This is a genomic window from Terrabacter sp. AAH1 (assembly GCF_054456855.1).
Genome location: NZ_JBTJJV010000004.1, coordinates 1 through 115343, shown reverse-complemented (window position 1 = coordinate 115343; position 115343 = coordinate 1). Strand labels below are relative to the sequence as shown.

The following is a 115343-nucleotide window of genomic DNA, read 5'->3' as shown; positions in this document are numbered from 1 at the left end:
GTCGAGCACCGCGCCGACGAGCGTGCCGTCGCTGAAGCAGACGTTCGCCGGGCCGTCCCACGGCTCCATGAACGTCGAGTGGAACTCGTAGAACGCCTTGCGGGCCGGGTCCATCGTCGCGTGGTTCTCCCACGCCTCGGGGATCATCATCAGCACGGCGTGCGGCAGCGAGCGACCACCGAGGTGGAGCAGCTCGAGCGCCTCGTCGAAGCTCGCGGAGTCGGACGCGTCGGGCGTGCAGATCGGGAAGAGGCGCTCGAGGTCGCCGGGGATGATGTCGGAGGTCAGCAGGCTCTCGCGCGCGTGCATCCAGTTGCGGTTGCCCTTGACGGTGTTGATCTCGCCGTTGTGGGCGATGAGGCGGTAGGGGTGCGCGAGCGGCCACGACGGGAAGGTGTTGGTCGAGAACCGCGAGTGCACGAGGGCCAGCTCGGTGGCGAAGGCCGGGTCGGACAGGTCGGGGAAGAACGGCTCGAGCTGGCCGGTGGTGAGCATGCCCTTGTAGACGATGGTGCGCGAGCTCAGCGACGCGAAGTAGACGTCGACCTCGTGCTCGGCCCGCTTGCGCAGGCAGAACGCGAGGCGGTCGAGCCCGAGCGCGACCTGACGGCCGATGGCGCTGCTGACGAAGAGCTGCTCGAAGGCGGGCATGCACTCACGGGCGACCGCGCCGACGAGGTCGGCCTCGACCGGCACCTCCCGCCAGCCGAGCACCTTGAGGTTCTCGGCGACGGCGAGCTCCTCGATGCGGGCCTTGGCGGCCGCGCGCTCGGCGGCGTCGCGGGGCAGGAAGGCGAGCCCGGCGGCATACGCCCCGTTGTTCGGCAGCGTGAACGGCACGTTGGCCCGGAAGAAGGCGTCGGGGATCTGCGTCAGGATGCCCGCGCCGTCACCGACGGACGGGTCGGCGCCGGTGGCGCCGCGGTGGTCGAGGTTGCGCAGCGCCGTCAGCGCGTGGTCGACGATGTCGTGACCCGCCGTCCCCCGCATCGTCGCGATCATGGCGACGCCGCAGGCGTCGTGCTCGAACTCGCGTCGGTAGAGGCCGGAGCTCTCCGGGTGCGCGCTGAAGAGGGCGCGGGTGCGGGTGTGCGGCGACATTTCACCGTCCTTCTGCTGGGACCTGGCCGCGACCGCGACCGGCCACACGACATGACTCAGGGCATGTGGACGGCGCTGGCCACAGGCTTGCTGGACGACGATATCGGAGAGGCCGCTCGTCCTACCTGTTGATACGGCGGATTCCGAATCGTGAGACGCCGTGCTCACGTCCGAGCGCTGGGGCGGTGTGCCGGTCGGGTCAGGACTGGGCCGGACGGTCCACCTCGGGCGCCGTGGGAGCGGTGCCGTTTGACGCGTCAAGGCGCTCGCCGACCGAAGGATCTTCGGCGGTTTCGGCGATGGATCTCCGCTGCTGGCCGTCGGCCTCCGCGGCACCTGCCGGCGCAGGGTGGTCCTCGTCACTCTCGGGTGCGGGCGTCGGCGGTTGCTCCATGCGGCCGAACCGGCGCCACAGGTAGGCACCGAGCAGGAAGACGAGGATCGAGACCCAGGTGTTGACGCGCTGGCCGAGGATGAGGTTGGCGGAGTCGGTGCGCATGTTCTCGATGACGATGCGGCCCACCGGGTAGCCCATGACGTAGGCCGCGAAGACCTGGCCCGACCGGGGTGAGTGCCGGCGGCCGAGCCAGACGAGGAAGGCCGCGAGCAGCAGGCACCAGAGGGCCTCGTAGAGGAACGTCGGGTGGAAGTAGCCCTTGACGACGGGGTTGCCCTGCGCGTCGACGACCGCCCGTCCGGCAGCGGTGTCCCAGTCGTAGATGCGCAGCTTCCACGGCAGGTCGGTGGGCGCTCCGTAGATCTCGTTGTTGAACCAGTTGCCGAATCGGCCCATGGCCTGCGCGATCGCGAGCCCCGGGGCGGCGGCGTCGACGAAGTCGCGGAACGCGACACCGTGCTTGCGGCAGCCGATCGCCGCGCCGACGGCGCCGAGGGCCACGGCACCCCAGATGCCGAGGCCACCCTCGTAGATGGCGAACGCCTTCCACGGGTCGCCGCCCTCGCCGAAGTACGGCTGCGGCGTGGTGATGAGGTGGTAGAGCCTGCCGCCGAGGATGCCGAACGGCACCGCCCAGGCGGAGATGTCGATCGCGATGCCCTGACGGTGGCCGCGCGCCTCGAGGCGACGCTGGGTCAGCCAGACGGCGACGACGATCCCCGCGAGGATGCACAGGGCGTAGCCGCGGATCGGCAGCGGGCCGAGGTGCCAGACCCCGACGCCGGGCGACGGGATCTCGACGGGCATGACCGTCGGAAGGCCGGCGAGCAGACTCATGTGCGAGCCCGCCGCACGCCGTCGGCGAGCTCGCGGGCCAGGGCGCCGAGGGCTTCGAGCCCCTGCTCGTCGGAGTCGGCCTCCGTGAGGCAGCGCACGAGCGCCGAGCCGACGATGACGCCGTCGGCGAAGCGCCCGACCTCGGCCGCCTGGTCGCCGGTCGAGACACCGAGCCCGACGCAGACGGGCAGGTCGGTGTGCTCGCGGGTGCGCGACACGAGCGCGTCGGCGGCCTCTCCCACGCTGGCCCGCGCTCCGGTGACCCCCATGACGGCCGTCGCGTAGACGAACCCACGGCACTGGGCGGTCACCGCGGCGAGCCGCTCGGGCGTCGAGCTGGGTGCCACGAGGAAGACCTTGTCGAGGTCGTGGGCGTCCGCAGCGGCGATCCACGCGCCGGCCTCGTCGGGGATGAGGTCGGGCGTGATGAGCCCGGCTCCCCCGGCGGCGGCGAGGTCGGCAGCGAAGCGCTCGACCCCGTAGCGCAGGACCGGGTTCCAGTACGTCATGACGAGCGCACCGGCGCCGGCGGCCGAGACCTCGCGGGCCGCGGTGAAGATGTCGGTGAGGTGCACGCCGGCGGCCAGGGCCCGCACGGCGGCGTCCTGGATGACGGGACCGTCCATGACCGGGTCGCTGTAGGGCACGCCGATCTCGACGATGTCGACGCCGGACTCGACGAGGACCCGCATGGCGGCGATGGACCCCTCGACCGAGGGAAAGCCGACCGGGAGGTAGCCGACCAGGGCCGGGCGGTCGTCGGCGCGGCACTTCTCGATGATGGTGGCGACGCTCACTGCTGCTCCCCCATGCCCTTGGCGCCGGCGTCGTCGGGCAGGCGCGGTGTGCCGTCGTCGGCGATGAGGCCGAACCACTCGGCGGCCGTGTGGACGTCCTTGTCGCCACGCCCCGAGAGGTTGACGAGGAGCACGGCGTCGGGACCGAGCTCGCGCCCGACCTTCATGGCGCCCGCGAGGGCGTGCGCGCTCTCGATCGCGGGGAGGATGCCCTCGGTGCGCGACAACAGCGAGAAGGCCTCCATCGCCTCGTCGTCGGACACGGGCCGGTACTCGGCCCGGCCCGAGTCGAGCAGGTGGGCATGCTCGGGACCGACGCTCGGGTAGTCGAGACCCGCCGACACGCTGTGCGACTCGACCGTCTGGCCGTCCTCGTCCTGCATGACGTAGGTGAAGGCGCCGTGGAGCACGCCGGGGATGCCGGCGGAGAAGCGCGCGGCGTGCTTGCCGGTGGCGACGCCCTCGCCGCCGGCCTCGAAGCCGATGAGCCGCACCGAGGGGTCGTCGATGAAGCGGTGGAAGATGCCGATGGCGTTGGAGCCGCCGCCGACGCAGGCCAGCACGGCATCGGGCAGCCGGCCGACGAGGTCGAGCACCTGCTGACGCGCCTCGACCCCGATGACGCGGTGGAAGTCGCGGACCATCTCGGGGAACGGGTGCGGCCCGGTCACGGTCCCGAGGACGTAGTGGGTGGTCGCGACGTTGGCCACCCAGTCGCGGAAGGCCTCGTTGACGGCGTCCTTGAGCGTCTTGCTGCCGTTGTCGACGGGCACGACGGTGGCTCCGAGCAGGCGCATCCGGGCGACGTTGAGCGCCTGGCGCTCGGTGTCCTTGCGGCCCATGTAGACGACGCACTCGAGACCGAGCAGCGCCGCCGCGGTGGCGGTGGCCACGCCGTGCTGGCCCGCGCCGGTCTCGGCGATGACGCGCCGCTTGCCCATGCGCTTGGTGAGCAGGGCCTGCCCCAGCACGTTGTTGATCTTGTGCGAGCCGGTGTGGTTGAGGTCCTCGCGCTTGAGGATGACGCGCGCCCCGCCGCAGTGCTCGGCGAACCGCGGCACCTCGGTGATGATGCTGGGCCGACCCGTGTAGGTGCGCTGCAGGCGCTCGAGCTCACCGACGAACTCGGGGTCGACGACCGCCTTGCGCCACACCTCCTCGAGCTGCTCGAGGGCGGGGATGAGGGCCTCGGGGACGTAGCGCCCGCCGAAGTCGCCGAACCGGCCGTGTGCCGGAGCCTGGGACGTGGTCATGCTCACTCCTGGTCGGCAGCGGCGCGCGCGGCGGCCGCTGCCTCGATGAACGCACGCACGGCGTGCTCGGGTGCGCCGTCGCGCACGAGGGCCTCGCCCACGAGCACGGCGCCGGCGCCGGCGCGCACGTAGGTCACGACGTCGTCGGGACCGGTGACACCGCTCTCGGCGACGCCGACGACACCGTCGGGAACGCGCGGCAGCAGGTCGGTGACGGTGCGGGGGTCGACCTCGAGGGTCTTGAGGTTGCGGGCGTTGACGCCGACGAGCACGGGGTCCAGCTCGAGCGCGCGGTCCAGCTCTGCGGCGTCGTGCACCTCGACGAGCGCGGTCATGCCCAGCTCGCCCGCCTGCTGGTGCAGGTCGCGCATCAGCACGTCGTCGAGACCGGCGACGATCAGCAGCACCAGGTCTGCGCCGTGCACGCGGGCCTCGGTGACCTGGTAGGGGTCGACCATGAAGTCCTTGCGCAGCAGGGGCGTTCGCACTGCCGCCCGCACCTCGTCGAGGTCGGCGAGGCTGCCCGAGAACCGGCGCTCCTCGGTGAGCACGCTGATGGCACTCGCTCCGCCGGCGGCATACGCCGCGGCGAGGCGGCCCGGCTCGGGGATGTCGGCCAGGGCCCCCTTGCTGGGGCTCGACCGCTTGACCTCGGCGATGACCGCGACCCCCTCGGCCGACCGGATGCCCGGCATCGGGTCGACGGCAGGGCCCACCGAGGCGAGGCGAGCCTCGAGCTCGCCGAGCGGCAGGGCGGCGCGGCGTCGCCCGAGATCCTCGCGGACGCCGCTGATGATCTCGTCGAGAACGGTCGGCACTGCGCTCAGCTCTTGCCGAGGGTCCCGGCGCCGGCCTCGTCAGGGGCGTCGACGATCGACCCGGCCTGCGCGTGGTGCTTGCCCGCGCCGTAGCCGGCCATCGACAGGACCTTTCCGGCGATGATGCCGGCCACGATGACGACCGCACCGATGATGCCGAGGACGAGGCTGGGGATGACGACCGCGACCGACGCGATCGCCGTGCCGAGCAGGATGACCCCGACCCCCGTCCAGGCGGCGGTGCTGTGACCGTGGTCCTCGTGCTGCTCTTCCATGGCGTCCTCTCTCGTCCGGTCGGCTCCACGCCCGTGCGGGCCGACGGTGCTCATTCTGTCAGGTCTCGTCAGGGGCGTCGCGCAGGGTCGGGTCGTGACCCTCGCTCAGCTCGTCCCAGGTCGTGCGCACCTCGCCGCGAGGGCCGCTCGCCGGCTTGGCACCGCGCTCGTAGCGGCCGGACAGACCGGCCCAGCTGCGGCTCGAGGTGGTCGCGAGCGCGGCGCCCACCGCCAGGAGGGCGGCGACGACGACCGCGAGCCAGGCCCACACGGTGCTCGTGCCCGTTGCCGCGGGGGCCGTCGTGCGGGCCAGCTCGCGCGCGACGGCGTCGGCCACCGTCGTGACGGGCCGCAGCGCGACGAACAGCGTCATCAGGGCTGCGCCCACGGCCGAGAGCACCAGCACGCCTGCGGAGACCGCCCGGATCACGCGTCCGCCCGTCATGAGACCGAGCAGCGCGACGACGCAGACGGCGCACAGGCCGACGATGCCCGGGGCGGCTGCCCCTCCGGTCACCTCGGTGACCGCGCGGCTGAGCACGTCGCGGGACTCGCCGGTTGCCCACGTGCGCGTCGTGAGGCCGAGCAGGAGTGCCGCGGGGAGGAGCACGACGAGCGCGGCTCGCTTCTTGTCCAGGGTGAGGAAGGTCATGCGCGGTGGTTCCCCAGCGGTCGCAGCCCCCCGGCCGCGGCAACGGCCCGCAGCGCGGCGGCCGCCTTGTTGACGGTCTCCTCGTACTCGAGGTGCGGCACGGAGTCGGCGACGATCCCCGCCCCCGCCTGGACGTGCGCCCGGCCGTCCTTGATGAGGGCGGTGCGGATGGCGATGGCCATGTCGAGGTCACCGGAGAAGTCGAGGTAGCCGACGACGCCGCCGTAGAGCCCGCGACGCAGTCCCTCGTACGCGTCGATGAGCGCCATCGCCCGCGGCTTCGGCGCGCCGCTCAGCGTGCCCGCCGGGAAGGTGGCGACGAGCGCGTCGTAGGCGCTCTGGTCGTCGCGCAGGTCGCCGACCACCGTCGACTCGATGTGCATGATGTGGCTGTAGCGGCGGATCGACATGAAGTCGACCGTGTCGACCGTGCCGGCCCGGCAGATGCGCTGCAGGTCGTTGCGGGCCAGGTCGACGAGCATCAGGTGCTCGGCGCGCTCCTTGGCGTCGCCCAGCAGCTCCTCGGCGAGGTGCGCGTCGTGGTCGGGGCTCTTGCCACGGGGCCGCGAGCCGGCGATGGGGTGGGTGATCGCCTGCCTGCCGGTGACCTTGATGAGGGCCTCGGGGCTCGAGCCCACGATGTCGTAGGACGAGCCGTCCGGGTGGGGCAGACGCAGGAGGTACATGTAGGGGCTCGGGTTGCTGACGCGCAGGGCCCGGTAGACGTCGAGCGAGTCGGCCCGGCACGGCACGCTGAAGCGTTGCGAGACGACGATCTGGAAGGCCTCGCCCGCACGGATCGCCTCCTTCGCCTCCTCGACCATCTCCTCGAACTCGGTCTGGGTGTGACTGCTCGTGGGCTCGCTGCTCAGCGGCTCGATGGTCGCGACCGTGCTGGCGGCCGGTGCCGCGAGCTCGTCCGTCATGCGGTCGAGCCGGGCCACGGCGTCGGCCCACGCCTCCTCGATGCGTTCGTCGGTCGCGTCGTGGTTGACGGCGTTCGCGACGAGCAGCAACGACCCGTCGCTGTGGTCGAAGACGGCGAGGTCGGTGGCGAGCATCATGGCGACCTCGGGCAGCCCGAGGTCGTCGCGGCCGTCGTCGGGCACCTTCTCCCAGTGGCGCACGGCGTCGTAGGTGATGGCGCCGACGAGCCCGCCCGTCAGCGGAGGCAGCCCTGGCGTACGCGGCGTGGCAAGGGCCGCGACCGTGTCGCGGACCGCGGCGGTCGGGTCACCGTCGACGGGCAGGCCGACCGGCGGTTCGCCGATCCAGTGCGCCCGGCCGTCGAGCTCGGTGAGGGTGGCGGCGCTGCGCGCGCCCACGATGGAGTAGCGCGACCAGACGCCGCCGTGCTCGGCGGACTCGAGCAGGAAGGTGCCCGGCGCGTCCTTCGCGAGCTTGCGGTAGACGCCCACGGGCGTCTCGGCGTCGGCGAGCACTCGGCGTACGACCGGGATGACGCGACGGTGCTCGAGGGCGAGCTCGGTGAAGACCTCGAGGCTCGGCCACGTGCGACCCCAGGCGAGGTCGGCGTGCGGCGTCGGAGCGGGCGGGGTCGTCGTGTCGGGCACGCAGCCATTCTGGCCCACCGGGCAGACCGGGCCGCGCGGGCTCCGCCAGGCGAGAGGGGTGGCGACCCGGGCGCGCGTCTTCGAATCCGTCGCGATAGCCTCACGCCGACATCTGCGCAGGGAGAGTCGGCACCGGCAAGTCGTTGCGGCACAGGCGATTCCACGGTTGCGCCCAGGGTTCGAGCCGCAACGGCACCCACCGGACACGAAGGAGACAGCAGTGTCCCCGCTGAGCCGGCGCCTCACGCGCCCATCGCTCCCCCGGTGCGCCCGGTGATCGGCCGCACGCACGCGACCTCGGGGGCCGTGGCGGTGCTCGCCGTCGTGCCGCTGCTGCGACAGCACGGGGTGGCCGTGGACGGCTGGGCGGTTCCCGTTGCCGCCGTCGTGGGGGCCGGCTCGGCCATGCTTCCCGACCTCGACCACCCGTCCGGCACCATCGCCCGCTCGCTGGGGCCGGTGACGACGGTGCTCGCGACAGTCGTCGGGTTCTGCCTGGGCGGGCACCGCAACGGGACCCACTCGCTGCTCGGGCTCGCGATGTTCACCGGGCTCGGCGTCCTCGCCACGAACGCGGGCGGTCTCGCCCTCGGCCTCTACCTCGCGTTCCTCTTCGCGATCGCCTCGGCCGCTGTGCACGTGTCGCTCGTCAAGGTGCCCGTGCTCCACACCGCGGCCTGCCTGCTCGTCGGCGCTGCGCTGACGCGCGGCGCCCTCTTCGACTCGTTCTCGCCGGACGTCATCCCGTGGGCGGTCGGCATCGGCACCGCGGTGCACCTGCTCGGCGACATGGCCACCGTGCAGGGCTGCCCGCTGTTCTGGCCGTTCTGGAGGCACCGGTTCAACTACGCGGCCCTGAGCACGAACCACTTCACCGAGCGGTTCGTCGTCGGGCCGGCGCTGACCTTCATCGCCATCTACCTCGCCGTCGCGGAGGTGGGCGGGGTCGAGATGCTCGGCCCGGCCTGGAAGGCGGTCGTCGAGGTGGTGCGATCGGTGGTGCCGGCCTGAGGCTGCCGAAGGCGCTTGCGCTCAGGCCTCGCCGACGACGGCGGGCAGCACGCGCGCGTCGAAGCAGGTGCGGTCGCCCGTGTGGCAGGCTGCCCCGACCTGGTCGACGCTGACGAGCAGGGCGTCGCCGTCGCAGTCGAGGCGCACCCCCTTGACCCACTGGACGTGACCACTCGTGTCGCCCTTGCGCCAGTACTCCCCGCGGCTGCGTGACCAGAAGGTCACCCTGCCCTCGGTGAGGGTGCGACGCAGGGCCTCGTCGTCCATCCAGCCGACCATGAGCACCTCGCCGCTGTCGTGCTGCTGCACCACGGCCGCCACCAACCCGTGCTGGTCGCGCTTCAGCAGCGCGGCGACGTTCGGGTCGAGGGACGTGGGGTCGAGTGCCGGGTCGAGCGCCGGGCCGGTCGGGTTGCGGGAGTCGGTCACGCCGCCATTGTGCCGTCGCGCGCACCGAACGCCGCGTTCGGTCTCGAAAGCGGTGTTGGAACACGGTTTCCGACATCGAACGCTGCGTTCGGTGCCCAGGGCGCGGGTCGGTGGGGTCAGACGGCCTGCTGCTGGGCGACCCACGAGGCGTGGAGGCGGGAGTAGACGCCGCCGAGGCGGACGAGCTCGGTGTGGTGGCCGCGTTCGACGATGCGCCCCGCGTCGACGACGATGACCTCGTCGGCGGCCTGGGCCGTCGACAGGCGGTGCGCGATCGCGATCGAGGTGCGCCCACGCGTCAGCGAGTCGAGGGCGCGCTGGAGCCGCACCTCGGTGCTCGGGTCGACGGCCGACGTCGCCTCGTCGAGGACGAGAAGGTCGGGGTCGGCGAGGTAGGCCCTGGCGAGCGCGACGAGCTGCCGCTCCCCTGCCGACAGCGACTCGCCGCGCTGGCCGACGTCGGTGGCGAGGCCCAGCGGCAAGGTCGCGGCCCAGGCGTCGAGCCCCAGCTCGGTGAGGGTGAGCCGCACGTCGTCCTCGCTCGCCTCAGGCCGGCCGAACCGGATGTTGTCGAGGAGGGTGCCGTCGAAGAGGAAGCCCTCCTGCGGCACGAGGACGACGCGCGAGCGCAGCGACGAGAAGCGCACGGTGCGCAGGTCGACGCCGTCGAGGAGCACCCGCCCGCTCGTGGGGTCCATGAGGCGCGTCAGGAGCTTCGCGAGGGTCGACTTGCCCGAGCCGGTCTCGCCGACGATGGCCACGCGGCTGCGGGGGGCGATGGTGAGGTCGACGTCGTGGAGCACCTGCTCGCCGCCCGGGTACGCGAAGCCGACTCCGTCGAACCGCACGGTGATCGGCCCTCGCGGCAGCTCGACGCCGGACTCGCCGGGGTCGGAGACGTCGGCCGGGGTGTCGATGATGCCGATGACCCGGCGCCAGCCGGCGACGGCGTTCTGCATCTCGTTGAGGATCTCGGTCGCCTGCTGCACCGGCATCGTGAAGAGGTTGACGAGGAAGAGGAAGGCGAGCAGCTCACCGAGGGTCAGGCTGCCACGCACGGCGAGCACGGTGCCGACGACGAGGACGACTGCCGTGGTGAGCCCCGAGACGAGCTGCCCGGAGGTGAAGGCGACGACCGACCGGGCCTGGGCGCCGATGGCGGCCTTGCGGTGCTCCTCGACCGCGGCGTCGATGCGCTCGGCCGTGCGGTCCTCGACGCCGTAGGCGCGGATCGCCTGCGCTCCGACCACGGCCTCGGAGATGGCGCCGAGCATGTCGCCGACGCGCTCGCGCACCCGCGTGTAGGCGCGACCGACGATGCCCTGGAACTTGCGGATGATGAGGAACAGCGGCACGAAGCACAGCCACACGACGAGGCCGAGCAGCGGGCTGTAGACGAGCATGAGCACCGTCGCGAGGGTGATCTGCGCGAGGTTGATCATGAGCATGAGCCCGCCGAACTGCACGAACATCGAGATCGTGTCGACGTCGGAGGTGACGCGCGAGACGAGCGAGCCGCGGCGCTCGGTGTTCTGGGTGAGCATCGCGAGGTCGTGGATGTGCCGGAACGCCTTGAGCCGCAGCGTCGCCAGCCCGCTCTCGGACGAGCGGAAGAGGCGCACGTTGACGAAGTACGCCGACAGCGCGGTCACGGCGACGCCGACCATCGCGATGCCGACGTAGAGCGCGACGACACCCGTGTCGGGACCACCCGCGGCGAGCAGCCCCTCGTCGGTGATGCGCTGCACGACGAACGGGACGAGCACGCGTCCGAGCGTGGAGAGGACGGCGAGGGCGACGGTGACCCAGATGCCCTTGCGCAGCTCGGGCGAGAGCTCGACGCCGCGCTTGAGGGTCTGCCACGTCGACATGTCCTTGCCGGTGGCGACACCGTGGTGCTCGACGAGGACCTGGGAACGCATGCTCATCGGGAGACCTCCTCGGCCGGGCCGCGCCCGGCCTCGTCGTCGACGGGCAGGGCGTCGCCGAACTCCTCGTCGGCGGCGATGGCCTCGCGTTCGGCGGCTTCGCGGGCGTATGCCGTCACGAGCCGTTCGTAGCCCGCGCACCGGCCGAGCAGCTCGGCGTGCGAGCCGTGGTCGAGGACGCGGCCCTGCTCGACGTAGACGACCTCGTCGGCGAGCAGGATCGTCGCCATGCGGTAGGCGACGACGAGCACCGTGGTGCCCGAGCTGGCCTCGCGCAGGCCACCGAGGATCGCCTGCTCGACACTGGGGTCGACGGCGGACGTGGCGTCGTCGAGGATGAGCAGCTGCGGACGGCGGATCACCGCGCGGGCCAGGGCGATTCGCTGGCGCTGGCCGCCGGAGAGGCTGGCGCCCCGCTCGCCGACGTGGGTGTCGAGGCCGTCGGGCAGCCGCTCGACGAACGTCGCTCCCTGCGCGACGTGGAGCGCCCGCCAGACGCTGTCGTCGTCGTGTGCGGTGCCGAGCGTGATGTTGCCGCGCACGCTGTCGTCGAACATGAACGTCTGCTGCGCGACGAGCGCGGCGACGTCGCTGACGCCCGCGCGTCTGACCTCACGGAGGTCGACGCCGTCGAGCAGCACGGCCCCGCTGTCGGGGTCGACGAGGCGCATCACGAGGTTGGTGAGGGTGGACTTGCCGCTGCCCGTGGGGCCGACGACCGCCACCGTCGAGCCGGGCGCGACGTCGAGCGTGACGTCGACGATGGCGGGGTTCAGGTCGGCGGAACCGTCCTCGGCCACGATCTCGTAGGCGTACGCGAGGCCCTCGGCCTGCAGGTGGCTGGCGGCGCCGACCGGCAGCGCCCGCTCGCCGTAGGTCATGCTGCCCGTCGCGTCGAGCACGGCGGAGACGCGGTTCCAGCCGACGACCGCTCGGGGCAGCTCGGCCAGCACCCAGCCGAGCGCCCGCACCGGGAAGGCGAGGATCGAGAAGAGGTAGGCGATCTGCACGACCTCGGCCGCGGACAGCAGGCCGCTGCGCACGCGCAGGGTGCCGACGAAGAGGACGGCGAGGGTGCCGATGGTCGGGATGGCCTCGATGGCGGGGTCGAACCGTCCACGGGTGCGGCCCACGTCGATGTTGGCGTCGCGCAGCTCGTCGGTGACCGCACGGAACCGCTCGGCCTCGTGGTCCTCACGCCCGAGCGACTTGACGATGAGTGCCGCCTCGAAGCTCTCGTGCGCCACCTCGGAGACGTCGGCCCGTAGCTGCTGGGCCCGCGTGACCCGGGGTGACATCGCGCGCTGGAAGGCGACGTTGGCGAGGAAGAGCATCGGGAAGACGGTGAGGCCCACGACGGCGAGCCAGGGGTCGACGACGACCATCTGGACGATGCCGAAGAGCAGCATGACGACGACGCCGAGCGCCATCGGCAGCGGCGCGAAGATGTTCCACGTGGCCTCGACGTCGGCGTTGGCGTTGGACAGCAGCTGCCCGGAGGGGTGCTTGTGGTGCCAGCTGAGCGGGAGGCGAAGGTACTGCCGCGTGACCCGGCGGCGGTACATCGCGCCGAGGTTGAACATGGCGACACCTCCGGCGAGGCGTCGGCCGATGACCCCGACGGTGGTCGTGAGCACGACGGCGGCCATGACGCCACCGATGAACCAGAGCTGCCCGGGCGTGACGTGCCGTGCGGCGATCGCGGGCGTCACCGCCTCGCGCACGACGTAGCCGATGGCCGCCGCGGTGAGGCTGGTCATGACGCCGTAGACGATGCTGCCGACGACGGCGAGGGAGAACCACCGGGGCTGTCCCTTGATGCCTCGGCCGATGACGGCGAGACCCTCCCGCAGGGTCGAGGTGGTCGGGACGTTCACGCTCTTCGGCTCCCCTGGTGTTCTGCTCTGTGGTCGACCCCTCAGCCTCTCACGCGCCGACGACAGCACCGGCACCGCTTCGCCTCACCCACAGCCACTCGTCGGTCGCCCCACCGGGCGCCTCGTCCTCGCGCACGAACCCGAGCCGGCCGAGCACCCGGTGGCTCGGCACGTTGTCGGGGAGCGTGTGCGCCACGACGCGGAGGCCGGCTGCCTCGAGCGACCGCACCATTCCCGAGAGCACGTCGGTCATCAGCCCGCCGCCCCGCGCCGACTCGACGAGGCCGTAGCCCACCTCGACGACCCCGTCGACGGGCGGCCCGAAGCAGCCGATGCTGCCGACCGACAACCCGTCGGAGCGCCGCACGACGTGCCGTGGCGTCCACGCGTCGGGTCCGTCCGCGGTCATCCCGCGCACGGCGTCGAGGTCGTCCTCGCGCGGGTAGCCCGGCGCCCAGCCGCCTCGCCGGGAGCCGGCGAGCATCGCCTGGGCCTCGTCCCAGGTGACCGGCACGAGCCGCGCGAGCCGCGTCTCGACCGGACCCGGGCCGATGGGGTCGGCCGCCGCGCCGGTCCGCACCCAGTGGCGCAGCACGTCGTCGCGCGTGTCCTCGAGCACTCCGCCACAGGCGGCGATGGTGCGCGCCGACGCGACGTTCGTGCGGTCGCACGTGATGAGGGCCGGGTCGATGCCACGGCGGGCGGCGATGGCGAGAGCCTGCGCGAGCGCCGCCGTCGCGACGCCCCGGCGACGCGCGGCCGGCCGGACGGCATACCCGATGTGGCCGCCCTCGGCGACGAGCGAGGGGGTGAGCCCGTGGCGGATCGCGATCGTGCCGACCACACGGCCGTCGTCGAGGACCCAGCGGTACGACGACGCGACACGTTCGGGCGGCAGCGGCTCGTCCGGGTGCTCCTGCCGCCCCAGCCAGTCGACCCACTCGGCGAAGGCGGCCGGCTCGGCGAGCACCTCGCGGTCCCCCGAACGGTAGCCGGACCCGTGGATCGTGGCGCCTCCGAAGTCGTCGACCATCTCCCACCAGCCGTCGCTGAGGTCTGCGGTGGGGCGCACGAGCTCGATCACCGTCCGACCCTACGGAGGCGACGGGCCGGTGATCCAACGAGTTGTTCGTGACCTGCCGGGCGCCCCTGACAGGATGAGGCCATGACGCGCCACGCCAGGTCCGAACGCCTCCTGCTCTGCGACGAGCTCGACCGGCTCGGACCCGACCGCCCGACCCTGTGCGAGGGCTGGCAGACGCGCGACCTCGCCGCGCACCTGCTCGTGCGCGAGAACCGTCCCGACCTCTCCGTGGGCCGGTTCGTGCCCTTCCTCGAGAGCCACCTCGACCGCGAGCAGAGCCGGATCGCGAACGGCGACTACGCCGCGGTCGTCGACCGGGTGCGCCGGGGCGCGCCGGCCTGGAACCCGATGTCGAACGCGAAGGTCGACGAGATCACGAACCTCATCGAGTACTTCGTGCACCACGAGGACGTCCGCCGGGCGCAGCCGGGGTGGCAACCGCGCGAGCTCGCGCCGCAGCTCGAGGGCAAGCTGTGGTCGGCCCTGCGCCGGTCGGCACGCCTGATGTTCCGCAAGGCGCCCACCGGCATCGTGCTCATCGCCGAGGGCCGAGGCCGGTATGCCGCGAAGCTGCCCGACGCCCACGGGACCGTCGTGCTGCGCGGCCCGGTCGGCGAGCTCGTCCTCTACGCGTACGGCCGCAAGAGCGTGGCCCGGATCGCCTTCGAGGGCGACGCCGACGACATCGCGGCCCTGCAGGGCGCGGAGCTCGGCATCAGCTGAGGCTCAGCGCACCGTGACGCCGGCCGCGCGCAGGGCGTCCTTGACCTCTCCGACCGTCAGCTCGCGGAAGTGGAAGACGCTCGCGGCGAGGACGGCGTCGGCGCCGGCCGCGACCGCAGGAGCGAAGTGCTCGACCCGACCTGCGCCACCGCTCGCGATGACCGGCACCGAGACGGCGGCCCGGACGCGCCGGATCAGCTCGAGGTCGAAGCCGTCCTTGGTGCCGTCGGCGTCCATCGAGTTGAGCAGGATCTCGCCCGCACCGAGCTCCGCCGCGCGGGCGCACCACTCGACGGCGTCGAGGTCGACGGGGGTGCGGCCGCCGTGAGTCGTCATGACGAAGTCGTCGGTGGGGCGGCCGTCGTCGCCGATGCGGCGGCGCACGTCGGCCGACAGGACCAGCACCTGGGCCCCGAACCGGCTCGCGATCTCGGAGATGAGCTCGGGCCGCGCGATCGCCGCCGTGTTGACGCCGACCTTGTCGGCCCCGGCGCGCAGCAGGCGGTCGACGTCGTCGACGGTGCGCACGCCGCCGCCGACGGTCAGCGGGATGAACACCTGCTCGGCCGTGCGCCGCACGACGTCGTAGGTCGTCTCGCGGTTGCCGCTGCTCGCGGTCACGTCGAGGAAGGTCAGCTCGTCGACGCCCTGGTCGTCGTAGACCTTGGCGAGCTCGACGGGGTCGCCGGCGTCGCGGAGGTTCTCGAAGTTGACGCCCTTGACGACGCGACCCGCGTCGACGTCGAGGCAGGCGATGACTCTGGTGGCGACCGGCATGCTCCAAGGCTAGGCCAGCGACCTGACCGGCTAGGGTCGCGCCCATGTGGGACGAGGTGACGAGGCCGCCACGCGCCGAGCACGTCGCTGCCGTGGTCTCCCTCGCGCTCACCGCCGAGCCCCGCTGCGGCGACGTCGTGGTCATCGCCCTCGACGGGCCGAGTGGCGCCGGCAAGACCACCCTCGCGCGCGGCGTCGAGCTGGCGCTGGCAGCCACGGGACCGGTCGCCGTCGTCCACATGGACCACCTCTACCCCGGCTGGGACGGCCTCGCCGCGGCGCCTGCCCTGCTCACCCGGCAGGTGCTCGAGCCGCTGTCTCGCGGGGAGCACGCGGCATACCGGCTGTGGAGCTGGGTGCGCGAGCGGTGGGCGGGGACGAAGGACGTGCCGCCGTGCCGCTTCCTCGTCGTCGAGGGTTGCGGCGCCAGCGTCGGTCCTGCCCGGCCGTATGCCGCCGTCACCGTCTTCGTCGACGCGGACACCGCGCTGCGCCGCGACCGCGGCATCGCCCGGGACGGCGAGGCCTACCGGCCGCAGTGGCAGCGGTGGGCCGACCAGGAGTCCGCGCTCTTCTCGGGCGACTCGACGAGGGACCGCGCGGACCTCGTGCTCGACACATCTAGTCTCTGAGGGTGCTCCGACGAGACCCAGCCATCCGGCCCCTCCCACCCGTGTGGGTCATGGCCGTCGCGCTCGTGGCCGTCGCGGCGAACCTGCGCATCGCCATCACGAGCATCCCGCCCCTGCTGGACGCGATCTCGGCCGACCTCGGCCTCAGCCACGCCGCCGCCGGGGCGCTGACCACCCTGCCGGTGCTCTGCATGGGTCTCTTCGCGCCGCTGGCGAGCCGGATCGCCCACCGCATGGGCGCGGCGGGCGCGGTCCTGGCCGCTGCCGTCAGCATCGTCGTCGGCACGGCGAGCCGCTTCAGCGGGGGCAACGTCGTCGTCCTCTACGTCGGCACGTTCCTGTGCGGGGTGGGGATCGCCGTCGCCGGCACGCTGCTGCCGCGCCTGGTCAAGACGTACTTCCCGCCCAGGCGCACCGGCCTGGTCACGGGTCTCTACATGCTGGCGATGATGGGCGGGGCGGCGGTGAGCTCCGCGCTCGCGGTGCCCCTCGCCGACCGCCTCGGCAGCTGGCAGGGCTCGCTCGGCTCGTGGACCGTCGTCGCGGTCGTGGGGGTGCTCGCGTGGGTGCCCTTCACCGTGCGCGCCAACCCGCACCACACGCCCGACGAGGAGGGGCCGGGTCGGCTGCCGTGGCGCCACCGCACGGCCTGGCTCGTCGCGGGCTACCTGGCCCTGCAGTCGTGGTGCTTCTACTCGGCCGTCACGTGGCTGGCGCCGACCTACGTCGAGCACGGCTGGTCCCGAGGCTCGGCCGGCTACCTCGCCGCCGCCTTCAGCGGTGCCCAGATCGTGTCGGGTCTGCTCGGACCGGTGCTGAGCGACAAGGCCACCGACATGCGGCGCCTGCTCATGCCGGCCGCGGGCCTCGGCGTCGTCGGCTGCCTGGCCATCCTCGTCGCGCCGCTCGCGGCGCCGTGGCTGTGGGCCGTCATCGCGGGTCTCGGGCAGGGTGCCGCGTTCTCGCTCGCCCTCGTGCTGCTCGTGCGCTACGCCCGCACGCCGGAGGCGAGCGGACGCCTCACGGGCATGGCCTTCCTCTTCTCCTACGGCATCGCCTCGGTGGGACCGCTCGCCATGGGCCTCGTCCGCGACGTCAGCGGCAGCCTGTCACTGGTCTGGCTGGTCCTGGCGGTCATCGGCGGCGTGCAGGCCCTCGTGGTGCTGCGGCTGCGCCCGGACCTGCCGCGGGTCGACTGAGACCGGCTCTCCGAGGTCTCCGACGGCCTCGTCGGGCGGCGCATCGCCACCACATCTGGGGCTGGTGTTGCGGTTGGGGCACCCCAATTAGGGCGAAACCGCGTACAAGGCGACATTTGCCCATGCAGACTGCTCGGCGGACGTGCTGACTGCAAGGAGAACCGACGAATGATGCCACCGACGACACGGAACGCCGAACACCGAGCCCCCCACCAGCGTGTCGGAGGGCGCGCCCTCGCCACTCTGGTCTCGCTGGCCCTCCTTGCGGGGATCCCGGGCCTGGCCGCCGCCCCGTCGGCGGTCGCAGCCCCGACCACCCCCGCGGCCCTGTCGCCGGCCGCCGTCACGACCACGCCGCCTGCGGCTCCCGCCCTGTCGGTCGTCGCCGGTCCGGTGAGCGGCGGCACCGTCGTCGAGCTCTCGGGCACGGGCGTCGGCGCCGCGACGAAGGTGCTCTTCGGCACTACGGCCGTTTCGAGCATCACCAAGGTCTCGGCGACGCGAGTCCGTGTCGTCACCCCTGCTCACGCGGCCGGACTGGTGAACGTCAGCGTCGCCACGACGTCAGGCACGTCACCTGTCTCGACGCGTTCGACTTTCGCCTACGAGGCCGTGCCGACCGTGACGTCCCTTTCGACCAGGGCTGCGGCGACGTCGGGTGGCACCACGCTCACAGTCACCGGGACCGCACTGAAGCGGACCTCCGCCGTCCTCTTCGGCACCACTCCCGCGGGCGGGCTGACGCGGATGAGCGCCACGCAGGTGCGTGTCACCGTTCCGGCGCACACCATGGGCGCCGTCGACGTCCGCGTCGTGACCCCCGGTGGCATCTCGCCCGTCGCACCCGTCGCCCGGTTCTCCTACATGGCCCCGTCTGTCGTCCTGCCGCCCAGCGTGACCGCGCTCTCGACGTCGGGCGGCCCGATCCGTGGCGGAACGCTGCTCACGGTGACCGGTACGCGGTTCTCCGGTGCCACCCGCGTGACCTTCGGCGGCACCGCCGGCACAAAGCTGTCGGTCCTGTCGAGCACGCAGCTGCGCGTCATGACGCCGGCACGTCCGGCCGGCGCCGTCTACGTCCGCGTCACGACCCGTGCCGGCACCTCCGGGCCCGGCCCCACCTTCACCTACGACGCCATGCCGACGCTGGCACGGGTGTCACCGGCCTCGGGCGGGACCGGGGGCGGGGCCACGGTGACGCTGACCGGGACCAACCTGGCCCGTGCGTCCGCCGTCCGGTTCGGCACAACCCGGGCGTCGTCGTTCGCGCGGGTCTCCGCCACGTCGTTGCGGGTCACCACCCCGGCCCACGCCGTCGGCGCCGCGGACGTCCGCGTCACCACACCGGGCGGCACGACGGCCGTCACCGCCTCGACCCGCTACACCTTCCACCTGCCGCCGGCTGTCTCGAAGCTCTCTGTCGCGGCTGGTCCGACACGTGGCGGGACCGCAGTCACACTGACGGGAGGCCGGTTCACCGGCTCGACGCGGGTCACGTTCGGCGGCACCGCGGCGCCCTTCACGGTGGTCTCGCCCACCTCAATCCGCGCCACAGCACCGGCCCACGCGGCAGGCGTCGTGAGCGTGCGGGTGTCGAGCGCCAACGGGACCTCCGCTGCAACCGCTGCCACGGCGTACGCGTACGAGGCGACGCCCACGGTGACCGCTCTGTCGCCCGTCACGGGCCCCCCGGCAGGGGGGACGGTGGTCACGCTGGCCGGCACGAACCTCGCCCGCGCGACCGCCGTCAGCTTCGGCAGCACTAAAGCGTCGAGCGTCGTCCGCGTCTCGGCCGGAACCTTGAGAGTCGTCGCACCGCCGCACGCGACAGGACCGGTCGACGTGCGCGTCACGACTCCGGGCGGCGTCTCCGCTGTGACGTCGGTGACGAAGTACACCTACGGCGCGCCGCCCGTCGTGAGCGGGCTCTCCGTGTCGGCCGGTCCCCTCCAGGGCGGCACGCTCGTGACCCTGACCGGGACCCACCTCGCCGAGGTGCGCGAGGTCCGCTTCGGCACCACGCTCACCACGGCTCTGGTGCGGGTCTCCGACACCAGCTTGCGCGTGACGGCCCCCGCCCATACCGAGGGCGTCGTGGCGGTGCGCGCCACCAACGCCAACGGGACGAGCCCCGAGACGACACGCACGAGTTTCGAGTACGTCGGCCTCCCGACGGTCTCCGGCCTGTCCGAACCGGCCGGCCCGCTGACCGGCGGCGCTGTCCTCACGATCAGCGGAACCCGGCTCGCGCTCGTCTCGGCGGTCGACTTCGGCGGTCGACGCGCGACGGGGCTCACGCGCGTCTCATCGACGACCATCCAGGTCACCGTCCCGAGCCACGCCCAGGGCACCGTAGACGTCCGCGTCACCTCCCCCGGTGGCATCTCCCCCGTCGTCGTCTCCGACCAGTTCACCTACCAGCCGGTGCCCACTCTGACTGCACTCTCGCCCGCCCTGGCGCCGACGGCGGGCGGCGGCATCGTGACGTTGACCGGCACCGGCTACGACCGCGTCTCCGCCGTCACGTTCGACGGCGTCCCGGCCACCGCCGTCACGCGGGTGTCGGCCACGCAGGTGCGCGTTACGATCCCCGCCCACCTCGAGGCCGACGTCGACGTGCGCGTCACCACGCCGGGTGGCACGTCTCCTGTCGTACCGGCCGGACGTTTCGCGTACCAAGACCCTCCGACCATCACATCTGTCGCACCGGCCTCGGGTCCCTTGCGCGGCGGCACGGTTGTGACCCTGCGGGGCAAGTCCTTCACCGCCCTCAGCGGCGTCTCGATCGGCGGCGTGGCCGCCACGGGCGTGACCCGCGTGTCTGCCACCCAGCTCACGGCGGTCGTCCCGCCGCGCAACACGACCGGCCCGGTCCACGTCACGGTGACGACGCGAGCGGGCTCGGTGACACTCGATCAGGGCTTCACCTACCTGGCCGGCGCCACGCTCGAAGGGGGGCAGACCCTGGCGGTAGGCACGGGGCTGCGCTCACCCAACGGGGCCTGGATCGCCACCCTGCGGACCGATGGCAACTTCGTCGTCACTACCTCGGCGGGGGTGCGACGGTGGTCCAGCGGGGTCGCGGGACGCAACAGCCGCGTCCAGGTGCGGGCCGACGGCAATGTCGTGCTGCTCACCGCGACCGGCGCCACCTTCTGGTCCAGCGGCACCGCCGGCTGGACGGGGGCCGTGCTCACGCTCACCAACGGCGGCCTGTTGCAGGTGCGCCAAGGCGCCACACCCGTATGGGACGACCGCGCGATCCGATACGACCGGCTGCTGCCGGGTCAGGTCCTGCGACCGGGCGAGTCGCTCGCCCCGGTCAATCTGGCGTGGTCGATGACGATGCGCGCCGACGGCAACCTGGTGCTCGCCTCGGCAGCTGGTGCGCGCCGCTGGGCCTCCTTCACCGAGAGCGCCGGCAGCTCCGCCACCATGCAGTCCGACGGCAACTTCGTCGTCCGGAGCAAGGCGGGTGCCGTCCAGTGGTCCACGAAGACCACCGGCACCGGGTCGTTCCTGCGGGTTCTCGCAACTGGGAACGCAGCCGTCTACCGCTCGTCGACGGTTACCTGGGCCGTCACCGGCGGCCCTGCACCGCAGGGCTGGTCTTGCTACTCGCGCGCGACCCAGAACTGCATCAGTCGCTTCGACTACTACGGGCAGCGAGCCTGGAACTACCCGGTCGACGCATGGGGCAACAACTGCACGAACTACTCCGCTTACCGTCTCTCGCTCGACGGCGTCAAGAACCCCGGCAACCTCGGCAACGCCGTTAGCTGGGACAACAACGCGAGAGCCAAGGGATTCGCGGTCGACCAGTCGCCGCGGGTCGGCGACATCGCCCAGTGGAACTCGAACCACGTCGCCTACGTGGACTGGGTCAGCGCCGACGGCAACCAGATCGCCATCTCCGAGAGCGGCTACGGCGGCACGGTGCTCGGCCGCACCTACACGTCGATGAGCGGGCGGCGCATCATCGCGCGCACGAGCTCGTCCTGGCCGTCGAACTTCATCCACTTCCGCTGACGACAAGAGCCCGGGACCGAACACGCGCCGGTCCCGGGCTCTTGTCGTGCGCCCACTCGGGTGGGAGCCTGCCTCGGTGACCACCTCGATCTACGACGCCGTCGGCGGGATGCCGGCCCTCACCCGGCTCGCTCACTCCTGGCACGAGCGGTGCCTGGCGGATCCCGTTGTCTCGCATGCGTTCTCGCACGGCTTCCACCCCGATCACACAGCCCGCCTCGCGGCCTACTGGGCCGAGGCGCTCGGTGGCCCGCCGCGCTACACCAGCGCGCTCGCGAGCGAGACCGACGTGGTGCGGATGCACTCGGGCAACGGCCCCCATCCCGAGATGGACGCGAGGGCGGTGGCCTGCTTCGCCGCCGCCGTGGGCGTCGCGGGCCTGGGCGACGACCCCGCCGTACGCGACCCGCTCGTCGAGTACTTCACGTGGGCGACGGCATACATGAGCACCTACCACGACTCGGGGGGCGACGTGCCGGACGGCCTCACCGTGCCGAAGTGGTCGTGGGACGGGCTCGTCGACGGCACCGACGCGCGACCCGGGCAGGCTGCGGGGTAGGCAGGTCAGCCCGGGGTCGCACGCGCGTACGACGACGGGGGCAGCGCAGTGTCGGCCGGATCAGCCTGCGGGGCGACGTCTCCGGCTTCTCGGCTGCCTAACGTGGCTGGCCGGCGGCACTCGCCCGCCTGCCCCGACGGAAGGAACCGCCATGCACCCGGCCGCACGCACCGACACGTCACCCGCCCGAGAGTCGCGCAGACTGGCCACCCTCGCGGTCGCCGCCGGCGTCGCCCTGCTGGCCGTGATGGTGCTGCCGTTCCCGGCGGCCGGGCTGTGGGCGGGCGGTGGCTACTCCGACGTGTCGACCCTCAGCGCCGCGGTGGGCCGAGGGCTGGTGCGCTTCTGGGAGGCGGGCACCGCGGACCTGAGCCCCGAGCTCGCGGCGTCGGTGGCGTTCTGGACCCGGTTCCACGTGGTCAAGGCGGTGCTGGCGGTTCCACTGCTCGTCACGTCGGTCATGCTGGGCCTCGCACTCTGGCGTGAGTGCGTGCGCTCCGTCGGTCGCGGACGCCGCGCGTGGTTCGCGGCCGCCGGAGTGCTCGGGGCGCCGCTGGTCCTGCTCGCCGTGCTCCTCGTGGTCGCCAACGTGCAGGGCGCCCTCGTCCCCCTGTCGTCGGCTTTGGGCCTGGTCGACGTCCGTGGCCCCGAGCCGGCGCTCGCCACGGCGGTACGCGGCATCAAGGACAGCCTCGGGACGCCAACCGTGGTGCCAGCATCGCCCGCGATGACACGGCTCATCGAGGACTTCGCCGCCTACCACCGCGTGATGGTGGGGCTCGGAGCGATCGTGACGGTCGGGCTCGTCCTGGTGGCCGCGCGTCTGTGGCGACGCTCCCGACGCACCCGCTCGGCGCAGTCGGGGCAGTCGGCGCGGTGGGTGCGACTGGGCGGTGCGACGGCGGCCCTGGTGGTCGCGGCGTCCTTCGCTCTCATCACCGCGGCCAACCTCAGCACGGCGGCGCACCCGGCACCCGCGCTGCTCGGCTTCTTCCAGGGCAGCTCCTGAACCGGATGTCTGCCGGCGCTCCGCCGTGGTCCGAAGGGTGCTCCGCTCCCCCACCCGGCACCCGCTCACGTGTGGGCGGAGGACCGTTCTGCCCACTGGTCACGGGCGGGCAGCGGGTCTACCGTTCGATCGTGGCCGCGATGATGATCGCCGCGTTCGTCGGCGACGTCGACGAGCTGACTGCCGCCTACGACCGCGCACACGAGCTCATCGGGCAGCGGGGCGGTGCCGCACGGTTCGGCGAGCTGCGCCATCACTGCGCGACCAGCGACGATGCCCTCTACATCATCGGAGTGTGGGAGTCGGCCGACCACATACGCCGGCGATGGGCGAGCGACGAGATGCGCAGCCTGCTGGCCGGCGTGGGCTTTCCAGAGCCGACAGAGCTGACCATCCTGGACCTCCACGTCATCGAACCGCCGTTGTGAAGGGGCTCACGGCACGCCCTGCCCTCGCGACCGGGCACCTGACGTCGCGCTTGTACGCCGGGCTGCGCCTGCTCGTGCCTTGTCCGCCGGAGTCGCGCCGTGCGAGCCTCGACCCATGCTGCGTATCGGAGCGGTCGTGCTGAAAGTGAAGGACACCGACAGCTCGGGCACCTTCTGGGCTCGCGCTTTGGAGTACGACCCGCAACCGCACGACGCCGCGTTCCTCGCGCCTCGGACGGGCGACGGGCCACGGCTGCATCTCGACGAGAACGACCGCACGCATCTCGACCTGTGGGTCGACACCGCAGAGCAACAGGCGGCTGAGGTCGAGCGCCTCATCGCCCTGGGCGCTGAACGCGTCGATTGGGAGTATCCCGCGGACGCGGACTTCGTCGTGCTCGCGGACCCGGGTGGCACGCTCTTCTGCGTGGTCGACCTGAGCAAGTAGGCGGAGGTGCCCCCGCTGGGCGGGACGGCGGCAGGGCCTCCTCGCCTCACGATGCTTGAAGCCCGCGTGTGCTCGGCCACGCGTCCGGTCGAGCGCGCATGTCGGTGCAACCGCTCCGGCTGTCGGGAGTCATACTGCCGTCCTCACCCGCTCGAGACACAGGGCTCTGCGATGATCACAGACGATTTCGGCCCCCTCACCCCGGACGTGTCCGGACCGCCGAGGGTCTTCCTCCTCTTCTTCGGGCTGATCTTCACGCTCGTCATCGCGGGCTTCGTCACGGTCGCCGTCAAGGGACTCTCGCAGTGGCGCGCCAACGAGGCCTCACCGCTGCGCACCATCGACGCAATCGTCGTGTCGCGTCGCACCGACGTGCGCCGCCGGCCCGGTTCGGTCGGCGCTCCGACGGACGGTTCGGGCACGATGTCCATGGCTTCCACCAGGCCGAGCTCGAGCACCGCCGCGGCGGTGTCGGACGTTCCTTCCTCAGCGCGGGTTATGAGGCGTTGTGGTGGGCCCACCCACCCGCTCTGGTTCCCGTCAGGGTGGGTCACCTCAGAGGGCCCCCACCCCGGGACGGGGTGAGGGCCCTCGCCGCGTCCCGAGCGGGCGCGGGTGCGGTTCAGCCGACCGACAGGTACGTCAGGTCGTCGGCACCGCTGTAGGAGATGACTCCGAACCAGCGCATGGCCGGATTGAGGCCGGTCCATGAGGCCGTCAGTGCCTGTGGCACCCCGGTGGTCGCCACGAACGGGTTCGGCGTGACGGAGGCGTTGCCGGCGCTGGCCGCGGGGACGACGAAGGTGCTGATCTGGTAGCTCGTCGCGCCGCCCGGCGTGGTGAACCCGTTGACGTAGACGTCGTAGGTCCCGGCGGCCGGGTTGTTCAGGGTGACCTGCTCGTCGGCAGCGCCCGAGGCGGAGAGTGCGACGAGCGTGCCGCCGCGGTAGACGTACATGTCCAGGTCAGCCGTGTCGACGGTCGTCTCCTCGGAGAAGCGGGCTGCCTTCGTGCCGACCGGCACCTGCACGCGGTAGACCTTCGTCGCCGCGCCCGCGACGGGGTTCGCGGTGTCGAACGGTCCGGTCGTGACGGAGTCGGCCTGCGGCGTGACCCCCACGAGGCCGCTCATCGAGGTCGACACCGGACCGCTGGTCCCGGGCGTCACCGAGAACCCCTTGGAGCCGGAGGCGCTGGCGTCGGCGTGGACCTCGACGGGAGCGCTGAGGGCGACGGGCTCGAGAGCGACCGGGGTGCGCGCGGTGTGGCGGCCGGACGCCCACGTGAGCGAGCCCTTGGCCCACGATCCGAGCGGAGCCGTGGTACGGCTGAAGGTCACCGTGAACGTCGCCTCCGCGCCCGGAGCAAGGGTCAGGCTCGACGGGGTCACCACGGTGTCGAAGCCGGGGACGGCCGCCGACGCGGTGTACGTCTCAGTGCTGGTGCCGACGTTCTTGACGTGACGGGTGACCGTCTCCACGCCGGCCAGACGACCGATGCCGATCGACGCCTGGTTGAGGTTGGAGGCCGAGACGGCGGTCAGGGTGTCGTTCGGCGGCGCGAACCGCACACCCAGGCTGACGAGGTACTGCCGGTACTCGGTGGCCGTGGTCGGGTAGACCAAGCCTGGGTCGATCGCCGAGTTCGGGTTGACGAAGCCGGCGCCTTGGGCGAAGGGGTCGTTGGCCGAGGAGACGGTTGGACGAGCCGTCGTCATGAGTGCGGATTTGATCTCGGACGGCAGCCAGGTGGGGTGGGCGTCCTTCATGAGCAGGGCGATCCCGGCGATGTGCGGCGACGACATCGACGTGCCGGACATGAAGTCCCAGCTGCGACCGTGGTTGCTCGGCGGGGCGACGGCCGCGACGACGTCGTTGCCCGGGGCGGCGATGTCCGGCTTGAGGATGTCCCCTCCGGTCGTCTTCGACGGGCCGCGGGAGGAGAAGTCGGTGATCTCCGGTGTCTGCGGAGCCGCTGCCAGCTCGGCCGGCGTCAGCGGGACGATCTTGGCGACGGCGGTGGCGCTGCTCGCGTACGCAGTGACCGCTTCACCGTCGACGTGGTTCAGGTGCACCGATGGGACCGGGTGGAAGTCGCCGTTGAGCGAGTTCGGCGACGTGTTGACGAGGATCATCCCCACGCCACCTGCCCGCTTGACCTCGAACGACTTGTCGATGCGGGCGTTCACGCCACGGTTGCAGACGACGATCTTGCCGCGCACCTTGGCCGGGTCCAGCGCGCCGGAGAAGCAGAGCGCCACCTCGGACGCAGTTGCTCCCGCGAGTCCGACCGCGGAGGCCTTCACCAGCGGAGTGAGCGACGGGAGCGGCCCGGTCGTCGAGGCGCCGACGTAGCGACGCCCGTTGCCGAGCTCGACGGCCTGGAAGGCACGGCGGTGAGTCGCTGCGGCGACGGTCGTCACCCACGGGGCCGGGTGGTCGAGCGTGCTCGCACCGGGACCGTTGTTGCCGGCTGAGTTGGCGACGAAGACGCCGGCGTTGGACGCGCCCCGGAAGGCCTGCGCCACCGGGTCGAGGACCGAGGACTCGGAGGTGCCGCCGATCGAGTAGTTCATGACGTCGACGCCGTCGAGGACGGCGTCGTTGATCGCCGCGACGCTGTCCGAGTTGAAGCAGCCGGCGGCGACGCCGGGAGCACCCTCCCAGCAGACCTTGTACGCGGAGATGCTGGCACCTGGGGCCATCCCGGAGGCCGCGCCGATGGACTTGCCGTCGATCGTCACTGTGACGCCGGCGTTGCCGGCGGCTGTGGACGCCGTGTGGGAGCCGTGGCCGGAGCCGTCGCGCGGAGAGAGGAACTCCTCCTTGGCGATGTTTTGCTTGCCGAAACCGTCGACGTAGTAGCGGGCGCCGACGAGCTTGTTGTTGCACAGCGAGACCGGGAAGTTCTCGCCGGCGACGCATGCTCCGTGCCAGCCAGCCGGCCGGGGCGTGATCTTGGCGCCCGAGAACGAGGCGTTCTCCGGCCAGATGCCGGAGTCGATGACGCCGATGACGAGGCCGTCGCCTGTCGTGGCCGGACCCCCGAGCTGGCTCCAGAAGCCACCCGCCGCGCTCAGGCCGAGGAACTCGGGCGAGAAGGTCGTGGTGGGCTGGGACATCGCGTCCTTGGTCAGGGACAGCACGCCGGCCTGCTTCGCGAGACTGGACGCCTGCTGCGCGGTGAGGTCGGCGGCGACACCGTTGTTGGTGACCGTGTAGTCGTAGATCTTCGTGGCGCCGACCTTGGCGAGCGCCGCGTCGTGCTTCGACGTGAGGTGCGCCTTTCAAGACTTCACGGCCGCATTGCCAGGGTCGAGCTTGCGGCCCCGTACGGGCCGGGTGGCTGCATATCCCTTCTCGTAGCCGTCGTAGGACGCGACCGGGTCGTCGGCGAAAGTCACGATGTAACGTCCCGCACCGCTGTCGACGGTCTCGACCGGGGCAGCGGTTGCCACCGCACCGATGGTCGCGAGCGGGGCTGCGGCGAGGGCTGCGGTAGCCACTGCGGATACGGCAGCCAGCCGTCTCGCCGTGACGTGGCGTGTAGATCTGGTTCTCATCAACCCACCTCAAGTGTCCGGGGGAGCGGGTTTGGCACCCAGCCAAGAGTCTGACCCCGACACTTCCGACCTGTCAGGGCATTGCGATGAAACGTCTGCACCTCTGGCGCAGCCGCTTGCCAAGGGTCGGAGGCCCGCATCACGCCGGAAGAGGCTGTCCAGTCTCGGAGGATGGCCGCCGACCCGCGCGCGGGTGTGACTGCAGGAGTTGGGGCACCGCCGCAGAGGCTCGGGCGAAATCCATGGTCGTGCCCGCGCCGTTTGCGGCCCCAAGCGCTGTCCCCGCAGCGCGAACGCACCCTCGTGGACCCCCTGCGCGCGCCAGTTGAGGAAGTTGCTGCGGCGCTGAGTCAACGTCCCGCTGGGTTCTTGCGGTCCTGTAGACCAGGTCCCATGCCTACCGAGGATGCGCTGCCTCGCAACCCGCGACTCGACCCCTTCCGTGATGCCGTCTGGGAACTGAGTCATGAGGGCACCGTGGAAGCGCATCTCGTCACGAATGTGAGTCACTTCCGGTACTGGCCGCTCGGCCGCAAGCACCACGACAGCGTGTGGTTCAAGGTTTGTTGGCTAGATGGCCGCCAAGACATGCCCGAGGACGACTACGGGCCCGAGTGGTACTTCATCTCCGACTTGGAACAGGGCACGTTCGAAGTCTCTGGTCGGACGTTCGACGCCAAGCCGGTGGAAGGCCCCTGTCGTCGCGAGCTTTGGGAGCAGTACGGCTGTCCGTGAACTCGAAGCGGGGAGTGGCGATCTTTGCAGCGCACAGTGCACTCACCATTCGCGGCATGTTCGGACGTGCAGCCACTCCCCAGAGCAGACGTGCACCGTTCGGTGCACTCCCTAAAGTTGGCGCTCGAAAAAGATCCAATGCTGCTGAAGCCGTTCGGGAATCTCGGATCCTTCGTACGCAGGTCTCTCGAGGAACCCGCGCGAGCGATAGAGACCTTGCGCGGCCGTCATGAACCGGCACGTGTCGAGCCGAACGGTGCGCGCCCCGCATGCGCGCGCTTCGTCAAGCAGCCGATCGAGAATGGCGGACCCCACGTGGCAATCGCGCCACGCAGGATCGACATACATGCGCTTGACCTCAGCGACCTCCCGATCAAGCATGCGCAACGCTCCGATGCCCGCCGCCGCGCGGTCGCACTCCGCGACCAAGAGTCGACCCTGTGGGGGCCGGTAGTCGTCCAGCCGCTCGCGGATCTCCGCAGGGTCAGCCGGCGGATCGTAGACGTTGAACTCTCGAGCTAGGCGCTCGTGGGCCCATGACATGTAAGCCGCCATGAGCCTTACGACGACGTCGTCGTCCCGGCCTGCCTCAGCCTCGCGGATCGTGACGCTTGAACGCTGAGGCATGACCGACTCCTTCCCTCGCATCTCATTCTCATACTCAAGGTGAACAGGGAGCACCGGTGCGGGAACGAGCGCTCAGCGGCGTGAGCGAGCGTTGCGGGCAAGGGCTTCACTGCTCCGACTTCGAGTGCTGTTGAGTGACGCTCGGTGCTGTCCACGGGTGGAGTCGGTCCAGGCACATCCACGCCATGTCGGCGTCCGTAAGGTCCCCACCGCGTAGGTGGGACAGGAAGGTCGTCATGGGCACCGTGAGGACTTCGCAGAACTCGTCGGTGTCCAACTGTTGTTCGGACGTGTGGCGGCATCCCGTTGCCAGAACCGCGTGGCGCAGGTGAGTGGCGTAGCCGGCGAGCCAGGTCTGACCTACGAGTGTCATCTCGTCGGCCACATAGCCGGTTTCCTCGCGCAGCTCTCGAGCAGCCGCGTTCAGGATGTCCTCGTGCTCGTCGACGAGGCCGCCGGGCAGCTCGCGCAGCACCCTTCCAGGCCCTGGACGAAACTGTCGCGCGAGCACGACGTCGCCATCACCGGTGATGGCGACGATTGCGACGGTTCGACTTCCGACTAGGACATCCCAGTCGGACTGCCGATCGTCGGGCATGCCATACGTCCGGGTGCTGACGGTGAGGTAGCCGGCTGGCCCAGGTCGCTCCTTGAGCAGCTTCCACATCTCCATCCGCGGACCATAGCCCGCGGAGTTGACGGGCTGTGGGCATTGCCGGCCCGAGCACCATCAGCGGCAGAAGCGGACACCGTTAGGAATGCCGCTGCACAGCGAGGAGGGCGATCAACGCCTGGCTTGAGTCGCTGGTCTCGATGAGCGCGCGTGGGCCATCACGCTCGATATCCCAAGGCTCCCATGGTTGGCTTTCGACCTCATCCCACGAAGGGACCTGATGGTCAGGGATGTCCGCTGTTCGGGCTTCGACCCGCCGGCGGTGCTCGAGCTCGTCGGGCAGCCATGTCTCAACCTGCAGCAGCTGAGCCTGGCCACGGTGGGCGGCTTCTCGCCATCCCGCTCGAGCCTCGGGAACTGCGTTGACGGCATCGACGACGACATTGAGACCGAGGATGAGATTGGAGACGGCAAGCTCATGGATCACGGCATACCCCTCGATACCAACCGTCATGCCGGTCCGTTGAAGCGCGGTCTCCGCCGCATCCACCCGCAAGTAGCAGGCCCGAAGGTGCCGTGCGAGTGCTGTGGCCAGCGTCGTCTTGCCAGATCCGGGTCGCCCGGAAAGAACGGTCAGTGTTGGAGTCCCGTTGACGGGGAAGGTCGATGTCGCACTCACCCGTACATCAAATCGTGTGCCGCAGCCATCACACCTGCGGCGTGTGCGGAAAGCTCAACGGCAGATTAGCCATCCATCGAGCGGGCGTGCCGGAGGGCCCCTGTGACCGCAAGTGCCAGCCCGGCCGCCGTGAGCAGGATGGTCGTCGCCGGCGCGCCACCAGCGAAAAGCGATGAACGCGAGAAGGAGGAGAGCGGCTCCCGCAAAGACCAGACCCCTACGGGGACGATATCCGCCTCGAGTGTCACGATCGCATCGCGGCAGGAGCGGAACAGCCTGACATGATCGCCGGGTGTTGCCTCATGACCCCGAACATGTTCAGGTTTCACTCAACCGGAGTCTGCGCGATGACGTGTCAATCACCATGCGCGAACCGCAAAGGCCCTGGAACGACGACTCGTCTACTTCATGGTGGAGATCAACGGAGAAGGGCTCCAGGCGTCAGCGCCGGTAACGAGCCTGCAGGGGACGGCCTCGCGGAGTTCTTCGCGGAGTTGGCAGGTGCCTTCAGAGGATGGGAGGGCACGAAGTCTTGGCGCAGCCTGGAAGGCTAGATGCAGATTCGCCCGACCTGGCACAGCCGCGGACACGTAACGCTCACCTTTGTGCTTCGACCCACTGTCTACGAGACGGCATGGGAGGTCACGGCCAGCTTTGACGTCGAAGCCTGGGCCGAAATGGATGCCCTGAGTGACACCACCTCTGAGTTCCTCCGACCGAGATGACAGCCTCCGGCCGCCGCCGGGGATCTGGGACCGCTGTCGCCCCGACAGCGGCATGACGGGGCGTCGCTCTGACAGGCTGCAGTTCACGACGGCCCGTCCGGCGGACGCAGCCCTCGTGTCAGTCGGCGTGATCGTATGGCTCAACGGCAGCACCCCCGGCATGCCAACGGAGGCCAATCGTGGCAGCGTGGGCGGCCTACCAAGACCGAGAGGGAGCCATGCCCAGCACCTTGATCGAAGTCCGTCGGACGTATCCGCCTGACCAGCAAGTCGCCCTGATGAACGCGGTCCACGAGGCGCTCGTTGCTGCGTTCAAGATCCCGAACGACGACCGCTTCGTGCGGCTCACGGAGTTCGAGCCGCACGCCATGGTCAACGGTCTGGGTGACGGCGTCTCGGACACGTACATGCGAGTCACGATCGACTGCTTCTCCGGCCGGTCCGTCGAGGCCAAACGCGCTCTGTACCGGCAGATTGTCGAGCGGCTCGCCGTCTACGGCATCCCGCCCCAGGACATTTCGATCTTGCTGCGCGAAAGCCCTCCCGAGAACTGGGGCTCGGGCGGCGTGCCCGCGAGCGACTACGACCTGGGGTTCAAGATCGACGTGTAGGCGCCCCCGAAGAAGGCAAGTGCGGGCGACCCCGGGCTGCCAAGGCCGTCAACCTCTTTCGATAGGTTCCGTCCGTGCACGCGGATGTTCTCTCCTGGGCAGAGGTCGCCCTCGGTGCCTCGCTCACCGACGTGGTCGAGCTCACCGGCGGGCTCACGTCGACGATGCTGATGTTGACCGACACCTCGGGACAGCATGCCGTGCTCCGGTTGATGACGAAGGACCCATGGCGTGCCCATGGCCCCGACCTGACCCGCCGCGAGCGAGCCGCCCTGCAGACCTTGACTGCCACGGCAGTGCCGGCCCCGAGTAGCCTGGCGCTGGACGCCGAAGGGGCCGTGGCAGGCGTCGCTGCCCATCTGATGTCCCGGCTGCCCGGCAGCCCCTTGACCGAGGTCACTGACGACACGATGAGCCTGATGGCCGCGACCTTGGCCACGATCCACGACGTCCGTCCCACCGAGCCGTTCCGCATATTCCAGTCATGGGCATGGGAAGCGAAGTGGGTGGTGCCGCCCTGGACTCGGCATCCGGAGTCCTGGCAGCAAGCTTTTCAGCTCTTGGCCGGGGCCGAACCCCCGTACGTGCCGACCCTCCTGCACCGCGACTTCAGCCACCGCAACCTGCTCTGGGCGGCCGGCGAAGTATCCGGTGTCGTCGACTGGGTGGAGACGTCCACCGGGCCGGTTTGGCTCGACGCCGGACACGCCGCAACCAACCTCGCCCTCGACTTCGGACCCGAGCCAGCCAGGGCGTTCCTCGAGCGCTACGCCGCCCTCGCGACCGAAGCGCCACACCGCCACTGGCTCGTCATGGACGCGGTCGGGTTTCTCCCGCCACCTGGGAAGAAGCCTCTATTCGGGTCACAGGCCCAGCTGCAACGACTCGATGAGTGGCTCGATGAGGTGGTGAACCGGAGCGATTCCTGACCGGAGCCGTCGCCGCCGCCAGACGTCCACAACTCAAGCATGACAGGAACGAGGTTTCCGCATTCGGGGCGGTAACGAAGGACCGTCCTGGCCGGGGAAGTCGCCGAAACTCACTGCGCCCAGATCGCCAGTTGTCGGGCCACACGCCCTCGACCTGTGTGACAGTCACCGTGGACAGGCTGCACCTTGGGCGGCCCTCAGCCCCAGTAGTCGTCCATCGGCTCGGGAGTCACGTCGGAGCCCTCGTCGACCCCCGTGGACGTACGCCGCTCGGTGACGGTGAAGCGGCCGCGGTAGAAGAGCATGGGCCGCCCGGACTCCCCGTCCTCCAGCTCCACGACGCGACCCACGACGACGTCGTGGTCCCCGGCGACGTGCACCTGCTCGACGGCGCAGTGGACCCGCATCAGCACACCGGGCAGGCTCGGGCCACCGTGTGCCGACCGCTCCCAGTCGAGCCCCTCGAACCGCGCGCCGGCCGTCGACCCGAAACGGCCGATCAGCTCGCGCTGCTCGTGGCGCAGGACGTTGACGGTGAAGCGCCCCTGGTCGCGCATGCGCGGCCAGGACCGTCCGCGATGATCGGCGCAGAAGAGGACGAGTGGTGGGTGGAGCGACACGGACGCGAACGACTGGCACGCGAAGCCGACAGGATCGCCGTCCGCCGAGAAGCCGGTCACGACCGTCACGCCCGTCGCGAAGTGGCCGAGGGCGTGGCGCATGCGCTCGGGCGTCGGCTCCCCCGTCACGAGTCCTCCGGGAGGTCAGGGCCGCCGGGGTCGCCAGAGCCGTCCGAACCGTCCGCCCGGCCCGATTCCCGGGGCTCCGTCGTCTCCCCGAAGGCCTGGACGAGTGCGGCGAGCCGCGAGGCCTCTTTGCCGGACACGTCACCGTCGGCCTTCTGGATCGCCATGACCGCGACTGTGTCGCCGTCCTCCAGGTCGAGGCTGACCCACGGCTCCCCTCCGCCGAACTGCACGCGTACGACCTCGGCCCACTCGAGGGTGCGGCTCAGCACGAGGTTGCGCACGACAAGGCCCTCACGACTGGGGACCGCGACGATCGAGGCGTAGCGCCAGGCGACGAACGACACGGCGACGCCGAGGCCGAAGAACATGAGCCGGTCACCGAGACCCCAACGGCCGTCGGCCTGCGCGGGCATGACGACCGCGATCGCGCCGAAGACGGCGAGCGAGGCCCAGCCGACGCCGAGGGCGACCGCGCGACCACGCCGCGGACGGAACGGCGCGAGCGGGTCGGGCACGTCCCCCGGCTCGTGCGGCGCCGCCGGCTGCCCGGTCATCTCGTCATCACCGCCGCCGCGGGTCACAGCCGGCAGGCGGCGATGTCGGTGACGAGGATCGCCCGGGCCCCGAGGTCGTAGAGCTCGTCCATGAGGCGGTTGCGCCCGACCCGCGGCACCATGGCGCGCACTGCGACCCAGGCGTCGTCCTGCAGCGACGAGACGGTGGGCGACTCGAGACCCGGGGTCAGCTCGCACGCCCGGTCGACGAGGTCCTTCGGGCAGTCGTAGTCGAGCATCACGTACGTGCGGGCGGTGATGACGCCGGCGATGCGTCGCTGGAGCACCTCGATGGCCGCGGCCTCGCCCGGTCGGTCGCCGCGGATGAGCACCGCCTCGGAACGCAGGATCGGCTCGCCGAACACCTCGAGCCCCTGCTGCCGCAGCGTCGTGCCGGTCTCGACGACGTCGGCGATGCAGTCGGCGACGCCGAGGGTGATGGCCGTCTCGACGGCGCCGTCGAGGCGTACGACGTCGGCCGCGAGCCCGCGCGCGGCGAGGTCGGAACGCACCAGACCGGCGTACGACGTCGCGACGCGCTTGCCGGCGATGTCGGCGATGTCGCTCACGTGGCCGGGCTTGCCGGCATACCGGAACGTCGACGCACCGAACCCGAGCGCCATGACCTCGACCGCGGACGAGCCGGAGTCGAGCAGCAGGTCACGGCCGGTGACGCCCGCGTCGACGGTGCCGGAGCCGACGTAGACGGCGATGTCGCGGGGACGGAGGTAGAAGAACTCGACGTCGTTCTCGACGTCGGTCACCACGAGCTCCTTGCTGTCGCGACGGGTGCGGTAGCCCGCCTCGCGCAGCAGCTCGACGGCGGCATCGGACAGGGAGCCCTTGTTGGGCACGGCGATTCGCAGCATGGGGTCAAAAGTCCTCAGAGGTGGGAGTAGACGTCGTCGAGCGAGATGCCCTTGGCGAGCATGAGGACCTGCAGATGGTAGAGGAGCTGGCTGATCTCCTCGGCGGCCTCGTCGTTCGACTGGTACTCGGCGGCCATCCACACCTCGGCCGCCTCCTCGACGATCTTCTTGCCGATCGCGTGGACGCCGGCATCGAGCTGCGCGACGGTGCCCGACCCCTCGGGTCGTGTCTGCGCCTTCTCGGCCAGCTCGGCATACAGCTGCTCAAAGCTCTTCACGGTCGCCCAGCCTACGGGCCGTGGCGCGCCGAGCCGACCAGTGCTCACGTCGTGGTGGTGCCGGTCGCCGAGACGGCACGAAGCGCGACCACCGTGGCGACCGCCGCCGTCGCCGCCTCGTGGCCCTTGTCCTCGGCCGACCCCGGCAGCCCCGCCCGGTCGATCGCCTGCTGCTCGTCGTCGCACGTGAGCACGCCGAAGCCGATCGGCGTCGCCGTGCGGACCGACACCTCGGTGATGCCCGACGTCGCCGCGTGGCACACGTAGTCGAAGTGCGGGGTGCCGCCGCGGATCACGACGCCGAGCGCCACGAGGGCGTCGAAGCGCCCGGCGAGGGCCGCACACGCGACCGACAGCTCGAAGGTGCCCGGCACCCGGACCACCTCGACCTCGGTGACGCCGGCGTCGGCGAGCCCACGCCGGGCGCCGTCGAGCAGTCCGTCCATCACCTGCTCGTGCCAGCTCGCCGCGACGACTGCGACACGCAGCCCGCGGCCGTCCGTCGTGAGGGTGGGGGCGCCGTCCTTCATGCTGTCTCCTTGCCGCCGTGCCGCTCGCCCGCGGCCGGGATGTCGTGACCCATCCGGTCCCTCTTGGTGACCAGGTACCGCTCGTTGTCCTCGCTCATCGGGCCGTGCAGCCGCTCGACCGCGACGACGTCGAGGCCGAGGTGGCGCAGGGCGGACGTCTTCTTCGGGTTGTTGGTCAGCAGCACGATCTCCGTGGCGCCGAGGTCGTGCAGGATCGCCGCGCCGGCGGCGTACTCGCGGGCGTCGACGGGCAGCCCGAGGGCCGTCTGCGCGTCGACGGTGTCGGCGCCACGGTCCTGCTGGGCGTACGCGCGCAGTTTGTCGACGAGGCCTACGCCGCGGCCCTCGTGGCCGCCGAGGTAGACGACGACGCCGCCCTCGCGGCCGATCCGGGCCAGGGCCGCCTGCAGCTGCGGCCCGCAGTCGCAGCGGAGCGAGCCGAACGCGTCGCCGGTGAGGCACTCCGAGTGGAGGCGGGTCAGGACCGGCCCCGAGCCGCTCAGTCCCTGCAGACCGCGCGGGCTTACGAGCGCGACGTGCTCGTCACCCGTCAGCGTGTCGCGGTAGCCGTATGCCGTGAACGTGCCGTGGATGGTCGGGATGCGCGTGGTGGCGAGGCGTTCGACGCGGTCGAGCCTCTGCCGGTGGTCGATGAGCTGCTCGATCGTGATGACCGGCAGCCCGAACTCACGGCCGAGGGCGACGACGGCGTCGAAGCGCATCATTCCCCCGTCGTCGTGCACGAGCTCACCGATGACGCCGACCGGGGACAGGCCGGCGAGGCGGACCAGGTCGACCGCGGCCTCGGTGTGGCCGGGTCGGGTGAGCACCCCGCCGTGACGCGCCCGCAGCGGGAGGATGTGGCCGGGCCGGATGAGGTCGGCAGGGGTCGCTCCGGGGTCGGCCAGCACCTTCACGGTGCGCAGCCGGTCGGCGGCGCTGATTCCGGTCGTCACGCCGGTCGCCGCGTCGACGGAGACGGTGTATGCCGTCCGCAGCGGGTCACGGTTCTCCGAGACCATGAGGGGCAGCTCGAGGCGGTCGGCGATCTCGTCGGGAACCGGCGCGCACAGGTAGCCGGACGAGTGCCGGATCGTCCACGCCATCCAGTCCTCGGTGGCCGTCTCGGCGGCGAGCACGAGGTCGCCCTCGTTCTCGCGGTCCTCGCTGTCGAGCACGAGCACCGGGCGACCCGCACGGAGCGCCTCCAGCGCGGCCTCCACGGTCGAGAGAGCGGTCATGATGCGACCTCCTGTCGGTGCGTGAGCAGCCGCTCGACGTACTTGGCGATGACGTCGACCTCGAGGTTGACGACATCCCCGACTCCCTTGTGTCCCAACGTCGTCAGGTCGAGAGTGGTCGGGATCAGCGAGACGCCGAACGCGTCGTCGCTGACGTGCGCCACGGTGAGCGACACCCCGTCGACGGTGATCGAGCCCTTCTCGACGACGTATGCCGCGAGGCCGGGCGGGAGCGTGAAGTCGACCGTCTCCCAACGGTCCCCGGGTGTGCGCGCGGTGATCGTCGCGGTGCCGTCGACATGGCCCTGGACGACGTGGCCGCCGAAGCGGCCGTCGGCAGGCATCGCCCGCTCGAGGTTCACGCGGTCGCCTTCGCGCAGCGCTCCGAGGCTGCTGCGGTCCAGCGTCTCGGCCATGACGTCGACCGTGAAGCCGCTGCTGTCGTGCTCCGTGACGGTGAGGCAGACGCCGTTGACGGCGATGGAGGCCCCGTGCGTGGCGTCGCTGACGACGAGCGGCCCCTCGATGCGCAGGACGGCTGACTCTGCTCCGAGCTCGATGCCGGCCACGGTGCCGAGCTCCTCGACGATTCCGGTGAACATACTTCTCTCCTGGGGGTCTTGCACTACGAGCGTCAGCGGCGTTGAGCGGCCGGCGCGAGCAGGTCGGTGGTGTTCGCGGTGTCGGTGGTGCTGCCGCCCTCGGCGGAGTCCGTCGTGGCAGCGCCGGCGGGGTCCTGGCCGGCCGCCCGCGGCACGGCGTGGATGCGCACGTCACCGCCGACGACGACGACCTCGTCGAGGTCGAGCCGTCGCACGTCGCCGATCGAGTCGATGCCCAGGCCGGCGACGGCGGGACGCCCCTCGCCGAGGAGGGCCGGGGCGACGTACGCGTAGACGTCGTCCACGAGGTCGGCGCGGAGGAACGCTGCCGCCAAGGTCGGGCCACCCTCGAGCCAGACGTCGCGGACTCCCCTCCGCCATAAGGAGTCCAGCGCCCCACGCGGGTCGCGGGTCTCCAAGTGGAGGACCTCACCGGGTTCCACCCGCAACCTGGCGTCCGGGGGCACCGGGCGCAGACCCATGACGACACGAAGCGGCTGGCGCGGTGCGGGCCCGCCGTCCGGCATACGCACCGTGAGACGCGGGTCGTCGGCGAGAAGGGTGCCGGTGCCCACGAGCACGGCGTCGCGCGTGGCGCGGAGGGTGTGCACGTCGGCACGGGCCGCCTCGCCGGTGATCCACTGGCTGGTGCCGTCGGCGGCAGCGCTGCGCCCGTCGAGCGTCGTCGCCAGCTTCCACGTCACGAGAGGGCGGCCCAGCTGCACGGTGCGGGCCCACCTGGCGTTGAGCGCCTCGGCCTCCTCGGCGAGCACCCCTCCCGTCACGCGGACGCCGGCCTCGTGCAGACGCTCGGCACCGCCCGCGGCGTCGGGGTTCGGGTCCGACTGGGCGAAGACGACCCGCGAGACGCCCGCCTCGATGAGCGCCTCGGTGCACGGGCCGGTGCGGCCGGTGTGCGAGCAGGGCTCCAGGGTCACGTAGGCCGTCGCGCCCTGCGCCGCCGCCCCCGCCGCGTCGAGCGCCTCGATCTCGGCGTGCGGCGAGCCGGCGCCGTGGTGGTGCCCCTCCCCCACGACGTCGCCGTCGGGTCCGACGAGCACGCAGCCAACGCGGGGGTTGGGGTCGGGCCACGGCCCGGACGCGGCGAGCTGCAGCGCCCGTCGCATCCAGGCCGGTGCCGTGGAGTCACCCATCCTCAGGCCGTCGTCGACCCGGCCAGCTGGGGCTCGACGTCCTTGCGGTCGACCCGCGAGGCCTTGACCCACTGGGTGAAGCCGTAGACGACGAAGAGGCCGTAGAAGGTGTAGAGCACCGCGGTCGGCACGTAGTTGGTCGCGAAGCCGAACGGCACACCGACGAGGTCGACGCCGATCCAGGCCAGCCAGAACTCGTTCCAGCCGCGCGCCATCGCGTAGGTCGCGACGATCGAGCCGACGAAGATCCACGCGTCGCACCAGTAGAACCACCACTCGGGCGTGAAGAACGGGTTAGGCGACAGGTTCCACAGCCACACGAAGGCCTGGTGCACGACGACGGTGCCGACCAGCCAGAATGCGACGACGGCGACCCGCTCGCGCTGCGTGGCCCAGCGCGGGGTGATGGCGACGCCGCTCGCGTCGTCGGCGTGGTTGAGGCGGCGCACCTGCGACCAGCGCCACCAGCCGTAGATGCTCGTGATGATGAAGAAGACCTGTCGGCCGGCCTGACCGAAGAGCGGGATCCGCTCGTCGGCGCCGAAGACGGCTCCGAGGTACACGAAGAAGAGCATGACGTTTGCGAGGATGCCGACCGGCCACGCCCAGACCCAGCGGCGCATGCCGAGGTAGGCGGAGGCGAGTCCGATGAGCACGCCGATGAGCTCCAGCCAGTGCAGCTGGTAGGGCCCGATCGGGATCGCGGCGTCGATGGCCTGCTGGAAGACGTTCTTCGTCTGGTCGGCCAGAGCAAGAGCCTGCATGTGGTGTTCGTCCTTGGTCGTTCGTCGGTGCACGGACGAACTCCGGGGTACTCCACACGCCACGCGGACCGGGGCCGACGGAAGATGCCGAAAACCCCAGACCTCGACGGCCTGTCTCGTGCTGCCTCCCATCCGGACTTTCACCGTCGGTCCCGGAATTTCACCAGGTCAACCGGCCGCTGGATGCGGTCGGGTCGCGGACTTTAACCGCCGGCTCGGAATTACACCGACCCCGGAGCACGTACGGCCAGTATGCACCTGTGCGCGTCACGTGCACACATCGTGCCCACGTGACGGCCACCACCCGCGTGGACGCCCCGTGGCGGCAGCAGCGTCAGTGCCGGTGGCGCGTGGCGAGGGCGCGCAGGTCGTCCACGGCGCCGGCCGCGTCCTCCGCGCCGTAGACCGCCGACCCGGCGACGAAGACGTCGGCTCCGGCCTCGGCGCACTGCTCGATCGTGTCGGCGCTCACCCCGCCGTCGACCTGGACCCAGATCTCACCGCCGTGGCGGCGGACGGCCTCACGCACCTGGGCGACCTTCGGCATCTGGTCGGCCATGAACGACTGCCCGCCGAAGCCGGGCTCGACGGTCATGACGAGCACCATGTCCAGCTCGGGCAACAGGTCTGCGTAGGGGGCGAAGTCCGTGCCGGGCTTGATCGCCATGGCGGCACGAGCGCCCGCCGCTCGCAGCGCCCGCGCCAGGGCGCGAGGGTCTCGGGCCGCCTCGATGTGGAAGGTCACCGACTGGCACCCCGCCTCGGCGTACTGCGGCGCCCACCGGTCGGGGTCCTCGATCATGAGGTGCGCGTCGAGCGGAATGGGGCTCACCTTGAGCAGCGCCTCGACGACCGGCAGACCGAGCGTCAGGTTGGGCACGAAGTGGGCGTCCATGACGTCGACGTGCGCCCAGTCGGCGTTGGCGATGCGGCCCAGCTCGGCCTCGAGGTTCGCGAAGTCGGCGGAGAGGATGCTCGGTGAGATCTGCACGCGCACAGCCTAGGGGCGCGGCGCTCCGGTCACTCGGTGCCCTTGGCCCACACCGACACGTGCGACTCCGACTCGGCGGTGAACGGCGCGTGCGTCCAGTCGGCCCACCGGTCGCGGAGCGTCAGCCCGGCGAGACGGGCCATGAGGTCGAGCTCGGACGGCCACACGTAGCGGTGCGCCGATGCGCCATAGGTCGCGAGGCGGCGTCCGCGCGAGTCGACACCTACCTGGGTGAAGTGGTGCGAGACCAACTGCTGCGTCACGACGTCGACGGTGTCGAGACCGACGTGCCGCTCCCCCACGTGGAAGGGGACGGCATACTGCCCCGGCGGCATCCGTCGCAGCTGCGGGACGAAGACCTCGATGACGAAGACGCCCCCGGGGGCGAGCTGTTCGGCTGCGGTGCGGAAGCACTCGACCTGCTCGTCCTGGGTCAGCAGGTTGGTGATGGTGTTGTAGACGAGGTAGACGAGCCGGTAGTCGCTGCCGACGCGTGTCGTCGCCATGTCGCCGATCGTGACGGGCAGGCGGTCACCGCCCCGCTTGGGTCGCAGCTCGGCGACCATGGCCTCGGAGAAGTCGATGCCGTGCACCTCGACGCCACGCTCCTGCAGCGGCAGCGCCACGCGTCCGGTCCCCACGGCGAGCTCGAGGGCCGGCCCGTCGCCGGCGAGCTCGTGGAGCACGTCGACCGTGGGGCCGAGGACGTCCGGGTCGAACATGTACGCGGAGCCCTCGTCGTACGTGGGCGCCACGCGCTCGTCGAAAGGGCTGGGGGTGAGGTCGTCCATCGCGTATGCCGTCACTCCCCCACCCTGCCCAGCCGGCGACTCCAGGGTCGAGCGAGTTTCTCGCCTCAGGCGCCCGCGCCGACTCCGCTCGAGTGGGCACCTGCCCCGTCAGTGGCGACGGAGCAGGGCGAAGAACATCGCGTCGGTGCCGTGCAGGTGCGGCCACAGCTGCACGAACGGACCGTCGCCGAGGTCGTCCAGCGGGCGACCGGACGCGTCGACGAAAAGGCTTCGCGCGTCGACGATCTCGACGTCGTCTCGCCTCTTGGCGATGTCGGTGACGACGAAGCGTGTCTCGTTGAGGTGCGGGCTGCACGTCGCGTAGCCGACGAGGCCACCCGGTGCCGTGGCGTCGATGCCGGACGTGAGCAGCTCGCGCTGCAGCCCGGCGAGGGTGGCGACGTCGTCGGGCGTGCGCCGCCAGCGCGCCTCGGGCCGTCTGCGAAGGGCGCCGAGCCCGGTGCACGGTGCATCGACGAGGACCCGGCTGAATCCGCCCGGCTCGACCTCGCCCATGTCGCGGCCGTCGCCCTCGCGCACCTTGAGACTGACGTCGGCCTCACGCGCGGCTGCCCGGGCCGCGGCCAGCGTCTGCCACACGAGGTCGGCACGGTGCTCGCTGATCTCGTTGGCCACGAACGGAACTCGTCGCTCGATGGCGAGTGCGGCGAGCAGTCCGGCCTTGCCGCCGGGACCGGCGCAGAGGTCGAGCCAGCGTTCGTGCCTCGCCGCCTCACCGCTCACCTCGGCGCCGGCAAGGGCCAGGACGAGCAGCTGCGAACCCTCGTCCTGCACCGCCGCACGGCCGTCACGGACGGCGGCGATGGCGCCCGGGTCGCCCTCGGGCAGGGTCGCGCCGACGGGGCTGAGGCCCGAGCGGCGTGCGCCGTCGTGCTCGAGCTCGTTGAGGGAGGCGAGGCCGGGACGGGCCACGAGCGAGACCTTGGCCGGCGCGTTGTCGCTCTCGAGCAGGGCCGTCAGCGACGCGTCCACGGTGGAGGCGGTGGCCGCGCCGTGGCCGATGAGCGCGGCGCGCAGCGCCTTGGCCACCCACACCGGGTGCGAGGTGCGCAGGGCGAGGCTCTCCACGGGGTCGGCAATCCCCTCGGTCACCAGGGAGACCCACTCGTCGGCGGTGCGCTCGCTGACGCGTCGCATGACCGCGTTGACGAAGCCCGCCGCGCCGGCGCCGTTCACCTGTCGGGCGAGGGCGACGGTCTCGTCGACAGCTGCGTGGGTGGCGACGCGCATGCCGAGCAGCTGGTGCGCGCCGAGCCTCAGGGTGTCGAGGACGTTGCCGTCGATCTTGGACACCGGGCGCCCCGCGGCTGAGGCAATGATCGCGTCATAGAGGCCGGACAGGCGCGTCGCCCCGTAGACGAGCTCAGTGGCGAAGCCTGCGTCGCGCCCACGGATCTGCTTGTCCCGCAGGATCTTCGGCAGGACGAGGTTGGCATAGCCGCCGTCGGCGACGTCACGCATCGCCGTGTAGGCGGCCAGGCGCGCCGGGTCGGTGCGCCGGGCTCGTTCGGACGGCCGCAGCCCGGACCGGTGGCCGGCCGAGCGTTCCCGGGCCTGTGGTCGCTGCCGGTCACCACGACGCTCACTCATCGCCGACCCGCTCTCCCGCCTCGATGCGCGTGCCACGCGCCCAGTCGGCGGCGGCCAGCACCTTCTTGCCGTGGGCCTGCACCTGGCCGAGCCGCACCGGCGCGCTGCCCGTGCCGACGAAGACGGCCTTCTTCGTCACGAGCAGCTCGCCTGGGGCGAGGGGGTCGGGCGACGAAACGTCCTGGGCGGACGCCAGGCTCACCGGCGCGACCTTGAGCCGCTCGCCCCGGAACGTCGTCCACGCGCCGGGTGCCGGGGTGCAGCCGCGCACCAGCCTGTCGATCGACAGTGCCGGGCGCTGCCAGTGGATGCGGGCGTCGTCGACCCCGATCTTCGGCGCGAGGGACACGCCCTCGGACGGCTGGGGCTGCGCGACGAGCCGACCGGCCTCGAGGCCGTCGAGAGTGGCGACGAGCAGGCCGGCGCCGGCGACCGACAGCCGCTCGAGCAGGTCGCCGGCCGTGTCGGTGGCTCGGATCGTCTCGGTCATCACCCCGAGCACCGGCCCCGTGTCGAGACCGCGCTCGATGACGAACGTCGAGGCCCCGGTCACCTCGTCGCCGGCCATCACGGCGTGTTGCACGGGCGCCGCGCCACGCCACGCGGGCAGCAGGGAGAAGTGCAGGTTCACCCAGCCCAGCCGAGGGATCGTGAGCGCCTCGACGGGGATGAGGTTGCCGTACGCGACGACCGGGCAGGCGTCCGGGGCCAGCTCGCGGAGCGTGTCGAGGAAGTCGGGGTCCTTGACGCGCGCGGGCGTGAGCACCGGCACCCCGAGCTCCTCGGCCCGGACGCGTACGGGAGACGGCTCGAGGCGATGGCCGCGGCCGGACGGCGCGTCGGGGCGGGTGACGACGGCGACGAGCTCGTGCGTCGAGGCGGCGACGGCCTCGAGGCTGGGCACGGCCGCGTCGGGTGTACCTGCGAAGACGACTCTCATCTCACATCGCCCGACCGAAGGTGGAGTGCGGGCTGATGCGCACCTCCGGCGGGTTGTCGGCGAACCACTCCGCCTCGCGGATCGCCCGCATCGCCTCTCGTCGGGCCTCGGGGTCGAGCCGGTCGACGAAGAGGATGCCGTCGAGGTGGTCGGTCTCGTGCTGCACGCAGCGGGCGAGCAGCTCGGTGCCCTCGAGGACGACCGGCTCGCCGTGCATGTTCTGGCCCTTGGCCACGACCTTCAGGGCGCGCTTCGTGTCGAACGCGAGCCCGGGGATGGACAGGCAGCCCTCCGGACCGTCCTGCTCCTCGTCGGAGAGGTCGAGGACCGGGTTGACGAGATGGCCGAGCACGCCGTCGACCCAGTAGGTGAAGACCCGGAGCCCCACCCCGATCTGGGGCGCCGCCAGGCCGGCGCCGGGGGCGTCGAGCATCGTGTCCTCGAGGTCCTTGACCAGCACCCGCAGCTGCTTGTCGAAGTCGACGACCTCGGCGGCCGCGGTGCGCAGCACCGGGTCGCCGAAGAGGCGGATGTCCTTGATCGACACGGGTCTCCTGGGGGCGATCGGGGTCGGGGTGCGCCCGCCAGTCTAGGACCGCGTGGCGGCGCCGTCCGTCGTGGCTGCTGCGCCGGCCGGGGCAGCGCCCGCCTCGGTCGCACCCGGGTCGACCGACGACCGGCCCAGGTCGCGCACCGACCGTGAGAGCAACGCGCCGAGCGAGATGGCCACGTAGACGGCGGCGCTGACCACCAGGAGCGTCTCGACGTCGACCGTCGTCGCCAGCCAGCCGTAGAGGAACGTGCCGATGGGGATCGCGACGAAGGAGCCGAGGGCGTCGTAGCTCGAGACCCGGGAGAGCACCGACACCGGCACGTGCTCGTGGAGCGCCGTGTTCCAGCCGACCCCGAAGACCTCGACGGCGGCCCCGGCGAGGAAGAAGCCCACCGCGACGGGCACGAGGGCCGGCGCCACGCCGAGGAGCACCATCGGCACGGCGAGCACGCAGATGGCGACCATGCCGGCACGCAACGGGTGCCGCAGCCGCAGCCGCAGCATGACGACGGTCATGAGCACGGTCCCCACGGCCTCGGCACTGAGCACGAGCCCCCAGCCGGCCTCGCCGATCACGTCGGTGGACTTGGCGATGAGGGGGCCGAGCACGCCGATGACGCCGGTGTGGATCGCGTTCGTGAGGCCGAAGGCGAGCACGATGACCCAGAGCCACTCGCGGCTGGAGAACTCACCCCAGCCCTCCCGCAGCTCGCGCACCATCGAGTGACGGCCGGTGCGGGCCTCCTCCGAGCGGTGCGGCAGCCCGACGCGGGCGAGACACACGATGGCGACGGCATACGTGAAGGCGTCGACGGCGAGGGCCCACCCGGGCCCGACCCCGACGACGAGCAGGCCGGCGACGGCCGGGCCGATGATCGACAGCCCGCTGCGGCTGAACGAGAGCAGGGCGTTGGCCTGCTGCAGCCGGGACCGGTCGACGACGAGCGGGACGACCCCCATCATGGCGGGCATCGTGAACGCCGACACGGCCCCGTTGACGCCCTCGATGACCGTCAGCTGGGTCAGGGTCGCGTGGCCGCTGATGATGAGGCCGGCCGCGACCGCCTGGGTGAGGCAGGTGAGCACGTGCGAGACCTGGAGCACGACGATGCGCGAGAACCGGTCTGCGACGACGCCGCCGACGAGCAGGAAGACGACGAGGGCGAGGGTGCGCACCCCGAGCACCTGGGCGAGCGCCCCCGCGGACTGGTCGATGTGCAGCACTGCGAAGGCGAGGGCCACGGGCACCATCACCGACCCGGCGGTCGAGACGGTGCGCGCCGTGAAGTACCACGCGAAGCGGCGGTCGCCCAGCGCGCCGAGGGACTCCTGGACCTTCACGACGACTCCTCCCGGCTCGCCGTCGCGGCCTTCAGCTGGAAGGCCGCGACGGACAGGGCCGTCCTGATGGTGCCCTCGCTGCGCGGCGGGCGGGCAGACGCGTGCAGCAGTGAGCCGGCCTCGTCGAGCAGGGCGGTGACGCGGTCCCACACGTCGGGCTCGACCCAGAGGTCGGCGTCCGTGAAGCGACTGCGGGTGCCGCGCTCACGCTCGACGAAGCGCCGCGGGATCATGTCGGCGAGCACCCGCACGGACGCGAGGCGGTCGTCGTCGTTCCCGGACTGCGGCCGCACGGCGGGCGCGTCCCACGGGTGGCGGTACTTCTTGGCCCGACCCCCGCGCACGGTCTCCTCGCCGGCGATCTCGAGCAGCCCGGCGGCCTCGAGCTGACGCAGGTGGTAGCTGGCGTTGGCCTGGGTGATTTCGAGCTCGCGGGCGACCTCGGCGGCGCTCAGCTCGGCGCCGGTGAGCAGCGAGAGCATCTGCAGCCGCAGCGGGTGGGCCGTGGCGCGGAGCTCGCTGATGCGCCCTTCCTCCAAAGACATGTTTGGGAGTATGACGCGGAGGGGCAGCGACCGTCAAGCATCCCTTTGGGGGTCGGGCCTTCCCTCAGCGCTGGGAGTACGCGAGGTGGACGACGCCGCTGTCATACGCCTCGGTCTGGGTCAGCGACAGCCGCACCAGCTCGTCACCGGTGAAGAGCCGCTCCCCCGACCCCAGCACCACCGGGTAGACGAAGAGGTGGAGGCCGTCGACGAGGCCGTCGCGGAGCATGGCCCGGACGAGCGTGCCGCTGCCGCTGACGTAGAGCGAGCCCCCCACCTCGTCGCGCAGCTCGGCGATGCGCGCGGGGTCGTAGGGCCCGATGACGCGTGAGTTGTTCCAGTCGGGGTCACGCAGGGTGGACGAGACGACGTTCTTGCGTGCGCCGTTGAAGAACGAGGCGCCCGGGTCGTCCTCGTCGGTGCGCGTCGACCACGCGGGCGCGAACATCTCGTAGGTGCGACGGCCGAGCAGCAGCTCGGAGCCCGGCCCCGTCAGCGTGCCGATGGCCTCGCCCATCTTCGGGTCGAAGGCGTACTCCGCCGTCCAGCTCGGGCTCTCGTACACCCCGTCGAGCGAGATGAACTCGTGCACCTCGATGCGTCCCACAGTCATGCCTCCCTGTCGTGCCCCGGCCGCTCGGGCTCGGACCGGGGCGGGTCCTCTACGCGGCCCATCATGCCTCCGGCCCGCGGCAGACGCTCGACCTCGAACGTGAAGCCCTGCGCACGAAGCCGGTCCGTGAGCACCTCGCCCACGGCCGTCGCGGGCGTGCAGACCCCGGTTCGGCGTGGGATGCCGCCGTCGGTGGCGAGCGCGAGGGCGGTCTCGCCGAACATGATCGCGGTGCCGCCGTAGCCGGGGTCGTAGTCGGCGCCCACCCGGGTGCGGTAACGCGCGCCCGTGGTCGTCGTGGCGTGGATGTCCATCCGGAAGCGCCCAGCGGCACGCGCCTCGGGGCCCGGACCCTCGCCGGGCTTCGGCAGGAACCGGTCGAGGACGGCACGGGTCGGCGTGAACGACAGGCCCGCGACGACACCGCCGAGCCCGATGGCCATCCCACTCGCCATCAGCGGGGACATCGGCCCGGAGCCGAAGTCGGTCACCTCCCGGTAGCGCAGCTCGCGGCCGTAGGACCAGTCGCTCAGCGTGTTGGACAGGCGCACGATGCGGGTGTTGAACGAAGCCATCACGAACGGTCCGGTCCATCGCCCGGTGCCGGGGTCGCGGTCCACCGGCACGAGGCGGCGCAGCCGGTCGAGCAGCCCGGACGGTGTCCGGCGCCCTGACGACGGCTCCTCGGAGCGGCGGGGGCTCAGGGCGTAGGAGTCGCCGAGGACCCGTCTGGCGGAGGCGTCGGAGCGCACCGTGATGGCCTGCTGCCGCGCGGAGTCGACGGTGCCGCCCGAGAAGCCGCCCTTCATCGAGCGGACGAGCAGAGTGGTCTCGGCCAGGGTGCCCTCGCCGTCGGCTGCGACCTGCGCAGCCGTCGTCAGGACCCCGAGATCGGAGGGGATCGAGTCGAACCCGCACGCGTGGACGATGGCCGCACCGGTCTCGCGGGCCCGGGCGTCGAGCTCGTCGAGCGACCAGCGGACGAAGAGCACCTCGCCCGTCAGGTCGGCGTAGTGGGTTCCCTCCTCGGCGCAGGCTCGCACGACCTCCTTGCCGTAGGTGAGGTACGGGCCGACCGTGGTGGCGAGCACGCGCGTGCGTGCCGCAAGGGCGCGCAGACCCGGGGCGTCCGTGGCATCGACCGCGACCACCTCCCACGACGCCGCGCGCTCGCCGAGCTCACCCCGCAGGGCCTCGAGCTTCGAGCGAGAGCGACCCACGAGGGCCACCCGCACCTCGGGGCCGGCCCGACGGGCGAGATGTTCCGCGGTGAGGGCGCCGACGAAACCGGTGGCGCCGTAGAGGACGATGTCGAGCTCGCGTTCGGGCATGCGGTCACTCTCCCACGGCTCATTCCCCGTCGCGGGTCAGAAGGTGTCGAGCGGGTCGACCCGAACCGAGACGACGTCGGCCTCCTTGCGGGCCGAGCGGAAGGCCTTGAGTGCCAGCATCGCCCGGGTGAGAGCCGCCGTGTCGGCGGCAGGCACGCGGACGAGGACGTGGTGGTCGGCCGGCGCCCGCTCGGGCTCACCGTCACCGGTGCCGCGGCGCACCGCCCCGCCGACGAGCGGCACCGGCCCGAGCACCTGCGCGCTGGGTGGCAGGTCGACCTGCTCGAGCGCCTCCTCGAGCGCGCGGCGACCGCCCGTCAGCTGCGCGACGCGCGCAGCCGGTGGCAGGCCGAGCTCGCGGCGGTCGGCCAGCTCCCGGGCCGCGAGCCAGGCCGGGTCCCACCGCACGAGGGCCTCGACGGCAGGCAGCGCGACGGCCTCGGGCGCCCCGCAGAGCACGACGGCCCGGCCCTCGCGTGCGAGCGCCGACGCGGCCATCCACCGCCGGAGCGCCTCGAGGGGTGCGTCGAGCACCGGGAGGTCGAGGCTGGCCCACGCGTCGAGGAGCAGGACGGCCGTGTAGCCGCCCTCGGCGACGGGTTCGGCGCCCGGGGTGGCGATGACGAGGGCGGACTCGCGGCCGACCGCCGAGAGCACCTCGCCCGAGCCCGAGGTGTGCACCGGGAAGCCCGGGAAGGCACGGCCGATCTCCTCGGCCGTGCGCCGGGCGCCGGTGATCGAGGACCGCAGGCGCCGCGACCCGCAGTGCGCGCAGGAGAAGCCGTGGGCCGCGATGGTCAGACCGCACCAGCGGCACGCGGGAGCCGCCTTCGACGCGCCCACGGCGACCGGCCCCTGGCACCGGGTGCACCGCACGGGCGTGCGGCACTCGGCGCAGCTGAGCGACGGCTGGTAGCCACGGCGTGGCACCTGGACGAGGACGGGACCGTCGACGAGCGCGTCCTTGGCCACCCGCCACGCGCGGGACGGGATGTGGGCCCGGGCGGACGGGCCGTCGCGCTCCTCGTCGACCCCCTCGCCCGCGATCGTCACCCGGGGCGCCGTGGAGCGCAGCGTCGCCGCATCGGCGTCGACCGGCACGAGGGCACCGGCCTCGACGTCGACCTGCACGCGCAGGCTGCGGCCGAAGCCACCGGTGAGCAGCGCGGCGCCCGTCGCCGCAGCCCGTAGCGTGAGGACGACTCCGACGTGGTGGTAGGGCGCGCGGGGCTCGGCGAGCAGGTCGTCGCCGTCATCCCAGCAGGCCACGAGACCGAGGTCGTGCACCGGCGCGAACGCCGCGGCCCGGGTGCCGATGACCACCTTCACGTGCCCGCGGAGCACCTTGAGCCAGGCGGTGTAGCGCGCCTGCGGCCCCTGGTCGGCGGTGAGCCGGACGTGGCGCCCCTTGCCGAGCAGCGCGGTGAGCGCGGCGTCGAGGCGGTCGACGTCGCGGTGGTCCGGCACGACGACCAGTGCGCCGCGCCCTGCCGAGAGCGCGGTCGCCGCAGCCACGGCGAGCGCGGCGGGCCAGTCGGCATCGCCGGAGCGGCCGGGCAGGGCACCCCAGGCCGCGGCCGGGCCCTCGCCGTCCGCGAGCCGTCGCAGCCACGCCGGCCCGGCCGGGTAGGCGGCCCACGCACCCGGCTCGGGCGCCGGCACCGGCTCCTGCGTCGGGCACTCAAGCGCGAGCGCCTTCTCGGCCGTGGCGTGGCGCTTCGGGACGGCAAGGCGCAGCACGTCGCTCAGCGTGCCGGCATACCGGTCGGCCACGGCCCGCGAGAGGGCCAGCACCTCTGGGGTCAGCACCGGCTCGGGGCTGACGACACGGCGCAGCGGCGTGAGCCGCCCGTCGTGCTGGGGCGCGGCACGGCGCTCGACGACGAAGCCGTCGAGCTCGCGCCCCGAGAAGCGCACCCGCACACGGGCACCCGGGACGGCGCCCGCGTCGAGCTCGGGCGGCACGGAGTACTCGAAGACGCGGTCGAGGTGGGCGAGCGGGGTCTCCACCACGACAGCAGCGACCGGCCCCAGGGCCGGTCGCTGCGTCGTCTCGTCGTCGTCCCCCACGGGGGCGACCCTAGCCTCAGCCGGAGACGGCGGCCCGCAGGGCCTCCACCCGGTCGGTGCGCTCCCACGTGAAGGGGTTCTCGACACCGTCGGCCTTGGTGCGGCCGAAGTGGCCGTAGGCCGCCGTCGGCCGGTAGATCGGGCGCAGCAGGTCGAGCGCGTCGACGATGGCGGCCGGGCGCAGGTCGAAGACGTCGGCGATGGCCTGCTGGATCTTGTCGACGGGCACGGTCTCGGTGCCGAAGGTCTCGACGTAGAGGCCGACGGGCTGCGCCTTGCCGATGGCGTACGCGACCTGGACCTCGCAGCGACGGGCGAGGCCCGCGGCGACGACGTTCTTCGCGACCCAGCGCATGGCGTACGCGCCGGAGCGGTCGACCTTGCTGGGGTCCTTGCCCGAGAAGGCGCCCCCGCCGTGGCGGGCCATGCCGCCGTAGGTGTCGACGATGATCTTGCGGCCCGTGAGGCCGGCGTCGCCCATGGGGCCGCCGATCTCGAAGCGTCCGGTGGGGTTGATGAGCGCACGGTACGAGCTCACGTCGAGGTCCGTGCCGCTGTCGCGCAGCTCGGCCAGGACGGGGTCGATGACGTGCGCCTTGATGTCGGGCTCGAGCATGCCGTCGAGGGACACGTCCGGTGCGTGCTGGGTGGAGAGCACCACGGTGTCGAGCGAGACCGCCTTGTCGCCCTCGTAGGCGATGGTGACCTGCGTCTTGCCGTCGGGGCGCAGGTAGGCGAGCTCGTCGCTCTTGCGCACCTGCGTCAGGCGCTCGGACAGCCGGTGGGCGAGATGGATCGGCAGCGGCATGAGCTCGGCGGTGTCGTCGCAGGCGTAGCCGAACATCAGGCCCTGGTCGCCGGCGCCCTGCTTGTCGAGCAGGTCGTCGACGTCACCCGTGCGGTGCTCGTGCGCGGTGTCGACGCCCTGGGCGATGTCGGGCGACTGGGCACCGATGGAGATCGAGACCCCGCAGGTGCGCCCGTCGAAGCCCTTCTGCGAGCCGTCGTAGCCGACCTCGAGGATGGTCTCGCGCACGATCTTGGGGATCTCGACGTAGGCCGTCGTCGACACCTCGCCGGCGACGTGCACGAGTCCGGTCGTGACCATCGTCTCGACCGCGACTCGGGCCTGCGGGTCGTCGGTGAGCAGTGCGTCGAGGATCGAGTCGCTGATCTGGTCACAGATCTTGTCGGGGTGACCCTCGGTGACGGACTCGGACGTGAACAGACGTGCTGACACTTGAACTCCCTGGCTCGGGTGCGTGGTGGTTGGAGTCGTGCGCTCGTGGCGCAGCCGCATTGGGGAGAGAGTCTATTGCTCAGCCCAACGACGACGAGACGGCGTCCCAGAGGGCGTCGGCGACCGCGTCCTTGGTCGTCGGGCCCACCGTCGTGATGTCGTCGCTGCCGCGGCGCAGCAGGTGGACGGTGGTGTCGTCCCGGCCGAACGTGAGGTCGCGGCCGACCTCGTTGACGACCTGGAGGTCGCTGCCCTTGCGCGCGAACTTGGCCCGCGCGTGGTCCATCACGGAGCCGTGGACATCGCCGGTCTCGGCGGCGAACGAGACGATGAAGGGCGTCTGCGAGCCACGCTCGGTGCGCGCCGTGACGAGGCCCCTGACGATGTCGGGGTTCTCGACGAGCTCGACGCACAGCCCCGCGTCGGGGTCGGACGACTTTTTGATCTTGCTGCCGCTCACAGCAGCGGGCCGAAAGTCGGCGGGAGCCGCCGCCATGACGACGACGTCGGCGCCGTCGGCCGCCGCCTCGACGGCCTGCTGCAGCTCGAGCGTCGTCTCGACCTCCACGACGTCGATGCCCTCGGGCACCGGCAGCGACACGTTGGCGGCCACGAGGGTGACCTTGGCGCCGCGCTCGGCCGCCGCCCGGGCGATGGCGATGCCCTGCTTGCCGGACGAGCGGTTGCCGAGGTAGCGGACGGGGTCCAGCGGCTCGCGGGTGCCCCCCGCGGAGACGACGACCCGAAGGCCCTCGAGGTCACGGACGGGCTCGTCCGCAGTCCCGGCCGGAGCGGTCGCACGGCCCTCGACGAGGGCGAGGCAGGCGGCATACAGCTGCTCGGGCTCGGGCAGGCGCCCGGCGCCGGTGTCCTTGCCGGTCAGCCGGCCCACGGCGGGGTCGATGACGTGGGCGCCGCGGGCGCGGAGGGTGGCGACGTTGGCCTGTGTCGCCGGGTGCTCCCACATCTCGGTGTGCATGGCCGGTGCGAAGGCGACGGGACACCGGGCGGTGAGCAGGGTGTTCGTGAGGAGGTCGTCGGCCAGCCCGTGCGCGGCCTTGGCCAGCAGGTCGGCCGTCGCGGGAGCGACGACGACCAGGTCGGCGGACTGGCCGATGCGCACGTGCGGCACCTCGTGCACCGAGGTCCACACCTCGGTGCTGACGGGCTTGCCCGAGAGGGCGGACCACGTCGGCGCCCCCACGAACTGGAGCGCCGCCGCGGTGGGCACCACGGTGACGTTGTGGCCGTTCTCGGTGAACAGCCGCAGCAGGGATGCCGCCTTGTAGGCGGCGATCCCGCCGCTCACACCGAGGACGACACGCATCTGCGGCACCGGCCGGCCCGGGGGGCGCTCAGGCCTCGGTGGGCGTCGAGGTGAGGAGGCCTTCGTTGATCTCGCGGAGGGCGATCGACATCGGCTTCTCGTGGACCTCGGTCTCGACGAGCGGGCCGACGTAGTCGAGCAGGCCCTCCTGCAGCTGCGAGTAGTACGCGTTGATCTGGCGGGCACGCTTCGCGGAGTAGATCACGAGGGCGTACTTCGAGTCGGCGGCGGTCAGGAGGTCGTCGATCGGCGGGTTGGTGATGCCGATGGGAGCTGCCTGGGTACCGGACACAGTGATCTCGTTTCGTTGGTTTCAGCGGTCTCTGGTGCGTGCTGGGACGCCGGGAGGGGCACGGTGGCACCCCGTCGCGCGGCACACATCACACGGGACTCACCTCTCGGCGCGTCCCGATCTCATCAATGATACGAGTTCTTCGCTCGCACGACGAACGTCGTCGTTGACGACGACCTCGTCGAACTCGCTCTGGGCGGCCATCTCGGCGGTCGCGGTGGTGAGCCGGCGCTCCCGCTCGGCCTCGTCCTCGGTGCCGCGGCCCACGAGCCGCCGCACCAGCTCGTCCCAGCTCGGGGGCGCGAGGAACACGAAGAGCGCGTCGGGCCACGTCTCGCGCACCTGCCGCGCGCCCTGCAGGTCGATCTCCAGGAGGGCGTCGCGCCCCTCCCGGATGACGCGCTCGACGGGGCCGCGCGGCGTGCCGTACTTCGCCGCGCCGTGCACGACGGCGTGCTCGAGGAACTGTCCGGCCTCGACGAGGCGGTCGAACTCCTGGTCGTCCACGAAGTGGTAGTGCACGCCGTCGACCTCACCCGGCCGCGGACGGCGCGTCGTCATCGACACCGAGAACCACACGCCGGGGAAGTGCGTGCGCACGTAGGCCGCGATGGTGCCCTTACCGACCGCCGTCGGGCCGGCCAGCACCGTGAGCCGGCCTCGCGGGCTCTCCGCTGCCGCGGCGCCCTCGGGTGCGTCGTGCTGGGTGGGTGAGGCCGGCGTCGGGTCAGCCGACATCACGGCTTCTCGAAGCGGCGCAGCAGCGCAGCGACCTGGTTGGCGCCGAGGCCGCGCACGCGGCGCGACTCGGCGATGCCCACCTCGGCCATGATGGCCCGGGCGCGCACGCGTCCGACACCGGGCATGGACTCGAGCAGCTCGGTGACCTTCATCTTGCCGATGACCGCGTCGGTCCTGCCGTCCTCGAGGACCTCGGCGAGCGAGCCGCTGGAGTACTTGAGCCGGTTCTTCACCGCGGCCCGCTCCCGTCGTGCGGCTGCAGCCTTCTCGAGTGCTGCGGCCCGTTGCTCGGGGGTGAGCGGTGGTAGCGCCACGGTCTTCGGTCTCCTCGCTGCCTGCGGGGATGCCCTCGCTCCCCCGCCGTTCGTCACGTCTCACGTGTTGTCTCCGCCGAACCTAGCGATCCGCCGGTGCGCGCCGCAACGCGGGTGCGGGACCACCCGCCTGGCTAGCTGCCGAGATCGACCCCGCACGTCTCGTGGGCGTGGGTCTCGATGCGCTTGGCGGAGCTCTGGAAACCCTTCAGCTGCGCCGTCAGGGCCCCGAGGTCGGGGTTGGCGACGGTGAACTTCGCGAAGAGGGTGTGGAGCGCCTTCCAGTCCGCGCGCACCTCCTCGGGCGCCTGCTGCTCGATGCGTGTCACGGTGCGCAGGAAGCGGGAGGCGGACGCGGGGTCGGCGAGCGACGCGCCGGCGTCCTTCCACTCGGCCTCGGCCGAGACCAGCGCGTCGCAGTACGGCTGCTCCGGCGCCGGTGAGCACGACCCCAGGACGGCCGTCGACAGCAGGAGCGCAGCCGCGATGCACCGCGCGGGGCTGCCGGTCGTTCGCATGGCCACACCGTAGGCGGTGTCAGGCGCCCCGCGCCGGGCGGTCCGTTCCCGTCAGGACATGTCGATGTTGCAGGTCGCCTTCGCGTGGCTCGCGATCTTGGTGCTGGCGGCCTGCATCTTCTCCATCGCCCCCGCCATCGCGCTCGTGTTGCCGGCGGCCGCCGTCTTCACGAACTCGACGAAGTCGCCCCACGACGACTTCACCTCTGCCGGTGCCGCCGCCCGGATCTTCTCGAGGACGCCGAGACCCTGCTCGAGCGCCGCCTTGTCGGTGACCTTCGCCGACATCGACTCCAGCTCCTTCTGTCCCGACTTGAGGGCGTCGCAGTAGCCCTGCGCGCCGGCGTCGGCGGCGGCCGTGGCGCTCGAGGAGCCGGCCGCGGCCGAGCTCGACGAGGAGCCGCCAGTCGTGGCAGGAGGCGTGGTGCCGGAGCCACAGGCCGCGGCCAACGGGATCACCGCCGCAGCGGCCGACGTGGCGAGGATTCGGCGAACGGACGTGGCGTGAGTCATGCACCGTGACATACCCGAGGCCCGGGGGCCGGCGACGCCAGGTGGTCGTCAACCACGCAGCGAGTCGGCCACCTGGGTCGTCCTTGCCACGAGGTGGCGCGGTTCGGGACCGGCCCCGAGGATCTCGCGGCTCGAGGCGGCGAGCACCTGGGCGCGCGCGGCCCCGAACGTCGAGCCCAGCGACCCGACGGTGCCGCCCTGGGCGCCGAAGCCCGGCGCCAGCACGGGTGTCGCGGCGCCCACGAGGTCGAGGTCGAGGTCCTGCACAGCGGTACCGACCGTGGCCCCGATGACGAGACCGATGCTTCCCAGCTCGCCACGGTCGTGCGCCGGCGCGTTGTCACGCGCGGCCCCCCGCACGATCGAGGCCGCCACGGACTCCCCGTCGCGGACCGCGTGCTGCACGCTGGCCCCCTCCGGGTTCGAGGTGAGCGCGAGCACGAAGAGGCCCCGGCCGGTGCGCTCGGCGAGGTCGATCGCCGGGCGCAGCGACTCGTAGCCGAGGTACGGGCTGACGGTGAGCGCGTCGGGCGGCGCCACCGCGTCGTCGCCGAGGTAGGCCTCCGCGTATGCCGTCATCGTCGACCCGATGTCGCCGCGCTTGGCGTCGAGGATCGTCAGCGTGCCGGCCTCGCGCAGCTCGGAGAGCACCCGCTCGAGCACCGCGACGCCGCGGCTGCCGAACACCTCGAAGAAGGCCGACTGGGGCTTCACGGCGGCGACCCGCCCGGCGAACGCCTCGACGCACGTCAGGGCGAACCGCTCGAGGCCGCTCACGTCGTAGGTCAGGCCCCACGACTCCACGAGGCCGCGGTGCGGGTCGATGCCCGCGCACAGGGGTCCGTGGGTTCGCATGGCGAGCTGCAGGCGCGCTCCGAAGGGCTGCGTCATGGTCGTGGGTCTCCGCTCGGCGGTCGGGAGGGGCAGGGGTGGGAGGGTGTGGAGGGAAGGGCGGCGGCCGTCAGCGGCCGTGGGCGACGGCCACGGCGTCGGTGAAGTGGTCGTAGCCCTTGGCCTCGAGCAGCTCGCACAGCTCGCGCAGCACCCGGACGGGGGCCGACGGGTCGTTGAAGACCACGGTGCCGACCTGGATGGCGCTGGCGCCGGCGGCGACCATCTCGAGCGCGTCACGTCCGGTGCGCACTCCCCCGACGCCGATGATCGGCACGGTCGGGATGCGGCCCTCGAACATCGCCTGACGCACCTGCCAGATCGCGCGCACGGCGACGGGCCTGATGCCGGGACCCGAGAGCCCGCCGGTGACGCCGCCGAGCTGCGGACGCATCCGGTCGGTGTCGATGACCATGCCCAGCAGGGTGTTGATCATCGTCAGACCGTCGGCGCCGGCCTTGACGCAGGCGGCTGCGATCGCGGTGATGTCGGTGACGTCGGGGCTCAGCTTGGCGAACACGGGGACGTCACGCGGCAGCTGCTCGCGCACCAGGGCGATGACCTTGGCCGACGCCATCGGGTCGCACGCGAAGACGAGCCCGCGGTTGGCGACGTTGGGGCACGAGATGTTGACCTCGACACCGACGACGGCGTCGAACGCCCTGCTGGCCCGGAGCGTCGCGGCCACGTGGGCGTACTCGGTGCTCGAGCTGCCCGCGATCGACGGCAGCACCCGGGCGCCGACGGACTGCAGCCACGGCAGGTCCTCGTCGACGAACGCCTCGATGCCCGGCCCCTGCAGGCCGATCGAGTTGAGCATGCCCGAGGGCGTCTCGGCCATGCGCGGGGTGCCGCGCCCCGAACGGGGGTCGGCCATGACCGACTTGGTGACGAAGGCGCCGAGGTCCGACACGTCGAAGAAGCGGTGCAGCTCCTTGCCGTTCGCGGCGCAGCCCGACGCGGTCATGAGGGGGTTCGGCAGGCGGTGGCCGCCGCCGAGGTCCACGGAGAGGTCGACCATCAGTGCCCACCCACCTTCGGCGCGCCGACGGCATCGTCGGGCACCCTCGCGTGCCCCCCGTCGAAGGCGTCCCAACGGACGCGGTCGCCCCGGAACACGGGGCCCTCGACGCACGAGCGCACCATGCGCGTACGCCCGTCGGAGCCCACCACGGGCATGACGCACGTCATGCACACGCCGATGCCGCAGGCCATCGACTCCTCGACGGCCACCTGCGCGACTGCGCCGTGGTCGTCGGCGACCCGGGTGATCGACTCGAGCATGCCCATGGGGCCGCAGCCGTAGACGACGCCGGCCTTCGTGCGGTCGATGATGTCGGGCAGCACGTCGCTGACCCAGCCCTGCTGGCCGGCCGAGCCGTCGTCGGTCGTGACGGTGACGCCGTCGCAGCTGCGCCGTGCCTCGACGACGCCGAAGAGGCGGTCCTCGCTCGCGGCGCCGAGCACCATCTCGACGTGGCAGCCGCGCTCGCGCAGCTCGCCGGCGAGCCAGAAGAGCGGGGCGCTGCCGTAGCCGCCGCCGACGAGGACGCAGGCGACCGGGTCGGTGGGGAGCGGGAACGCCTTGCCGAGCGGACCGACGACGTCGATGGTGTCGTGCGGCGCGCGGTCGACGATCCAGCGGGTGCCCGCCCCGACCGCCGAGACGACGATCTCGACGGTGCCGCCGTAGGTGCCGCTCGGGCTGACCTTGTGGATCGAGAACGAGCGCCGCAGCAGCGTGCCGGAGGACTCGCCACCGACGGCGAGCGCCACGAACTGGCCGGGGCGCGCCAGCTCGGCGACCCCCGGGGCGACGAGCGTGAGGTGCTGGTAGGCGCCGACGCGGCGGGTCGCGATGACCTCGGCGACCTCCTGGGTCACACGGGCACGCAGCCCGCGCTCGGTCACAGGGCCTGTCACGCGGTGGCCCCCGTCCCGACGAGGGCGTCCTTCCGCCCGTAGAGGTCGAGGTCGCGCGCGTGGTCCTGGAGCGACTTCACCCGGATCTCCTCGGTGAGGCCGGCCTCGATGCCGAGGACGGCCGCCGCCAGCGTGGCGATCGTCGTGATGATCGGCTTGTCGGCGCTCGTCGTGGCCGCCCGGATGGCGTAGCCGTCGGCGCGAGCGTCCTGGCCGCTCGGGGTGTTGACGACCATCTGGACCGTCCCGTCGAGGATGAGGTCGACGATCGACTTCTCCCCCGGCGCGTCGCCGTCGCGCTCGGTGATCTTGCGGACCACCGTGGCCTCGATGCCGTTGCGCTTCAGCACGGCCGCCGTGCCGCTCGTGGCGAGGATCGTGAAGCCGAGGTCGACGAGGCGCTTGACCGGGAAGAGCATCGCGCGCTTGTCACGGTTGGCGACCGACACGAAGATCGCGCCCGAGCGCGGCAGCGCCGAGCCACCGCCCTGCTGGGCCTTGGAGAAGGCCGAGCCGAAGTCGACGTCGATGCCCATGACCTCGCCCGTCGAGCGCATCTCGGGCCCGAGGAGCGAGTCGACCGCGACGCCCTCCTTCGTGCGGAAGCGCTTGAAGGGAAGCACCGCCTCCTTGCACGACACCGGGGCGTGCGCCGGCATGGCGCCACCGTCGCCGGAAGGGGGCAGCATGCCCTCCTCGCGCAGCTCCTTGACCGTCGCGCCGAGCATGACCCTGGCGGCGGCGCTGGCGAGCGGCACGCCCGTCGCCTTCGCGACGAACGGCACCGTGCGCGACGCGCGCGGGTTGGCCTCGATGACGTAGAGGATGTCCTGGGCCAGCGCGAACTGGACGTTCATGAGGCCGCGGACGCCGATGCCCTCGGCGAGCTTGCGGGTCGCGACCCGCACCCGCTCGAGCTCGCCGTCGCCGAGCGTCGCCGGCGGCAGCGTGCACGAGCTGTCGCCGGAGTGGATGCCGGCCTCCTCGACGTGCTCCATGATGCCTCCGAGGTACATCTCCTCGCCGTCGAACAGCGCGTCGACGTCGATCTCGATCGCGTCGTCGAGGAAGCGGTCGATGAGGATCGGGTGGTCCGGACTCGCCTCGGTGGCCTTCTCGACGTACGTGACGAGGGAGTCGTCGTCGTAGACGATGACCATGCCGCGCCCGCCGAGCACGTACGACGGGCGCACGAGCACCGGGTAGCCGATCTCGCGGGCGACCGCCAGGGCCTCGTCGGCGCTGAAGGCCGTGCCGTGCTTGGGGGCGATCAGCCCCGCCTTGGCGAGCACCTGCCCGAAGGCGCCGCGGTCCTCCGCGAGGTGGATGGCGCCCGGCGAGGTGCCGACGATGGGCACGCCCTCGTCCTCGAGCGCCTGCGCCAGGCCGAGCGGGGTCTGGCCGCCGAGCTGCACGATGACACCGGCGATCGGGCCGGCCTGACTCTCGGCGTGGATGACCTCGAGCACGTCCTCGAGCGTCAGCGGCTCGAAGTAGAGGCGGCTGCTCGTGTCGTAGTCGGTGGACACCGTCTCGGGGTTGCAGTTGACCATGACCGTGTCGAATCCCTTGTCGCGCAAGGAGAACGACGCGTGCACGCAGGAGTAGTCGAACTCGACGCCCTGCCCGATGCGGTTGGGCCCGGAGCCGAGGATGATGACGGCGGGCCGCTCTCGCGGCGCCACCTCGGTCTCCTCGTCGTACGAGCTGTAGTGGTAGGGCGTCGCGGCCGCGAACTCGGCCGCGCACGTGTCGACGGTCTTGTAGACCGGGCGCACCCCGAGCGCGTGGCGCACGCCGCGGACCACGGCCTGCGGCATACGCCGGATGCTCGCGATCTGCGCGTCGCTGAAACCGTGGCGCTTGACGAGCCGCAGCAGCTCGGGCGTCAGCTGGTCGGCCTCGGCGAGCATCGCCGCGACGTCGTTGACGAGCGCGATCTGGTCGAGGAACCACGGGTCGATACCGGTGGCCTCGTGGACCTCCTCGACGGTGCAGCCGCCTCGAAGGGCCTGCTGCACCAACACGATCCGGCCGTCGGTGGGGGTCTTGGCCTCCTCGAGCGCGCGCTCGGCGGCAACCTTCGTCAGCTCGCCGTCCCAGTGGAAGCTCGCGCCCTTCTTCTCGAGCGAGCGCAGAGCCTTCTGCAGGGCCTCGGTGAAGTTGCGGCCGATGGCCATGGCCTCGCCGACCGACTTCATCGTCGTCGTCAGCGTCGGGTCGGCGGCCGGGAACTTCTCGAAGGCGAAGCGCGGCACCTTCACGACGACGTAGTCCAGCGACGGCTCGAAGCTCGCCGGCGTCTCACGGGTGATGTCGTTCGGCACCTCGTCGAGCGTGTAGCCGATCGCCATCTTCGCGGCGATCTTCGCGATTGGGAAGCCGGTGGCCTTGGAGGCCAGGGCGCTCGAGCGGGAGACGCGCGGATTCATCTCGATGACGATGATGCGGCCGTCGCGCGGGTTGACGGCGAACTGGATGTTGCAGCCGCCGGTGTCGACGCCGACCTCACGGATGACGGCGATCCCGATGTCACGCAGCCGCTGGTACTCACGGTCGGTGAGCGTCAGCGCCGGTGCGACGGTGATCGAGTCGCCGGTGTGCACGCCCATGGGGTCGAGGTTCTCGATGGAGCAGACGACGACGACGTTGTCGGCGTGGTCGCGCATGACCTCGAGCTCGTACTCCTTCCAGCCGAGGATCGACTCCTCGAGGAGCACCTCGGTCGTCGGGGAGTACTGCAGCCCCTGACCGCCGATGCGGCGCAGGTCGGCCTCGTCGTAGGCGAAGCCGGACCCGAGCCCGCCCATCGTGAACGACGGGCGCACGACGACGGGGTAGCTGAGCTCCTCGGCGGCGGCGAGCAGCTCGTCCATCGAGTGGCAGATGATCGAGCGGGCCGACTCGGCGCCGCAGCGCTCGACGACGCCCTTGAAGGCTTCGCGGTCCTCGCCGAGCTCGATGGCGTCGACGTTGGCGCCGATGAGCGGACAGCCGTACTTCTCGAGGACGCCGTTCTCGTGCAGCGAGATCGCGCAGTTGAGGGCCGTCTGGCCACCGAGGGTGGCGAGCACGGCGTCGGGGCGCTCCTTGGCGATGATCGCCTCGACGACCTCGGGGGTGATCGGCTCGACGTAGGTCGCGTCGGCGAACTCGGGGTCGGTCATGATCGTCGCCGGGTTGCTGTTGACGAGGATGACGCGGATGCCCTCCTCGCGCAGCACGCGGCAGGCCTGGGTGCCCGAGTAGTCGAACTCGCACGCCTGGCCGATGACGATCGGCCCCGACCCGATGACGAGGACGCTCTTGATGTCGTCACGCTTCGGCATCAGTGGGCCCCCTCGCTCGCCGAGATCTGCTGGTGGTTGGTCTGTCGGTTGGTCATGAGCTCCGTGAAACGGTCGAAGAGGTAGGCGGCGTCGTGCGGGCCGGCGGCTGCCTCGGGGTGGTACTGGACGGAGTACGCGGGCCGGTCGAGGCACTCGAGCCCCTCGACGACGTCGTCGTTGAGGCACACGTGCGAGACCCGCACCCGGCCGTATGCCGTGTCGCTGTCCTCGTCGAGGGGCGCGTCGACGGCGAAGCCGTGGTTGTGGGCCGTGACCTCGACCTTGCCGGTCGTGCGGTCCATGACCGGCTGGTTGATGCCGCGGTGGCCGTACTTCAGCTTGTAGGTGCCGAAGCCGAGGGCCCGGCCGAGCAGCTGGTTGCCGAAGCAGATGCCGAAGAACGGCAGGCCGCGGTCGAGCACCTGGCGCAGCAGCGTCACCTCGTGCTCGGCGCTCGCCGGGTCACCGGGGCCGTTGGAGAAGAACACGCCGTCGGGGCCGGACTCCCCCACCGCGAGCACGTCGTCGATCGTGGCGGTGGCAGGCAGGACGTGCACCTCGATACCGCGCTGCGCCATGAGCTGCGGCGTCATCGCCTTGATGCCGAGGTCGATGGCCGCGACGGTAAAGCGCTTCTCGCCGACGGCCGGGACGGCATACGGCTCGGCGGTGGTGACCTCGGCGGCGAGGGCCGCGCCCGCCATCTGCGGACTTGTGCGGACGGCGTCGAGCAGCTCGTCGTCGCCCCGTTCGGCGGCGTCGCCGCTGAAGATGCCCACACGCATGGCGCCGCGCTCGCGAAGGTGGCGGGTCAGCGCGCGCGTGTCGATGTCGCAGATGCCGACGACGCCCTGGTCGGCGAGCTCGTCCTCGAGGTCGCGGGTGGCGCGCCAGTTCGACGAGCGGATCGCGGGGTCGCGCACGACGTAGCCGGCGGCCCAGATGCGGCTGCTCTCGTCGTCCTCGGTGTTGACGCCGGTGTTGCCGACGTGCGGCGCCGTCATGACGATGACCTGGCGGTGGTAGCTGGGGTCGGTGAGGGTCTCCTGGTAGCCGGTCATGCCGGTGGAGAAGACCGCCTCGCCGACCGTCTGGCCGAGCGCTCCGTAGGAGGCGCCGCGGAAGGTGCGACCGTCCTCGAGCACGAGGGTCGCCGCCACGCGGGTGCGGCCCGGGTGCCCGTCGCGGGTGGGTACGGTCAGCGGTGTCTGGGTCGTCACAGGTCTGCCCCTGAGGTCGTCGCGTTCGTCAGTTCTCGTCGGGTGCCCGCCCCGTTGCGGGCGTCGTGGGTGACGCGCCCTGCGTAGACCGTCGCCTCGACGGCTCCGCGCAGGGTGCGCCCGTGCCACGGGTTGTTGCGCGAGCGGCTGCGGCTCGCGGCGGCGTCGACCGTGACCTCGCGGTCGGGGTCGACGAGGGTGATGTGGGCGGGGGCGCCGACGGCGAGTCCCCTTCCCTGGTGGGCCAGCCCGCCGATGCGGGCCGGAGTGGTGGACATGACCCGGGCAACGTCGGCCCAGTCGAGCAGACCGCCGTGGACCATCACGTCGCTGACCACCGAGAGCGCCGTCTCGAGCCCGAGCATGCCGAACGCCGCGTCGACGAAGGCGTGCTCCTTGTCGTGGCGGGCGTGCGGTGCGTGGTCGGTGGCGACCGCGTCGATCGTGCCGTCGGCCAGGGCTGCTCGCAGCGCCTCGACGTCCTCGGTCGGCCGCAGCGGCGGGTTGACCTTGTAGACGGGGTCGTAGCCGACCAGCAGGTCGGTGGTCAGTGCGAGGTGGTGCGGCGTCACCTCGGCGGTGACGTCGATGCCCTGCGCCTTGGCCCAGCGGATCACCTCGACGGTGCCGGCCGTGGAGACGTGCGCGACGTGGACGCGCGAGCCGGTGTGGCGGGCCAGCATGACGTCGCGGGCGACCACGGACTCCTCGGCGATGCCGGGCCAGCCGGGCAGCCCGAGGCGGCCGGAGACCTCGCCCTCGTGGCAGCAGGCCTCGCGGCCGGCGAGGCGCGGGTCCTGCGCGTGCTGGCTGATGACGCCACCGAAGGGCTTGATGTACTCGAGCGCCCGCCGCATGATGCGTGCGTCGTGGACGCAGTGTCCGTCGTCGCTGAAGACCCGGACCTTGGCGCGCGACCGGGCCATGAGGCCGAGCTCGGCGAGCTCGGCCCCCTCCAGACCCTTCGTCACGGCGCCGACCGGCACGACCTCGGTGAGGCCGCAGGCGCGCCCGAGGTCGAGCACGCGCTCGGCCGCTTCGGCCGTGTCGGTGACGGGGTTGGTGTTGGCCATCGCGAAGACGGCCGTGAAGCCGCCGGCTGCGGCGGCTGCCGACCCGGTGGCGATCGTCTCGGCGTCCTCGCGACCGGGCTCGCGCAGGTGCACGTGCAGGTCGACGAGACCTGGCAGCGCGACGAGGCCGTCGGCGTCGAGCACCTCGGCGTCGGACGGGGCCGAGACCGAGCCGACCTCGGTGACGACGCCGTCCTCGACGAGCAGGTCGGCGGCGTCGGCACCGAGCAGGCGGGCGCCGCGGATCACGAGGCGGCTCATCGGGCGGCTCCTTCGGTCACGGGGGTGGCGGCGACGGGGGCAGGCGTGTCGTCGCCGGCCAGCAGGTGGTAGAGCACGGCCATCCGCACGGCGACGCCGGCGGAAACCTGGTCGAGCACGACGGACTGCGGCGAGTCGGCCGCCTCGGGGGCGATCTCGAGGCCACGGTTCATCGGGCCCGGGTGGAGCACGAGCACGCCGTCGTTGCGGGCGACGAGCCGGTCGAGCCGGTCGCGTGTGAGGCCGTAGCCGACGGTGTACTCGCGGGGCGTCGGGAAGAACCCGCCGCTCATCCGCTCACGCTGGACGCGCAGCATCATGACAGCGTCGACCGGGCCGTGCTCGCCCTCGCCGTCGAGCACCGGGTCGAGGTCCCAGCTCGTGGCGAAGCCGTCCGCCGTGCTCCACGCGCCGATGCCGCTCGGCATCAGCGTGGGCGGGGCGACGACGGTGACCTTGGCCCCGAGCGTCTTCAGCGTGATGACGTTGCTGCGGAAGACGCGCGAGTGGGTGAGGTCGCCCACGATGACGACGTGCTTGCCGTCGAGGTCGCCGAGCCGCGTGCGCAGGGTGTACGCGTCGAGCAGCGCCTGCGTGGGGTGCTCGTGGGTGCCGTCCCCGGCGTTGATGACGCTGCAGCGCACCCACTGGGCCACCTGCTGGCAGGCGCCGGAGGCGTTGTGCCGGATCACCAGGGCGTCGACGGCCATGGCGTCGACCGTCATCGCGGTGTCGCGCAGGCTCTCGCCCTTGCTCGTCGACGAGCCCTTGGCCGAGAGGTTGATGGTGTCGGCCGACATCCACTTGCCCGCGATCTCGAACGAGCTGCGGGTGCGGGTCGAGTCCTCGAAGAAGAAGTTGATGACGGTGCGGCCGCGCAGGGTCGGCACCTTCTTGACCTCGCGGCGCTGGAGGTCGTGCATCGACGCGGCGGTCTCGAGGATGTCCTCGACCTCCGCACGGCTGAGGTCGGCCGACGAGATGAGGTGCCTGGTCATCGGGCCTCGCCCCCGCTGATGCGCACGACGTCGAGCCCGTCCAGCTCGGCGACGCGCACGTGCACCCGCTCCTCGCGCGACGTCGGCAGGTTCTTGCCGACGTGGTCGGCGCGGATCGGCAGCTCGCGGTGGCCGCGGTCGACGAGCACCGCCAGCCGCACGGCACGCGGTCGCCCCAGCTCGGAGAGCGCGTCGAGGGCGGCCCGGATCGTGCGCCCCGAGTAGAGCACGTCGTCGACGAGGACGACGACCTTGTCGTCGATGCCACCGTCGGGGATGCGCGACCGGTGGGCGGTGCGCACGGGGTTGCGGCGCAGGTCGTCGCGGTGGAGCGTGATGTCGAGCTCGCCGACCGGGACGGGACGGCCCTCGACCTGCTCGATGCCGGCCGCGAGGCGGCGGGCGAGCGGGACGCCGCGCGAGGGGATCCCGAGGAGGACGAGCCCCTCGCTCCCCTTGTTGCGCTCGAGGATCTCGTGCCCGATGCGCCGCAGCGCCCGGGAGACGTCTCCTTCGGTCATCACGTCGCGAGCGTCGTCGGGGATGCTCGAGCGATCGGTCGATGACTGGGCAGATGCACTCAGGTCAGGGCAGGTCACAGCCGCTGGACCTCCTTCCCCGCCTCACAGGACGGTGGTTAAAGGATGTCGTCGCCGTGGAGTCTAGCGGCCACACCGGCGTGGCCCCGAATCGGTCCAGTCCTCGGCACGTCGACGTCCCGGCCGCAGATCGTCCTGGTCGGCGGTTAGCCTCCGACCATGTCGACGGTGGCGACCACGTGGGAGCAGGCGCTGGCCTGGCGGCTGGAGCGACAGCTGGTCGCGCCGGTGGGGCACGAGCCCGTCGTCGAGGTCGTGCAGCGCCTCGGGGCGGTTCCCGCCAAGCAGCAGCGGCTCGCAGAGCTCACGGTCGGCCTGCGTCGCGCGCGCCCGCGCCCCGGAGAGGTCGCCAGGGCGCTCGCCGACGGGCACCTGGTCAACGCGTTCGCGTTCCGCGGCGGCGCCCACTACCTGTCCCCCGAGGACGGCGGCGCGTACCTCGCCCTCCGCGCGGCCGGTCGGCAGTGGGAGCTCAAGAGCTGGCAGGACCACTACTGCCTGCGCCCCCAGGACTGGCCCGCCTTCCGCACGACCGTGCGCGAGGCGCTGGCGGGCGGCCCGCTGACCCTCGCCGAGATGGGCGCCGCCGTGACCCGCCGGCCGGCATACCGGCACCTGCGCAGCGTCTTCGCCGACGGCGCCGGCACGCTCGTCAAGCCGCTCACGTGGCAGGGCGACATGGGCTTCGGGCCACCGCGCGACGGTCGGGCGACGTTCCAGCGCCTCGACGACAACCCGCGCTGGGCCGGGGTCTGGGAGCTCGAGGAGGCGGGCCCGTATGCCGTCAGCGCCTACCTGCGCGCGTACGGTCCGGCGACGCCCGAGCACGTGCACTACTGGCTCGGCGCCGGCCTGAGCGCCGGCCGCCGCCGCATCGACCGCTGGTGGGAAGGCCTGCGCGAGCGCCTCGAGGCCGTCGACGTCGCCGGCCGCACGGCATACGTCCTCGCCGAGGACCTCGACGCCCTTCGCGCCACGGAGCCGACGGATGCCGTGCGGCTGCTGCCGGGCCACGACCCGTGGGTCATGGGGCCCGGCACGAAGGACGACAGCATCGTGCCTCCCGCGCTGCGCACCCAGGTCACGAACGGCGCCGACGTCGTCGTGGTGGGCGGTGTCGTCGGCGGGACGTGGACCGTGCGCCGGGACGAGGTGCACGTCGCGTGGTCGATCGACGACGGGCGGGCCCCCATCAGCGCCCTGGAGGCGGAGGTCGACCGACTGGCGGTCCTGCTGGGCCGTCCCCTCTCCGCGGTGCTCGACACCTGACGCTGACGTGCCCCGACGCCGAAGGGCACCCGCCGGGATCGGTGGGTGCCCTTCGGCACGGCGCGGGCGGTGCCCGGACCGGTCAGACGATGGTCGCCTTGACCTCGGCGAGCCGGGCGAGGAGGCCGTTGACGAACGCCGGGGACTCGTCGGTCGACAGCTCGGTCGCGAGCGCCACTGCCTCGGAGATCGCGACCGCGTCGGGGATCTCGTCGTTCCAGAGCACCTCCCACGCGCCGAGCCGCAGGATGGCCCGGTCGACCGCAGGCATGCGGTCGAGGGTCCAGCCCTGGCTGTAGTCGGTGAGGGCGCCGTTGATGTCGTTCCACCGGCTCACGACGCCGCGGACGAGGTCGGCCGTGTAGGGGTTGTTGGCCGCCCGCGACTCACGGTCGCGCAGGCGCTCGTCGAGGAGCGCCTCGGCGTTCATCCCGCGCTGGTCCGCCTCGAAGAGGATGTCGAGGGCCCGCGTGCGGGCCTTGCTGCGTGCTGCCAAGGGAGTTCGAGTCCGCTCAGTCGTTGACGCGGCCGAGGTAGGACCCGTCGCGGGTGTCCACCTTGACCTTCGTGCCGGACTCGAGGAACAGCGGCACGTTGATCTGGGCGCCGGTCTCGAGCGTGGCCGGCTTGGTGCCGCCGGTCGAGCGGTCGCCCTGCAGGCCCGGCTCGGTGTGGGTGATCTCGAGGACGACCGACGCGGGCAGCTCGACGTAGAGGGGCAGGCCCTCGTTGGTGGCCACGATGGCGTTCTGGTTCTCGAGGAGGTAGTTGGCGGCGTCGCCCACGACGGTCTCCGACACGTGGAGTTGGTCGTAGGTGTCGGTGTCCATGAACACGAAGTCGGTGCCGTCCTTGTAGAGGTACTGCATCGTGCGCTTGTCGACGTTGCTCGTCTCGACCTTGGTGCCGGCGTTGAACGTCTTGTCGACGACCTTGCCGGAAAGGACGGCCTTGAGCTTGGTGCGCACGAAGGCCGGGCCCTTGCCGGGCTTCACGTGCTGGAACTCGACGACGGACCAGAGCTGTCCCTCGATGTTGAGCACCATGCCGTTCTTCAGGTCGTTGGTCGTAGCCATCGTTGTGTGTCCACCTTCGTATGCCGGCCGGCTCGGCGCGCGCCGATGGGCACGCCGCAGCCCCGGGCGTTCTTGACTTGGGGAGTTGCCGCACGAGTCTAGCCGCGGGGCCGCCTGATCGCGGAATCGCGCCGGCCGACGCCCGCCGGCACCGGTGTACGCTGGCCCGCTCCCCCCTCCCCTGACGCAGAGAGGTTCGACGCGTGCTCGCCCCCGACACCGACCTGACCGGCGAGCTCGCCCGTGAGCAGGCCTACCTCGACGACGCGCGCGAGCAGCTGGCGAGGATGCGCCGGCTGGCGGAGTCCCTCGACGCGTCGAAGGCGAGCGACGCCATCTCGGGCGAGGTGCTCGGCCGCGTGCTGGCACGGCGCATCGCGTCGCTCCAGGACGACCCCCGCACGACCCTCTTCTTCGGCCGCATCGACGTCGACCCGGCCGACGCCCCGGCGGAGCAGTTCCACATCGGCCGCCGCCACGTCTCGGACGAGGCCGGCGACGCGGTGGTCGTCGACTGGCGCGCCCCGATCTCGACCGCGTTCTACCGGGCGTCGGCCCTCGACCCGATGGACGTCGTGCTGCGTCGCCGGTTCGGCGTCGACCGCGGGCGGCTCACGGCCTTCGAGGACGAGCGCCTCCGCGAGCCCGGGCAGCAGGACTCGGCGACGGGATCGCTGCTCGCCGCTGAGATCGAGCGCCCGCGCACGGGCCCGATGCGCGACATCGTCTCGACGATCCAGCCCGAGCAGGACGAGATCGTCCGCAGCGACGTCGCGGTGAGCGTCTGCGTGCAGGGCGCACCGGGCACCGGCAAGACCGCGGTCGGGCTGCACCGTGCGGCCTGGCTGCTCTACTCGTTCCGCGAGCGCCTCGACCGGTCGGGCGTGCTCGTCGTCGGCCCGAACCGGGCCTTCCTCGACCACATCGGCGCGGTGCTGCCCTCCCTGGGCGAGGTGCGGGTCGGCCACGCCACGATCGAGACGCTGCTCGAGCACGGCCGGGTGCGCGCCGCGGAGCCCGCCGACGTGGCGACCCTCAAGGGCGACGCGCGTCTCGCGGCGGTGCTGCACCGCGCCGTCTGGTCGCACGTGGCCCGACCGTCGGAGCCGCTCGTGGTGCCGCGCGGGGTGCGCAAGTGGCGCGTGCCGGCATACGAGGTGAAGGAGATCCTCGACGAGCTCGCAGCCCGCGGCGTGCGCTACTCGGCCGCTCGTGACCTGCTCCCCCAGCGGCTCGCTCACCACGTGCTCCTCGAGATGGAGCGGTCGGGCGAGGCGCCCGACGACCGCGTCCAGGACGCTGTCGCCAAGTCGCCGGCGGTCAAGAAGTACGTCGCAGCCGTGTGGCCCGCCCTCGACCCGCAGGGCGTGCTGCACCGGCTGCTCTCCGACGCCGAGGCGCTGCGCGAGGCCGCGGGTGACGACCTCACCGCCGACGAGCAGGCGATGCTGTTGTGGCACAAGCCTGCTCGCACCAAGGGGTCCGCGAAGTGGTCGCGGGCCGACATGGCGCTGCTCGACGAGGTCGACGACGTGCTGCGCCGGGTGCCGAGCCTCGGGCACGTCGTCCTCGACGAGGCGCAGGACCTCTCGCCGATGCAGCTGCGTGCGGTCGGTCGGCGAGCCTCGACCGGCTCGGTCACCGTGCTCGGCGACATCGCCCAGGGCACGACGCCGTGGGCGACCGGCTCGTGGGACGACGCGATGCGCCACCTCGGCAAGGCAGACCACGACCTCGTCGTGCTCGACCGCGGCTTCCGCGTGCCCGCCGTCGTCATCGAGTACGCGGCTCGCCTGCTGCCGCACATGGCGCCGGGGCTGGGCGCCCCGGTGTCGGTGCGCGAGAACCCCGGCCGGCTCGAGCTGCGGCGGGCCGCCGCCGACGAGCTGCACACCGAGATGGTGCGCGCCGTCGAGACGGCGGCCGCCGCACCGGGCTCGGTGGGTGTCATCGTCGCGGATGCCTCCGTCGAGGCCGTGTCGGCAGCCCTGACGGCGGCGTCGGTGCCGCACGGGCGCCTCGACGTCGACCACGGCGACGACGAGGACCGCCAGGTCGAGGTCGTGCCGGCGAGCGTCGCCAAGGGTCTCGAGTTCGACCGGACCGTCGTCGTGGAGCCGAGCGCCATCGCGGCCGCCGAGCCCGACGAGCGCACCGGCCTGCGCCGCCTCTACGTCGTGCTGACCCGGGCGGTGTCCGAGCTGACGATCGTGCACGCCGAGCCGCTGCCCACGGCCCTCACGACCGACTGACCGCTAGCCGAGACCCCGGTGGGCCGCCCACAGCGCGCCGGCCCGGTCGGCAGCCGCCTCGACGAGCGCGACCAGCTCCGGCCTGTCCGGCACGGTGAAGGACGTGTAGGCCCCTCGCCCACCCTCGACGGGACGCCCGTACGCCTTGACCGCCAGGTGTCCGTTCGGGAGCATCCGGACGTTCAGGGTGTCGAGCCGGAAGGTCTGCCCGCGCCGCGAGTCCGTCCACCGCAGCGGCTCCGGGATCGTCACGTTGATCGCCATCGCGCTGACGACGAGCTCCTCGTCTTCGCCCATGCCGGCAGGCTCTCACGGCGGTGGCTGCGAGCCCGCGTTCACACCCCGATGGTGAGGGCGGCGGTGTAGCCGGTCGAGGCGCTGCCCGACATGGTCGCGACCTGGTGCGCTCCCCCGTCGTCGCCGAAGACGTTGTCGCTCTGCAGGCTCACCCGCGAGAGGTTGCCGACGCTCTGCTCGTAGCCGCTCGTCGCGTAGACCGCCTCGCAGGCGGCCTGCGGCAGCGCGATCTGCGACGTCTTGACGATGGGTCCGCTGGAGGTGGCGTACTCGACCTTCGAGTAGACCTCGAAGTGCACGTGCGGCCAACGGCCGGCGTAGCAGCCCGGGTAGATCGAGGTGAACGTCGCGGTGCCGGACTCGTCGGTGGCCTGCACGCCGCGGAGGTAGTTCTCGTCCTCGGCGCCCTGGCTGTACATCGAGTAGAGCCCGTCACGGTCGCAGTGCCAGGCGTAGACGGCGGCCCCGACGAGGGCCGAGCTCGTCGAGAGGTCCTTCACCGTCAGCTTGATGGTGAGAGGGACGCCCTCGGCCGTCGTGGTCGAGGAGCCGATGCTGCTGCGGATGTCCTGGCGCACGATGCCCGAGTCGTCGAGCACGTTCTGGCCGTTGGAGCCGTCGCCCGGGAACGGTCCCGCCGTCTCGTCGGGAGCCTCGACCAGCGCCGCGCCGCTGCCGGCGGTCGAGGAGGCCGAGCCCGATGCCGCTGCCGACCCGGCGGTCGTCGGCGACGACGTGCTGCACGCGGCGAGCGCACCTGCGACGCCGAGCCCCCCGAGCAGGGTCAACGCCCGTCGCCGGTCCACGAGGGTCCGGAGGTCGAACACGAGGCCACGGTCGTGGTCCTCGATCTCGTTGCCGTGCTCGTCGACCCATTCGGGTCCGGGCGTCATGGGGGTCATCGGCGTGCCTTCCGTCACGGGGCCGGACGAGCCCCTCCTCGCACCATGGTCGGCCGGGGGCCAGTGGCCCTCCCGTGCGACGGCTGTCGGTCTGCTGTGCCGCTTCAGACGAGGGCGCGCAGGGCCAGCAGGTAGGACTGCAGGCCGAACCCGGCGACCGTGCCGGTGGCGACGCCCGCCACGACGGACGTGTGGCGGAACTCCTCGCGGGTGGCGGGGTTGGACAGGTGCACCTCGACGAGGCTGCGCCCGCTCGTGGTGACGATCGCGCAGGCGTCGCGCACGGCATACGAGTAGTGCGTGAAGGCGCCCGGGTTGAGCACGACGTCGGCGCCGGCGTCGACGGCCTCGTGCAGCCAGTCGATGAGCTCGCCCTCGTGGTTGGTCTGCCGGCAGTCGGCGACGAGGCCCAGGTCACGGGCCTCGCGCTGGACGGCGGCGTGCACGTCGTCGAGCGTGTCGGAGCCGTAGACCTCGGGCTCGCGCGTGCCCAGACGGTTCAGGTTGGGGCCCGACAGGACGAAGACCGTGGGTGCCGTCATGGCCGGCAGTCTAGTGAGCGGAGCCCTGGTGGGGCCGCGACACGAGGCCGTATGCCGCCTGGAGCAGCACGTCGTCGGGGCCCACCAGGCGGGTGGGCTCGGCCAGCCCGTCGAGGACGACGAAGCGCAGCGTCGACCCGCGCGACTTCTTGTCGCGGCGCATGGCTGCGAAGAGGTCGTCCCAGCGCCCGGCCGCATACGTCGTGGGCAGCCCGAGCGACTCGAGGACCGCCCGGTGCCGCGCGACCAGTGCGTCGCCGTCGGGGCCGCTGAGGTGGCCGGCGAGGCGGGCGAGCTCGGCGACGTAGACCATGCCGACGCTGATCGCCTCGCCGTGGCGCCAGGTGTACTGCTCGACCTGCTCGATCGCGTGGCCGAAGGTGTGGCCGTAGTTGAGGATCTCGCGCAGCGAGCTCTCCTTGAGATCGGCGGCGACGACCTCGGCCTTGACGCGGACGGCCCGCTCGACGAGCTCCCGCAGGTGCGGGTTGGCGGCGCTGCGCGCGCGGTCCGCGTCGTCGGCGACGGCCGACTCGACGAGCTCGAGGATGACGGGGTCGGCGATGAAGCCGCACTTGACGACCTCGGCGAGACCCGCGACGAGGTCGGCCCGGGGCAGCGTGTCGAGCACGTCGACGTCGCAGAGCACCCCGGCCGGCGGGTGGAAGGCGCCGACGAGGTTCTTCCCCTCGGCCGTGTTGATGCCGGTCTTGCCGCCGACCGCGGCGTCGACCATGCCGAGCAGGGTCGTCGGCACCTGCACGACGCGCACGCCGCGCAGCCAGGACGCGGCGACGAAGCCGGCGAGGTCGGTGACCGTGCCGCCGCCGACACCGACGACGGCGTCGGTGCGGGTGAAGCCCGCTCGGCCCAGCCGGCCCCAGAGGTCCGCGACGACCGAGGCGGACTTGGCCGCCTCGGCGTCGGGCACCTCGGCGGCGTGGACGGTGAGCCCGCGGGCCTCGAGGGCCGACGTGACGCGCGACGTCAGCTCGGGCAGCGTGGGTGGGTGCACGACGAGGACGCGCTCGACGTCGGCGCCGAGCAGCTCGGGCACCCGGTCGAGCACGCCGGACCCGATGACGACGTCGTAGTCGGCGCCGACGGCGATCGTCGTTGGCGCCTGCCTGGCGGTCACGCGTTGGCCGCCTCGAGCGCGGCGGCGATGGTCTCGACGACCTCGTCGGGGGTGCGCCCCGCGGTGTCGACGCGCAGGGTCGAGACCCGCTCGTAGGTGGGCCGCCGGGAGTTCATCATGGCCACCCACGACGCGCGAGGGTTGACCGACAGCAGCGGGCGGGAGCGGTCGAAGCCGATGCGCTTGCTCGCGTCGGCGATGGCGACGTCGAGGAAGACGACGACGTGACCGGCGAGGGCCTCCTCGGTGAGGGGGTCCATCACGGCTCCCCCGCCGACCGAGACGACGCCGGACTGCTCGACGAGGGACCGCGCCACCTCGGCTCGTTCGAGGTCGCGGAAGGCGGGCTCGCCGTCGTCGACGAAGATGTCGGAGATCGAGCGACCCTGCGCGGCCTCGATCGCGGAGTCGACGTCGTGGAACGCGACGCCGAGCCGGGCCGCGAGAGCCTGGCCGACGGTCGTCTTGCCGGCCCCAGGCGGCCCGACGACGACGGCCACGGGACGGGTGGTGCCGGGAGCGGGGTCGTTCACCACGTGCGCAGCCCCTCACGGATGCCGTCGAGGTATGCCGTGTGGTTGCGTGCCGTCTCGGTGACCGAGTCACCGCCGAACTTCTCGAGGCACGACTGGGCCAGCACGAGCGCGACCATCGCCTCGGCCACCACCCCGGCGGCCGGCACGGCGCACACGTCGGAACGCTGGTGGATCGCGGTCGCTGCCTCACCGGTGGCGACGTCGACCGTCGAGAGCGCCCTCGGCACGGTGCTGATCGGCTTCATGGCGGCCCGGACGCGCAGCACCTGACCGGTGGACATGCCGCCCTCGGTGCCTCCGGCGCGGCCCGTGCGACGGGTGATGACGCCGTCGACGACCTCCATCTCGTCGTGCGCCTCGGAGCCGCGGCGACGGGCGGTCTCGAAGCCGTCGCCGACCTCGACGCCCTTGATGGCCTGGATGCTCATGAGCGCCTGCGCGAGCTGCCCGTCGAGCTTGCGGTCCCAGTGCACGTGCGAGCCCAGGCCCGGTGGCAGCCCGTAGGCGAGCACCTCGACGACGCCGCCGAGGGTGTCGCCGTCCTTCTTCGCGGCGTCGACCTCGGCGACCATCGCAGCCGACCCGGCGGGGTCGAACGCGCGGACGGGGTCGGCGTCGAGCCGCTCGACGTCGTCGGGGGTGGGCAGCGCGGCGTCGGCGGGCACCGAGGCCGTGCCGATCGAGACCGTGTGCGAGACGAGACGGATGCCGTAGGCCTGCTCGAGGAACCGGGCTGCGACCTCACCGAGGGCGACGCGTGCGGCGGTCTCGCGGGCCGAGGCGCGCTCGAGGATGGGCCGTGCGTCGTCATGGCCGTACTTCTGCATGCCGACGAGGTCGGCGTGCCCCGGACGCGGCCGGGTGAGCGGCTTGTTGCGGGCGATCTCCTTCTCGGCATTGACGTCGTCGGACGCCGCGAACGCCTCTTCGGTGACCGCCTCGGGGCTCATGACGGTCGTCCACTTCGGCCACTCGCTGTTGCCGACCCGGACCGCGATCGGCGATCCGAGCGTGACGCCGTGGCGCAGACCCCCGAGGAACTCGACCTCGTCCTGCTCGAACTTCATCCGGGCGCCGCGACCGTAGCCGAGGCGGCGGCGGGACAGGGCGGCCTGGAGGTCCTTCGCGCCGACCTCGACCCCTGCAGGGAGGCCCTCGATCATGGCGACGAGTGCGGGCCCGTGCGACTCACCGGCCGTCAACCAACGCAACATGTCTCGATCCTCCCACGCGGGCCCGTAGCGGCTCCGACCCGCCCGCTCCGCGGGACCGGGCGCGACCGGGACGCCCGCCCGGTCCCCGCGGGTGCCTCACAGGAAGGGGCGCACCTGAACGACGAGCGCGACCAGCAGGCCCACGAGCATCCACGGCCCGAACGCGATGTCGTCCTTCCGGGTGCCGCGCCGCAGCACGAGCCGCACCACGCCGTAGAGACCGGCGAGCAGGAAGGCGGCGTACGACGCCACGAGCGTGGTCGACACGCTGACGTAGCCGGTGGCCAGCCCCACCAGCCCGGCGAGGGTGACGTCACCGAAGCCGAAGCCGCTGCCGAGCAGGGCGGCGACGAGGGCGAGCACGAAGTAGATCGCCCACAGCACGACCCCGGCAACGGCCGCCCGACGCAGCGCCTCCCAGTCGCCCGAGGCGAGCGACGCCAGCGCGAGCTGCCCGACGAGCATCGGGTATGCCGGCCGGGTCAGTCCCCGTGGCAGGCGGTGGACGTCGGCGTCGATCCACGCGAGCGCGACGGCCACGAAGGCGAACCCGAGGTAGGCCGGGGCGAGCGCCCACTGCGCCAGCGGGCCGAAGCGCCAGGCCACCAGCCCCCACAGCAGCGTGAGAACGACCGGGACGGCAGCGGACGAGAGCCGGGGCGGGCGCCCGAGCTCGTCGTCGAGGCGGTAGCCACCGGTCGCGAGCCGCCTGCGCAGCACCTCCCCGACGGCACCACCTGCGACAGCGAGGACGACCACGAACCATGCCGGCGCACCCGGTGCGTCGACCCAGGTCACGGGGAGGCTCACCGAGCCGGGTCCGGTGTCTGGGAGGGCCGGCGCCTGCCGGTGGTGGCGCGCTGCGCGAGGGCGTCGCGCAACGCCTCCGACATGGCAGCGAGTGGCGCGGGCAGACCCGTCATGAGGCGTACCTGCTCGGTGGCCTGGTGCAGCAGCATGTCGGTGCCCTCGGCGACCGGCCAGCCGAGCTCGGCGGCGGCCCGCTGCAGCGGGGTGCGGCCCGTGCCGTAGACGACGTCGAGGACGGCGGGGCCGCGAGGGGTTCGTGCCGAGGCGTGGTCGAGCCGGTCCAGCCTCTCGAGCCCCGTCACGGACGACGGGGGCACGGTGCTCACGACAGCGTCGACGTCACGCACGGCCTCCCACCGGCCCATGGGCACCACCTCGACCGCCGTGCCCGCCGCGCGGGCCTGCGCCAGGGTCTCGGGACGAACGCGGTCGCGCACCATGAAGACGACCCTCGCCGGGGGCGAGGTGATCGCGGCCAGCGCCGACCTCGCCGTCGCGCCGGACCCCAGGACGAGAAGGCTCGAGGGCGCCGGGCACCCGGCGAGCTCGAGCGCCGTCCGGATGCCGTGCACGTCGGTGTTGTGGGCCGTCCACGCCGACGGGTCGTCGGCGTCGCGAACGAGGGTGTTGGCCGCTCCCGTCGCGGCGGCCAGCGGCGTGACGGTGCGCGCCGCACGCAGGCCGACCTCCTTGAGCGGCATCGTCAGGGACAGTCCGCGCCACGAGCCGTCGAGGCCGCCGAACGCGTCGGGGAAGGCGGCCTCGTCGACGTCACGTCGCGCGTACTCCCAGTCGGTGAGGCCCAGCGCGGCGTAGGCGGCCCGGTGCAGGACAGGCGACAGCGAGTGCACGACGGGGCTGCCCCACACCGCACAGCGGTGGAGCGCCGACCCCTCGCTCAGCACTTGCCCTTGTTGTCGGCACACCACTTCTGGAACTCCGCGACGTAGCGCTGGTGCTCGGGATAGGTCGCCGCGAACTTCGTCTCTCCCGTGTCGAGGTTGACCGTGACGAAGAAGAGCCAGGGGCCTGCTGCGGGGTTGGCGGCCGCCTTGAGCGCGCCCTCACCGGGGTTGGAGATGGGACCGGGCGGTAGGCCGGGGAAGCGACGGGTGTTGTAGGGGCTGGGGTTGTCGAGCATCTCCTGGGTGGGCACGCCACGCTTGCGGTAGATGTAGTTGACCGTCGAGTCCAGGCCGAGCGACATGTTCTGGGCGAGTCGGTTCTCGACGACGCGGGCGACCTTGGCGCGGTCGGCGTCGGTCTGGGCCTCGCCCTCGACCAGGCTGGCGACGGTGACGACGCGCTCCATCTGCGCGGGCGTGATGCCGAGCGTCTCGAGGCGCTTCGTCGACTCGGCCACCATCTCCTTGAGCTGCTCGAGCGCCGACGTGGAGGGCGGGAACTCGTAGCTGGCCGGGAACAGGTAGCCCTCGATGTTGCCGCGCGCCGACGGCGGCAGCCCCAGCTCGTCGACCTTCTTGGCGGCGGCGGAGTACTCGGCGACCGGGATGCCGGAGGTCTTGGACAGGCGGGCGTAGATCTCGTCGGCCCTGAGGCCCTCGGGGATCACGACCCGCGTGATGAGCCGGTTCTTCGGGTCGACGAGGACGGCGAGGGCGTCCGACGCCTTCATCTGCTTCTTCAGCGTGTAGATGCCCGGCTGGATGCCCGCGCTCTTGGGGTTCTCGTTGGCGGCCTCGATGAAGGCCTTGCTCGACTTGACGACGTCCTGGTCGACCAGCGCCTTCGCGATCGCGCTGCCCCTGGCGCCCTCGTCGACGGTGACGTTGACCTCGCCGCTGCCCGGGCCGGGGTAGTCGTTGGACTCGAGGAAGCCCTCAACGACCGGGCGGAGCGCCTTGTAGGCGACGGCCACGCCGCCGCCGATCACGGCCAGGGCCAGCACGATGACGAGCAGACGCCGGAAGACGGACGGCTTGCCGCGCCCGCTGCCGGGGGTCGAGCCCGCGGCGCGCTTGCGTCGGCCGCCCTTGCGCGCCGCCTCCTGCGCCTCGCGCATCTCGCGCCGGCTCATCGGGGCGGGTGCGGTGTGCGGCTCGTCGAAGTGCTCGCCGTGCGTCGGGTAGCCAGCGTGGTCGAGGTGCTCCTCGTGGTCGCCGAAGATGGAGGTCTCGAGATGGTCCTTCATCGGCGGCGTTCCTTCTTCCGTTTGCCCCCTGGCGAGACGGTCTCCCCTGCTGGTCTTCCTGATCGTGCCTCGGTGTCCAGCGCGGACTGGAGGATGAGCACGGCTGCTGCCTGGTCGACGACGGCACGCTGCCCGCGGCCCGGGACACCGCTGTCGCGAAGTCTGCGGTGCGCGTCGACGGTCGTCAAGCGTTCATCGACCATACGCACACCCACGCTACCGAGTCGAGAGGCCAGATCGGCCGCGTAGGCCCGGGCGATCCGCGCGGCCTCGCCCTCCTCTCCCGACAGGAGCCGGGGAAGCCCCACGACGACCTCGATGGCCTCGAGCTCGGCGACGAGCGCCACGAGGGCGTCGACGTCGCTGTTGCCCTCGGCGTCACGGGGCAGGGTGCGCACCGGGTGCGCGAACATCCCCGACGGGTCGCTGGCCGCGACACCGACGCGGGCATTGCCCACGTCGACGCCGATGCGCACGCCGTGCCGGGGTCGGCCGCCGTGCGGTGGATGGGCGCCGGGCGAGGTCACGCGCCCCGCTGCCGCAGCTGGTCCTCGACCGCACCGAGGGCCGCCGACACCATCGCGGCGTCGGTGCCGCCGCCCTGGGCGAGGTCGTCCTTGCCGCCACCGCCGCCGCCGAGCGTCTGCGCGGCGACCTTCACGAAGGCCCCGGCCTTGAGCCCCGCCTCGCGGGCGCGCTCGTTCGTCGCGACGATGACGACCGGACGGTCGTTGTTGACGGCGGCCATCGACACGAGCGCGGGGCGGTCGTTGCCGAGCCGTCCGCGTACGTCGGTGACGAGCTTGCGCAGGTCGTCGCCCGTCACGCCGACACCGGCGTCGTGGCTCACGAAGGTGACACCGCCGATCTCGCGCGCCGAGGCGACGAGCCCGCTCGCCGCACCGAGCACCTGGCTCTGGCGCACGGCCGCGATCTCCTTCTCGGCGTCGCGCAGGCGACCGATGATCGTGGCGACGCGGTCGGCGAGCTCGTCGCGCCGCACGCCGAGGGTGTCGGTGAGCTGGCTGACGATCGTGGCCTCACGCGCCAGGTGGGAGTACGCGTCGGCGCCGACGAGCGCCTCGACACGCCGCACACCCGAGCCGATGGAGCTCTCGCCGAGCAGCTTGACGACGCCGATCTGACCGACACGCGGCGTGTGCGTGCCGACACAGAGCTCACGCGACCACTCGCCGATGGAGACGACGCGCACGCGCTCGCCGTACTTCTCGCCGAACAGCGCCATCGCGCCGAGCTTCTTGGCCGCGTCGAGGTCCATGATGTCGGCGGTCACGGGAAGGTCGTCGAGCAGCACCGCGTTGATGCGCGCCTCGATCTCACCCATCGCCGCGGCAGGCACCGCCTGCAGCGACTTGAAGTCGAAGCGGAGCCGGCCGGGCGAGTTCTCCGAACCCGCCTGGGTCGCGGTGTCGCCGAGCTCGTCGCGCAGCGCCTGGTGCACCATGTGGGTCGCCGTGTGGGCACGGGAGATGGACCGGCGACGGAACACGTCGACCTCGGCCTCGGCGTCCTCGCCGACGCCCACCTCGCCCTCGATCACCTTCGCCCGGTGCACGACGAGACCCGTGATCGGCCGCTGGACGTCCGTCACCTCGATGAGCGCGCCGTTCGCGAGGCGGATGCGGCCGTGGTCGGCCTGCTGGCCACCGGACTCGGCGTAGAGCGGGGTGCGGTCCAGGACGATCTCGACGTCGTCGCCCTGACCGACCCGGTCGACGAGCTCGCCGTCGCGGATCAGGCCGCGCACCCGGGTGTCGGTGAGCGTCTGGTCGTAGCCGGTGAACTCGACCTGGCGACCGAGCTCGTCGGAGAGGCGGCGGTAGACGCTCGTGTCACCGTGCGCCGACTTCTTCGCCCGGGCGTCCGCCTTCGCGCGGTCGCGCTGCTCGCCCATGAGCCGCCGGAAGCCCGCCTCGTCGACCTGAAGGCCCTGCTCCGCCGCCATCTCGAGCGTGAGGTCGATCGGGAAGCCGTAGGTGTCGTGCAGCGCGAACGCCTCGGAGCCGCCGAGCACGGTCGAGCCCGACGACTTGGCCCTCGCCACCGCCGTGTCGAGGATCGTCGTGCCCGAGCTCAGCGTGCGACGGAACGCGTCCTCCTCGGCGTACGCGACCTGGCTGATGCGCGCGAAGTCGGTCTCGAGCTCGGGGTAGGACGCCTTCATCCGCTCCATGCTCACCGGCAGCAGCTGCTCGAGGGTGGGCGCGTCGACGCCGAGCAGGCGCATCGAGCGGACCGCGCGACGCAGCAGTCGGCGCAGCACGTAGCCGCGACCCTCGTTGCCCGGCGTCACGCCGTCACCGATGAGCATGAGCGAGCTGCGCACGTGGTCGGCCACGACCCGGAAGCGCACGTCGTCGTCGTGGTCGGCGCCGTAGCGGCGACCGCTGAGGTCCTCGGCGGCCGCGATGACGGGGAAGACCTCGTCGGTCTCGTAGATGTTGTCGACGCCCTGGAGCAGGAACGCGACGCGCTCGAGGCCCATGCCGGTGTCGATGTTGCGCTTGGGCAGGTCGCCCGCGATGTCGAAGTCCTCCTTGGACCTGACGTTCTCGAGCTCGTACTGCATGAAGACGAGGTTCCAGAACTCGAGGTAGCGGTCGCCCGCCTCCCAGTCCCCGTCGGCGCCGAACTCGGGGCCGCGGTCGAGGAGGATCTCGGAACAGGGGCCACCGGGGCCGGCCACGCCCATGTTCCAGTAGTTGTCCTTGCGCCCGAGGCGCACGATGCGGTCGTCGGAGAGCCCCGCGACCTTCTTCCACAGCGCGATGGCCTCGTCGTCCTCGTGGTAGACGGACGCGTAGAGGTCCTTCTCGTCGAAGCCGAGGCCGCCCTCGGACTGGCTGCGCGTGATGAGCTCCCACGCGAGCCCGATGGCGCCTTCCTTGAAGTAGTCCCCGAAGCTGAAGTTGCCGTTCATCTGGAAGAACGTGCCGTGGCGGGTCGTCTTGCCGACCTCCTCGATGTCGAGGGTGCGCACGCACTTCTGCACGCTCGTGGCGCGGTCGAACGGCGGGGTCTCCTGGCCGAGGAAGTACGGCTTGAACGGGACCATGCCGGCGTTGACGAACAGCAGGTTCGGGTCCTCGTGCACGAGCGGAGCGCTCGGGACGACGGTGTGGCCGTTGTTCTCGAAGTAGGAGAGCCAGCGGCGGCGGATCTCAGCGGTTTCCATGATGCGTCCTTGCGGGGGTCGACGGGTGTGGTCTTCGGGAGGCCCGTCTCCCGTGGATCACGGGTGGACGGGCAGGCGGGGCGGGGTCAGCCCTGCGCCTCACTGGGCCGCGGCTGACCCCCGGGGGGCTCGCCTCGCCGGCTGCAGGCCGTCGACACGGCTGCGCCTGGGTCCCTTCTGGGCCACGTTCATCGTCCTTCGGTCGTCGGCGCACGCTCACGCCGAGGTGGTTCAACCCTAACGGACCCCGCGCGCCCCGTCCCACCACCACCTCTGCCCGGGTATGCCGCTGGGCCGGCTCCCGCACGGGGAGCCGGCCCAGCGGCATACGTGGTCGTCCGGGCTATGCGACCGTCAGGCCGGCACCTCGGCGACGAGGTCGGTCTTGACCTCCGGGAAGTGGCAGGCCTGGAGGTGCACGCCACCCTCGCGGAAGGCCCGCGTCGACTCCTCGGCCGTTGCCGTGACGAGCGGCGGCTCCTGCTGGGCGCAGATGTCCTGAGCCTTCCAGCACCGGGTGCGGAAGCGGCAGCCGCTCGGCGGGTCGATGGGGCTCGGCACGTCGCCGACCAGGCGGATGCGCTCCTTCGGGGCGATGCCGCGCGCGACGTTGATGTCGGGCGCCGCCGACAGCAGGGCCTGGGTGTACGGGTGCTCGGGAGCCTCGTAGATCTTCTTCTTGTCGCCGTACTCGACGATCTTGCCGAGGTACATCACCGCGACCTGGTCGCAGAAGTGCCGCACGACGCCGAGGTCGTGCGCGACGAAGATGAACGCGAGGTCCAGCTCGTTGCGCAGCTTGGCGAGAAGGTTCATCACCTGCGCCTGGATCGACACGTCGAGGGCCGAGACCGGCTCGTCGGCGATGATGAGCTTCGGCTCGACGGCGAGCGCGCGGGCGATGCCGATGCGCTGGCGCTGGCCACCGGAGAACTCCGACGGGTAGCGGTTGATGTGCTCGGGGTTGAGGCCGACGAGCTCGAGCAGCTCCTGGACCCGGGCCTTCTCCTTGCCCTGGTGCAGGCCGTGCACCTTGAGCGGGGACGAGAGGATCGAGCCGACCGTGTGCCTCGGGTTCAGCGAGGAGTACGGGTCCTGGAAGATCATCTGCACGTCGCGGCGGATGCCGCGGAGCTCGCGCTCCTTGAGGTGCGTGATGTCGCGTCCCTCGAACTCGATGGTGCCGGCGGTGGGCTCGTCGAGGCGCGTCACGAGGCGCGACGTCGTCGACTTGCCACAGCCGGACTCGCCGACGAGGCCCAGTGTCTGGCCCTGCTTGACCGTGAAGCTGATGCCGTCGACGGCCTTGACCGTCGCGCGCACCATCTTCAGGCCCTGGACCTCGCGGAACGGGAAGTGTCGCTGGAGATCGGTGACCTTCAGCAGCGTCTGGTCGCTCATCGGACTCCCTCGTCGTGCTGCAGCGTGGCCACAGGGTCGGCCAGGTGGCAGCGGATCTCACGGTTGTGCAGGCCTGGCGTCGGCCGCAAATCGGGCAGCGTCGTGAAGCACGCATCACCCGGCACCTGGTCCTTGAAGACGCAGCGCGGGTGGAAGGAGCAGCCCGACGGCAGGTTGAGCAGGCTGGGCGGGGTGCCCGGGATCGCCTTGAGCTCATCGAGGTCCTCGGAGTGTGACGGGAGCGACTGGAGCAAGCCGTACGTGTAGGGCATGGACGGCTGCGCGAGCACCTCCTTCGCGCTGCCCTTCTCGACGCCACGGCCGGCGTACATCACGAGAATGTCGTCGGCCGTCTCGGCGACGACCGCGAGGTCGTGCGTGATGAGGATGACCGCCGAGCCGAACTCCTTCTGGAGGTCGTTGACGAGGTCGAGGATCTGCGCCTGCACCGTCACGTCGAGGGCCGTCGTCGGCTCGTCGGCGATGAGCAGCTTCGGGTTGTTGACCAGGCCAAGCGCGATCATGGCGCGCTGGCGCATACCGCCCGAGAACTCGTGGGGGTACTGGTTGGCGCGCCGCTGCGGGTTCGGGATGCCCACGAGGTCGAGCATCTCGACCGCGCGCTTGTAGGCGATCTGCTTGCTGACCCTGTGGTGCGCCTGGTAGGCCTCGGCGATCTGCTTGCCGATCTTGTGGAACGGGTGCAGCGAGCTCTGCGGGTCCTGGAAGACCATCGCCGCCTTGGTGCTGCGGATCTTCTGGAACGTCGAGGCCGGCGCCCCGACGAGCTCGAGACCGTCGAGCTTGATGCTGCCTGTGATCTGGGTGCGCTTCGGGTTGTGCAGGCCGAGCACCGCCATGCTGCTGACGGACTTGCCCGAGCCCGATTCACCGACGATCGCGAGGGTGCGGCCGAGGCGGGCCTGGTAGGTCAGGTTCGAGACGGCCCGAACCACGCCTTCCTCGGTGGGGAAGGCGACCGAGAGGTCGTTGACGTCGAGGACGACGTCGCCGGCGTCCCGGGCCTCGGCGGTCTGCGTGGAGATGGAGTTCGCGGTCGCGGTCACGAGAGCCTCACTCGCGGGTCGATGAAGGAGTACGCGATGTCGACGACGAGATTCATCACGACGACGACCGTGGCTCCGATGAGCACGCTACCCATGATCACGGGCAGGTCGAGCGCTCGGAAGGCCGTGATGGTCCGCCGGCCGATGCCGTCGACACCGAAGATCTGCTCGGTGATGAGCGTGCCGGTGAGCAACGCGGCCATGTCGAGACCAAGGATCGTGGCGATCGGGCTCATCGCGGCGCGGAAGCCGTGCTTGAACAGCACGGTGCGCTCAGAGATGCCCTTGGACCGAGCCGTGCGGATGTAGTCCATCGACAACGTGTCAAGCATCGAGTTGCGGGTGTAGCGGGTGTACTGCGAGGAGGTGTAGAGCCCGAGGATGAGCGCGGGGGCGACCATGCCCACGAGGTACGGGCCGACGCCGCTCGCCAGCGGTGAGTACTGCGGCAGCAGGCCCCAGAGCACCACCGGGTAGAGGGCCGTGAGGAGCGCGAGCACGTAGTACGGCATGGCGCCCATGACCTGCGAGACGCCGACGACGATGCGGTCGGCCGGAGTGCCGCGCCGGGTGGCGGCGAAGATGCCGCTCGTGACACCGACGGTCACGAAGATGACGGCGGCCATCAGCGCCAGCACGACCGTGTTGGGGAAGCGAGTGAACAGCTCGTCGTTGACCGACTGGCGGGTGACGAACGAGAACCCGAGGCACGGCGCGCCACAGTGCACCGTGTCGCCCGCATAGACGAAGTCACGGCCCACGATCAGACCCTGGAAGTAGTCGGTGAACTGCGAGACGAGCGGCTTGTCGAGTCCGAGGCTGCGGCTGATCTGAGCCAGTCGCTCGGGGGTGCACCGGCTCTCCGGGCACATCGCCTGCGCGGGATCTCCCGGCCCGGCGAAGAACAGCAAGAAGGTCGAGACCAGGGTGGCGAGGATGACGCTCAGGGCGAGGGCCAGCCGCCTGAGGAGGTAGGTGAGCACGGGTTGCCTTCCGAACGGGGTGGGCGCCGTAGGTGGGGGTCCGGGACATCCCGGACCCCCACCGCGGCTATCAGTTCAGTGGTACCGCCCCCGAGGGGGTGGTGTCACTGCCTCTTACTGGTCGATCCAGATCGAGGTGATCTCGGGCATGCCCTTGTTGGGGTTGTTGTGGACGTTCTTGACCTTCGTGCCGAAGACCTGGTTGCCCTTGTCGTAGTAGTCCGGAATGGCGAGGAGGTAGTTCTCCGTGAGCCACTTGTCCATCTTGGCCCACTCCGGCCCCTGCTCCGTGATGGAGAGCTGCTGGATGCGCTTGATCTCGGCGTCGATCTTGGCGTCCGAGAAGTTGCCGAACGTCGTACCACCCTGCGAGAGGGCGATGGTGCCGACGGTGGGCGGGATGATCGAGTCGGCGGACGGCCAGTCGAAGCACCAGCCGCGCGGGCTCTGGAGCATGTTGTACTTGCCCTTGGGCTTGCCGATGAGCTTGCGACGCTCGGCGTTGGGCACACCGAGGTCGGTGACCTTGAAGCCCGCGGCCTGCAGCTTCTGCTTGCGGACCTGGTTGGCCTTCTGGGCCTGGTCGTCGTCGTTCGTGTAGTAGTAGATGAGCTCGAAGGGCTTGTCGGGGCCGTAGCCAGCGGCCGCGAGCATCTCCTTGGCCTTGGCGGGGTCGCCGTCGCCCTGGCCGTTCATCTTGAAGCCGGGGGCAGCCTCGGCCTCATACTTCTGGAACCCGGCGATCTGCGGCGGGATGAAGGTGCTGGCCGGCGAGAACGAGTGCGTGCTCTCACCGAGCGCCTTGTGCATCGAGTCGAACGGGTAGGCGACCGCGATCGCCTTGCGCACGGGAAGCGGGATCTTCGTCGCGTCCATGTTGACCATGATCACGCACGACGACGGGCCCTCGGAGTACTGCGACTTCTTCTCGCCCTCGATCTGCGAGATGAGGGAGGTGTCAATGGGCTCCCAGTTGAGCGTCGTGGCGTCGTCGCCGTTCGAGGCCAGGATGGCCGTCTGCGTCTTGACCGTGTCGACACCGAACTTGAAGTGGTAGCCGTCCGGGTAGTTGTGACGCGCCGGGTCGGTGTTGGGGTCCCAGTTGGGGTTGCGCTTGAGCGTGAGCTCCGAGCCCGGGGTGTACTTGTCGAACATGTAGGGGCCGGTCGCCAGCGGGTGCAGCTTGTAGTCGGCCTTCTTGTCCTTCGCCTCGGGGATCGGCGTGAACTGGTTGAAGGACACGAAGTACGGAAGCGTCTCGAAGCGCTTCTCGAGGTGGAAGACGACGGTCTTGTCGTCCGGGGCCTCGACGCCCTTCCAGTTCTTGTCGCCCTTGAACGGGCCCTGGTAGTCGGCACCGCCCTTGAAGAACTCGCGCTGGTACGTCGGGCCGTTCGCCGCGAGGTCGGGGTCGAACGAGCGCTTGGCGGCGTAGACGATGTCGGCCGCCTTCACCGGCGTGCCGTCCTCGAACTTGATGCCGTCCTTGAGCGTGAAGGTCCAGGTCAGGCCGTCCTCGGACGCCTTCCCGAGGTCGGTCGCGAGGTCGGGCACGAGGACCGTCTTGCCGTCACGCTGCGTGAACGTGGTGAGCGCGCGGTGCGACAGCGAGAAGATGACAGCGGAGTCCTGGTAGAACTCGTCGCTCGGGTCCATCGTGGCCGGGACACCGGAGTTGGCAACCGTGAGGATGCCGCCCTTCTTGGCACCGGGGATCTCCGGGGCCGGGCCCTTGGCGTCGGGCATGAGGCCGGCCGAGGCACCCTCGACGGCGCCGCCGTTGCCGGCGCCATTGGTGCCACCGGCACCACCGTTGTTGGCGGCCGGCGCGCCGCAGGCTGCGACGAAGCCGAGGGAGGCCGCGGCCCCCACGGTCAGGACTTTGGTCCAGCGCATTGTTGTTAGCTCCCTTTGTGCGTGTCCCGGCGTTTTTGCCGGGAACATCTGTGAACCGAACCCGGGTGGGGTTATCGGCGGCTGGTGGGGTCGAAGGCGTCGCGGATCGAGTCGCCGAGCAGGCTGAGCGAGAGGACCAGCAGCGACAGGCCGATGACCGAGGGCCACAACCACAGCGGGTAGGTGGCGAAGAGGGTCTGGGCGTCGGCGATGGTGCGTCCCCAGGAGGCCGTGGGCTCGACCAGTCCGACGCCGAGGTAGCTCAGCGTGGCCTCGTACGTGATGTAGGCCGGGACGGCGATCGACGCCGAGACGATGATCGGGCCGACAAGGTTGGGCAGAACCTCGCGGAAGAGGATGCCGCGGGTCGGGACGCCGATGGCACGGGCAGCCTGGACGAACTCGCGCTCGCGAAGGCTCTTGACCTCGCCGCGGACGAGGCGGCCCAGGCCCATCCACCCGAGGACGAAGAGCACCACGATCAACACCCAGAAGCGGATGGTGGACGTCTGCTCTGCGCTGAGGTTGCCGTCGCCCTGGATGCTCTTCTGCATCAGGGGCACGACGGCGACGATGACAATGAGGATCGGCAGCGACAGGAAGAAGTCGATGACCCAGGAGATGACCTTGTCGACGACGCCGCCGAGGTAACCGGCGAGGAGCCCGAGCGTCACGCCGATGATGGTCGACACGGTCGCGGCGACGAACCCGATGACCAGCGACGGGCGGGCACCGTAGGCGAAACGCGCGAAGAGGTCGCGGCCGAGGCGGGGCTCGACGCCGAGCCAGTGAGCCGAGCTCGAGCCCTGCTCGGGCAGGCCGTTGAAGTCGACGAGCTCGGTGTGCACCGCGTCCACCGTGGCCTTGGTCTTCGTGATCGGGTCGGTGGCCTGGAGCGAGACGACGAGCGGGGCGAAGATCGCGAGGAGGATGAAGAAGACGATGACGACGAAGCAGACGATGGCGACCTTGTCCTGCTTCAGCCGCGACCACGCCACCTGGCCCGGAGAACGGCCGGTGCGCTTCTCCTGGGACTGCTGGGTGGTCGTCGAAGGCTTCTCATCGGATGCCTCTTTCAGCTCGGTCGCTGAGGGCTCCGGCATGGCGTTCAACGCGTTTTCTCCATCCTGGTGGGATCACGTGCGGCACAGGGTCTCATCACCCGCACCGCCCCAGAGACCGGCCAGAGCGTCGCTGCTCCACCCCCGCTGGGACGTCGTGAGCCTGCCACAGAGACTCCCGCTGTCCAAGCATCGAGACGCGCATGGATGACAAATCGTTACCGAGCACCCCCGTTGCGCGACACAATGTCCGTTCCCGCGGAGCGGCCCCGAAACAAACACCCCGCGGGAGCATTTCGGCGGCCCCTCTGGTCACTGTCTCCGCGTGCGTCCCAACCGTCCCGACAGCCACTCCCAGCGCGCCCGGAGTCGCTCCTCGAAGCCCCGGTCGGTCGGCCGGTAGTAGCTGACGGCGTCGTGGAGGTCGTCGGGCAGGTACTGCTGCTCGGCCACCCCGTCGGGCTCGTCGTGGGCGTAGACGTACCCCTTGCCGTGGCCGAGGCGCTCGGCCCCGGCGTACCCGCTCCCGCGCAGGTGGGCGGGCACCACGCCCCCCCGCCCCGCGCGTACGTCGGCGATCGCCTCGTTGATGCCGATGTAGGCCGCGTTGGACTTGGGCGCCATGGCGTTGTGCACCACCGCCTGGGCGAGGATGATCCGCGCCTCGGGCATGCCGATCTGGGCCACGGCGTGCATGGCCGCCACAGCGGTCTGCAGGGCCGTGGGGTCACCCATGCCGACGTCCTCGCTCGCCGAGATGACGATGCGCCGGGCGATGAAGCGCGGGTCCTCCCCCGCCTCGAGCATCCGGGCCAGGTAGTGCAGGGCCGCATCGACGTCGCTGCCGCGCATCGACTTGATCAGCGCGCTCGCGACGTCGTAGTGCTGGTCACCGGCCCGGTCGTAGCGCACCGCCGCCTGCGCCACGGCCTGCTCGACGTGGGCGAGGGTGATCTCGACGGGCTCGTCGGACAGGCGCCCGGCCGGCTGGGCGTCGACGGCCACACCGGCCGCAGCCTCGAGGGAGGTGAGGGCCCGTCGGGCGTCTCCCCCGGCGATGCGCACGAGGTGCTCCGTCGCGTCGGCGGCCAGCGTGTGGGCGCCGTCGAAGCCGCGCTCGTCAGTCAGCGCTGCCGCGAGCAGGTCGCCGACCTCCTCGTCCGACAGCGACTCAAGGGTGACGAGGACGGAGCGTGAGAGCAGCGGCGAGATGATGCTGAACGACGGGTTCTCGGTCGTCGCGGCGACGAGGATGACGGTGCGGTTCTCGACCCCGGGCAGCAGCGCGTCCTGCTGCGCCTTGGTGAAGCGGTGGATCTCGTCGAGGAAGAGCACGGTCTGGCGGCCGTAGAGGTCGCGCTCGCGCACGGCTGCCTCCATGACCGCCCGCACGTCCTTGACACCGGCCGTGACGGCCGACAGCTCGACGAAGCGTCGGTCGGCGACGGTCGCGACGAGGTGCGCCAGGGTGGTCTTGCCGGTGCCGGGCGGGCCCCAGAGGATCGCCGAGAGTGGGCCGGCCGCCCCACCGGACCCCTCGATGAGGCGGCGCAGCGGGCTTCCGGGGCGCAGCACCTTGCCCTGGCCCCGCACCTCGTCGAGGGTGCGCGGCCGCATCCGGACGGCGAGCGGCGCCACACCGGCCGACGCCGGCTGCTCACCGCGTTCGGCCGCGGACGCTGCTCCGAAGAGGTCCTCGGTGCTGTTCGACATCACTGTGGAAGGCTATCCGCGTGCTGAAACCGTCACCTGCCGGGCCGGTCCCGACCTCGCGACTGGCCCGCCTCGGAAGGCTGCTCGCCCGCCATCCGCGGTCGTGGGTCCTCGCCTGGGTCGTCGTCGCGGTCACGTGCTTCGCCGTGGCCGTCGGAGGGGTCACCGGCGAGAGCCTCTTCGAACGCCTCCACTCCGGCGCCCCGACCGTCGACTCCGAGGCCTCGCGAGCCCAGGACGTCATCGCCGAGAGCAACCCGACGCTGCAGACCCTGACGATGCAGGTCTCGGGGGTCGACCTCGGGGATGCGAAGGCCGTCGCGGTCGGCGCCGAGCGCACCCGCGCGGTCGCAGCCGTGCCCGGCGTCAAGAACGTCCGGTCGCCGCTGCTCGCGCCCGGAGGCCCCACCGACCCCTCCGTCGCGCCGCTGCTGCGGGCCGGCTCCCCCAGCGGCGCACCCGACGGTTTCGTCACCGTCGTGGACTTCCGGCCCGATCTCGACGAGCAGGCTCAGGACGCCGCCGAGGCCGCCACCGAGAAGGCGCTGCTCGCGGTGCCGGACGCGATGGGCGGCACCGGCCGGCTGGGCAGCTCCGACAAGGTCATCACCGCGATCACGAGCACGGTCGAGCGCGACCTGCTGCGCGGCGAAGGCATCGCGCTGCCGCTGACGTTCCTCGTCATGGTCTTCGTCTTCGGTGGCTTCATCGCGGCCGGGATGCCGATCATCGGGGCGGTCGTGGCGATCGGCGGCGGCCTGCTCTCGCTGTTCGGCTTCTCCCACGCGGTCGAGCTCGACGCGACGGTGGTCAACATCGTGACGCTCCTCGGACTCGGCCTCTCCATCGACTACGGGCTGCTCACCGTGAGCCGGTTCCGCGAGGAGCTCGCCCACCGTCAGCACGAGGTGCCGACCCGTGAGGAGGTGGCGCACGCCACCGAGAGCACCGTGGCGACCGCGGGACGCACCGTGCTGTTCTCCGGCCTCACCGTGGCGATCGCCCTCGCCGGCCTGCTGACGTTCGAGGCGTCGATCATGCGCGCCATCGGGGTCGCCGGTGTCTCCATCGTCCTCGTCGCCATGGTCGTCGCGATCACGCTCGTGCCGGCGCTCTGCGTCATCGGCGCAAAACGCCTCTCCCGCAAGGCGGTCGAGCGGCCATCCGACGTCGGCCTCTTCTCCCGGCTGGCGCACGCGGTGCAGCGGCGGCCCGTCCTCGTCATCGCGGCGGCCGTCGTCGTCCTCGTGACGCTGGCGCTCCCCACCCTGTCGATGAAGCTCACCTCCTCGGGCACCGAGCTGCTGCCGAAGGGCGCCGACCAGCGTGTCTTCTTCGAGGACCTCGCACGCGACTACCCGGCCCTCACGGCACCCGAGGTGACGGTGGTCGCCGCATCGCCCGACCGCAACGCGGTCACGGCCTGGGCCGACGGGTTCCGCACCTCACCCGGTGTCGAGAGCGTCACCGTGCAGCCCCTCGGCGCCACGCACCAGCGCGTCGACCTGCGGGTGGCGGGTGGCCCGACCTCCGACCAGGCGCAGGACCTCGTCACCGCGGTGCGCGACAGCACCGCCCCGTTCGAGACGCTGACGACCGGACAGGCGGCCGGTCAGATCGACTTCCTCGACTCGATGTCGGCCCGCGCCCCGTATGCCGTCGGGCTGGTCGTGCTCGGCACGTTCGTGCTGCTCTTCCTGATGACCGGCTCGGTCGTGGTGCCACTCAAGGCCCTGCTGCTTAACCTCATCTCGCTCGGTGCCGCCCTGGGCGTGGTCGTGTGGATCTTCCAGGAGGGCCACCTGGAGGGGCTGCTCGGCTTCTCGTCCGTCGGGGCCGTCGAGTCCATGGTCCCCTTCCTCGTGCTCGCGTTCGGCTTCGGGCTGTCCATGGACTACGAGGTCTTCCTGCTCTCGCGCATCGTCGAGTTCCACCGGCACGGGGCCGTCAACGACCGCGCCGTGTCGCTTGGTCTGCAGCGCACGGGCCGGATCATCACTTCGGCGGCCCTGCTCATCGTCATCGTCTTCGCGGGCTTCGTAGCCGGTGACATCCTCATCATCAAGCAGATGGGCGTGGCCCTCGTCGCCGCGGTGGCCATCGACGCCACGCTCGTGCGGATGCTCCTGGTGCCGGCCACGATGACGCTGCTCGGGCGCTGGAACTGGTGGGCGCCGGCGCCGCTGCGACGCGTGCACGACCGGTTCGGGATCACGGAGTGACGGCGGTCGTCACCGGGCACGGTCTCACCGAGCTGCTGCGCCGCACCGGCGACCATCCCTTCGTCCGCTGGGAGGTCACCGAGGAGCTCGCCGACACCTGGTGGAGCGTGCCGGGCGCTGTCGCCTTCCAGCGCACCCGCAAGGCGGTCCGTCGCACCGTGAACGTGCTGGGGGACGACGGGGGCGTCGCTGCCTTGATCGACGCCCTCCCACAGATCGCCGACGAGGTCGACCCGACACGAAAAGCCTTCTCCGTCAGTGTTCCCCAGCATCTCGAGCTGCTCCTACGTCAGCGCTACCGGGTGCTGCAGGGCGGCGACTGGGAGTGGTTCCACACCACGGCGGGCCCTCCGGCCGCCCCGGCGCATGACCTCGTGCGGCCCCTCGACGACGTCGGGCGGGCCGACGAGGTGCGCGCCTTCCTGGTGGCCCACTCCCCCACGGCCGACACCGCGCCGGGTGGCGGCGAGCGGTGGTTCGCGGTCGAGGAGCCGGGCGCGGCCGGGCGACCCGATCGTCTGGTGGCCGTGGCCGCCTGGGGCGCGACGCGCGGCGGGGCGCCACACCTCTCGTCGGTCGCCGTGGACGCGCAGCAGCGGGGGCGAGGGCTCGGCCGCACGATCGTCGGCGCGCTCACCCGAATGGCGGTCGCCGAGGCGGGCGTCTGCACGCTCGGCATGTACTCTCACAACGACGTCGCACGCCGGCTCTACCTCTCGCTCGGCTACGAGCGGGTCTGCGCCTGGGCGAGCCGCCCCGTGGTCGTGCGCCGCTGAGCCGTGGCCGGCCTCGCCGCCCTGGTCGGCCTGGTCGGCCTGGTCGGCCCGGGTCGGCCCGGTCGGCCTTGTCGGCGTCGTCGACCCGCGAGGATGCTGGAGCGATGACGATCGACCTGCGTGCCCAGCAGCTGGAGCAGCGCGCCCGGCTGCGCTACGCCTCCACCGCCAAGCGCCTGCGGGCCAGCCGCGACGGCGCCGCCCTCTGCGACACCACCGAGGCGCTGGTGGTGTGGCTCCCCCGCCACGTCGTCCCGCAGTACGCCGTGCCACGGGCCGCCCTGCCCGACAGCCTCCCCGACGGGGCTGTGGTCCTCGAGGGTGAAGGCGTCGAGGGCCACGTGCTGCTGCCCTTCGGCGACTTCGACTGGCTCGAGGAGGACGAACCGGTCGTCGGTCACCCGCACGACCCGTTCGCCCGCATCGACATCCTGCACAGCACCCGCGAGGTGAGGGTCGAGCTCGACGGCGTCGAGCTCGCGCACTCCCGCCGGCCCGTCGCGCTCTTCGAGACGGGCCTGCCGACGCGCTGGTACCTGCCCGCACACGACGTGCACACCGACCTCCTCGTGCCGAGCGACACGAGGACGACGTGCGCCTACAAGGGTCATGCCTCGTACCTGAGCGCGGAGGGCGACAACGGCCGCGACATCGCCTGGTGCTACCGCAGCCCGTTGCGCGAGGCCGAGCCGGTGCGCGACCTGCTCTGCTTCTGGGCCGAGCGGACCGTGACCACTGTCGACGGCGTGCGCGAGCACGGCTTCACCGGCCCGCGCCCCGCCGACGCGTGACGGGTTCCAGGGCCGGGCTCAGCTGCGGTTCGGGCTGACCTCGGGCGCCCCCTGCGGAGCCGGAGCGGTGGCTGCCGGCCTCGCGTCGACACCGGCCTCCTTGCGCTGGGCCGGGGTGATCGGCGCCGGCGCCGCAGTCAGCGGATCGTAGCCGCCACCGGACTTCGGGAAGGCGATGACGTCGCGGATCGAGTCGGTGCGGGCCAGCAGCGAGACGATGCGGTCCCAGCCGAACGCGATGCCGCCGTGCGGCGGGGCGCCGAACTGGAAGGCCTCGAGGAGGAAGCCGAACTTCTCCTGGGCCTCCTCTTCGGAGATGCCCATCACCTTGAACACGCGCTCCTGCACGTCGCGGCGGTGGATACGGATCGAGCCGCCACCGATCTCGTTGCCGTTGCAGACCATGTCGTACGCGTAGGCGAGCGCCGAGCCGGGGTCGGTGTCGAAGGTGTCCTCGAACTCCTTCTTCGGCGAGGTGAACGCGTGGTGCACCGCGGTCCAGGCGCTGTAGCCGAGGGCGACGTCCCCCGACGCGGTGGCGTCGGCGGCCGGCTCGAAGAGCGGAGCATCGAGCACCCAGAGGAAGCTCCACGCGTCCTCGTCGATGAGCTCGCACCGGCGGCCGATCTCGAGGCGTGCGGCACCGAGGAGCGCACGGCTCGCCTTCGTCGCGCCGGCCGCGAAGAAGATGCAGTCGCCGGGCTGGGCGCCGACGTGCGCCGCCAGACCCTCGCGCTCGGCGTCCGTGAGGTTCTTGGCGACGGGGCCACCGAGCTGGCCGTCCTCCTGGACGAGGACGTACGCGAGCCCGCGCGCGCCGCGCTGCTTGGCCCACTCCTGCCACGCGTCGAGCTGCTTGCGCGGCTGGCTCGCGCCGCCGGGCATGACGACGGCGCCGACGTACTCGGCCTGGAACACCCGGAAGGTCGTATCCGTGAAGTAGTCGGTGCACTCGACGAGCTCGTTGCCGAAGCGCAGGTCGGGCTTGTCGGAGCCGTAGCGGGCCATCGCCTCGGCGTAGGTCATCTGCAGGAAGGGCGTGGTGAGGTCGACGCCGATGAGCGACCAGATCTCGCGGACGATCGCCTCGCCGAGCTCGATGACGTCGGCCTGCTCGACGAAGCTCATCTCGATGTCGAGCTGGGTGAACTCGGGCTGGCGGTCGGCGCGGAAGTCCTCGTCGCGGTAGCAGCGCGCGATCTGGTAGTAGCGCTCCATGCCGGCGACCATGAGCAGCTGCTTGAACAGCTGCGGGCTCTGCGGCAGGGCGTACCACGAGCCGGGCGCGAGGCGGGCCGGCACGAGGAAGTCGCGCGCACCCTCGGGCGTCGAGCGGGTGAGGGTGGGCGTCTCGATCTCGACGAAGTCACGTCCGCCGAGCACCTTGCGGGCAGCGGCGTTGACCTTGGACCGCAGTCGGATCGCCGAGCCGGCCGAGCTGGCGCCGGGGCGCCGCAGGTCGAGGTAGCGGTGCTTGAGGCGGGCCTCCTCGCCGACCGTCACGCGCTCGTCGATCTGGAACGGCAGCGGGGCCGCGGCGTTGAGCACCGCGAGCTCGCTGACGATGACCTCGATGTCGCCGGTCGGCAGGTCGGGGTTCGCGTTGCCCTCGGGACGTTCGCGCACCTCGCCGACCACCTTGACGCAGTACTCGTTGCGCACGTCGTGCGCGCCGCCCTGGGCGAGCACCTCGTCGCGCGCGACGACCTGGGCGACCCCCGAGGCGTCCCGCAGGTCGAGGAAGGCGACCCCACCGTGGTCTCGACGCCGCGCCACCCAGCCGGTGAGGGTGACGGTCTGACCTGCGTGGTCGGCACGGAGCGTGCCGGCCTCGTGAGTGCGGAGCACGGAAAATCCTTCCGGGACGGGCGGGGGTTGAACGCGCCGTGGGCGTCGCGCGGTGCCCACCTCGGCGGGCACCGACCCCCAATCCTACGGTGTGCGGGTACGGGCCCCGTCCACGCACGCCCTAGACTTGCCCGCCATGCAGCACTCGCGGAATCGGGACCTCGACGGCGTCCGCGGCCTGGCGATCTTGCTCGTCGTGGCCGCCCACTCGGGACTCCCTGTGCGTTGGGGTGGCCTCTCGGGCGTCACCCTCTTCTTTGTGCTATCCGGCTACCTCATCACGAGCCTCCTCATCCGCGAGCACGATCGTTACAGCGTGCTCAGCCTCTGGCGGTTCTGGGGTCGCCGGGCGCTGCGCCTCCTACCGGCCCTCGTGCTGCTGCTCGCGGCCGTGCCAGTGCTGCTCGCATCGACCAACCCCCAAACCCTGACGCACTATCCCGTGCAGGCGCTCGCCTCGATCCTGTACGTGGGCAATTACGTGCGAATCCTCGGCACCGATCTTGGTGTGCTCAACCACCTATGGTCGCTGTCGGTCGAGGAGCAGTTCTACGTCATCTGGCCGACGCTCTTCATCGTCATCGTCCGGTGGTTCCGCTCCAAGGCGCTGACGATCGTGCTCACCCTCGCCGCGGTCGCTACGTTCTACAGCGTGTGGACGCAGGGCTCGTCGGTGCGCCTCGACATCTCGACCGAGACGAACGCGTTCGCGCTTCTCCTCGGTGTGTGCCTCGCCTTCGCGCTCGCGCACCTCAGGTCGCGCGGGGTCGGCCTACCCGCGACCAACCCGGCGGTGCCGTTCGTCGTCCTCGTGGCTCTGTCGTCGTTCCCGGGCCGGGCTCTCTCGGTGGACCACCCCCTGTTCCGCCCGCTCGGCGCGGTCTTTGCCCTCATCGGCCTGTGGCTCGTCTACTCGGCAGTGACCGGCCACTCGCGTTTCGTCGGCTCTCGGTTCATGGTCTTTTTCGGGACGATCAGCTACGCGCTCTACCTTTGGCACCAGACGCTCATCAACAGCAAGCTGCTCGGAGAGCACTCGACGCCGCGCAACCTCGTGCTCATCGCCGCTGCGATCCTCATCTCGTGGCTGTCGTGGGTGCTCGTCGAGAAGCCGCTCGGCCGACTCCGCGGTCCGCTGCGCCTCGACCAGCCATCCAAGCGCCAGCAGGCTGCCCTCGACGCACGCCGCGACGCAGATGAGGCGTCCGCGCCCGTCACCAGCTGAGCGCCGTCGGCAGCGCCGGACAGCGAAAGGAGGGATTCGTAAGGCCCCTCCACTCCAAGGTATAGCGCACGGGGGGCCTTGCGGCAAGGCCCGGCTCGTGGTCCAGAATCACGGTCCACCTTTGGTCGCAACTCCGGAGCGGAGCACGCGTGACACCTCTGACCACCGACGCCTTCGACCTTCCCGCCCACCTCGCCCACAAGTCCGACCCCGTGCTCATCGCCGGCGACGAGGCGCACTTCGCCGCCATCGCCCGCAGCCTCGAGCAAACCGTCGCCGAGCTGTCCGACCGGCTGGATGCGGTGCGCCGCGCACCCGCCGGACACGGCCAGACCGCGCTCGAGCGCGACCAGGAGGTGCACCGCCTCACGGCGCGCCTGCGTGCGCTGCGGCGCTACGGCATCGACCTCACCCTGGGCCGCATGGTGGCCCAGGACGACACGGACAGTGCGGAACCGGTCTATGTGGGCCGCTTCGGCCTCACCGACGAGGACGGCCGGCGGCTCCTCGTCGACTGGCGCTCCCCCGCCGCCGAGCCCTTCTTCGGCGCCACCCACGGCAACCCGATGGGGCTGGCCAACCGGCGCCGCTACCGGTGGACCCGGGGGCGTGTCAGCGACTACTGGGACGAGGTCTTCGTCGAGGACGGCATCGACCACCACGCAGCCCTCGACGACCAGTCGGCGTTCGTCGCGAGCCTCGGCGCCAACCGGTCCGCCCGGATGCGCGACGTGCTCGGCACCATCCAGGCCGACCAGGACGCCATCGTGCGCGCCGGGTCCCGGGGGCCGCTCGTCGTGGACGGCGGTCCCGGCACGGGAAAGACCGTCGTCGCGCTGCACCGGACGGCATACCTGCTCTACGCCGACCCGCGTCTCGGGCACCGACGCGGCGGCGTGCTCTTCGTCGGACCCCACGAGCCGTACCTCGCCTACGTCTCCGACGTGCTGCCGAGCCTCGGCGAGGAGGGCGTGCAGACCTGCACCCTGCGTGACCTCGTGCCCGAGGGCGCGACGGCCACCACCGAGACGGACCCGGAGGTCGCCCGGCTCAAGGCCTCGCTCGAGCTGGTGCGGGCCATCGACCCGGCCGTCCGGCTCTACGAGGAGCCACCCACCGAGCGCGTCGAGGTCTCGACGCCCTGGGACGACGTCGTGCTCGGACCCGACGACTGGGCCGCCGCGTTCGACGCCCCCTCCCCCGGCACGCCGCACAACGAGGCGCGCGACGTGATCTGGGACGAGCTCGTGACGATCGTCGTCGACCGGCACGACGACGAGGAGGCGACTCCCGAGATGGTCCGGGCCTCGGTCGAGCGCGACCGAGGCCTCCGCACCGCCCTGGCCCGGGCGTGGCCCATGCTCGACGCCGCCGAGCTGGTGGGCGACCTGTGGACGGTCCCGGCGTACCTGCGTCGCTGCGCCCCGTCCCTCACGGCCCGGCAGGTGCGCGCCCTCCAGCGGGCCGAACCCACCGCGTGGACGGTGTCCGACCTGCCCCTGCTCGACGCCGCCCGCCAGCGGCTGGGCGACCCCGAGGTGTCTGCCCGCCGCCGCCGTCACGAGGCGGCCGTGGCGGCCGAGCGCGACGAGATGGCCAAGGTGGTCGAGCACCTCATCGCCAGCGACGACTCCGAGATGCACCTCATGTCGATGTTGCGCGGAGAGGACCTGCGGGGCGCCCTCGACGACGGCGACGGCGGCGGCGCCGACCCCGACCTGCTCGCCGGACCGTTCGCACACGTCGTCGTGGACGAGGCGCAGGAGCTCACCGACGCCGAGTGGCAGATGCTGCTCGCGCGCTGCCCCTCACGCAGCCTCACCATCGTCGGCGACCGCGCGCAGGCCCGGCACGGCTTCACCGAGTCGTGGGAGGAGCGGCTCGCGCGGGTCGGCCTCGACCGCGTCTCCATGCGCTCGCTCAGCATCAACTACCGCACGCCCGAGGAGGTCATGGCCGAGGCCGAGCCGGTCATCCGCGCGGTCCTGCCCGACGCCAACGTCCCGACCTCGATCCGCCGGAGCGGGGTGCCCGTCGTGCACGGGTCGCGGGCCGCCCTCGAGACGGTCGTCGGGCGCTGGCTCGCCGAGCACGACGACGGCGTGGCCTGCGTCATCGGTGACCCGTCGTTCGCCCCACGCCCCCGGGTCCAGTCCCTCACGCCCGAGCTCTCGAAGGGTCTCGAGTTCGACCTCGTGGTGCTCGTCGCGCCGGAATCGTTCGGCGTGGGGATCGAGGGCGCGGTCGACCACTACGTCGCGATGACCCGGGCCACCCAGCAGCTCGTCGTGCTCGAGTGACGACGCGGTCGGCTAGACAGGCGCCAGGTCCCGGGAGCCCTCTGCGGCAAGGGATTCCGTGACCGCAGCGAGGGCTGGGCTGGCTGTCATGGTGCGGCGCCAGACCAGGCTCACGGTTCGTTCCGAGACTGGGTCGACGATGGGCACCGCGACGACGCCGTCGGGCAGGGGGCCTCGGCCGAGCCGGGGCACCAGCGCGATGGCCTCGCCGCCTGCGACGAGGGCCACGTGGGTGGCGAACTCCAGGGCGACGTGGCCGATGCGCGGCGCACGACCCACGTCGAAGTACATCTTCTGGAGCCACTGGTGGCAGATCGAGCCGGGTGCGACGCTGGCCCACTGCTCGTCGAGCACGTCACCGACGCCGATGCTCGTCGCGCGGGCGAGACGGTGGCCGGCGGGGACCAGGACGTCGGCCCGGTCGCGCCCGAGGTGACGCACCTCGAGGTGGTCGGGGATCGCGAGCGGCAGGGGCTCCCAGTTGTGCACGAGCGCGAGGTCGTGCGACCCGGACGCCACGGCGTCGACGGCGTCCCACGGGTCGATCTCGTCGGGGCGCACCGTCACGCCGGGGGCCTGTTCGCGCAGCCGGGCCAGGGCGCCCACCACGATGCCCCGGTATGCCGTGGCGAACGTCGCGAGCCGCACCGTGCCCACCGCCTCGCCGCTGACGCCGTGCAACCGGGACTCGAGGCGTTCCATGTGCGAGAGCAGGTCGCGGGCCGACTCGGTCAGGGTGCGACCGGCTTCGGTGAGCAGCACCCCGCGACCCTGACGCTCGAGCAGCTGGACGCCGGTCTGGACCTCGAGCCGCTTGATCTGCTGTGAGACGGCACTGGGCGTGTAGTCGAGGGCGGCCGCGGCGGCCCCGACCGAGCCGTGCGTCTCGACGGCGACGAGCGAACGCAGGGCCACCGGATCGATCATGCAGCGATGCTACACAGTCGACGTCATGACAGTTTGATGGACGTGAACGGTCCACGCCCCCACGATGGTGGACATGCGCCCTCGTGACACCGCTCTCGCCGTCCTCGTCGCGATCATCTGGGGCACGAACTTCGTCGCGATCCGCACGGGCCTCGACTCGGTGCCACCCCTGCTCTTCCTCGCGGTGCGGTTCGTCGTCGTGTGCGTGCCCGCTGTCTTCTTCGTGCGCCGTCCCGGTCTGCCCTGGCGCGACCTGGCCCTGATCGGCGTCTTCACGAGCCTCGGGCAGTTCGCCCTCATGTACCTGGCCCTCGAGCTCGGGATGCCGCCCGGTCTCTCGTCGCTCGTGCTCCAGGCGCAGGTGCTCCTCACCGTCGTCATCGCCGCCCTGTGGCTGCGCGAGCGGCCATCGGTGGCCCAGCGCGTCGGCGTGGCCCTCGGCGGTGCGGGGCTGGTCACCATCGCGGTCGGTCGTGGCCTGAGCGCCCCGGTGCTCCCCCTCCTGGTGCTCGTCCTGGCAGCCGTCTCGTGGGCTGTCGGGAACGTGCTGACCCGTCGGGCCGGCTCGCGCTCCGGCTCGCTCACCGGCGCGGGCTCCGGCCTGGGCTCCGGCCTGGGCTCCGGCCTGGGCGTCACGGTGTGGTCGGGTCTCGTCGTCCCGGTTCCCGCCCTCGCCCTCTCCCTCGTCTTCGAGGGACCGGCTGCCACCGGGCACGCGCTCGGCAACGTCCAGTGGTCCGCCGTGCTGTCGACGGCCTACACGGCATACCTCTCGTCGCTCGTCGGCTACGGCATCTGGAACACGCTGCTCAGCCGCCACCCCGTCGCCAGGGTCACACCGTTCGCGATGCTCGTGCCGGTGTTCGGCATGGCGGCTGCCGCACTCGTCTACGACGAGCGGCCGCACGCCCTCGAGATCGTCGGGGGGCTGGTGCTCCTCGGCGGCGTCGCGGTCGCGGTGCTGCGAGCCGGGCGTCGTGGCGCGACGGCGGGCCGGCCGGGCGACGGCTCAGCGCTGGTCGCCGTCGAGATAGACCCAGCGGCCGGCACGCCGGGCGAAACGGCTGAGCTCGTGCAGGCGACCCGTCGCCGCTCGTCCGTTGGCGGCTGACGGTTCCTCGAACCCGGCGACGAACTCGACGACACCCTCGTCGTCGGCGGCGGCGCCGCGCTCGGTGCGGACGACGGTGAGGCCCGTCCACGTCGTCGACGGGTCGAGCTCGAGCACCTCGGGACGCGTGCGCGGGTGCCATGTGCGCACGAGGTGGTCGACGTCGCCCGTGGCGAAGGCCGTGTAGCGCGAGCGCATCAGCTCCTCTGCCGTGGCAGCGTCGCGTTCGCCGGCGAGCACCGGCCCGCAGCACAGGGCGTATGCCGTCCCGCTGCCGCACGGGCAGCCGCGGACGGGAGTCGTGCCACCACCACTACGACCACCGCCGAAGGAACGGCCGGAGCGACCGGAGGAACCACCGGCGGACGAGCCGCTCACGGTGTCGACGAGGCCGACGAGGCCGACGAGGTGGCCGAGGTGGCCTGCGCCTCGCGGGCGGGCCACGGGGCGTCGTGGGGTCGCAGCGTCGACCAGCCGCGGCTCTTCGACAGTCCGGCGCTGAGGAGTCCGACGAGCGTGGCGGAGTTGCTGATGCGCCCCGTGAGCGCGGCGTCGACGGCGTCGTCGAGGGAAACCCACAGCGGCCGCAGCGTGAGCTCCTCGGCGGTGCGCTGGTGCGCCTCGGCCTCGGGGACGTCACTCAGGCCGCGGGCGAGGAAGATGCGTACGGTCTCGGGGAAGGCGCCCGGCGACGTGACGTCGTCGGCGAGCACGTGCCACTCGTCCGCGACGAGGTCGACCTCCTCGGCGAGCTCGCGGGCGGCCGCGTCGCGCGGCGGCTCACCCGCCACGTCGAGCAGACCGGCCGGCAGCTCCCAGACGTGCCCGCCGCTCGCGTGGCGGTACTGCCTGATGAGCAGCACGTGGTCCACGCCCTCGACCTCGCGCAGGGCGAGGATGGCGACCGCGCCGGGGTGCGTCACGAAGTCACGGGTGACGACACCCCCAACGCCGAGGTCGACGCGCTCGCGCACGACGTCGAAGATCATCCCCTCGAACGGGGTCGACGACTCGAGGACGGGCTCGGCGGCCCACTCCTCGACGATGTCGCTGCCGGTGCCGATGGGCGCGCCGAGGCTCAACCGCTGCTCCCCCGCCCGTCAGTCGGCGTCGGTGGCGCCGGCGGAGACCGACGCGAGCTCGTCGCGCTGGCTGCCCTGGTCATCGGAGTCCGACGCGTCGGCGGCGTCGTGGCTGCGGTGCCGCTCCACCTCGACGAGCCGCTCGCTGCGCTGCCGCTCGAGAGCCGCCCCGATGAGGCCGGCGAAGAGCGGGTGCGCGCGGTTCGGGCGCGAGAGGAACTCCGGGTGCGCCTGCGTCGAGACGTAGTAGGGGTGCACGTCGCGCGGCAGCTCGACGAACTCGACGAGCGTGCCGTCGGGCGAGGTGCCCGAGAAGACGAGGCCCGCCTTCTCGAGGTCGGCGCGGTAGGCGTTGTTGACCTCGTAGCGGTGGCGGTGGCGCTCCTTGACCTCGGACTGCCCGTACGCCTCGCGGATGACGCTGCCCTCCTTGAGGGCCGCCGGGTAGAGGCCGAGGCGCATCGTGCCGCCGAGGTCGCCGGCGCCCTCGACGAACGCCTTCTGCTCCTCCATCGTCGCGATGACGGGGTGAGCGGTCTCGGGGTCGAACTCGGTCGAGCTCGCGTCGGCGATGCCGAGCTCGGTGCGGGCGTACTCGATGACCATGCACTGCAGGCCGAGGCAGATGCCGAGGGTCGGCACCTGCTTCTCGCGGGCCCAGCGCAGCGCCCCGAGCTTGCCCTCGATGCCGCGCACGCCGAAGCCGCCGGGCACGAGCACCGCGTCGACGCCGCCGAGGGCGCGCTGGGCACCGGCCTCGGTCTGGCACTCGTCGCTGGCGACCCAGCGGAGGTTGACCTTGGCGTCGTGGTGGAATCCGCCCGCGCGCAGCGCCTCGGTGACGGAGAGGTAGGCGTCGGGCAGGTCGATGTACTTGCCGACGAGGGCGATCTCGATCTCGTGCTCGGGGTCGTGCACGCGCTCGAGCAGCTGGTCCCACTCGGTCCAGTCGACGTCGCGGAAGTTGAGCCCGAGGCGACGGATGACGTAGGCGTCGAGGCCCTCGCGGTGCAGCACCTTGGGGATGTCGTAGATGCTCGGCGCGTCGACGCACGCCGCGACGGCGGTGACGTCGACGTCGCACATGAGTGAGATCTTGCGCTTGATCGGCTCGGGGATGTCGCGGTCGGCGCGGAGCACGAGGCCGTCGGGCTGGATGCCGACCTGGCGCAGGGCTGCCACCGAGTGCTGGGTCGGCTTCGTCTTCAGCTCACCGCTCGGGGCGAGGTAGGGCACGAGCGAGACGTGGAGGAAGAAGCTGTTGTCGCGGCCGATGAGGTGGCGCACCTGGCGGGCCGCCTCGAGGAAGGGCAGCGACTCGATGTCGCCGACGGTGCCGCCGATCTCGGTGATGATGACGTCGGGCGCGTCGGCGCCACCGGTCGCGAGCGCCCGCATGCGGGCGACGATCTCGTTGGTGATGTGCGGGATCACCTGGACCGTGTCACCGAGGTACTCGCCGCGGCGCTCCTTGGCGATGACGTTGTTGTAGACCTGGCCGGTCGTCACGTTCGCGGCGCCGACCAGGTTTACGTCGAGGAACCGCTCGTAGTGACCGATGTCGAGGTCCGTCTCGGCGCCGTCGTCGGTCACGAAGACCTCGCCGTGCTGGAACGGGTTCATCGTCCCGGGGTCCACGTTGATGTAGGGGTCGAGCTTCTGCATCGTGACCTTGAGGCCACGCGATCTGAGAAGTCGTCCGAGGCTGGAGGCCGTCAGGCCCTTGCCGAGCGAGGAGGCCACGCCCCCGGTCACAAAGATGTGCTTCGTCGTTTCCACCACGGGCTTTAAGTCTACGTCATCGCGCGGGGGTCTCGGGCATACCGGTCCGCCCATCGGCGCGCCTCGTCCTGCGGCGAGTCCCAGGACGCCGCGACGGCACGGCCCGCGGCACCCAGCCTGGCCCGCTCGTCCGGGTCTTCGAGGAGCCGGTCGACCGCGGCCGCCGTGGCTGCCGGGTCGCCCACCGGCACCAGCACACCCGCCCCGGCGAGCAACCCGGGCAGGCCCCCGGTCCGCGTCGCGACGACCGGCACTCCGGCCGCCATCGCCTCCTGCACGACGAGCGCTCGCGCCTCCCAGCGGCTCGTGAGGACGAACAGGTCCGCGAGACGCAGCCAGCTCGTGACGTCGTCACGAGCCCCGACGAAGTGCACGTTCGGGCGTGTCGCGCCGGCGGGCTGTCCTTCGGGTCCACGTATGCCGTGTGCGACCTCCTCGAGGCGGCTGCGCAGGCCGGCGTCTCCGTCGCCCACGACGACCCAGGACGCGGCCGACGTCGACAGTCCCGCCGCGGCGACCAGCGTCCCGAGGTCCTTCTGCGGGGCGATCCTCGAGACCACGAGCACGACGGGAGGTCCGGAGGGGATGCCCGCTCCGGAGAGCAGCAGCGCCCGCTCGTCGGGCGTCAGGCGGTCGGCGTCGATTAGTGGGGCGACTCGGGCCGAGGGGACGTGGGCGATCTCGGCGCGCTGGGCTCCGAGCGACTCGGCCAGCGCGACGAGGTCGTCGCTGGCCCCGGTGACGAGGTCGGCCCGACGCAGCGCCCAGCCGACGGCGGAGCGCCCCACCGAGGACTTCAGGCCACCCAGTCCCCCGGTCGCCGGCGGGAGGTCGTTGTGCAACGACGCCACCAGCCGCGGTTGCGGACGCGCGCGCAGCACGGCGACGGCAGCCACGACCGCGGCCTGGTGGCCGTGGGCGTGGACGACGTCGACCGTTCCGGCGAGCTGCATGATCCGGTGCCAGTCGAGCAGACCTCGCGGTGCGCGCGCGCCGGCATGGACCGGCCACAGCCGGTGCGCGTCGTGCCAGCCGAAGGTGTCCGCGGTCGACCCGGCCGCCACGACCTGGACGTCATGGCCTTCGGCCCGCAGGCCGGAGACGAGCGCGTCGACGTGGGCGCCGACCCCTCCCGCTGCACGCCCGACGACCATGAGCACCCTCACGGGGCGACCTCCTCGACGTCGGAGGCAGGGACGACGGCCGCGCGCGATCGACGCACCCGGTGCCCGAGCGACGGGTCGATGGCCAGGGCCACCCCGACCATGACGGCAAGTGCCAGCAGTCCCGCGCCGACGCCCACCACGAGGCTCGAGCCCAGCGTGTGCCCGACCCCCCGCGCCGCCAGCCACGAGCTCACCGCTCGGCCCGCGGCCGCGGCCGCGACGGACCCGGCGAGTGCCGCGCCGAGTGGCCGCCACGGCAGCCGCAGCGACGACCAGCCCCAGCTGCGGGCGACCAGCGCGACGAGCAGCACGGCGCCCAGCGCGAGGCCCGCGCTCGACCCGGCGGCCAGGGCGCGGAGCGTGTCCGGTCCCCCCGCCCCGTCCGGCTCGAGGACGAGGAGCGGCACCACGACGGTGGACAGCCACCCGAGGCCCGCGAGGCCACCGGCGACCACGGCCCGGCCACGCACGTAGGACGCGCGCGTGAGCAGCCCGATGGCGCCGAGGGCCACCACCGAGGGGGCGAAGGCGGTGACCGCGTCACCCATCGCCGAGAGCGTCCCTAGCGAGGCGGCCCGGTCTGAACCGGCATCGAGGGCGCTGAAGAACGCGCCGACCGGCACGGCGACCGCGACGAGCGCGGCCACGCCGAAGAGCGACACGACGACCGTGGCGAGCCACGCCCGGCGCAGCGTCGCGGACGCGTCGACGCTCTTGTCGGTGGACGTGCCGCCTCCTGAGGCCGCCCCCGTCTGGTCGCCGCCCTGCCCGGCGGTCCCTCCGGCGGCCTGTGCGCCGGCCAGCGACGGGAACGCGGCGGTGGCGAGCGGAACGGCGAGGACGGCATACGGCAGGAGGGTCACCGCCTGGGCGTACGTGTAGACGTTGAGCGTGCCCGAGCCGCCGCGGTCGTTGGCGAGCCGGATGACGACGAGCGTCGCGAGCTGCTGTCCCGCCACCGCCAGCAGGCCGGCCACGGCCAGGGCCCTCACCCGCCGCGCCACACCGTCGGGAAACCGGAGCCGGGGCCTCAGGCGGATGCCGGCGCGGCGCACGGGGACGACGAGAGGCAGCGCGAGCGCGACGACCCCGAACGTCGTGCCGGCACCGAGCACGGCCGTCGCCGACCCCGGCACGTCGCCGATCGCTGCGGCCGGGTCGGGCACGAGCGCGCGGTAGGCGAGGTAGGCGGCGATGACGACGACGCTGGAGAGCAGCGGAGCCAGTGCGGCGCCGACGAAGCGACGGTGCGACTGCAGCACGCCGGCCAGCACGATCGCGACGCCGTAGAGCGGGATCTGCACGGCGAAGACGCGCAGCAGCTCGGCGCCGAGGTCGACCTCGCCCGAGCAGCCGGTGCCGAGCAACGCGGACGCCAGGGGCCGCGCCGCCAGCGCCACGACGGCGCCGAGGGGCACGAGCACGACCACGGCCCAGCTGAGCAGCGCGGAGGCCGTCTCGTCGGCGTGGGCACGGTCGCCGCGGGCCAGCGCACCGGCGACGAGGGGCACCACGACGGCGGCGAGCACGCCACCCGCCGCGATCTCGAACAGCACGTTGGGCACGGCGTTGACGGACTGGTAGACGCTGCCGACGCACGTCGCGCCGACCGAGTGCGAGAAGGCGAACCAGCGGCCGAAGCCGACAACGCGCGCGAGGAGCGTGAGCACGGCGATCGTGCCGGCCGCGGCGAGGAGCCCCCCACGCGGGAGACCTCTGCGCGCGGACCCACTGCGCGCCGGGGCCGCGGGGGTCACCGGCTCCCCCGGCCCCACCGGTCGAGCCGCCGCAGCACCGGATGGCCGTCGATGACGCGGGTGAAGCTGACCCGCTCCGACGCGAGTGTCAGGGCGGCCAGCCCCGCGAGGGCGACGACCCGGCCGGGCAGGCGGGTGCGCTCGACGAGGGCCAGGCCGACGAGCGCGCCGGCGGCGTTGGCGCCCGTGTCGCCGAGCATCGAGCGGGCCGCGAGGTCGTCGCGCACCACGCCGGCCGACGACCCGACGGCGACGGCCCCGGGAAGCGTCCCGAGGAGCGGCAGTCCGGCGAGGGCGGTCACCTTGAGCGCACGCCCGGGACGCAGGTCGAAGAGGTTGACGGCGTTCGCCGCACCGGCGACCACGGCGCCGCCGACCAGCGTGGCGAGCGCTCCCCCGCGACCGCCACCGTCGGCCGTCCGGGCGTCGGCCATGGCCGCACCGACGAGGCCGGAGGCCGCGAGGCCCACGATCTTGACCGCGCCGGTGGTCACCTGACCGCGGGAGAGAGCCCCGAGGTGCCCCTTGAGGCCCTTGTCGTCGGCACCGCCGGTGAGGTCGTCGAGGGCGCCGAGCGCCCCGGCGGCGACGGCCACCACGACGGCGCTGCCTGCCGCGACCCCACCCGTCCGCGCGCCGAGGGCCGCGCCCGCGAGCGCCCCACCAACAGCGCCGCCGACCCAGGCCGGCCCCTCGAGGAGGGTGACGGGACGTCCGGCGTGGTTGGTGCGTTCCCACGGCTGGGCGGCCGCGCGGGGCAGGCGTTGCCCGATTCGCAACAGCGCCGCGGACGTGGCCGCGGACACCAGCAACGGCACCACGGTCGACCCGACGGACGACCTGACGGACGACCTGACGGACGAAGCGGAGGAGGTGCGGTGCTCGTCGCCGGGCCCGGCGACCGAACCGGCGCGCCGGCGCCCGGACCTCACGGGAGCACTCTCGGGACGGTGGCGGTCGCACCCGCGTCGACGCCGTAGTGACCGATGCGCTCGTCGAGGACGTCCTCGACGGCGAGCACGACCGCGGCGGGACCGTCGCCCGAGCGCGCGTGGTCGACCGTGGCGACGACGCCCGCGGTCTCGGACTTCTCACGGACTGCCTGGACGGCGTTGGACGTGACGGGCTGGCCGGCCGCGGCGACGGTGCTGCCACCGGCCACGACCGTGGCCCGCGAGGAGCCCGCCATCGCCTCGACGAGGGAACGGATCGCGTCGGACCGGGCGGCGACCACCCTGTCGTCGCCCGCGAAGTCGCCCGACACGACGATCGCCACGTCGGCGGTGGGCAGGTCGGCCACGGACGAGTCGAGCAGGTCGGCGTCGACGAGGGCCTTGAGCCCGGCTGCGCGTGCCGGCGACGCGTTGGCCGGCGCCTTGGAGACGGTGAGCTGCGTGAGCACCGTCGTGAGCAGGTCGTCGCCGGTCGCCGTGGAGTCGAGGCCGAGCGCCGTGGCGCCGGCGCGCGCGGCCTGGTCGCGCTCGGTGGCCCGGCCGGCGTCGAACCAGTCGGGCCCGATCGACACGGTGCCGGTGAGGGCGGCCCCGCTCTGGCGGACGACCTCTTCGAGGTTCTTGACCATGGTGCCGTCGGCGGACGGCATCACGACGACGACGACGCGGTGGCCGGTGAGGCGCCCGCCGACGACACGCGGCTGCACGGCCGTGGCGAACTCGTCGGAGGCGTCGACGAGCTTCTCGCTCGTCGTGAGCTTGTCGTTGAGGCCCTGCTTCTCGGTGCGCAGGGCCGCCACCTGGTCGCTCAGCTGGTCGCCGAGGTTGGCCTGCAGGGGGCCGGCGCCCAGCACGATGCCCACCGCGAGGGCCAGGAACACCGAGATGATCGAGACGAGGTGGTAGCGGAAGTCGATCACGCGAAGATCCCAACGACGGCGGTCCAGAGGTCGTCCCAGCGGGCGGCGAGGACCTGCAGCCAGGCTTGCCCGGCCGGGGTGGAGGCGAGGGCGGCGAAGAAGGCCAGCATGCCGACGAGCAGCATGGTCACGAGCAGCCGCCCGGGGATGCGGGCGCGGTAGAGCTGGCTGACGCCCTTGGCGTCGACGAGCTTGCCGCCGACGCGCAGCCGCGTGAGGAAGGTCGAGGCCTGCCCGTCCCGGCCCTTGTCGAGGAACTCGACGAGGGTCACGTGGGTGCCCACGGCGACGATCAGCTCGGCACCGGAGTCGTCGGCGAGGAGCATCGCGACGTCCTCGCTCGTGCCGGCAGCGGGGAAGGCGACGGGGCTGATGCCGAGCGCCTCGACCCGGGCGAGCCCCGGTGCCCTGCCGTCGCGGTAGGCATGCACGACGATCTCGGCGCCGCTTCGCAGCGCCTTGTCGGAGACGGAGTCCATGTCGCCGACGATGAGGTCGGGACGGTGCCCGGACTCGAGGATGGCGTCCGCGCCCCCGTCCACGCCGATGAGGACGGGGCGGTACTCGCGGATGTAGGGCTTGAGGGCCTCGAGGTCCTCCTTGTAGTGGTAGCCACGCACCACGATGAGGCAGTGCCGCCCGTCGAGGTCGGTGGTGATGGGCGGGACCCCGATGCCGTCGAGCAGGAGGTCGCGCTCCTTGCGGATGAACTCCATCGTGTTCGTCGCGAAGGCCTCGATCTGGACGGCCAGCCCCGCGCGCGCGTCGTGCATCTGCGCCGCCACCGCAGGGCCGTCGAGAAGGGCGCCCGTCGCGACCTTGCTCTCTCCCGACCAGAGATCCGTCCCGTCGAGGCGCAGCGGCACCCCGTCGGTGATCGCCATGACCTCGGGACCGGCGGCGTCGAGCACCGGGATGCCCGCGTCGACGAGGATCTGGGGCCCGAGGTTGGGGTAGCGCCCCGTGATGGAGGCGCTGGCGTTGACCACTGCGGCCGGGCGAATCGACACCAAGGCGTCGGCGCTGACCTTGTCGAGGTCGGCGTGGTCGATCACGGCGATGTCGCCCGGCTGGAGCCGCTTCGTCAGGCGCTTGGTGCGGCGGTCGACGCGTGCCGGGCCGGTGACGCCTGGACCGGTGTCGCGGGCGCCGGGGCGGCGGCGGATCGGGAGAGCCATGATGCGCTCAATCGTGCCACGTCGGACGCCCCGGGGCCGAGGCGGTCAGGACGTGGCGCCGCTGCGTGCCCGGGCGCGCCGCCCACCGGACGACGTGCTCGCCGACGTGCTCGCCGACGTGCTCGCCGACGTGCTCGCCGACGTGCTCGCCGACGTGCTCGCCGGCGTGCCTGACGACGCGCGTGACGAGGCGCGCTTGGCCGAGCCCCGGGAGGCGGCCCGCGCCTCGCCGGTCTGCTCGAGGAGGTCGCCGGCGTGGGCGAGGCCGGCCTCGGAGTGAGGGTCGCCGCCCATCATCCGCGACAGCTCGCGCAGACGCGCGTCGCCCTCGACGACCGACACGCTGCTCGAGGTGATGCGGCCGTCGTCGGCCTTGTGCACGACGAGGTGCCGGTCGGCGAACGCCGCCACCTGGGCCAGGTGGGTGACGACGATGACCTGTGCGTGCTGGGCCAGGGCGGCGAGGCGTGCCCCGACGTCGAGTGCCGCCCGTCCGCCCACGCCGGCGTCGACCTCGTCGAAGACGAAGGTCGGCGGGCCGCTCACTCCGTCGGCCGCCGCGCTGCGCGACCCGACGACCTCGAGCGCGAGCATGACGCGGGAGAGCTCACCGCCCGACGCCGCCTTGGCGACGCTGCGCGGTGCGGCACCCGGGTTGGCGGCGAGGAGGATCTCGACGTCGTCGATGCCGTGACGCGAGAGGCGCACCTTCTCGCCGTCCGGGAGCCCGACACCCTCGGGGTCGGTGCGGCGTCGCACGTCGACGTGGACGACCGCCTTGCCCATGGCCAGGTGGGCGAGCTCCTCGGAGACCCTGCCGCCGAAGTCGGTCCCCGCCGAGCGCCGCGCGTCCGACAGGGCGAGCGACGCCGTGACGACGGCCTCCTGCAGCTCGGCGACCTCAGCCCCGAGGCGTTCGACACGGTCGTCGGCCGTGACGAGCTCGTCGAGGCGCGCGGCGGCGCGCTGCGACCAGTCGAGCACCTCGTCGACGGTCTCGCCGTACTTGCGGGTGAGCACCCCCAACGCCGCCCTGCGCTCCTGGACGAAGCCGAGACGCTCAGGGTCGAGCTCGATGTCGTCGAGGTATGCCGTGAGGTCGGCGGACAGGTCGGTGACCAGGGTGCCCAGCTCGTGCAGGCGGGTGTCGAACCCGGACAGTGCGTCGTCGTGGGTGGTGGCCGGCGCGAGGGCTCCCCTGGCCGACCCGATGAGGTCACGCACGTTGGGAGCCGGCTCGGCGGCATACTCGTCGCCGCTGAGGTCGGCCAGCGCCTGTGCAGCGGCGAGACGGAGGGTGTCGGCGTGCGCGAGGCGCGCGTCCTCGGCGCGCAACGCGAGGTCCTCGCCGGGCTGGGGGTCGACCGACTCGATCTCCTCGAGCGAGGCCGTGAGGGAGTCGATCTCGCGGGCTCGGTCACGTGCCTCGGCGACGAGACGGTCGTGCTCGCGGGCGGCGTCGCGCCACCGGTCGTAGAGCTCGGCCACCCGGTCGCGCAGGGCGACGACCTCGGAGCCGCCGAAGTCGTCGAGGACCTCGCGGTGGGCATCGCCCTGCTTGAGCCGCCACTGGTCGGCCTGCCCGTGGACCGCGACGAGCAGCTGCCCGAGGTCGGCCAGGACCGAGACGGGCGCCGTGCGGCCACCGACGTGCGCGCGCGAGCGGCCGGCCGCGGCGATGGTGCGCGCGATGACGAGCTCGCCCTCGTCGTGGTCGGCGCCGGCCTCGTCGGCGCGGGCCAGCGCCGGGTGGTCGACCGGCAGCTGGACGACGCCTTCGACGAGGGCCGAGTCGGACCCGGTGCGCACGAGCCCGGAGTCGGCGCGCTCGCCGAGCAGCAGCCCGAGCCCCGAGACGACCATGGTCTTGCCGGCGCCGGTCTCGCCGGTGAGCACGTTGAGCCCGGGGCTCAGCTCGAGGACGGCGTCGTCGATGACGCCGACGCCACGGATCCTCATCTGGCTGAACACGGGACCACCTTAGGGCCGGGCACCCTCACCGCCGTCGACGCCGTCCACCGTGAGTGCCATGTCGCCGTTGCCACGCCAGCCCTCGACCGAGAGGTTGAACTTCGCGACGAGCCGGTCGGTGAAGGGTGCGCTCGTGAGCCGGGCCAGCCGGATCGGCCGGATGCCACGCCGCACCTCGATGCGTGCGCCCGGTGGCAGGTCGACGTGTCGGCGCCCGTCGCACCACATGACGCCGGCGCCCTCGGTCGCCGCCTTGATCTCGACGGCGAGGTGGGTGTCCGGACCGAGCACGAGCGGCCGGGCGAACAGGGCGTGCGCTGCACTCGGCACGAGCAGCATCGCCTGGACCTGCGGCCACACGACCGGTCCGCCGGCGGAGAAGGCGTATGCCGTCGAGCCCGTCGGCGTCGACACGATCACCCCGTCGCAGCCCCAGCTCGAGAGCGGTCGACCGTCGACCTCGACCGTCACCTCGAGCATCCGCTCGCGGGCCGCCTTCTCGACGCTCACCTCGTTGAGCGCCCAGCTGCTGGCGATGAGCTCTCCGTGCAGCTTGGCGTCGACGTGGAGCGTCATGCGCTCCTCGACGGCGTAGTCGTTGTTGGCGATGTGCTCGACGGTCGCGTCGAGACGGTCGCGCTCGGCCTCGGCGAGGAAGCCGACGTGTCCGAGGTTGACGCCGAGCAGCGGCACGTCGACGCTCCGGGCGAACTCTGCGCCGCGAAGGATGGTGCCGTCGCCACCGAGCACGACGACGAGGTCGCACCCCTCGGCGACCTGCTCCTCGGCGGGGGCGATGTGGACGCGGGCGGTGTCCTTGAGGTCGAGTGCCTTCGCCTCGTCGGCCTGCAGCGACACCTCGATGCCGAGGTGGGTGAGCCGACGCACCACCCCCTTGGCGACCGCGAGAGCCTCGGGACGGCGCGGGTGTGCCACGAGCAGGATCCGGCGCGTCACGGGTCTCCCTCCAGGTCGATGGCCTCCAGCATGTCATCCGTCGAGGTCGGGGACGCGTCGGGGACCGGCCTGGGCGCCAGCCAGAAGAGGAACTCGCGGTTGCCGTCTCCCCCGGTGATCGGGCTCGCCGTGGCGCCGTGCAGGTGCAGCCCCTCCCCGGTCGCGACCTCGGCGACGTCGCGCAGCACCCTGCGGTGCTCGTGCCGTGACGTGACGACCCCGGTGCGGCTGAGCCGCTCACGGCCCACCTCGAACTGCGGCTTGACGAGCACGACGAGGTCGCCGTCGTCGGTGACGAGGGGTCGCATGGCCGGCAGCGCTATGGCCAGCGAGATGAAGCTGAGGTCCGAGGCGACCAGGTCGAACTGCCCGCCGAGGGCCTCGGCATCGACGTCGCGGATGTTCGTGCCCGGCAGGTCGCGGACCCGCTCGTCGGACGCCACCGACGAGACCAGCTGCCCGTGGCCGACGTCGAGGGCCGTCACGTGGGCCGCGCCGTGCTCCAGCAGCACCTGCGTGAACCCACCGGTGCTCGCGCCGACGTCGAGGCACCGGCGCCCGGCAACCTCGATGGGCCACCGCTGCACGGCGTGCAGCAGCTTGAGCGCGGCGCGCCCGACCCACCGGTCCGGCTCGCGCGTCAGCTCGACGGCGGACGCGTCGTCCACGTGCTGGGCCGGCTTCGCGGCAGGTCGGCCGTCGACGAGGACGACGCCGGCCGCGACGAGCTCACGGGCCTGGGTGCGTGACCGGGCGAGGCCTCGGGCCACGAGCTCGACGTCGAGTCGACGCGCCGTCACGCCCCACCGAGTCCGCCGAGGCGGCTCTGAAGGCTGCGGTGCGCGTGTTCCCCCGACTCGATGCGCTCGGCGAACGACCCCGCTTGCGACCGAGCGAGCTGCATCATCGCCTCGTCGACGGCCTCGTCGCCGGTGACGGGCGGGACCGGGTGGTCGACGTCCTCGTGCTCCTCGCGGCGGGCGTCAGTGTCGCCAAACATGGGTTCCTCCGTGCGGTACGTGCCGAGTCCTGCGTCCGCTCACGCTACCCCGTCGCTGGCAACGACCGGACGAGCAGGCACGCGCGTCCTCGAGTCACGATGTCCTCCCGTCACGACGGCTCAGAGGAGGCGGTTCAGTACGACCTCAGCGGCGCGGGAGAGCTCGTCCGGCGACCGTCCGGCCTCACGCTCCCCCAGCAGGGCTGCGACTCCCGCCCGGACGGCCTCGACCGGGCTCGCCCCGCCGGCGTCGAGACGCAGCTCACCGTCGGCGAACCGCGCGCGCGCCGAACCGCAGTGCCAGCTTCCGTGCTTCTCCACCGGTGCCGCGTACGGCCGGAACAGGTCGGTCAACGAGCCGATCACGTAGGTCGGCGTGGCCTGCGTCTGCATGAGGTCGGAGGGCAGGTCGACGCCCGTGAGCACCCAGGCGGAGTCGAGACCAGCCGCGGCGGCGCCGTCGATGTCCGTCGCCAGCCGGTCGCCGATCGCGAGGGTGCGCGACGCATCGGTGCCGAGGTGGTCGAGGGCGAGCCGGTAGAGCGGCGGGTGGGGTTTGCCCACGACGTCGGGGCGACGTCCGAGCGCCGTGACGAGCAGGTCGACGTAGGCGCCGTTGCCCGGTGCCTGCCCCCACGGAAGCGGCAGGGTCGCGTCGTCGTTCGTGGCGACCCAGGGCAGACCGGTGCCGAGCAGCCGCGCCGCGGTCTCGAAGTCCCTCACCGTCAGGTCGCGCCCGAGGCCCTGAAGCACGGCCGCCACACGGTTGGGCCCGGCGTCGTCGCCGCGGTCCCGCGGCCGCACGGGTTCGAGGCCGGCCCGGGTGAGGGCCTCCGCGACGCCCTCACCGCCGAGGGCGAGCACCCGCGTCCCTGCGGGAAGGCTCCGCGCGAGCTGTGCTGCTCCGGCCTCGGCGCTGGTGACCACGTCGTCCGGCGTCGCGGGCGCGCCCAGACCGGCGAGGTGCTCGGCGACCTCGGCCACCACCCGAGACGCATTGTTCGTCGCATAGATGACCTGGACGCCCCGAGTCCGCAAGTCCCGCAGCGCCTTTGGGGCGTCTGGCACCGGGTCGTCACCACGGTAGACGACGCCGTCCAGGTCGCAGACCACGCCGTCGTATGCCGCGATGAGTGCGGCGTCCTTCACGTCCTCAGCCATCCGCCGGCAGCCACGCTCAGGACTCGTCGCCCTCGTCGTGGCCCTCGTCGTGGCCCTCGTCGCCGAGCAGGTCGGTGACGTCGACGCCGTCGAGCTCCTCCAGGCGCTCAGCGGCGTCGGTGGTCAGCTCGTGGTCGGCCTCGGCGGCACGGGCGAACCAGTCGCGAGCCGCCTCGGCGTCACCCGCAGCCAGCTTCGCGTCGGCGTAGGCGTAGAAGAGCCGGGCAGCCGACGGTCGGTTGGGGTTGATCCGCTTGACCAGGTCGCTGAGCCCTGCGGCCGCAGCATCCAGCTGGCCGAGGTCGCGGCGGATGCCCGAGACGACGATCGCCAGCTCCACCCTGTCGTCGATGGCGAGGTTGTTCGCCTCCTCGGTCTGGGCGAGCTCGAGCGCCTTGGTGTGGCGGCCCAGCGCCCGCTCGCAGTCGACCATGAGCGGCAGCAGGTGGCTCGACCCGGAGAGGCGGCGAACGGTGCGGAACTCCCCCAGCGCCCGCGCCCAGTCGCCGAGGCGGTAGGCGACGAGTCCGAGGGCCTCTCGCGCCGCCGGCACACGGCCGGCGCGGCGTACCGCGGTCTCGGCGTGCGCCAGGGCGGCCTCGGGCTCGACGTCGAGCAGCTCGGCCACCATGACGAGGTGCTGGGCCACACCCTCGGCGTTCTCCTTGGACAGCGTGCGCAGCTGGTTCTTGACGCCGCGGTCCACCTCATGGCCGGTCACGCCCTCCCGGATGGCCGGTTCCGGCTTGCGGGGGCTCTTCGGCGTCAGGCGGGGACCACCACGGCGCTCCTCTTCGTGCGGTCGCCCGGCGCCGCCACGGGGCCGGTCGTCCCGACGCGGACGGTCGTCGTAGCGGCGAGGCCCACGGTCATCACGGCCACCGCCGGAGCGGCGGTCGTCCGAGCGGTAGCCACCACGGTCGTCGCGGCCGCCGCCGGAGCGGCGGTCGTCGGAGCGGTAGCCACCACGGTCGTCGCGGCCGCCGCCGGAGCGGCGGTCGTCGGAGCGGTAGCCACCACGGTCGTCCCGGCCGCCACCGGAACGGCGGTCATCCGACCGGTAGCCACCGCGGTCGTCGCGACGCTGCCCACCGGACCGGGGAGCACCGGAGCCACGGCCGGCGCCATGGCCCCGCGCCGGGCCTCGCTGACCGCCGTCGCGGTCGCGGCGCTCGTTACGGCTGTCGTTGCCGTCCTGGTCACTCATGTTCAGCATCCTTCCGCGCCGACCTCGGTCGGCGCCACCTCTACGTTCATCGGGCACAAAGAAAGAGCGCCCCAGTCGGATCAATGAAGTTCCGTCTGGGGCGCTCTGACAAAGTGTGTCCGGCTGCGTCCTACTCTCCCACACCGTCACCAGTGCAGTACCATCGGCGCTGAAGGGCTTAGCTTCCGGGTTCGGAATGGAGCCGGGCGTTTCCCCTTCGCTATGACAGCCGAAACTCTATGGAGATATCAAAATCGTGGACGCGATGGTTCACCACACTCGTTGGTGGTGGTTCGCAGGTTCCCGTTTGTATCTCGGGAACTGCACAGTGGACGCGTAGCATCTTTGTGAGTCAAGTTATCGGCTTATTAGTACCGGTCAGCTCCACACATTGCTGTGCTTCCACATCCGGCCTATCAA

The 115343-nt window shown here is 71.9% G+C and carries 108 protein-coding genes, 1 rRNA gene, 2 pseudogenes and 1 riboswitch (1 of these 112 running past the window's edge); of the genes and pseudogenes, 22 read left to right on the top strand and 89 right to left on the bottom strand.

The window, feature by feature from the left end; genetic code table 11:
- The 8 genes from gltB to ACXR8F_RS08520 form a co-directional block, all read right to left on the bottom strand.
- Positions 1-1101, bottom strand: the start of a protein-coding gene (gene gltB, locus ACXR8F_RS08555; protein ID WP_045192307.1) for a glutamate synthase large subunit. Its footprint begins 3465 nt before the window's first position; 1101 of the gene's 4566 nt are visible here — the first part of the coding sequence; its start codon is at positions 1099-1101; its stop codon lies off the left edge, out of view.
- Positions 1102-1300: 199 nt separating this feature from the next.
- A complete protein-coding gene (gene lgt / locus ACXR8F_RS08550; RefSeq protein WP_458799737.1) occupies positions 1301-2335 on the bottom strand; it encodes a prolipoprotein diacylglyceryl transferase in 1035 nt (344 codons plus the stop codon).
- Complete coding sequence (gene trpA, locus ACXR8F_RS08545; RefSeq protein ID WP_045192306.1) at positions 2332-3132, bottom strand: tryptophan synthase subunit alpha; 801 nt, start codon at positions 3130-3132, stop codon at positions 2332-2334. The genes lgt and trpA overlap by 4 nt, the downstream gene beginning before the upstream one ends.
- Complete coding sequence (gene trpB / locus ACXR8F_RS08540) at positions 3129-4385, bottom strand: tryptophan synthase subunit beta (protein ID WP_458799735.1); 1257 nt, start codon at positions 4383-4385, stop codon at positions 3129-3131. The genes trpA and trpB overlap by 4 nt, the downstream gene beginning before the upstream one ends.
- A 2-nt stretch (positions 4386-4387) precedes the next feature.
- Positions 4388-5203: an indole-3-glycerol phosphate synthase TrpC gene (gene trpC, locus ACXR8F_RS08535; protein ID WP_458799733.1), complete on the bottom strand. Its 816-nt coding sequence runs from the start codon at positions 5201-5203 to the stop codon at positions 4388-4390.
- A gap of 5 nt (positions 5204-5208) precedes the next feature.
- Positions 5209-5478 carry an HGxxPAAW family protein gene (locus ACXR8F_RS08530; RefSeq protein WP_045192303.1) on the bottom strand — a complete coding sequence of 90 codons (270 nt, stop codon included), beginning with the start codon at positions 5476-5478 and terminating at the stop codon, positions 5209-5211.
- 58 nt (positions 5479-5536) lie between these two features.
- Positions 5537-6130: a Trp biosynthesis-associated membrane protein gene (locus ACXR8F_RS08525; RefSeq protein WP_458799731.1), complete on the bottom strand. Its 594-nt coding sequence runs from the start codon at positions 6128-6130 to the stop codon at positions 5537-5539.
- Positions 6127-7704, bottom strand: a complete 1578-nt coding sequence (locus ACXR8F_RS08520) for an anthranilate synthase component I (RefSeq protein WP_045192451.1) — start codon at positions 7702-7704, stop codon at positions 6127-6129. The genes ACXR8F_RS08525 and ACXR8F_RS08520 overlap by 4 nt, the downstream gene beginning before the upstream one ends.
- A 264-nt stretch (positions 7705-7968) precedes the next feature.
- Between ACXR8F_RS08520 and ACXR8F_RS08515 the strand changes: the two genes are divergently transcribed.
- Positions 7969-8715 (top strand): metal-dependent hydrolase, encoded by a 747-nt coding sequence (locus ACXR8F_RS08515; protein WP_458799730.1) that lies wholly within the window; start codon positions 7969-7971, stop codon positions 8713-8715.
- 21 nt (positions 8716-8736) lie between these two features.
- Here the strand turns inward: ACXR8F_RS08515 and hisI are convergent, their stop codons facing one another.
- The 4 genes from hisI to ACXR8F_RS08495 form a co-directional block, all read right to left on the bottom strand.
- Complete coding sequence (gene hisI, locus ACXR8F_RS08510; protein ID WP_458799728.1) at positions 8737-9144, bottom strand: phosphoribosyl-AMP cyclohydrolase; 408 nt, start codon at positions 9142-9144, stop codon at positions 8737-8739.
- Positions 9145-9260: 116 nt separating this feature from the next.
- Positions 9261-11072, bottom strand: coding sequence for an ABC transporter ATP-binding protein (locus tag ACXR8F_RS08505; protein ID WP_458799726.1), 1812 nt, complete (start codon positions 11070-11072; stop codon positions 9261-9263).
- The gene (locus tag ACXR8F_RS08500; protein ID WP_458799724.1) at positions 11069-12949 is read right to left on the bottom strand and encodes an ABC transporter ATP-binding protein; all 1881 of its coding nucleotides are present in this window, start codon (positions 12947-12949) and stop codon (positions 11069-11071) included. The genes ACXR8F_RS08505 and ACXR8F_RS08500 overlap by 4 nt, the downstream gene beginning before the upstream one ends.
- A gap of 49 nt (positions 12950-12998) precedes the next feature.
- On the bottom strand, positions 12999-14033 hold the full coding sequence (locus ACXR8F_RS08495) for a GNAT family N-acetyltransferase (protein ID WP_458799722.1): 1035 nt from the start codon (positions 14031-14033) through the stop codon (positions 12999-13001).
- Positions 14034-14114: 81 nt separating this feature from the next.
- Here ACXR8F_RS08495 and ACXR8F_RS08490 point away from each other — a divergent pair, with 81 nt between their 5' ends.
- Positions 14115-14756, top strand: coding sequence for a TIGR03085 family metal-binding protein (locus ACXR8F_RS08490; protein WP_458799720.1), 642 nt, complete (start codon positions 14115-14117; stop codon positions 14754-14756).
- 3 nt (positions 14757-14759) lie between these two features.
- Here ACXR8F_RS08490 and hisF read toward each other — a convergent pair whose 3' ends face one another.
- Positions 14760-15533, bottom strand: coding sequence for an imidazole glycerol phosphate synthase subunit HisF (gene hisF, locus ACXR8F_RS08485; RefSeq protein ID WP_458799718.1), 774 nt, complete (start codon positions 15531-15533; stop codon positions 14760-14762).
- Positions 15534-15577: 44 nt separating this feature from the next.
- Here hisF and ACXR8F_RS08480 point away from each other — a divergent pair, with 44 nt between their 5' ends.
- The 8 genes from ACXR8F_RS08480 to ACXR8F_RS08445 all read left to right on the top strand — a co-directional run bounded on the left by ACXR8F_RS08480 (position 15578) and on the right by ACXR8F_RS08445 (position 24422).
- The gene (locus ACXR8F_RS08480) at positions 15578-16165 is read left to right on the top strand and encodes a nucleoside/nucleotide kinase family protein (RefSeq protein WP_458799716.1); all 588 of its coding nucleotides are present in this window, start codon (positions 15578-15580) and stop codon (positions 16163-16165) included.
- Positions 16166-16167: 2 nt separating this feature from the next.
- A complete protein-coding gene (locus ACXR8F_RS08475; RefSeq protein ID WP_458799715.1) occupies positions 16168-17364 on the top strand; it encodes an MFS transporter in 1197 nt (398 codons plus the stop codon).
- Between the two features lie 168 nt (positions 17365-17532).
- Positions 17533-21393: an IPT/TIG domain-containing protein gene (locus tag ACXR8F_RS08470; RefSeq protein ID WP_458799714.1), complete on the top strand. Its 3861-nt coding sequence runs from the start codon at positions 17533-17535 to the stop codon at positions 21391-21393.
- A 76-nt stretch (positions 21394-21469) separates the two neighbouring features.
- Positions 21470-21952: a globin domain-containing protein gene (locus ACXR8F_RS08465; RefSeq protein WP_458799712.1), complete on the top strand. Its 483-nt coding sequence runs from the start codon at positions 21470-21472 to the stop codon at positions 21950-21952.
- A gap of 151 nt (positions 21953-22103) precedes the next feature.
- Positions 22104-22961 (top strand): hypothetical protein, encoded by an 858-nt coding sequence (locus ACXR8F_RS08460; protein WP_458799710.1) that lies wholly within the window; start codon positions 22104-22106, stop codon positions 22959-22961.
- 131 nt (positions 22962-23092) lie between these two features.
- Positions 23093-23389: a hypothetical protein gene (locus ACXR8F_RS08455; protein WP_458799708.1), complete on the top strand. Its 297-nt coding sequence runs from the start codon at positions 23093-23095 to the stop codon at positions 23387-23389.
- Positions 23390-23504: 115 nt separating this feature from the next.
- Complete coding sequence (locus ACXR8F_RS08450) at positions 23505-23837, top strand: VOC family protein (protein WP_458799706.1); 333 nt, start codon at positions 23505-23507, stop codon at positions 23835-23837.
- Positions 23838-24008: 171 nt separating this feature from the next.
- Positions 24009-24422 carry a DUF2500 domain-containing protein gene (locus ACXR8F_RS08445; protein ID WP_458799705.1) on the top strand — a complete coding sequence of 138 codons (414 nt, stop codon included), beginning with the start codon at positions 24009-24011 and terminating at the stop codon, positions 24420-24422.
- Between the two features lie 37 nt (positions 24423-24459).
- On the opposite strand, the gene ACXR8F_RS08440 is transcribed toward ACXR8F_RS08445, so the two are convergent.
- From ACXR8F_RS08440 to ACXR8F_RS08430, 3 genes and pseudogenes are all read right to left on the bottom strand, one after another.
- Positions 24460-26958, bottom strand: coding sequence for a S8 family serine peptidase (locus ACXR8F_RS08440; RefSeq protein WP_458800027.1), 2499 nt, complete (start codon positions 26956-26958; stop codon positions 24460-24462).
- 9 nt (positions 26959-26967) lie between these two features.
- Positions 26968-27084 (bottom strand): annotated as a pseudogene (locus tag ACXR8F_RS08435) (protease inhibitor I9 family protein); the annotation flags it as partial.
- A gap of 39 nt (positions 27085-27123) precedes the next feature.
- The gene (locus tag ACXR8F_RS08430; protein WP_458799703.1) at positions 27124-27342 is read right to left on the bottom strand and encodes a hypothetical protein; all 219 of its coding nucleotides are present in this window, start codon (positions 27340-27342) and stop codon (positions 27124-27126) included.
- Between the two features lie 450 nt (positions 27343-27792).
- Between ACXR8F_RS08430 and ACXR8F_RS08425 the strand changes: the two genes are divergently transcribed.
- Positions 27793-28134, top strand: a complete 342-nt coding sequence (locus ACXR8F_RS08425) for a hypothetical protein (protein ID WP_458799701.1) — start codon at positions 27793-27795, stop codon at positions 28132-28134.
- 111 nt (positions 28135-28245) lie between these two features.
- On the opposite strand, the gene ACXR8F_RS08420 is transcribed toward ACXR8F_RS08425, so the two are convergent.
- The 3 genes from ACXR8F_RS08420 to ACXR8F_RS08410 form a co-directional block, all read right to left on the bottom strand.
- On the bottom strand, positions 28246-28761 hold the full coding sequence (locus ACXR8F_RS08420) for a GNAT family N-acetyltransferase (RefSeq protein WP_458799699.1): 516 nt from the start codon (positions 28759-28761) through the stop codon (positions 28246-28248).
- Between the two features lie 106 nt (positions 28762-28867).
- A complete protein-coding gene (locus ACXR8F_RS08415) occupies positions 28868-29434 on the bottom strand; it encodes an NUDIX hydrolase (RefSeq protein ID WP_458799697.1) in 567 nt (188 codons plus the stop codon).
- 79 nt (positions 29435-29513) lie between these two features.
- Positions 29514-30053, bottom strand: a complete 540-nt coding sequence (locus ACXR8F_RS08410; RefSeq protein ID WP_458799695.1) for an AAA family ATPase — start codon at positions 30051-30053, stop codon at positions 29514-29516.
- Between the two features lie 281 nt (positions 30054-30334).
- On the opposite strand from ACXR8F_RS08410, the pseudogene ACXR8F_RS08405 reads away from it, so the two are divergent.
- The 3 genes and pseudogenes from ACXR8F_RS08405 to ACXR8F_RS08395 all read left to right on the top strand — a co-directional run bounded on the left by ACXR8F_RS08405 (position 30335) and on the right by ACXR8F_RS08395 (position 32318).
- A pseudogene (locus ACXR8F_RS08405) lies at positions 30335-30778 on the top strand (DUF6228 family protein).
- Between the two features lie 218 nt (positions 30779-30996).
- Entirely contained in the window at positions 30997-31389 is a 393-nt protein-coding gene (locus ACXR8F_RS08400; protein WP_458799694.1) for a tautomerase family protein, read from the top strand.
- 74 nt (positions 31390-31463) lie between these two features.
- A complete protein-coding gene (locus ACXR8F_RS08395) occupies positions 31464-32318 on the top strand; it encodes a phosphotransferase family protein (protein WP_458799692.1) in 855 nt (284 codons plus the stop codon).
- A gap of 197 nt (positions 32319-32515) precedes the next feature.
- Here ACXR8F_RS08395 and ACXR8F_RS08390 read toward each other — a convergent pair whose 3' ends face one another.
- The 34 genes from ACXR8F_RS08390 to pyrR all read right to left on the bottom strand — a co-directional run bounded on the left by ACXR8F_RS08390 (position 32516) and on the right by pyrR (position 65084).
- A complete protein-coding gene (locus ACXR8F_RS08390) occupies positions 32516-33067 on the bottom strand; it encodes a flavin reductase family protein (RefSeq protein ID WP_458799690.1) in 552 nt (183 codons plus the stop codon).
- Positions 33064-33621: a PH domain-containing protein gene (locus ACXR8F_RS08385; RefSeq protein WP_458799688.1), complete on the bottom strand. Its 558-nt coding sequence runs from the start codon at positions 33619-33621 to the stop codon at positions 33064-33066. The genes ACXR8F_RS08390 and ACXR8F_RS08385 overlap by 4 nt, the downstream gene beginning before the upstream one ends.
- A 23-nt stretch (positions 33622-33644) precedes the next feature.
- Positions 33645-34490, bottom strand: a complete 846-nt coding sequence (gene hisG / locus ACXR8F_RS08380) for an ATP phosphoribosyltransferase (RefSeq protein WP_045192286.1) — start codon at positions 34488-34490, stop codon at positions 33645-33647.
- A 14-nt stretch (positions 34491-34504) separates the two neighbouring features.
- Entirely contained in the window at positions 34505-34768 is a 264-nt protein-coding gene (locus ACXR8F_RS08375; RefSeq protein ID WP_028785574.1) for a phosphoribosyl-ATP diphosphatase, read from the bottom strand.
- Between the two features lie 44 nt (positions 34769-34812).
- Positions 34813-35298, bottom strand: a complete 486-nt coding sequence (gene ribH / locus ACXR8F_RS08370) for a 6,7-dimethyl-8-ribityllumazine synthase (RefSeq protein WP_458799686.1) — start codon at positions 35296-35298, stop codon at positions 34813-34815.
- Positions 35295-36539, bottom strand: a complete 1245-nt coding sequence (gene ribB, locus ACXR8F_RS08365; protein ID WP_458799684.1) for a 3,4-dihydroxy-2-butanone-4-phosphate synthase — start codon at positions 36537-36539, stop codon at positions 35295-35297. Before ribB ends, ribH begins: the two co-directional genes overlap by 4 nt.
- Positions 36536-37141, bottom strand: coding sequence for a riboflavin synthase (locus ACXR8F_RS08360; RefSeq protein WP_045192283.1), 606 nt, complete (start codon positions 37139-37141; stop codon positions 36536-36538). The genes ribB and ACXR8F_RS08360 overlap by 4 nt, the downstream gene beginning before the upstream one ends.
- A 32-nt stretch (positions 37142-37173) precedes the next feature.
- The gene (ribD, locus tag ACXR8F_RS08355) at positions 37174-38295 is read right to left on the bottom strand and encodes a bifunctional diaminohydroxyphosphoribosylaminopyrimidine deaminase/5-amino-6-(5-phosphoribosylamino)uracil reductase RibD (RefSeq protein ID WP_458799682.1); all 1122 of its coding nucleotides are present in this window, start codon (positions 38293-38295) and stop codon (positions 37174-37176) included.
- Positions 38296-38297: 2 nt separating this feature from the next.
- Complete coding sequence (locus ACXR8F_RS08350) at positions 38298-39059, bottom strand: nicotinamide mononucleotide transporter family protein (RefSeq protein ID WP_045192282.1); 762 nt, start codon at positions 39057-39059, stop codon at positions 38298-38300.
- Positions 39060-39174: 115 nt separating this feature from the next.
- Positions 39175-39303: riboswitch (FMN riboswitch) on the bottom strand.
- A gap of 90 nt (positions 39304-39393) precedes the next feature.
- Entirely contained in the window at positions 39394-40050 is a 657-nt protein-coding gene (gene rpe / locus ACXR8F_RS08345; protein WP_045192441.1) for a ribulose-phosphate 3-epimerase, read from the bottom strand.
- 29 nt (positions 40051-40079) lie between these two features.
- On the bottom strand, positions 40080-40856 hold the full coding sequence (locus ACXR8F_RS08340) for a class I SAM-dependent DNA methyltransferase (RefSeq protein ID WP_458799680.1): 777 nt from the start codon (positions 40854-40856) through the stop codon (positions 40080-40082).
- Positions 40857-40949: 93 nt separating this feature from the next.
- Complete coding sequence (locus tag ACXR8F_RS08335; RefSeq protein WP_458799678.1) at positions 40950-42452, bottom strand: RsmB/NOP family class I SAM-dependent RNA methyltransferase; 1503 nt, start codon at positions 42450-42452, stop codon at positions 40950-40952.
- A complete protein-coding gene (fmt, locus tag ACXR8F_RS08330; protein ID WP_458799676.1) occupies positions 42445-43392 on the bottom strand; it encodes a methionyl-tRNA formyltransferase in 948 nt (315 codons plus the stop codon). The genes ACXR8F_RS08335 and fmt overlap by 8 nt, the downstream gene beginning before the upstream one ends.
- A gap of 1 nt (position 43393) precedes the next feature.
- Entirely contained in the window at positions 43394-43939 is a 546-nt protein-coding gene (gene def, locus ACXR8F_RS08325; protein ID WP_045192279.1) for a peptide deformylase, read from the bottom strand.
- 42 nt (positions 43940-43981) lie between these two features.
- Positions 43982-45286: an MFS transporter gene (locus ACXR8F_RS08320; protein ID WP_458799675.1), complete on the bottom strand. Its 1305-nt coding sequence runs from the start codon at positions 45284-45286 to the stop codon at positions 43982-43984.
- Entirely contained in the window at positions 45283-45831 is a 549-nt protein-coding gene (locus ACXR8F_RS08315; RefSeq protein ID WP_458799673.1) for an ArsR/SmtB family transcription factor, read from the bottom strand. Before ACXR8F_RS08315 ends, ACXR8F_RS08320 begins: the two co-directional genes overlap by 4 nt.
- Before the next feature lie 64 nt (positions 45832-45895).
- Positions 45896-46444, bottom strand: a complete 549-nt coding sequence (locus tag ACXR8F_RS08310; RefSeq protein WP_458799671.1) for a dihydrofolate reductase family protein — start codon at positions 46442-46444, stop codon at positions 45896-45898.
- The gene (locus ACXR8F_RS08305; protein WP_458799669.1) at positions 46441-47775 is read right to left on the bottom strand and encodes a saccharopine dehydrogenase family protein; all 1335 of its coding nucleotides are present in this window, start codon (positions 47773-47775) and stop codon (positions 46441-46443) included. The genes ACXR8F_RS08310 and ACXR8F_RS08305 overlap by 4 nt, the downstream gene beginning before the upstream one ends.
- 36 nt (positions 47776-47811) lie before the next feature.
- Complete coding sequence (locus ACXR8F_RS08300; RefSeq protein ID WP_458799667.1) at positions 47812-49845, bottom strand: primosomal protein N'; 2034 nt, start codon at positions 49843-49845, stop codon at positions 47812-47814.
- A gap of 16 nt (positions 49846-49861) precedes the next feature.
- Positions 49862-51085: a methionine adenosyltransferase gene (gene metK / locus ACXR8F_RS08295; RefSeq protein WP_045192275.1), complete on the bottom strand. Its 1224-nt coding sequence runs from the start codon at positions 51083-51085 to the stop codon at positions 49862-49864.
- A gap of 79 nt (positions 51086-51164) precedes the next feature.
- Positions 51165-52412 carry a bifunctional phosphopantothenoylcysteine decarboxylase/phosphopantothenate--cysteine ligase CoaBC gene (coaBC, locus tag ACXR8F_RS08290; RefSeq protein WP_458799664.1) on the bottom strand — a complete coding sequence of 416 codons (1248 nt, stop codon included), beginning with the start codon at positions 52410-52412 and terminating at the stop codon, positions 51165-51167.
- Positions 52413-52440: 28 nt separating this feature from the next.
- On the bottom strand, positions 52441-52704 hold the full coding sequence (gene rpoZ, locus ACXR8F_RS08285; RefSeq protein ID WP_045192274.1) for a DNA-directed RNA polymerase subunit omega: 264 nt from the start codon (positions 52702-52704) through the stop codon (positions 52441-52443).
- Positions 52705-52803: 99 nt separating this feature from the next.
- The gene (gmk, locus tag ACXR8F_RS08280; RefSeq protein WP_458799663.1) at positions 52804-53442 is read right to left on the bottom strand and encodes a guanylate kinase; all 639 of its coding nucleotides are present in this window, start codon (positions 53440-53442) and stop codon (positions 52804-52806) included.
- On the bottom strand, positions 53442-53759 hold the full coding sequence (mihF, locus tag ACXR8F_RS08275) for an integration host factor, actinobacterial type (RefSeq protein WP_045192272.1): 318 nt from the start codon (positions 53757-53759) through the stop codon (positions 53442-53444). The genes gmk and mihF overlap by 1 nt, the downstream gene beginning before the upstream one ends.
- A 134-nt stretch (positions 53760-53893) precedes the next feature.
- Positions 53894-54277 (bottom strand): hypothetical protein, encoded by a 384-nt coding sequence (locus ACXR8F_RS08270; protein ID WP_458799662.1) that lies wholly within the window; start codon positions 54275-54277, stop codon positions 53894-53896.
- A 51-nt stretch (positions 54278-54328) separates the two neighbouring features.
- Positions 54329-54790: a hypothetical protein gene (locus ACXR8F_RS08265; protein ID WP_458799660.1), complete on the bottom strand. Its 462-nt coding sequence runs from the start codon at positions 54788-54790 to the stop codon at positions 54329-54331.
- Positions 54791-54838: 48 nt separating this feature from the next.
- Positions 54839-55681, bottom strand: coding sequence for an orotidine-5'-phosphate decarboxylase (pyrF, locus tag ACXR8F_RS08260; protein ID WP_458799658.1), 843 nt, complete (start codon positions 55679-55681; stop codon positions 54839-54841).
- A gap of 70 nt (positions 55682-55751) precedes the next feature.
- Positions 55752-56702: a dihydroorotate dehydrogenase gene (locus ACXR8F_RS08255; protein WP_045192266.1), complete on the bottom strand. Its 951-nt coding sequence runs from the start codon at positions 56700-56702 to the stop codon at positions 55752-55754.
- Entirely contained in the window at positions 56702-57604 is a 903-nt protein-coding gene (locus tag ACXR8F_RS08250) for a dihydroorotate dehydrogenase electron transfer subunit (RefSeq protein WP_458799655.1), read from the bottom strand. Before ACXR8F_RS08250 ends, ACXR8F_RS08255 begins: the two co-directional genes overlap by 1 nt.
- Entirely contained in the window at positions 57601-60933 is a 3333-nt protein-coding gene (gene carB, locus ACXR8F_RS08245; RefSeq protein ID WP_458799653.1) for a carbamoyl-phosphate synthase large subunit, read from the bottom strand. Before carB ends, ACXR8F_RS08250 begins: the two co-directional genes overlap by 4 nt.
- Positions 60933-62153, bottom strand: a complete 1221-nt coding sequence (gene carA / locus ACXR8F_RS08240) for a glutamine-hydrolyzing carbamoyl-phosphate synthase small subunit (RefSeq protein ID WP_458799651.1) — start codon at positions 62151-62153, stop codon at positions 60933-60935. Before carA ends, carB begins: the two co-directional genes overlap by 1 nt.
- A complete protein-coding gene (locus tag ACXR8F_RS08235) occupies positions 62150-63487 on the bottom strand; it encodes a dihydroorotase (RefSeq protein WP_458799649.1) in 1338 nt (445 codons plus the stop codon). Before ACXR8F_RS08235 ends, carA begins: the two co-directional genes overlap by 4 nt.
- Positions 63484-64485, bottom strand: a complete 1002-nt coding sequence (locus tag ACXR8F_RS08230) for an aspartate carbamoyltransferase catalytic subunit (RefSeq protein ID WP_045192261.1) — start codon at positions 64483-64485, stop codon at positions 63484-63486. The genes ACXR8F_RS08235 and ACXR8F_RS08230 overlap by 4 nt, the downstream gene beginning before the upstream one ends.
- Complete coding sequence (gene pyrR, locus ACXR8F_RS08225; RefSeq protein WP_045192260.1) at positions 64482-65084, bottom strand: bifunctional pyr operon transcriptional regulator/uracil phosphoribosyltransferase PyrR; 603 nt, start codon at positions 65082-65084, stop codon at positions 64482-64484. Before pyrR ends, ACXR8F_RS08230 begins: the two co-directional genes overlap by 4 nt.
- A 159-nt stretch (positions 65085-65243) precedes the next feature.
- Here pyrR and ACXR8F_RS08220 point away from each other — a divergent pair, with 159 nt between their 5' ends.
- Positions 65244-66353: a DNA glycosylase AlkZ-like family protein gene (locus ACXR8F_RS08220; RefSeq protein WP_458799646.1), complete on the top strand. Its 1110-nt coding sequence runs from the start codon at positions 65244-65246 to the stop codon at positions 66351-66353.
- An 82-nt stretch (positions 66354-66435) separates the two neighbouring features.
- On the opposite strand, the gene nusB is transcribed toward ACXR8F_RS08220, so the two are convergent.
- Positions 66436-66849, bottom strand: coding sequence for a transcription antitermination factor NusB (nusB, locus tag ACXR8F_RS08215; RefSeq protein WP_458799644.1), 414 nt, complete (start codon positions 66847-66849; stop codon positions 66436-66438).
- 16 nt (positions 66850-66865) lie between these two features.
- Entirely contained in the window at positions 66866-67429 is a 564-nt protein-coding gene (efp, locus tag ACXR8F_RS08210) for an elongation factor P (RefSeq protein ID WP_045192257.1), read from the bottom strand.
- 203 nt (positions 67430-67632) lie between these two features.
- On the opposite strand from efp, the gene ACXR8F_RS08205 reads away from it, so the two are divergent.
- Positions 67633-69681 carry a HelD family protein gene (locus tag ACXR8F_RS08205; RefSeq protein ID WP_458799642.1) on the top strand — a complete coding sequence of 683 codons (2049 nt, stop codon included), beginning with the start codon at positions 67633-67635 and terminating at the stop codon, positions 69679-69681.
- A 3-nt stretch (positions 69682-69684) separates the two neighbouring features.
- On the opposite strand, the gene ACXR8F_RS08200 is transcribed toward ACXR8F_RS08205, so the two are convergent.
- The 17 genes from ACXR8F_RS08200 to ACXR8F_RS08120 all read right to left on the bottom strand — a co-directional run bounded on the left by ACXR8F_RS08200 (position 69685) and on the right by ACXR8F_RS08120 (position 88589).
- Positions 69685-69978, bottom strand: coding sequence for a hypothetical protein (locus ACXR8F_RS08200; protein WP_458799640.1), 294 nt, complete (start codon positions 69976-69978; stop codon positions 69685-69687).
- A 38-nt stretch (positions 69979-70016) separates the two neighbouring features.
- Positions 70017-70880: an intradiol ring-cleavage dioxygenase gene (locus ACXR8F_RS08195; protein ID WP_458799638.1), complete on the bottom strand. Its 864-nt coding sequence runs from the start codon at positions 70878-70880 to the stop codon at positions 70017-70019.
- 104 nt (positions 70881-70984) lie between these two features.
- A complete protein-coding gene (gene aroQ / locus ACXR8F_RS08190) occupies positions 70985-71422 on the bottom strand; it encodes a type II 3-dehydroquinate dehydratase (RefSeq protein WP_045192253.1) in 438 nt (145 codons plus the stop codon).
- Positions 71423-71432: 10 nt separating this feature from the next.
- Positions 71433-72560, bottom strand: coding sequence for a 3-dehydroquinate synthase (aroB, locus tag ACXR8F_RS08185; RefSeq protein WP_458799635.1), 1128 nt, complete (start codon positions 72558-72560; stop codon positions 71433-71435).
- Positions 72557-73096 carry a shikimate kinase gene (locus ACXR8F_RS08180; protein ID WP_458799634.1) on the bottom strand — a complete coding sequence of 180 codons (540 nt, stop codon included), beginning with the start codon at positions 73094-73096 and terminating at the stop codon, positions 72557-72559. The genes aroB and ACXR8F_RS08180 overlap by 4 nt, the downstream gene beginning before the upstream one ends.
- Positions 73090-74310 carry a chorismate synthase gene (aroC, locus tag ACXR8F_RS08175; RefSeq protein WP_458799632.1) on the bottom strand — a complete coding sequence of 407 codons (1221 nt, stop codon included), beginning with the start codon at positions 74308-74310 and terminating at the stop codon, positions 73090-73092. Before aroC ends, ACXR8F_RS08180 begins: the two co-directional genes overlap by 7 nt.
- 96 nt (positions 74311-74406) lie before the next feature.
- Complete coding sequence (locus tag ACXR8F_RS08170) at positions 74407-75108, bottom strand: prepilin peptidase (protein WP_458799630.1); 702 nt, start codon at positions 75106-75108, stop codon at positions 74407-74409.
- Between the two features lie 8 nt (positions 75109-75116).
- On the bottom strand, positions 75117-76025 hold the full coding sequence (locus ACXR8F_RS08165; protein ID WP_458799628.1) for a shikimate dehydrogenase: 909 nt from the start codon (positions 76023-76025) through the stop codon (positions 75117-75119).
- The gene (gene mltG / locus ACXR8F_RS08160; protein ID WP_045192248.1) at positions 76019-77272 is read right to left on the bottom strand and encodes an endolytic transglycosylase MltG; all 1254 of its coding nucleotides are present in this window, start codon (positions 77270-77272) and stop codon (positions 76019-76021) included. Before mltG ends, ACXR8F_RS08165 begins: the two co-directional genes overlap by 7 nt.
- Positions 77269-77799, bottom strand: a complete 531-nt coding sequence (gene ruvX / locus ACXR8F_RS08155; RefSeq protein ID WP_045192247.1) for a Holliday junction resolvase RuvX — start codon at positions 77797-77799, stop codon at positions 77269-77271. The genes mltG and ruvX overlap by 4 nt, the downstream gene beginning before the upstream one ends.
- Positions 77796-80468: an alanine--tRNA ligase gene (alaS, locus tag ACXR8F_RS08150; protein WP_458799625.1), complete on the bottom strand. Its 2673-nt coding sequence runs from the start codon at positions 80466-80468 to the stop codon at positions 77796-77798. The genes ruvX and alaS overlap by 4 nt, the downstream gene beginning before the upstream one ends.
- 354 nt (positions 80469-80822) lie before the next feature.
- Positions 80823-81869, bottom strand: a complete 1047-nt coding sequence (locus tag ACXR8F_RS08145) for an ABC transporter ATP-binding protein (RefSeq protein WP_458799623.1) — start codon at positions 81867-81869, stop codon at positions 80823-80825.
- Positions 81866-82936 (bottom strand): ABC transporter ATP-binding protein, encoded by a 1071-nt coding sequence (locus ACXR8F_RS08140; RefSeq protein WP_458799621.1) that lies wholly within the window; start codon positions 82934-82936, stop codon positions 81866-81868. Before ACXR8F_RS08140 ends, ACXR8F_RS08145 begins: the two co-directional genes overlap by 4 nt.
- The gene (locus ACXR8F_RS08135) at positions 82933-83919 is read right to left on the bottom strand and encodes an ABC transporter permease (RefSeq protein ID WP_458799619.1); all 987 of its coding nucleotides are present in this window, start codon (positions 83917-83919) and stop codon (positions 82933-82935) included. The genes ACXR8F_RS08140 and ACXR8F_RS08135 overlap by 4 nt, the downstream gene beginning before the upstream one ends.
- 114 nt (positions 83920-84033) lie before the next feature.
- Positions 84034-85815, bottom strand: coding sequence for an ABC transporter substrate-binding protein (locus tag ACXR8F_RS08130; RefSeq protein WP_458799617.1), 1782 nt, complete (start codon positions 85813-85815; stop codon positions 84034-84036).
- A 71-nt stretch (positions 85816-85886) separates the two neighbouring features.
- The gene (locus ACXR8F_RS08125) at positions 85887-86918 is read right to left on the bottom strand and encodes an ABC transporter permease (RefSeq protein WP_458799615.1); all 1032 of its coding nucleotides are present in this window, start codon (positions 86916-86918) and stop codon (positions 85887-85889) included.
- 270 nt (positions 86919-87188) lie between these two features.
- The gene (locus ACXR8F_RS08120; RefSeq protein ID WP_458799613.1) at positions 87189-88589 is read right to left on the bottom strand and encodes a replication-associated recombination protein A; all 1401 of its coding nucleotides are present in this window, start codon (positions 88587-88589) and stop codon (positions 87189-87191) included.
- 20 nt (positions 88590-88609) lie between these two features.
- Here ACXR8F_RS08120 and ACXR8F_RS08115 point away from each other — a divergent pair, with 20 nt between their 5' ends.
- The 3 genes from ACXR8F_RS08115 to ACXR8F_RS08105 all read left to right on the top strand — a co-directional run bounded on the left by ACXR8F_RS08115 (position 88610) and on the right by ACXR8F_RS08105 (position 92378).
- Positions 88610-90811 carry an MMPL family transporter gene (locus ACXR8F_RS08115; protein WP_458799611.1) on the top strand — a complete coding sequence of 734 codons (2202 nt, stop codon included), beginning with the start codon at positions 88610-88612 and terminating at the stop codon, positions 90809-90811.
- Positions 90808-91587: a GNAT family N-acetyltransferase gene (locus tag ACXR8F_RS08110; protein WP_458799609.1), complete on the top strand. Its 780-nt coding sequence runs from the start codon at positions 90808-90810 to the stop codon at positions 91585-91587. The genes ACXR8F_RS08115 and ACXR8F_RS08110 overlap by 4 nt, the downstream gene beginning before the upstream one ends.
- 104 nt (positions 91588-91691) lie before the next feature.
- Entirely contained in the window at positions 91692-92378 is a 687-nt protein-coding gene (locus tag ACXR8F_RS08105; protein ID WP_045192239.1) for a DUF427 domain-containing protein, read from the top strand.
- Between the two features lie 18 nt (positions 92379-92396).
- Here the strand turns inward: ACXR8F_RS08105 and aspS are convergent, their stop codons facing one another.
- On the bottom strand, positions 92397-94226 hold the full coding sequence (aspS, locus tag ACXR8F_RS08100; protein WP_458799607.1) for an aspartate--tRNA ligase: 1830 nt from the start codon (positions 94224-94226) through the stop codon (positions 92397-92399).
- 136 nt (positions 94227-94362) lie between these two features.
- Here aspS and ACXR8F_RS08095 point away from each other — a divergent pair, with 136 nt between their 5' ends.
- Together ACXR8F_RS08095 and helR are read left to right on the top strand one after the other, a co-directional pair.
- Positions 94363-95451, top strand: coding sequence for an acyltransferase family protein (locus tag ACXR8F_RS08095; protein ID WP_458799605.1), 1089 nt, complete (start codon positions 94363-94365; stop codon positions 95449-95451).
- Positions 95452-95600: 149 nt separating this feature from the next.
- Entirely contained in the window at positions 95601-97751 is a 2151-nt protein-coding gene (gene helR, locus ACXR8F_RS08090) for an RNA polymerase recycling motor ATPase HelR (protein ID WP_458799603.1), read from the top strand.
- Between the two features lie 12 nt (positions 97752-97763).
- Here helR and ACXR8F_RS08085 read toward each other — a convergent pair whose 3' ends face one another.
- Positions 97764-98678, bottom strand: coding sequence for a LysR family transcriptional regulator (locus ACXR8F_RS08085; RefSeq protein ID WP_458799601.1), 915 nt, complete (start codon positions 98676-98678; stop codon positions 97764-97766).
- Between the two features lie 73 nt (positions 98679-98751).
- On the opposite strand from ACXR8F_RS08085, the gene ACXR8F_RS08080 reads away from it, so the two are divergent.
- Positions 98752-99789: an EamA family transporter gene (locus ACXR8F_RS08080; RefSeq protein ID WP_458799599.1), complete on the top strand. Its 1038-nt coding sequence runs from the start codon at positions 98752-98754 to the stop codon at positions 99787-99789.
- Here the strand turns inward: ACXR8F_RS08080 and ACXR8F_RS08075 are convergent.
- The 15 genes from ACXR8F_RS08075 to rrf form a co-directional block, all read right to left on the bottom strand.
- Positions 99688-100233, bottom strand: coding sequence for a YchJ family protein (locus tag ACXR8F_RS08075; RefSeq protein WP_458799597.1), 546 nt, complete (start codon positions 100231-100233; stop codon positions 99688-99690). The two genes, ACXR8F_RS08080 and ACXR8F_RS08075, sit on opposite strands and share 102 nt — an antisense overlap.
- Positions 100164-100871, bottom strand: coding sequence for an NUDIX domain-containing protein (locus ACXR8F_RS08070; protein ID WP_458799595.1), 708 nt, complete (start codon positions 100869-100871; stop codon positions 100164-100166). Before ACXR8F_RS08070 ends, ACXR8F_RS08075 begins: the two co-directional genes overlap by 70 nt.
- 18 nt (positions 100872-100889) lie before the next feature.
- Positions 100890-102707 carry a CTP synthase gene (locus tag ACXR8F_RS08065; protein WP_458799593.1) on the bottom strand — a complete coding sequence of 606 codons (1818 nt, stop codon included), beginning with the start codon at positions 102705-102707 and terminating at the stop codon, positions 100890-100892.
- Positions 102665-103819, bottom strand: coding sequence for a glycosyltransferase family 4 protein (locus ACXR8F_RS08060; protein ID WP_458799591.1), 1155 nt, complete (start codon positions 103817-103819; stop codon positions 102665-102667). Before ACXR8F_RS08060 ends, ACXR8F_RS08065 begins: the two co-directional genes overlap by 43 nt.
- Positions 103816-105489: a murein biosynthesis integral membrane protein MurJ gene (gene murJ / locus ACXR8F_RS08055; RefSeq protein ID WP_458799590.1), complete on the bottom strand. Its 1674-nt coding sequence runs from the start codon at positions 105487-105489 to the stop codon at positions 103816-103818. The genes ACXR8F_RS08060 and murJ overlap by 4 nt, the downstream gene beginning before the upstream one ends.
- A gap of 83 nt (positions 105490-105572) precedes the next feature.
- Complete coding sequence (locus ACXR8F_RS08050; RefSeq protein WP_458799588.1) at positions 105573-106508, bottom strand: hypothetical protein; 936 nt, start codon at positions 106506-106508, stop codon at positions 105573-105575.
- Positions 106505-107449, bottom strand: coding sequence for a copper transporter (locus ACXR8F_RS08045; protein WP_045192232.1), 945 nt, complete (start codon positions 107447-107449; stop codon positions 106505-106507). The genes ACXR8F_RS08050 and ACXR8F_RS08045 overlap by 4 nt, the downstream gene beginning before the upstream one ends.
- A complete protein-coding gene (steA, locus tag ACXR8F_RS08040; RefSeq protein ID WP_458799586.1) occupies positions 107446-108627 on the bottom strand; it encodes a putative cytokinetic ring protein SteA in 1182 nt (393 codons plus the stop codon). The genes ACXR8F_RS08045 and steA overlap by 4 nt, the downstream gene beginning before the upstream one ends.
- A 45-nt stretch (positions 108628-108672) precedes the next feature.
- Positions 108673-110598 (bottom strand): DNA repair protein RecN, encoded by a 1926-nt coding sequence (gene recN / locus ACXR8F_RS08035; RefSeq protein ID WP_458799584.1) that lies wholly within the window; start codon positions 110596-110598, stop codon positions 108673-108675.
- Between the two features lie 9 nt (positions 110599-110607).
- Complete coding sequence (locus tag ACXR8F_RS08030) at positions 110608-111555, bottom strand: NAD kinase (protein ID WP_458799582.1); 948 nt, start codon at positions 111553-111555, stop codon at positions 110608-110610.
- On the bottom strand, positions 111552-112355 hold the full coding sequence (locus ACXR8F_RS08025; protein ID WP_458799580.1) for a TlyA family RNA methyltransferase: 804 nt from the start codon (positions 112353-112355) through the stop codon (positions 111552-111554). The genes ACXR8F_RS08030 and ACXR8F_RS08025 overlap by 4 nt, the downstream gene beginning before the upstream one ends.
- Complete coding sequence (locus ACXR8F_RS08020; RefSeq protein WP_045192228.1) at positions 112352-112555, bottom strand: hypothetical protein; 204 nt, start codon at positions 112553-112555, stop codon at positions 112352-112354. The genes ACXR8F_RS08025 and ACXR8F_RS08020 overlap by 4 nt, the downstream gene beginning before the upstream one ends.
- A 120-nt stretch (positions 112556-112675) precedes the next feature.
- Positions 112676-113716 (bottom strand): HAD-IIA family hydrolase, encoded by a 1041-nt coding sequence (locus ACXR8F_RS08015; protein WP_458799578.1) that lies wholly within the window; start codon positions 113714-113716, stop codon positions 112676-112678.
- Positions 113717-113732: 16 nt separating this feature from the next.
- Complete coding sequence (locus ACXR8F_RS08010) at positions 113733-114923, bottom strand: tetratricopeptide repeat protein (protein WP_458799576.1); 1191 nt, start codon at positions 114921-114923, stop codon at positions 113733-113735.
- Positions 114924-115040: 117 nt separating this feature from the next.
- A 5S ribosomal RNA gene (gene rrf, locus ACXR8F_RS08005) occupies positions 115041-115157 on the bottom strand.
- Positions 115158-115343: the final 186 nt, after the last annotated feature.

Bases quoted from the DNA above. Each gene is read 5' to 3' on its own strand.
- ACXR8F_RS08085 (WP_458799601.1), bottom strand. From the start codon at position 98,678: ATGATCGATCCGGTGGCCCTGCGTTCGCTCGTCGCCGTCGAGACGCAC.
- ACXR8F_RS08235 (WP_458799649.1), bottom strand. From the start codon at position 63,487: ATGAGCCGCCTCGTGATCCGCGGCGCCCGCCTGCTCGGTGCCGACGCC.
- ACXR8F_RS08385 (WP_458799688.1), bottom strand. From the start codon at position 33,621: ATGACCGGGCAGCCGGCGGCGCCGCACGAGCCGGGGGACGTGCCCGAC.
- ACXR8F_RS08460 (WP_458799710.1), top strand. From the start codon at position 22,104: ATGCACCCGGCCGCACGCACCGACACGTCACCCGCCCGAGAGTCGCGC.
- ACXR8F_RS08400 (WP_458799694.1), top strand. From the start codon at position 30,997: ATGCCCAGCACCTTGATCGAAGTCCGTCGGACGTATCCGCCTGACCAG.
- alaS (WP_458799625.1), bottom strand. From the start codon at position 80,468: ATGGAAACCGCTGAGATCCGCCGCCGCTGGCTCTCCTACTTCGAGAAC.
- ribB (WP_458799684.1), bottom strand. From the start codon at position 36,539: ATGACCGCTCTCTCGACCGTGGAGGCCGCGCTGGAGGCGCTCCGTGCG.
- ACXR8F_RS08015 (WP_458799578.1), bottom strand. From the start codon at position 113,716: ATGGCTGAGGACGTGAAGGACGCCGCACTCATCGCGGCATACGACGGC.
- ACXR8F_RS08270 (WP_458799662.1), bottom strand. From the start codon at position 54,277: ATGCGAACGACCGGCAGCCCCGCGCGGTGCATCGCGGCTGCGCTCCTG.
- ACXR8F_RS08305 (WP_458799669.1), bottom strand. From the start codon at position 47,775: ATGCCCGAACGCGAGCTCGACATCGTCCTCTACGGCGCCACCGGTTTC.
- trpB (WP_458799735.1), bottom strand. From the start codon at position 4,385: ATGACCACGTCCCAGGCTCCGGCACACGGCCGGTTCGGCGACTTCGGC.
- ACXR8F_RS08315 (WP_458799673.1), bottom strand. From the start codon at position 45,831: ATGTCTTTGGAGGAAGGGCGCATCAGCGAGCTCCGCGCCACGGCCCAC.
- ACXR8F_RS08350 (WP_045192282.1), bottom strand. From the start codon at position 39,059: ATGCAGGCTCTTGCTCTGGCCGACCAGACGAAGAACGTCTTCCAGCAG.
- ACXR8F_RS08420 (WP_458799699.1), bottom strand. From the start codon at position 28,761: ATGCCTCAGCGTTCAAGCGTCACGATCCGCGAGGCTGAGGCAGGCCGG.
- ACXR8F_RS08450 (WP_458799706.1), top strand. From the start codon at position 23,505: ATGCTGCGTATCGGAGCGGTCGTGCTGAAAGTGAAGGACACCGACAGC.
- hisF (WP_458799718.1), bottom strand. From the start codon at position 15,533: ATGCCGGTCGCCACCAGAGTCATCGCCTGCCTCGACGTCGACGCGGGT.
- ACXR8F_RS08020 (WP_045192228.1), bottom strand. From the start codon at position 112,555: ATGTTTGGCGACACTGACGCCCGCCGCGAGGAGCACGAGGACGTCGAC.
- ACXR8F_RS08505 (WP_458799726.1), bottom strand. From the start codon at position 11,072: ATGAGCATGCGTTCCCAGGTCCTCGTCGAGCACCACGGTGTCGCCACC.
- ACXR8F_RS08425 (WP_458799701.1), top strand. From the start codon at position 27,793: ATGCCTACCGAGGATGCGCTGCCTCGCAACCCGCGACTCGACCCCTTC.
- ACXR8F_RS08125 (WP_458799615.1), bottom strand. From the start codon at position 86,918: ATGCCGGAGCCCTCAGCGACCGAGCTGAAAGAGGCATCCGATGAGAAG.
- ACXR8F_RS08415 (WP_458799697.1), bottom strand. From the start codon at position 29,434: ATGGAGATGTGGAAGCTGCTCAAGGAGCGACCTGGGCCAGCCGGCTAC.
- ACXR8F_RS08490 (WP_458799720.1), top strand. From the start codon at position 14,115: ATGACGCGCCACGCCAGGTCCGAACGCCTCCTGCTCTGCGACGAGCTC.
- ACXR8F_RS08120 (WP_458799613.1), bottom strand. From the start codon at position 88,589: ATGTCGAACAGCACCGAGGACCTCTTCGGAGCAGCGTCCGCGGCCGAA.
- ACXR8F_RS08265 (WP_458799660.1), bottom strand. From the start codon at position 54,790: ATGACTCACGCCACGTCCGTTCGCCGAATCCTCGCCACGTCGGCCGCT.
- ACXR8F_RS08480 (WP_458799716.1), top strand. From the start codon at position 15,578: ATGTGGGACGAGGTGACGAGGCCGCCACGCGCCGAGCACGTCGCTGCC.
- ACXR8F_RS08145 (WP_458799623.1), bottom strand. From the start codon at position 81,869: ATGAGCGACCAGACGCTGCTGAAGGTCACCGATCTCCAGCGACACTTC.
- hisG (WP_045192286.1), bottom strand. From the start codon at position 34,490: ATGCTGCGAATCGCCGTGCCCAACAAGGGCTCCCTGTCCGATGCCGCC.
- ACXR8F_RS08065 (WP_458799593.1), bottom strand. From the start codon at position 102,707: ATGGGCGGACCGGTATGCCCGAGACCCCCGCGCGATGACGTAGACTTA.
- ribD (WP_458799682.1), bottom strand. From the start codon at position 38,295: ATGGGTGACTCCACGGCACCGGCCTGGATGCGACGGGCGCTGCAGCTC.
- ACXR8F_RS08220 (WP_458799646.1), top strand. From the start codon at position 65,244: ATGTCGACGGTGGCGACCACGTGGGAGCAGGCGCTGGCCTGGCGGCTG.
- efp (WP_045192257.1), bottom strand. From the start codon at position 67,429: ATGGCTACGACCAACGACCTGAAGAACGGCATGGTGCTCAACATCGAG.
- ACXR8F_RS08195 (WP_458799638.1), bottom strand. From the start codon at position 70,880: ATGACCCCCATGACGCCCGGACCCGAATGGGTCGACGAGCACGGCAAC.
- ACXR8F_RS08310 (WP_458799671.1), bottom strand. From the start codon at position 46,444: ATGACTGTGGGACGCATCGAGGTGCACGAGTTCATCTCGCTCGACGGG.
- ACXR8F_RS08470 (WP_458799714.1), top strand. From the start codon at position 17,533: ATGATGCCACCGACGACACGGAACGCCGAACACCGAGCCCCCCACCAG.
- ACXR8F_RS08525 (WP_458799731.1), bottom strand. From the start codon at position 6,130: ATGACCTTCCTCACCCTGGACAAGAAGCGAGCCGCGCTCGTCGTGCTC.
- mltG (WP_045192248.1), bottom strand. From the start codon at position 77,272: ATGAAGGACCATCTCGAGACCTCCATCTTCGGCGACCACGAGGAGCAC.
- ACXR8F_RS08095 (WP_458799605.1), top strand. From the start codon at position 94,363: ATGCAGCACTCGCGGAATCGGGACCTCGACGGCGTCCGCGGCCTGGCG.
- ribH (WP_458799686.1), bottom strand. From the start codon at position 35,298: ATGAAGGACGGCGCCCCCACCCTCACGACGGACGGCCGCGGGCTGCGT.
- lgt (WP_458799737.1), bottom strand. From the start codon at position 2,335: ATGAGTCTGCTCGCCGGCCTTCCGACGGTCATGCCCGTCGAGATCCCG.
- ACXR8F_RS08440 (WP_458800027.1), bottom strand. From the start codon at position 26,958: ATGTCCCAGCCCACCACGACCTTCTCGCCCGAGTTCCTCGGCCTGAGC.
- ACXR8F_RS08445 (WP_458799705.1), top strand. From the start codon at position 24,009: ATGATCACAGACGATTTCGGCCCCCTCACCCCGGACGTGTCCGGACCG.
- pyrF (WP_458799658.1), bottom strand. From the start codon at position 55,681: ATGACGCAGCCCTTCGGAGCGCGCCTGCAGCTCGCCATGCGAACCCAC.
- coaBC (WP_458799664.1), bottom strand. From the start codon at position 52,412: ATGCGTGTCGTCCTCGGTGTGAGCGGCGGGATCGCCGCCTACAAGGCG.
- ACXR8F_RS08200 (WP_458799640.1), bottom strand. From the start codon at position 69,978: ATGGGCGAAGACGAGGAGCTCGTCGTCAGCGCGATGGCGATCAACGTG.
- ACXR8F_RS08080 (WP_458799599.1), top strand. From the start codon at position 98,752: ATGCGCCCTCGTGACACCGCTCTCGCCGTCCTCGTCGCGATCATCTGG.
- ACXR8F_RS08230 (WP_045192261.1), bottom strand. From the start codon at position 64,485: ATGACCAGGCACCTCATCTCGTCGGCCGACCTCAGCCGTGCGGAGGTC.
- ACXR8F_RS08010 (WP_458799576.1), bottom strand. From the start codon at position 114,923: ATGAGTGACCAGGACGGCAACGACAGCCGTAACGAGCGCCGCGACCGC.
- fmt (WP_458799676.1), bottom strand. From the start codon at position 43,392: ATGAGAGTCGTCTTCGCAGGTACACCCGACGCGGCCGTGCCCAGCCTC.
- ACXR8F_RS08335 (WP_458799678.1), bottom strand. From the start codon at position 42,452: ATGAGTGAGCGTCGTGGTGACCGGCAGCGACCACAGGCCCGGGAACGC.
- ACXR8F_RS08530 (WP_045192303.1), bottom strand. From the start codon at position 5,478: ATGGAAGAGCAGCACGAGGACCACGGTCACAGCACCGCCGCCTGGACG.
- ACXR8F_RS08360 (WP_045192283.1), bottom strand. From the start codon at position 37,141: ATGTTCACCGGAATCGTCGAGGAGCTCGGCACCGTGGCCGGCATCGAG.
- ACXR8F_RS08130 (WP_458799617.1), bottom strand. From the start codon at position 85,815: ATGCGCTGGACCAAAGTCCTGACCGTGGGGGCCGCGGCCTCCCTCGGC.
- aroQ (WP_045192253.1), bottom strand. From the start codon at position 71,422: ATGACGGCACCCACGGTCTTCGTCCTGTCGGGCCCCAACCTGAACCGT.
- steA (WP_458799586.1), bottom strand. From the start codon at position 108,627: ATGGCTCTCCCGATCCGCCGCCGCCCCGGCGCCCGCGACACCGGTCCA.
- aroC (WP_458799632.1), bottom strand. From the start codon at position 74,310: ATGTTGCGTTGGTTGACGGCCGGTGAGTCGCACGGGCCCGCACTCGTC.
- ACXR8F_RS08255 (WP_045192266.1), bottom strand. From the start codon at position 56,702: ATGGTCGACCTCTCCGTGGACCTCGGCGGCGGCCACCGCCTGCCGAAC.
- carB (WP_458799653.1), bottom strand. From the start codon at position 60,933: ATGCCGAAGCGTGACGACATCAAGAGCGTCCTCGTCATCGGGTCGGGG.
- gmk (WP_458799663.1), bottom strand. From the start codon at position 53,442: ATGTCGGCTGACCCGACGCCGGCCTCACCCACCCAGCACGACGCACCC.
- ACXR8F_RS08105 (WP_045192239.1), top strand. From the start codon at position 91,692: ATGACGATCGACCTGCGTGCCCAGCAGCTGGAGCAGCGCGCCCGGCTG.